Annotated in this window: 87 protein-coding genes, 1 pseudogene and 1 riboswitch (1 of these 89 running past the window's edge); of the genes and pseudogenes, 51 read left to right on the top strand and 37 right to left on the bottom strand. The window is 57.9% G+C overall.

From position 1 onward, the window contains the following. From AC13C8_RS07285 to glgC, 3 genes and pseudogenes are all read right to left on the bottom strand, one after another. Positions 1–406: pseudogene (locus AC13C8_RS07285) on the bottom strand (glycogen debranching protein GlgX); the annotation flags it as partial. Between the two features lie 6 nt (positions 407–412). Continuing rightward, positions 413–1,858 (bottom strand): glycogen synthase GlgA, encoded by a 1,446-nt coding sequence (gene glgA, locus AC13C8_RS07280; RefSeq protein WP_482846886.1) that lies wholly within the window; start codon positions 1,856–1,858, stop codon positions 413–415. Next, positions 1,855–3,114 carry a glucose-1-phosphate adenylyltransferase gene (gene glgC, locus AC13C8_RS07275; protein ID WP_482846885.1) on the bottom strand — a complete coding sequence of 420 codons (1,260 nt, stop codon included), beginning with the start codon at positions 3,112–3,114 and terminating at the stop codon, positions 1,855–1,857. The genes glgA and glgC overlap by 4 nt, the downstream gene beginning before the upstream one ends. Positions 3,115–3,377: 263 nt before the next feature. Between glgC and AC13C8_RS07270 the strand changes: the two genes are divergently transcribed. Both AC13C8_RS07270 and AC13C8_RS07265 read left to right on the top strand, forming a co-directional pair. Further along, complete coding sequence (locus AC13C8_RS07270) at positions 3,378–4,532, top strand: ROK family transcriptional regulator (protein ID WP_482846884.1); 1,155 nt, start codon at positions 3,378–3,380, stop codon at positions 4,530–4,532. 561 nt (positions 4,533–5,093) lie between these two features. Continuing rightward, positions 5,094–6,191, top strand: coding sequence for a tyrosine-type recombinase/integrase (locus tag AC13C8_RS07265; protein ID WP_482846893.1), 1,098 nt, complete (start codon positions 5,094–5,096; stop codon positions 6,189–6,191). Between the two features lie 24 nt (positions 6,192–6,215). On the opposite strand, the gene repC is transcribed toward AC13C8_RS07265, so the two are convergent. The 3 genes from repC to repA form a co-directional block, all read right to left on the bottom strand. Beyond that, a complete protein-coding gene (gene repC / locus AC13C8_RS07260) occupies positions 6,216–7,499 on the bottom strand; it encodes a plasmid replication protein RepC (protein WP_482846883.1) in 1,284 nt (427 codons plus the stop codon). Between the two features lie 164 nt (positions 7,500–7,663). After that, entirely contained in the window at positions 7,664–8,659 is a 996-nt protein-coding gene (repB, locus tag AC13C8_RS07255) for a plasmid partitioning protein RepB (protein ID WP_482846882.1), read from the bottom strand. Positions 8,660–8,732: 73 nt separating this feature from the next. Continuing rightward, positions 8,733–9,950, bottom strand: coding sequence for a plasmid partitioning protein RepA (gene repA, locus AC13C8_RS07250; protein WP_482846881.1), 1,218 nt, complete (start codon positions 9,948–9,950; stop codon positions 8,733–8,735). Between the two features lie 1,074 nt (positions 9,951–11,024). Then, positions 11,025–11,243, top strand: a riboswitch (cobalamin riboswitch). A gap of 100 nt (positions 11,244–11,343) precedes the next feature. On the opposite strand from repA, the gene AC13C8_RS07245 reads away from it, so the two are divergent. From AC13C8_RS07245 to AC13C8_RS07225, 5 genes are all read left to right on the top strand, one after another. Further along, the gene (locus AC13C8_RS07245) at positions 11,344–11,748 is read left to right on the top strand and encodes a DUF1636 family protein (RefSeq protein WP_482846880.1); all 405 of its coding nucleotides are present in this window, start codon (positions 11,344–11,346) and stop codon (positions 11,746–11,748) included. Beyond that, complete coding sequence (locus tag AC13C8_RS07240) at positions 11,745–12,527, top strand: ABC transporter ATP-binding protein (protein ID WP_091433157.1); 783 nt, start codon at positions 11,745–11,747, stop codon at positions 12,525–12,527. The genes AC13C8_RS07245 and AC13C8_RS07240 overlap by 4 nt, the downstream gene beginning before the upstream one ends. Positions 12,528–12,545: 18 nt before the next feature. Then, positions 12,546–13,487: an ABC transporter substrate-binding protein gene (locus AC13C8_RS07235; protein ID WP_482846892.1), complete on the top strand. Its 942-nt coding sequence runs from the start codon at positions 12,546–12,548 to the stop codon at positions 13,485–13,487. 1 nt (position 13,488) lies between these two features. Then, positions 13,489–14,529: a FecCD family ABC transporter permease gene (locus tag AC13C8_RS07230; RefSeq protein ID WP_482846879.1), complete on the top strand. Its 1,041-nt coding sequence runs from the start codon at positions 13,489–13,491 to the stop codon at positions 14,527–14,529. Between the two features lie 240 nt (positions 14,530–14,769). Continuing rightward, complete coding sequence (locus tag AC13C8_RS07225; RefSeq protein ID WP_482846878.1) at positions 14,770–17,178, top strand: heavy metal translocating P-type ATPase; 2,409 nt, start codon at positions 14,770–14,772, stop codon at positions 17,176–17,178. 96 nt (positions 17,179–17,274) lie between these two features. Here AC13C8_RS07225 and phnE read toward each other — a convergent pair whose 3' ends face one another. The 4 genes from phnE to AC13C8_RS07205 are packed head-to-tail and all read right to left on the bottom strand — an operon-like array spanning position 17,275 to position 21,570. Then, positions 17,275–18,033 (bottom strand): phosphonate ABC transporter, permease protein PhnE, encoded by a 759-nt coding sequence (gene phnE / locus AC13C8_RS07220; RefSeq protein ID WP_482846877.1) that lies wholly within the window; start codon positions 18,031–18,033, stop codon positions 17,275–17,277. Continuing rightward, positions 18,033–18,815 carry a phosphonate ABC transporter ATP-binding protein gene (locus AC13C8_RS07215; RefSeq protein WP_091433170.1) on the bottom strand — a complete coding sequence of 261 codons (783 nt, stop codon included), beginning with the start codon at positions 18,813–18,815 and terminating at the stop codon, positions 18,033–18,035. The genes phnE and AC13C8_RS07215 overlap by 1 nt, the downstream gene beginning before the upstream one ends. Beyond that, positions 18,815–19,690 (bottom strand): phosphate/phosphite/phosphonate ABC transporter substrate-binding protein, encoded by an 876-nt coding sequence (locus tag AC13C8_RS07210; protein ID WP_482846876.1) that lies wholly within the window; start codon positions 19,688–19,690, stop codon positions 18,815–18,817. Before AC13C8_RS07210 ends, AC13C8_RS07215 begins: the two co-directional genes overlap by 1 nt. After that, complete coding sequence (locus tag AC13C8_RS07205) at positions 19,690–21,570, bottom strand: cytochrome c peroxidase (protein ID WP_482846875.1); 1,881 nt, start codon at positions 21,568–21,570, stop codon at positions 19,690–19,692. Before AC13C8_RS07205 ends, AC13C8_RS07210 begins: the two co-directional genes overlap by 1 nt. 93 nt (positions 21,571–21,663) lie before the next feature. On the opposite strand from AC13C8_RS07205, the gene mntR reads away from it, so the two are divergent. Next, positions 21,664–22,125, top strand: a complete 462-nt coding sequence (mntR, locus tag AC13C8_RS07200) for a manganese-binding transcriptional regulator MntR (RefSeq protein ID WP_091433175.1) — start codon at positions 21,664–21,666, stop codon at positions 22,123–22,125. Between the two features lie 300 nt (positions 22,126–22,425). Here the strand turns inward: mntR and AC13C8_RS07195 are convergent, their stop codons facing one another. The 8 genes from AC13C8_RS07195 to AC13C8_RS07160 all read right to left on the bottom strand — a co-directional run bounded on the left by AC13C8_RS07195 (position 22,426) and on the right by AC13C8_RS07160 (position 27,809). Continuing rightward, entirely contained in the window at positions 22,426–23,208 is a 783-nt protein-coding gene (locus AC13C8_RS07195) for a ZIP family metal transporter (protein ID WP_482846874.1), read from the bottom strand. Positions 23,209–23,220: 12 nt separating this feature from the next. Continuing rightward, the gene (locus tag AC13C8_RS07190) at positions 23,221–23,568 is read right to left on the bottom strand and encodes a DUF411 domain-containing protein (protein WP_245744793.1); all 348 of its coding nucleotides are present in this window, start codon (positions 23,566–23,568) and stop codon (positions 23,221–23,223) included. Positions 23,569–23,680: 112 nt separating this feature from the next. After that, positions 23,681–25,054 carry a peptidoglycan DD-metalloendopeptidase family protein gene (locus tag AC13C8_RS07185; RefSeq protein ID WP_482846873.1) on the bottom strand — a complete coding sequence of 458 codons (1,374 nt, stop codon included), beginning with the start codon at positions 25,052–25,054 and terminating at the stop codon, positions 23,681–23,683. Next, the gene (locus AC13C8_RS07180) at positions 25,051–25,677 is read right to left on the bottom strand and encodes an SCO family protein (RefSeq protein WP_482846872.1); all 627 of its coding nucleotides are present in this window, start codon (positions 25,675–25,677) and stop codon (positions 25,051–25,053) included. Before AC13C8_RS07180 ends, AC13C8_RS07185 begins: the two co-directional genes overlap by 4 nt. Continuing rightward, entirely contained in the window at positions 25,677–26,132 is a 456-nt protein-coding gene (locus AC13C8_RS07175; protein ID WP_482846891.1) for a copper chaperone PCu(A)C, read from the bottom strand. The genes AC13C8_RS07180 and AC13C8_RS07175 overlap by 1 nt, the downstream gene beginning before the upstream one ends. Positions 26,133–26,161: 29 nt before the next feature. Then, positions 26,162–26,821 carry a DsbA family protein gene (locus AC13C8_RS07170; protein ID WP_482846871.1) on the bottom strand — a complete coding sequence of 220 codons (660 nt, stop codon included), beginning with the start codon at positions 26,819–26,821 and terminating at the stop codon, positions 26,162–26,164. Continuing rightward, on the bottom strand, positions 26,818–27,240 hold the full coding sequence (locus AC13C8_RS07165; protein WP_482846870.1) for a disulfide bond formation protein B: 423 nt from the start codon (positions 27,238–27,240) through the stop codon (positions 26,818–26,820). The genes AC13C8_RS07170 and AC13C8_RS07165 overlap by 4 nt, the downstream gene beginning before the upstream one ends. A 5-nt stretch (positions 27,241–27,245) precedes the next feature. Continuing rightward, positions 27,246–27,809 carry an SCO family protein gene (locus AC13C8_RS07160; RefSeq protein ID WP_482846890.1) on the bottom strand — a complete coding sequence of 188 codons (564 nt, stop codon included), beginning with the start codon at positions 27,807–27,809 and terminating at the stop codon, positions 27,246–27,248. Between the two features lie 213 nt (positions 27,810–28,022). Between AC13C8_RS07160 and AC13C8_RS07155 the strand changes: the two genes are divergently transcribed. The 4 genes from AC13C8_RS07155 (at position 28,023) to AC13C8_RS07140 (ending at position 30,893) form a co-directional block, all read left to right on the top strand. Continuing rightward, on the top strand, positions 28,023–28,451 hold the full coding sequence (locus tag AC13C8_RS07155) for a MerR family transcriptional regulator (RefSeq protein ID WP_482846869.1): 429 nt from the start codon (positions 28,023–28,025) through the stop codon (positions 28,449–28,451). A gap of 84 nt (positions 28,452–28,535) precedes the next feature. After that, positions 28,536–29,138 (top strand): cation efflux transmembrane domain-containing protein, encoded by a 603-nt coding sequence (locus tag AC13C8_RS07150; protein ID WP_091432743.1) that lies wholly within the window; start codon positions 28,536–28,538, stop codon positions 29,136–29,138. A gap of 83 nt (positions 29,139–29,221) precedes the next feature. Beyond that, positions 29,222–29,986, top strand: a complete 765-nt coding sequence (locus tag AC13C8_RS07145) for a transglutaminase-like domain-containing protein (RefSeq protein ID WP_482846868.1) — start codon at positions 29,222–29,224, stop codon at positions 29,984–29,986. Beyond that, entirely contained in the window at positions 29,976–30,893 is a 918-nt protein-coding gene (locus AC13C8_RS07140; protein ID WP_482846867.1) for a cation diffusion facilitator family transporter, read from the top strand. The genes AC13C8_RS07145 and AC13C8_RS07140 overlap by 11 nt, the downstream gene beginning before the upstream one ends. A gap of 457 nt (positions 30,894–31,350) precedes the next feature. Here the strand turns inward: AC13C8_RS07140 and lgt are convergent, their stop codons facing one another. The 6 genes from lgt to AC13C8_RS07110 form a co-directional block, all read right to left on the bottom strand. Next, the gene (gene lgt / locus AC13C8_RS07135) at positions 31,351–32,274 is read right to left on the bottom strand and encodes a prolipoprotein diacylglyceryl transferase (protein WP_482846866.1); all 924 of its coding nucleotides are present in this window, start codon (positions 32,272–32,274) and stop codon (positions 31,351–31,353) included. After that, positions 32,271–32,978 (bottom strand): TVP38/TMEM64 family protein, encoded by a 708-nt coding sequence (locus AC13C8_RS07130; protein WP_482846889.1) that lies wholly within the window; start codon positions 32,976–32,978, stop codon positions 32,271–32,273. The genes lgt and AC13C8_RS07130 overlap by 4 nt, the downstream gene beginning before the upstream one ends. 49 nt (positions 32,979–33,027) lie before the next feature. Then, positions 33,028–34,479 (bottom strand): multicopper oxidase domain-containing protein, encoded by a 1,452-nt coding sequence (locus tag AC13C8_RS07125; RefSeq protein ID WP_482846865.1) that lies wholly within the window; start codon positions 34,477–34,479, stop codon positions 33,028–33,030. Positions 34,480–34,495: 16 nt separating this feature from the next. Then, a complete protein-coding gene (locus tag AC13C8_RS07120) occupies positions 34,496–34,966 on the bottom strand; it encodes a rhodanese-like domain-containing protein (protein ID WP_091432759.1) in 471 nt (156 codons plus the stop codon). Positions 34,967–34,988: 22 nt separating this feature from the next. Beyond that, positions 34,989–35,375, bottom strand: a complete 387-nt coding sequence (locus tag AC13C8_RS07115; RefSeq protein ID WP_482846888.1) for a DUF302 domain-containing protein — start codon at positions 35,373–35,375, stop codon at positions 34,989–34,991. 102 nt (positions 35,376–35,477) lie between these two features. After that, entirely contained in the window at positions 35,478–36,194 is a 717-nt protein-coding gene (locus AC13C8_RS07110) for an EF-hand domain-containing protein (protein WP_482846864.1), read from the bottom strand. Between the two features lie 170 nt (positions 36,195–36,364). Here AC13C8_RS07110 and AC13C8_RS07105 point away from each other — a divergent pair, with 170 nt between their 5' ends. The 7 genes from AC13C8_RS07105 (at position 36,365) to ccmI (ending at position 43,079) form a co-directional block, all read left to right on the top strand. After that, entirely contained in the window at positions 36,365–37,087 is a 723-nt protein-coding gene (locus AC13C8_RS07105; protein ID WP_482846863.1) for a response regulator, read from the top strand. Beyond that, positions 37,084–38,565: an ATP-binding protein gene (locus tag AC13C8_RS07100; RefSeq protein ID WP_482846862.1), complete on the top strand. Its 1,482-nt coding sequence runs from the start codon at positions 37,084–37,086 to the stop codon at positions 38,563–38,565. Before AC13C8_RS07105 ends, AC13C8_RS07100 begins: the two co-directional genes overlap by 4 nt. A 46-nt stretch (positions 38,566–38,611) precedes the next feature. Next, complete coding sequence (locus AC13C8_RS07095; RefSeq protein WP_482846861.1) at positions 38,612–38,809, top strand: SHOCT domain-containing protein; 198 nt, start codon at positions 38,612–38,614, stop codon at positions 38,807–38,809. A gap of 72 nt (positions 38,810–38,881) precedes the next feature. Next, positions 38,882–40,882 carry a heme lyase CcmF/NrfE family subunit gene (locus tag AC13C8_RS07090; protein ID WP_091432768.1) on the top strand — a complete coding sequence of 667 codons (2,001 nt, stop codon included), beginning with the start codon at positions 38,882–38,884 and terminating at the stop codon, positions 40,880–40,882. A 3-nt stretch (positions 40,883–40,885) separates the two neighbouring features. Beyond that, positions 40,886–41,449 (top strand): DsbE family thiol:disulfide interchange protein, encoded by a 564-nt coding sequence (locus AC13C8_RS07085; protein ID WP_091432770.1) that lies wholly within the window; start codon positions 40,886–40,888, stop codon positions 41,447–41,449. Then, entirely contained in the window at positions 41,449–41,922 is a 474-nt protein-coding gene (locus AC13C8_RS07080) for a cytochrome c-type biogenesis protein (RefSeq protein WP_091432773.1), read from the top strand. Before AC13C8_RS07085 ends, AC13C8_RS07080 begins: the two co-directional genes overlap by 1 nt. Then, complete coding sequence (gene ccmI, locus AC13C8_RS07075; protein WP_482846860.1) at positions 41,919–43,079, top strand: c-type cytochrome biogenesis protein CcmI; 1,161 nt, start codon at positions 41,919–41,921, stop codon at positions 43,077–43,079. The genes AC13C8_RS07080 and ccmI overlap by 4 nt, the downstream gene beginning before the upstream one ends. A gap of 613 nt (positions 43,080–43,692) precedes the next feature. On the opposite strand, the gene AC13C8_RS07070 is transcribed toward ccmI, so the two are convergent. Both AC13C8_RS07070 and AC13C8_RS07065 read right to left on the bottom strand, forming a co-directional pair. Further along, a complete protein-coding gene (locus AC13C8_RS07070; RefSeq protein ID WP_482846859.1) occupies positions 43,693–45,714 on the bottom strand; it encodes a protein-disulfide reductase DsbD family protein in 2,022 nt (673 codons plus the stop codon). A gap of 407 nt (positions 45,715–46,121) precedes the next feature. Continuing rightward, positions 46,122–46,454: a DUF2933 domain-containing protein gene (locus AC13C8_RS07065; protein ID WP_091433192.1), complete on the bottom strand. Its 333-nt coding sequence runs from the start codon at positions 46,452–46,454 to the stop codon at positions 46,122–46,124. Positions 46,455–46,619: 165 nt separating this feature from the next. Between AC13C8_RS07065 and AC13C8_RS07060 the strand changes: the two genes are divergently transcribed. The 9 genes from AC13C8_RS07060 to AC13C8_RS07020 all read left to right on the top strand — a co-directional run bounded on the left by AC13C8_RS07060 (position 46,620) and on the right by AC13C8_RS07020 (position 53,113). Continuing rightward, on the top strand, positions 46,620–47,201 hold the full coding sequence (locus AC13C8_RS07060; RefSeq protein ID WP_482846858.1) for a L,D-transpeptidase: 582 nt from the start codon (positions 46,620–46,622) through the stop codon (positions 47,199–47,201). A gap of 32 nt (positions 47,202–47,233) precedes the next feature. Next, positions 47,234–47,692, top strand: a complete 459-nt coding sequence (locus AC13C8_RS07055) for a c-type cytochrome (protein ID WP_482846857.1) — start codon at positions 47,234–47,236, stop codon at positions 47,690–47,692. Beyond that, positions 47,692–48,045, top strand: a complete 354-nt coding sequence (locus tag AC13C8_RS07050) for a hypothetical protein (RefSeq protein WP_482846856.1) — start codon at positions 47,692–47,694, stop codon at positions 48,043–48,045. The genes AC13C8_RS07055 and AC13C8_RS07050 overlap by 1 nt, the downstream gene beginning before the upstream one ends. 39 nt (positions 48,046–48,084) lie before the next feature. Continuing rightward, on the top strand, positions 48,085–48,672 hold the full coding sequence (locus AC13C8_RS07045) for a c-type cytochrome (protein ID WP_482846855.1): 588 nt from the start codon (positions 48,085–48,087) through the stop codon (positions 48,670–48,672). A 1-nt stretch (position 48,673) separates the two neighbouring features. Further along, positions 48,674–49,573 (top strand): c-type cytochrome, encoded by a 900-nt coding sequence (locus AC13C8_RS07040; RefSeq protein ID WP_482846854.1) that lies wholly within the window; start codon positions 48,674–48,676, stop codon positions 49,571–49,573. 57 nt (positions 49,574–49,630) lie between these two features. Then, positions 49,631–51,028: a multicopper oxidase family protein gene (locus AC13C8_RS07035; RefSeq protein ID WP_482846853.1), complete on the top strand. Its 1,398-nt coding sequence runs from the start codon at positions 49,631–49,633 to the stop codon at positions 51,026–51,028. 25 nt (positions 51,029–51,053) lie between these two features. After that, the gene (locus AC13C8_RS07030) at positions 51,054–51,785 is read left to right on the top strand and encodes a DsbA family protein (RefSeq protein ID WP_091432792.1); all 732 of its coding nucleotides are present in this window, start codon (positions 51,054–51,056) and stop codon (positions 51,783–51,785) included. Positions 51,786–52,043: 258 nt separating this feature from the next. Beyond that, entirely contained in the window at positions 52,044–52,535 is a 492-nt protein-coding gene (locus AC13C8_RS07025; protein WP_482846852.1) for a c-type cytochrome, read from the top strand. 101 nt (positions 52,536–52,636) lie between these two features. Then, positions 52,637–53,113 carry a DUF411 domain-containing protein gene (locus AC13C8_RS07020; protein WP_091433194.1) on the top strand — a complete coding sequence of 159 codons (477 nt, stop codon included), beginning with the start codon at positions 52,637–52,639 and terminating at the stop codon, positions 53,111–53,113. Between the two features lie 329 nt (positions 53,114–53,442). Here the strand turns inward: AC13C8_RS07020 and AC13C8_RS07015 are convergent, their stop codons facing one another. Continuing rightward, the gene (locus AC13C8_RS07015; RefSeq protein WP_482846851.1) at positions 53,443–53,643 is read right to left on the bottom strand and encodes a heavy-metal-associated domain-containing protein; all 201 of its coding nucleotides are present in this window, start codon (positions 53,641–53,643) and stop codon (positions 53,443–53,445) included. Between the two features lie 160 nt (positions 53,644–53,803). Between AC13C8_RS07015 and AC13C8_RS07010 the strand changes: the two genes are divergently transcribed. The 4 genes from AC13C8_RS07010 (at position 53,804) to AC13C8_RS06995 (ending at position 58,539) form a co-directional block, all read left to right on the top strand. After that, positions 53,804–56,311 carry a heavy metal translocating P-type ATPase gene (locus tag AC13C8_RS07010; protein ID WP_482846850.1) on the top strand — a complete coding sequence of 836 codons (2,508 nt, stop codon included), beginning with the start codon at positions 53,804–53,806 and terminating at the stop codon, positions 56,309–56,311. A 19-nt stretch (positions 56,312–56,330) separates the two neighbouring features. Further along, entirely contained in the window at positions 56,331–56,726 is a 396-nt protein-coding gene (gene cueR / locus AC13C8_RS07005) for a Cu(I)-responsive transcriptional regulator (RefSeq protein ID WP_482846887.1), read from the top strand. 700 nt (positions 56,727–57,426) lie between these two features. Continuing rightward, the gene (locus tag AC13C8_RS07000; protein ID WP_482846849.1) at positions 57,427–57,915 is read left to right on the top strand and encodes a twin-arginine translocation pathway signal; all 489 of its coding nucleotides are present in this window, start codon (positions 57,427–57,429) and stop codon (positions 57,913–57,915) included. A gap of 18 nt (positions 57,916–57,933) precedes the next feature. Beyond that, positions 57,934–58,539, top strand: coding sequence for a ferric reductase-like transmembrane domain-containing protein (locus tag AC13C8_RS06995; RefSeq protein ID WP_482846848.1), 606 nt, complete (start codon positions 57,934–57,936; stop codon positions 58,537–58,539). Between the two features lie 21 nt (positions 58,540–58,560). On the opposite strand, the gene AC13C8_RS06990 is transcribed toward AC13C8_RS06995, so the two are convergent. Together AC13C8_RS06990 and AC13C8_RS06985 are read right to left on the bottom strand one after the other, a co-directional pair. Then, positions 58,561–59,433, bottom strand: a complete 873-nt coding sequence (locus AC13C8_RS06990) for an amidohydrolase family protein (RefSeq protein WP_482846847.1) — start codon at positions 59,431–59,433, stop codon at positions 58,561–58,563. After that, positions 59,433–60,431, bottom strand: coding sequence for an ester cyclase (locus tag AC13C8_RS06985; protein ID WP_482846846.1), 999 nt, complete (start codon positions 60,429–60,431; stop codon positions 59,433–59,435). The genes AC13C8_RS06990 and AC13C8_RS06985 overlap by 1 nt, the downstream gene beginning before the upstream one ends. A 125-nt stretch (positions 60,432–60,556) precedes the next feature. Here AC13C8_RS06985 and AC13C8_RS06980 point away from each other — a divergent pair, with 125 nt between their 5' ends. From AC13C8_RS06980 to AC13C8_RS06915, 14 genes are all read left to right on the top strand, one after another. Further along, complete coding sequence (locus tag AC13C8_RS06980; RefSeq protein WP_091432816.1) at positions 60,557–61,612, top strand: ABC transporter ATP-binding protein; 1,056 nt, start codon at positions 60,557–60,559, stop codon at positions 61,610–61,612. An 82-nt stretch (positions 61,613–61,694) separates the two neighbouring features. After that, positions 61,695–62,900, top strand: coding sequence for an ABC transporter substrate-binding protein (locus AC13C8_RS06975; protein ID WP_245744787.1), 1,206 nt, complete (start codon positions 61,695–61,697; stop codon positions 62,898–62,900). 79 nt (positions 62,901–62,979) lie between these two features. After that, on the top strand, positions 62,980–64,002 hold the full coding sequence (locus AC13C8_RS06970) for a carbohydrate ABC transporter permease (RefSeq protein ID WP_482846845.1): 1,023 nt from the start codon (positions 62,980–62,982) through the stop codon (positions 64,000–64,002). A 1-nt stretch (position 64,003) separates the two neighbouring features. After that, a complete protein-coding gene (locus AC13C8_RS06965) occupies positions 64,004–65,158 on the top strand; it encodes a carbohydrate ABC transporter permease (RefSeq protein ID WP_091432825.1) in 1,155 nt (384 codons plus the stop codon). A gap of 124 nt (positions 65,159–65,282) precedes the next feature. Continuing rightward, the gene (locus AC13C8_RS06960; RefSeq protein WP_482846844.1) at positions 65,283–65,810 is read left to right on the top strand and encodes an ester cyclase; all 528 of its coding nucleotides are present in this window, start codon (positions 65,283–65,285) and stop codon (positions 65,808–65,810) included. A 13-nt stretch (positions 65,811–65,823) separates the two neighbouring features. Next, the gene (gene hisD, locus AC13C8_RS06955) at positions 65,824–67,155 is read left to right on the top strand and encodes a histidinol dehydrogenase (RefSeq protein WP_482846843.1); all 1,332 of its coding nucleotides are present in this window, start codon (positions 65,824–65,826) and stop codon (positions 67,153–67,155) included. A gap of 64 nt (positions 67,156–67,219) precedes the next feature. Next, complete coding sequence (locus AC13C8_RS06950) at positions 67,220–68,269, top strand: ester cyclase (RefSeq protein WP_482846842.1); 1,050 nt, start codon at positions 67,220–67,222, stop codon at positions 68,267–68,269. Then, complete coding sequence (locus tag AC13C8_RS06945; RefSeq protein ID WP_482846841.1) at positions 68,269–69,036, top strand: SDR family NAD(P)-dependent oxidoreductase; 768 nt, start codon at positions 68,269–68,271, stop codon at positions 69,034–69,036. Before AC13C8_RS06950 ends, AC13C8_RS06945 begins: the two co-directional genes overlap by 1 nt. Further along, positions 69,033–70,049 carry a LacI family DNA-binding transcriptional regulator gene (locus tag AC13C8_RS06940; RefSeq protein WP_482846840.1) on the top strand — a complete coding sequence of 339 codons (1,017 nt, stop codon included), beginning with the start codon at positions 69,033–69,035 and terminating at the stop codon, positions 70,047–70,049. Before AC13C8_RS06945 ends, AC13C8_RS06940 begins: the two co-directional genes overlap by 4 nt. Next, positions 70,046–71,020: a nuclear transport factor 2 family protein gene (locus AC13C8_RS06935; RefSeq protein WP_091432842.1), complete on the top strand. Its 975-nt coding sequence runs from the start codon at positions 70,046–70,048 to the stop codon at positions 71,018–71,020. The genes AC13C8_RS06940 and AC13C8_RS06935 overlap by 4 nt, the downstream gene beginning before the upstream one ends. Positions 71,021–71,171: 151 nt before the next feature. Beyond that, complete coding sequence (locus AC13C8_RS06930; RefSeq protein ID WP_482846839.1) at positions 71,172–72,134, top strand: cupin domain-containing protein; 963 nt, start codon at positions 71,172–71,174, stop codon at positions 72,132–72,134. 20 nt (positions 72,135–72,154) lie between these two features. Continuing rightward, on the top strand, positions 72,155–73,279 hold the full coding sequence (locus tag AC13C8_RS06925) for a cobalamin-independent methionine synthase II family protein (RefSeq protein WP_482846838.1): 1,125 nt from the start codon (positions 72,155–72,157) through the stop codon (positions 73,277–73,279). Continuing rightward, positions 73,276–73,968: an alpha/beta fold hydrolase gene (locus AC13C8_RS06920; RefSeq protein ID WP_482846837.1), complete on the top strand. Its 693-nt coding sequence runs from the start codon at positions 73,276–73,278 to the stop codon at positions 73,966–73,968. The genes AC13C8_RS06925 and AC13C8_RS06920 overlap by 4 nt, the downstream gene beginning before the upstream one ends. After that, on the top strand, positions 73,969–74,664 hold the full coding sequence (locus AC13C8_RS06915) for an RraA family protein (RefSeq protein WP_091432854.1): 696 nt from the start codon (positions 73,969–73,971) through the stop codon (positions 74,662–74,664). Positions 74,665–74,712: 48 nt separating this feature from the next. Here the strand turns inward: AC13C8_RS06915 and katG are convergent, their stop codons facing one another. Then, positions 74,713–76,893, bottom strand: a complete 2,181-nt coding sequence (gene katG, locus AC13C8_RS06910) for a catalase/peroxidase HPI (protein ID WP_482846836.1) — start codon at positions 76,891–76,893, stop codon at positions 74,713–74,715. A 114-nt stretch (positions 76,894–77,007) separates the two neighbouring features. Between katG and AC13C8_RS06905 the strand changes: the two genes are divergently transcribed. Beyond that, the gene (locus AC13C8_RS06905) at positions 77,008–77,928 is read left to right on the top strand and encodes a hydrogen peroxide-inducible genes activator (protein WP_482846835.1); all 921 of its coding nucleotides are present in this window, start codon (positions 77,008–77,010) and stop codon (positions 77,926–77,928) included. On the opposite strand, the gene aroQ is transcribed toward AC13C8_RS06905, so the two are convergent. From aroQ to AC13C8_RS06885, 4 genes are all read right to left on the bottom strand, one after another. Continuing rightward, a complete protein-coding gene (gene aroQ, locus AC13C8_RS06900; RefSeq protein WP_482846834.1) occupies positions 77,929–78,372 on the bottom strand; it encodes a type II 3-dehydroquinate dehydratase in 444 nt (147 codons plus the stop codon). A gap of 208 nt (positions 78,373–78,580) precedes the next feature. Beyond that, on the bottom strand, positions 78,581–79,486 hold the full coding sequence (gene yghX, locus AC13C8_RS06895; RefSeq protein WP_091432866.1) for a YghX family hydrolase: 906 nt from the start codon (positions 79,484–79,486) through the stop codon (positions 78,581–78,583). Between the two features lie 161 nt (positions 79,487–79,647). Beyond that, positions 79,648–80,199 carry a cytochrome b gene (locus AC13C8_RS06890; protein ID WP_482846833.1) on the bottom strand — a complete coding sequence of 184 codons (552 nt, stop codon included), beginning with the start codon at positions 80,197–80,199 and terminating at the stop codon, positions 79,648–79,650. 91 nt (positions 80,200–80,290) lie between these two features. After that, positions 80,291–80,881, bottom strand: coding sequence for an EF-hand domain-containing protein (locus AC13C8_RS06885; protein WP_482846832.1), 591 nt, complete (start codon positions 80,879–80,881; stop codon positions 80,291–80,293). Positions 80,882–81,119: 238 nt separating this feature from the next. Here AC13C8_RS06885 and AC13C8_RS06880 point away from each other — a divergent pair, with 238 nt between their 5' ends. The 4 genes from AC13C8_RS06880 to xylB all read left to right on the top strand — a co-directional run bounded on the left by AC13C8_RS06880 (position 81,120) and on the right by xylB (position 85,633). Continuing rightward, positions 81,120–81,833: a response regulator gene (locus AC13C8_RS06880; protein ID WP_091433199.1), complete on the top strand. Its 714-nt coding sequence runs from the start codon at positions 81,120–81,122 to the stop codon at positions 81,831–81,833. After that, positions 81,830–83,167, top strand: coding sequence for an ATP-binding protein (locus AC13C8_RS06875; protein ID WP_482846831.1), 1,338 nt, complete (start codon positions 81,830–81,832; stop codon positions 83,165–83,167). The genes AC13C8_RS06880 and AC13C8_RS06875 overlap by 4 nt, the downstream gene beginning before the upstream one ends. 28 nt (positions 83,168–83,195) lie before the next feature. Beyond that, on the top strand, positions 83,196–84,083 hold the full coding sequence (locus AC13C8_RS06870; protein ID WP_482846830.1) for an endonuclease/exonuclease/phosphatase family protein: 888 nt from the start codon (positions 83,196–83,198) through the stop codon (positions 84,081–84,083). A 98-nt stretch (positions 84,084–84,181) separates the two neighbouring features. Next, a complete protein-coding gene (gene xylB, locus AC13C8_RS06865) occupies positions 84,182–85,633 on the top strand; it encodes a xylulokinase (RefSeq protein ID WP_482846829.1) in 1,452 nt (483 codons plus the stop codon). Position 85,634: 1 nt separating this feature from the next. Here the strand turns inward: xylB and AC13C8_RS06860 are convergent, their stop codons facing one another. The 3 genes in view from AC13C8_RS06860 to AC13C8_RS06850 are tightly spaced (at most 15 nt apart) and all read right to left on the bottom strand, a layout consistent with a single transcriptional unit that may run on beyond the window. Continuing rightward, positions 85,635–87,617 carry an oxidoreductase gene (locus tag AC13C8_RS06860; RefSeq protein ID WP_482846828.1) on the bottom strand — a complete coding sequence of 661 codons (1,983 nt, stop codon included), beginning with the start codon at positions 87,615–87,617 and terminating at the stop codon, positions 85,635–85,637. Positions 87,618–87,632: 15 nt separating this feature from the next. Beyond that, positions 87,633–88,661, bottom strand: a complete 1,029-nt coding sequence (locus tag AC13C8_RS06855; RefSeq protein WP_482846827.1) for a trans-3-hydroxy-L-proline dehydratase — start codon at positions 88,659–88,661, stop codon at positions 87,633–87,635. Next, positions 88,662–89,755: the 3' portion of an oxidoreductase gene (locus AC13C8_RS06850; RefSeq protein ID WP_091432884.1), read on the bottom strand. Its footprint extends 952 nt past the window's final position; the window shows 1,094 of its 2,046 coding nt (coding positions 953–2,046); its start codon lies off the right edge, out of view — the gene reads right to left on this strand; the stop codon is at positions 88,662–88,664.

Genomic DNA, 89,755 nt, shown 5'->3' with positions numbered 1-89,755 from the left:
CTACCTGGCTTGGCCCAGCGTCGCGTTCAGGCATCGCAATGTCATAACCCAATGTTTCCTTGGCTGCACGCCACTCACCATGAAACGCGCGGGCATAGGGATCAGCAAGCAGTTTCTTCGGATTGAAACGGTGGCCCCGATCCGGTTCATAGGGCCCGTGCGCCCGGTATCCATAAAGTGTTCCGGGTTTCAGACCCGGGACATATCCATGCCAGACGGGGCCCGTGCGGTCCGGCAATGCCACGCGCGCGGTTTCGCGCTGTCCGTCAGGGCTGAACAGGCACAGCTCGATCTTTGTTGCGTTCGCGGAAAAGACTGCGAAGTTGACGCCTTGGCCGTCAAATATTGCACCCAGACGGGTGTGATCTCCGGCGACGATGCTAAGGATAGGCGCGGCTTCATGCATCTGTTCTTAGGCTCCCGCCAAGTTGTTATATATATTCGCCATCCGCTGCGCCGAGACGTCCCAGCCCACAGGATGTTTCATCCCGTTGCGTTGGATCTTCTGCCACGCCGTCCTGTCGGCATAGATCGCCATGGCACGATCAAGTGCGGCACCCAGTTTCTCCGCCGTCGTTGGCGCGAACTGCAGACCTGTCGCACAGCCTGCGGCCAGTGCAGCCTCATTGGCGTCAATGACCGTATCGGCCAGACCACCGGTGACGGATACAATCGGCACCGTGCCATAACGCATTGCGCAAAGCTGGGTCAGGCCGCAAGGCTCGAACCGTGATGGAACCAGCGTGGCATCCGCCCCCGCCTGCATCAGATGCGCCAGATCTTCGTTGAACCCAATTTCGACACCGACATGGTCGGGATAGCGGGCGGCAAGTTCACGGAAACCCTGTTCCAGTTCTGGTGTCCCTGACCCCAGCAGCACAAACCGCGCGCCTTTCTCAAGGATCGCAGGCAACGCTTGCAGCGCAAGATCCAGCCCTTTTTGCTCTGACAAGCGGCTGATGACCGAAAAGAGCGGCGCGCTGGTGTCCGGGCCAAGACCGAAATGGTCCAGCACCGCTTGTTTGTTCACAGCCCTTTTCGCCAGCGTGCGGCTGGTGTAATTCTGCGCCAGAGCCGGGTCGGTCGCGGGGTCCCAGGCGACCATGTCGATGCCATTAAGAATGCCGGAAAGGTCCGCCTTGCGCGCCATCAAGACGCCCTCAAGCCCCATTCCGAACTCCGGCGTCATCAGTTCTCGTGCATAGGTCGGGCTGACCGTGGTGATCTGGTCTGCCTGCGTCAGACCACCTTTCAGAAAGCTGATCTGGCCGAAATACTCAAACCCGTCCTGCGTGAAGCCTTTGGGATCAAGACCCAAAGTGCCCATAGTCGTTGCCGGGAAATTGCCTTGAAAAGCGATGTTGTGAATGGTCAGGACACACGGCGGCGCAGCGCCAGCAGCTTGACGCAAATAGACCGGGGCCAACCCGGCCTGCCAGTCGTGTGCGTGGATCACATCGGGCATCCAGCCCGCGATACCGGTGCGCCCGATTTCGGCACCCAACCAGCCAAGCAAACCAAAGCGCAAATGATTGTCCGCCCAATCCACACCACTTTCATTCAGATAAATCTGACCCGGACGGTCATAGAGATGCGGCGCGTCGATCAGCAAAAGATCTATGCCGCTTTCACGTTTTTCCAATACACGCACCGGTCCGCCAAAATGCGATCCGACATTCAGGGCTTCTTTTGCCCCGCTCGCAAGATGCGCGATCTGGCGGTAAAGCGGCAGCAGGACGCGACATTCAACATCATGCGCACCCACAACGCGCCCAAGTGCGCCAACAACATCGGCCAGCCCCCCCGTCTTGACGAAAGGCGCGCATTCAGACGCAACAGAGAGTAGTTTGAGGGTCATTGCTCCAACTTGTCGATCATAGCTTGCGTAATGAGACATATCCCATTCTCGGAGCGCCGAAACCTCTCGGCGTCCTCTTTTGCGTTTTCGCCCACAACAAGCCCCGCAGGAATACGCACAGACCGGTCAATTATGACGTTCTTCAATCGGGCTTTGCGCCCGATACTGACATCCGGCAACGCAACCACACCATTGAGTTCGGAGTACGAATTTGCATGCACGCCACTGTGCAACAGGCACTGATTCAACTGCGCACCCGATATGATGCAACCACCCGCAACCATCGAAGAGACGGCCATGCCGCGCCGGTCTTCCTCGTTATGTATGAATTTTGCAGGTGGGGTCAGTTCGGAATAGGTCCAGATCGGCCAGCCATGGTCATAAAGGTCCAACTCCGGCTCGAAATCGGTCAGGTCGATACTTGCCTGCCAGTAGGCATCAATCGTTCCGACGTCTCGCCAGTATGCTTTTTGCTCAAACGAACTGGTCACGCAGGAACGGCTGAACGGATGCGCATAGGCATTGCCCGCCGCAACCAATGCGGGGATTATGTCTTTGCCGAAATCATGCTCGGACGTCTCGGACAAGGCGTCTTCACGCAGCAATTTGATCAGCAGTTCCGTCTTGAAGACATAGATGCCCATGCTGGCCAAGGATTGCGTTTCGTCACCGGGCATGGAAGGCGGATCAGCGGGTTTTTCAACGAACTCAAGAATACGGTCGCTCTCGTCGACTGCCATCACACCGAACGCGCTGGCTTCACTCCGAGGCACTTCGATGCAGCCGACGGTGACGTCCGCACCGGTCTCTACATGCTGTTTCAGCAACAGCGAATAGTCCTGTTTGTAGATGTGATCACCCGCCAGAATAAGAATGTATTTCGGGGCATACCCTTCGATGATATCGATATTCTGTGTGACGGCATCTGCCGTGCCAAGATACCAGTTACGCTCGTTCACCCGTTGTGATGCGGGCAGGATATCAAGTGACTCGTTTCGTTCTGCCCGGAAGAAGCTCCAACCGCGTTGCAGGTGGCGGATCAGGCTGTGCGCCTTGTATTGCGTTGCCACACCAATGCGCCGTATGCCAGAATTCACCGCATTTGACAGCGCAAAGTCGATGATCCGCGTCTTGCCGCCGAAGTATACCGCAGGTTTTGCCCTGACATCGGTAAGCTCCTTAAGGCGGCTACCCCGCCCTCCGGCCAATACGAATGCCATTGTCTCGCGTGCAAGTCTATGAGTTGAAACGCTCATTTCTAATCCCTCCCGTATCGGCGTCATCGCAGCGCCGAATCGTCATCCTGGCCTTACAATCATCTTAACCTCTAATGACCAGTTTGCTTGCATCGGTCAATTATTAATTCACTCTTATTTACTTATTGACTTCATCCGTCGTCTTGGTCACTTTCACAGCAAAGGCAGACAATGAAGACAGGGACACGATGGGCCAGGCTTTGACAATCAAAGGCGGAAAAACCAGCCCGGATACCCCGCGCCGGGGTTCAAACCAGAGCGGGATGCGCGCCTATAATGAACGGCTTGTTTTGTCGCTGATCCGACAAAGCGGTCCCTTGGCCAAGGCCGAAATCGCCCGCACCACTGGACTGTCAGCGCAGACCGTTTCTGTCATCATGCGTGCATTGGAAGCCGAAGGGCTGCTTGTACGCGGAGAGCCAGTGCGCGGCAAGATTGGGCAACCTTCCGTTCCCATGAGCCTTGCCAAGGATGGCGCTTTCTTTTTCGGACTGAAGGTCGGTCGTCGCAGTCTCGATCTCGTGCTCACAGATTTCCTGGGTGAGGTTCAGCACCGTGTCCGCATCAGCCACCCTTACCCGACGCCCGACAAAACAGTGAAGTTCGCAACCGACGCTGTCGGTCAAGTGCTCGATAATCTGCCCGAACAGCTCCATTCCCGCATCGCCGGACTTGGCATCGCCTTGCCCTTTCAACTTTGGGATTGGGCCGAAACGCTGGGCGTCGAAGATGCCGACATGCGTGATTGGAAAGACCGCGATATCGCCAAAGAGATTGGTGCGGTATGTGACTTCCCTGTATTTGTTTGCAACGATGCTTCTGCCGCCTGTGGGGCGGAATTGGTGTTCGGCAGTCAAAACAAACCCCAGGATTTTCTGTATGTCTTTGTCGGCTTCTTCATTGGCGGCGGCCTGGTGCTGGATGGTTCTCTCTTCACCGGGCGCACTGGCAATGCAGCCGCCTTGGGGTCGATGATGCTGTTGGCTCAAGACGGCAACCTGCGCCAGTTGGTCGATGTCGCCTCGCTGGCGGTGCTGGAAGGCGCGCTGGTCGAAAGCGGCGACGAATACTCCATGGCTTGGGACAATCCCGAAGGCTGGAACATTCCCGACGGCCCGCTCGATATCTGGTTGAACGATGCGTCATACGGTATCGCGCAAGCAGTTCTTTCCTCTGTCTGTCTGATAGATGTGGGGAACGTTCTTATTGATGGCTGGATGCCAGAGCACATGCGGGCGGAACTTGTCCGGCGTGTCCGGAAATACATCGGTAATACATCAGTCGCTGGCGTCGCAAAGCCCGATATCCTTGAAGGGTCGATCGGGTCGGATGCACGCGCCCTTGGTGCAGCCAGTCTGCCCCTTTCCGAACGCTTTTTGGTCGAGCGCGATACCTATCAGAAAGGCCACGCCAAATAGCTTCGCATGCTGCAAGGAACTGGGACCATCGGAGAGCCGGAAGACCACTGCCGTCTGCTTGCCCTGCCCTCCAACGTCCCATGTGCGCCGGGGCGTCCACCCGATATTAGATCCACGACAGAGCCATTCACAAAGCTCAGGCTCATTGAGCTACCAATCACGACGCCAGCCTTGAGTTCATCCGCTTCCTCTTTGAAGAAGTCCCTCTGAATCATCGTGTTGTTCCAAAGCGAGGAAAGCAGGCGGCCATTGGCGACAAACTTCTGGATGTCTGGCGGGGTTACTCTTGAAGAACCAAAGCATCGAACATAGCGAAGGCCGGGTTTGGCCGAAATGCAACAATCTCAAGTGTTTCTCCGTGTTCCGAGATGACCCGGAGCGATATGTTGGTTAGACTTCTCCGGTCGTTCAAGATCGTCGCGGACTGACAGGTCGTGTCACAAGATCAATCGTGCACGGCGCTTTCTGCCGCAAAGCACCACACAAACCGCCGCACCTTGTCTAATCTCATCATGTCCAATAACGTTGCTTTATCGGACGCGAGAAGATATGTTCGGCGACATGTCAGAAAACAACGAGAAATCGAGCTCGGACCCGAAAGTTGGCCCCTTACCCAACGAGGACGACGAGAGAGTCCCGCCTTCTGGTGAGGCTCTGACTCTCCCGTCGCATATGGCCGGCTCGGGAACTCTTGATCGGCTGGTCGACACGGCGCGGAACTACGCGGTGGCCTCGACGGCCGAGAACACCAACAAGGCCTACGCAGCCGACTGGAAGCACTTCGCACGGTGGTGCAGATTGAAGGGCACAGACCCGCTGCCGCCCTCACCGGAAATGATCGGCCTCTACCTTGCGGATCTGGCGTCCGGTTCAGGGTCCTCCCCTGCCTTATCGGTCAGCACCATCGAACGCCGCCTGTCCGGTCTCGCCTGGAACTACGCACAGCGCGGCGTTTCCCTCGATCGCAAGAACCGCCACATCGCCACGGTGCTCGCCGGGATCAAACGCAAGCATGCGCGCCCACCCGTTCAGAAGGAAGCGATCCTGCCGGAAGACATCCTCGCCATGGTTGGCACCCTAGGTTTCGACCTGCGCGGGCTGAGAGATCGGGCAATCTTGCTCCTGGGATATGCCGGTGGTCTCAGGCGCTCGGAAATCGTCAGCCTTGATGTCGGCAAGGATGATACTCCCGACAGTGGCGGCTGGCTCGAGATCCTCGACGACGGCGCGGTGCTGACGCTGAATGCAAAGACGGGCTGGCGCGAAGTTGAGATCGGACGGGGATCTTCGGAACAGACCTGCCCCGTGCACGCGTTAGAGCAATGGCTGCGTTTTGCAAAAATCGACTTCGGCCCAATTTTCACCCGAACCTCGCGCGATGGCAAGAAAGCCTTGGAGGCTCGGCTCAGTGACAAACACGTCGCGCGTCTGATCAAGCAGACCGTACTCATGAGCGGCATCCGCGCAGAACTGCCCGAGAAAGACCGCCTCGCCCTGTTTTCAGGCCACAGCCTGCGCGCGGGCCTCGCCAGTTCGGCCGAGGTCGATGAGCGCTACGTCCAAAAGCAGCTCGGGCACGCCTCTGCCGAGATGACCCGTCGCTACCAGCGTCGTCGGGACCGGTTCCGGGTGAACCTGACCAAGGCCGCAGGCCTGTAGCTTCGACAATCGGACAGATAGGCATCATGCTGCCTGCCCGCTCAACCGGCCATAGAAACTGCGCTCCAGATGCAGCTCCCCTGCCCGGGCTTTTTCGATCATGCCGCGCAGATACCCGCCCGGGGAAGCCACTTCGCCCGCCGCGTGCTTGTCAAACACCAGAACAAGCGCCGCTGTCGCGATTTGTGGACCGAGCCGGTCCTGTGCAAGGTTCCAGGCGTGTTCGGAAATGCCAATCATCGGCCTGAGTTGACCGGCAACCCGGTGCAGATCACCCCAATCCTTCAAGTACCCGCCCATGTTGTGCGCCCAGGACGCAAATTCAGGACAAGCCTGCATCACTGTTGGCAAATCAAGCGCTGCGCCACGCTTCTTGCGGGTTTCGGCCACCCAATCCTCCAACGCCCTATCCACTTGCTCTTCTGGTGGCGCATTTGGCACCATGCCCGCCGCGTTCTCTTTTTCTGAGGACTTACAGATTACAGGATAAAGTTGGTTTGTAATTAGTATATGCGGGTCAGAAATGACCTCCCTGGGGTTCATTTCTTGAGTCTGTTTAGTAACTTGCTCACTGGTTTCAACGGTGTTTTCCACAACCGCATCCGCCCGGACTGCCTTGAGATAAGCCGCCTCGACGCGCGCCTGAAGCTCCCTGAACCATGCCAACAGCCGTTCAAGTGTCTCAGAGCCCACATTCCGGCGTGGCAGGCGGTCCAGAAGCTCCTCGAAGAGGTTGGTAAACTGCGCCCACGGGCCTCTCAGCGCGCCGCTGACGGCCGCCTCGATCCGGGCGCGGATCATCCGGCGCGCCACCGTGACCTGGCGCTTCAGGCGCTGGCAGAGCTCACGCTCGGCCTGCAATTCGGCGTGCAGCTGCTCGAACTCCTCGACGCGGGCCGATAGCGGCGACAAATCGAAACCATAGGCCTCGACGATGCGCCCGTCTGCGTCCCTGCGTCCCCAACGCTTGCCGTTGGGGCTGTCCTTGAAGGCAACCACACCAATCTCTGCCAGGCGACGGGCATGGCGTTTGAGCGCCGACAGGGAAAAGCCCGTCTGCTCCATCAGATAGGCGTTGGACGCCCAGACGATCGGGCGCTGCCCCTCCTCCCAGTCCTGGGCCAGCGTAAAGGCTCCCAGCGTGTCGAGAAGCATCATGTCGCCGGCCTTCAGGCCGATATGAGCGCCCACGCGCTTCACAGCGACAACGGCCTGTCGCTTGGGTACACCTATCCGTTCACCGGCTTGGGCAAGCTGCTCAGCAACTCCAAGACCCGGTGTCGGCTTGCGCCAACCTGTATGTTTCATGCCTGTATTTCACCTCCGTTTTTGTGGAGGCAAAAGATCCCCGTTCGCCAAAACGACGTTCTTTCGTTGACAGTGATTCGCGGGAGCGGTATCCAGTAGGTGTCTAATCTAATCGGATAAGCTCTCGGGCCGGATCGGCTTGGGGGCTTTTCTTTTGCCTCAGGTCATGATGTCGTTGTCTCCTCGGATTGAGAGAGAAAATCCGCATAGAGTTGATCGAGGTTCTCCGAGAGAAACTCACCAAACGCAGCGGAGTCCTTGGATGTTAATGAAATGCTGTAAGCCCGCCCTGAGCGTCCGATGACGCCCTTGATCCTGCCTTCTCCGGCAGTCCAGGTCCGCCTGGCAGGCTTGGCCTTCGACGCACGGCGTTTCGGTGCCTTACCTGCCTCTGCCAATTTGCTGTGCAGTATTTCGAATTTTGCATCGCTGTTGAGTTGATCAAAGCCATCCATGGATAGGATAGTTTCAGCAACGGTGTGGTTTGATTTCACCGCCATCAACCTTTTGAAGTCTTCCCAGCGATCCCGCCCAATCTGTTTTGCAGGCCCAATTGCGTCAATGACATGCGCCGGAATCGTTCCAGCGACGGACAACATGCGCGAAAGCAGTGTGCCATCGATAGTGAGCGCCTGTTGAATCACGTCTTTGGCTTGACCCAAGTCGTGCAGATTCTTGGCAAAGAGCGCTTTTTCGATGAAAGACAGATCTGCCCGTGCTGTGTTTTCCTGCCCCTGCGCCAAAACGTGGGCGACGTCGTCCATTTCCTTAACCACGGCCCGCACCGGAAATCCAAGCACGCGCGCGACCCGCACACGACGATGTCCGAAGACCACCATATACCGGTTTGGGATTTCTGGATGGGGTCGCAGCAGGATCGGCGTGTCCTGCCCATTGGCAGAAATCGACGCCTTCAACTCCTCGAAGGCCTCATCGTCTCCGCTTAGGCGGTCATTTACAAATGAGGCATCAATGAACGCCGGATCGATCTCGACAATTGTTTCACCTTCGAGAAGACGTTTGGAGTTCTCCGCCAGACTGTCGATGGAAACCTTCATCGACTTCGACGCACCGCGCATAGCATAGCTGGAGCGCGCACCATCAATGGGTTTCTCGGTCGGTTGCCCGATCACGGATTTCAACAGATCTTTTCTGGCCATGTTGCTCTCCCTTCTGGGGTGATCACGCACCCTTCTGCACGGCTGTCAAAACTCATCTGCACGGCTGTCAAAATCATAGACTGTCGCGCCCCCAGGCCTGATGCACCAGATCAGCAATCTCGTCATTCACAGCATTGAGCGATGTGATCGCACGGTCATATGTCGAACGTACAAACTGTGACCGCTCAACCTCGTACAGCGTCTGCTTGGTGATTCCAGCATCAGAAATGGCTGTCGATTTTACCATTTGCGCTTCGAGCATCTGATTTGGAAACATTGCCTGCAAAAAGCCGACCATCTGCTTTTGCGGGCCGTCGGTCGGCTCAAAGCGCGTCACGAGGTATCGAAACCACTTCAGCCGCATTTCGGCGCCGGCTTCCCGAATGGTTCGCAAAATACCGCCAAGCATCAAAAGGAACTGGCTCATCGACATCACGTCCAGCATTTGCGGATGAACCGTAATCAAGACGGAGCTTGATGCGGTTAGGGCGGTTAGGGTCAAATAACCCAGCTGCGGCGGGCAGTCGATCACGACCACATCATAGCGATCCTCAACTTCTTCGAGGGCTTTTGAGATTCTGGTGAAGAAAGCGCGACCCTCGGACGGGTCGCGACTCGTAAGCGCGACAGGCGTATCGTATTCGTACTCCTGCAAATCCAGACTAGCGGGCACAATATCTAGATTTGGGAAATTCGTCGGCCGGATAACTGCGCTGATCGGTTGGCGCTCGTCGTCATAGCGCAGAGTCTCATACAGGGATAAAACAGAGTCTAACTCAGGCTGAATTCCATGTAACGCAGTGAGTGACGCCTGCGGATCAAGATCCACCGCCAACACACGATGACCTTTAAGCGCCAGATGTTGGGCAAGATGTGCAGCGGTTGTCGTCTTGCCGCTACCACCTTTGAAATTCACGACCGAGATCACGTGAAGTTCCTCGTTTTCTGTCCGGTGGGGCAGATACTGCCGCTTTCCGGGCCGACCATGAACGTCAAGATAGGCGCGGAGTTCCAGCATTTGCTCGGCGGAGTAGGAACGACGACCAGAAGAAGATGTCTCTGGCTCGGGCCCTTTGCCTTCAAGATGCAACTTCTTGATAGTTGATTGGGTGACACCGAGAAAATATGCAACCTCGGCCAGAGAGAATTGCCGCAACCCTTTCTGGGCGTCGGGTGGATATTGCTCCTGACGCAATATATTGAGTCTGTCAGAAATCAATTCTCCTTGTTGGAGGATGATCTCGTCGAAGGCAATCTCGCCCGTATCATTTTGGAATGGTGCTGCTTCCATTCTGTCGCCCCACTAAATATCGCTTTTATCGCGATTTCTATCCTTAAACTGTGAATACAGCGGAAGCTGGCTATCCACAACGATTATTTCTGTGGATGACCATGCACCGCTTTGCGACGCCAGAACTTGTAACGGTGTCTAAACCTTGCTGGCCAGGGGAATGTAACCGCTAAATCTGGTGTGCCGCTTCATTTTAGCACTCGCGCTAAGGCATCTATGTTGCAAGCAATGACATCTAAGTATTTGTTTCTTTATTATTTTTAGAATCTGCACGGCTGTCAAAAAAGGTTGAAGGAGCTGCTTTTAGATGAGCCCACCCGCGGCGCTGAGACGAACAACGGTTTCAAGATCAACGCGCGAATTGCCGCCGAGACAGCCGACCGGAAATTTCTGACAACAAGGTCAGGTCCGATGACCCGGAACAGGCAAGGGCGTCGAAGATGCTAAATTCAACACCCGATTCTTTTCAGTGCAAGGGTTGATCTGGCCGGGTGTCTCGACCGACCGACAACCGCGACCTCTCTTTCGAATCGCAGGAGATCGGCGTCTGTAGCGAAACATACTGGCAGTTCGCAGCCCTGTCGCGTTTCGCCATGACAGCAGTCGGGAATGAACACGATGCGTGAAGTCATTCGGGGTTTCGCAGACGGCGGCTTCGACAGTGGTATGGATGTCAAATGTCAGTGTGAAGATCGAACAAGCCCCTCGTCAATCTCGATGTAGGCGCTGTTCGAGTTAATGATGGTTGGAGTCGCGAGACCTGTCTCGAAAGGGTAGGGGGGTATTCTGGATTTCACTTTGTCGACGTGGGTTCCAAAGCCTGTCGTTCAGCGACCAAGAAAGAGGATGGGAAAATTTTACGCCAAACTGTGAACACGGAACGCCGTGGGGAAAGCGACGGTCTAAGGGCTTTTGGAGCCAACATCTGAAACATCGCGCTTGCGCAATCGCAACGCCGGATTTCCCTGCCGACTGCCGCCTGCGTTTCATCAACCACTTACATCTTCAGGCAGAACAAACAGCGGATGCTTTGTATGGGAAGAAAATTATTGTCTTGACCTATCAACGATTGTGTCGGAAATGACCTTAGATGGTTTTCGAAAGACGAATGCGCTTTCGGAATGAAAAGGGAATACGGTGAGGAATAGCCAAAAGGCGCTAAATCCGTGACTGCCCCCGCAACTGTGAGCGGCGAGCGACCCCGATGAGCACCACTGAACGCTCCGCGTTTGGGAAGGTTCGGGCAAGCGACAACCCGCAAGTCAGGAGACCTGCCATCAAGGATGCAACTTCAACCCGGGCGGGGTGTTCGGACAGGAGGCCATGATGGCTTTGCGGTGTAATCCGTGTGATATTTTACCTGTGCTTGCCCTGCGTTCTCGCGGAGGGCGATATGGGCATACCACGTCACAGAATAACCATCTGCACATCTTGCAGACATAGGGGCGCAACCTGTGGTCCGGGTTATGATCTGATCAAACGATTGCGTGCCGCCATTGACGCGGCAGGAGACACGATCAGCGAAGAATTTGAGGTCTCGGGCGTAGCCTGCATGGCGGGGTGCTCGCATCCCTGCACAATAGCTTATCACAGCACGCGCAAGGCAACCTATCTGTTCGGGGATATCGAACCAGATCAGGACATTGACGATCTTGTCGCATTTGCCCGGCAATATGCAGGTCTGGGGGATGGATGGTGTTCATCGGCCGAAAGGCCCGGTAAGCTGGGCAAACATACGCTCGCGCGAATTCCGGCAATGGTGCTTGCTGTGGAAGACAGCGAGGTGCGCCAGTCATGAACGCCGCAAGTCTTATTGCCGACAATATCAGCTGGGCACCGCACAAATCTCTTCCACGTCTCCTTCATCCCGTCAGTTTCAAGGTTGAGTCTGGGCAGGTGCTGGGGGTGGTTGGTCCGAATGGTGCTGGCAAATCCACACTGTTGCGCTTGATCTACCACTATCAACGACCGACATCCGGGCGCATCCTTGTGGATGGCAAAGATATCTGGTCTTTGCCATCTCGGGCTGCGGCTCGCAAGGTTGCCGCTGTTTTGCAAGAACAACCCGGCGCATTCGGTCTGACCGTCCGCGACATTGTCACTCTGGGGCGCACACCGCATCGTCAGGGGTTTTCGACCCCGGGTGCGCATGACGCCGAGATTGTCGATGCTGCCATAGGCCGGATGGACCTTCAGAATTTGGCATTCAGGGATGTTGGCACATTATCTGGCGGTGAACGTCAACGGGTCATGGTCGCGCGCGCGTTGGCGCAACAGCCACAGGTTCTGGTTATGGACGAACCAACCAACCACCTCGACATTCGTCATCAGCTTGAGATCCTGTCCTTGATCCGCACCCTTGGCCTTACAATTGTCGTGTCTTTGCATGACCTTAACATGGCAGCCGGAGTTTGTGATGCAGTTCTGTTGCTTGAGAACGGACATTGTAAGGGCTTCGGCCTTCCCGAAGACGTCCTGAACGAACATCTGGTGTCGCAGACATTTCGGGTCAAGGCACACCGCGAAACCCTCAGCCTCAGCCAAACCCGGCACCTGTCTTTCCAGCTTCCCGATTAAAGGAAATCCCAGATGAAAATGACGTATTCTTCGACCGTGTTCTGTGCCTTGCTGGCATTAACGTCGACAAGCGCCTTTGCGCAAGCAACCGTGCAAAGCTGCAATCGCGAGGTGACAATTGACGAACCACCCAAAGCGGCAATCTCAAACGACGTCAACCTGACCGAAATGATGCTGGTTCTGGGGCTGGCAGATCGCATGGTCGGTTATACCGGCATTTCCGGGTGGAAGACGCTGGATGCCTCCATGACAGCGGGCATAGAGGAACTTCCAGAGTTGTCCTCCAAATACCCCAGCAAAGAGGTCCTCATCGGCGCGGGGGCTGATTTCTTCTTCGCGGGCTGGAATTATGGCATGAAGGTCGGCGGCGAAGTCACGCCTGAATCGCTCGAACCGTTTGGTATCAATGTCTACGAGCTGACCGAAAGCTGCATCCATATCGGTGAAAAAGCCGCCGCCAGCATGAATGATATGTACAATGACTTATTGAACCTTGGCAAAATCTTTGACGTCGAGGAAAAAGCCGTTGATCTGGTCGAAGGCTATCGTGCCGAACTGGCGAGCTATACCGCCGGTTTGTCACTGTTGGACGAAGCGCCGCGTGTCTTCGTCTATGACAGTGGCGAAGACGCGCCCTTTACGGCGGGTCGCTATGCCATGCCAAATGCCCTGATCGAGGCAGCGGGCGGCACCAATATCATGAACGATCTCGAAAAAAGCTGGTCTACGGTGGGTTGGGAAGCTGTGGTTGAGCGCAACCCGGAAATCATCGTGATTGTAAATTACGGCGAAGTGACCGCCGAAGAGAAGCGTAACTTCATGATGTCAAACCCGGCCTTTGCCGATCTGGACGCCGTTAAAAACGACCGTTTCGTCAGTCTGGAATATGTCGAAGCCACGCCGGGGCCGCGCAATGTTCAGGCCGTGAAAAAGCTCGCCTCGGCATTCAGGGTCGAATGAAATGATCGCGAAGGCAGCCGCAATCCCTAAAACCAGTTTCCGCTTCGTAATAGGGGCTGGGCTGGTTCTGCTGCTCTTTTCGCTTTCTGTGGCCATAAGTGTAGGGGCCATATCGGTGCCCTTATCAACCGTTTGGGGTGTCTTGATCAACAAGATCGCCCCGGATACCATCGCCCAAAACTGGCCCGCCGGACACGAGGCTATCGTCTGGGACATTCGCTTTCCCCGCGCAATTCTTGCTGGTCTCGTCGGGGCAGGCCTGGCCATGGTCGGAGGCAGCCTTCAGGCTGTCACGCGCAACCCACTCGCCGATCCTCATTTGCTGGGCATATCTGCCGGCGGGGCTTTCGGGGCCATTCTGGCGCTTTTGCACACCGGCATGTTTCTGGGCACTCTGACGGTGCCTTTGTTCGCCTTTTTTGGTGCGCTTGGCGCGACACTTTTGGTTCTGACGGTGTCACAGATTGCCTCGGCCACAAGTGCCGATCGCCTGATCCTGGCTGGGGTGGCAGTGTCATTCATCGTCATGTCGCTTGCAAATGTGCTGATCTTTCTGGGGGATCCCCGTGCGACGCACACGGTTGTCTTCTGGATGCTGGGTGGCTTGGGTCTGGCCCAATGGGGACAGTTGATCTATCCGCTGGTGATCTTGGTGCTGTGCGGCTCATATCTTTGGCTGAAAGCCGGCAATCTGAACGCAATGACCATTGGCGATGAAACCGCATCGACCCTTGGCATCCCGGTGGCGCGGTTCAGGTTGATGATTTTTGCCATGGGTGCGCTGATCACGGGCGTTATGGTCGCATTCTCGGGCATCATCGGCTTTGTTGGCCTGATGGTTCCGCATATTGTTCGCCTTCTGGCCGGAGGGGATTATACCCGTGTTCTGCCAGCATCCGCATTGTTCGGTGCCATTTATCTTTTGTGGTCGGACATCATCGCCCGCACGGTATTGGCCCCGGACGACCTGCCAATTGGCATCGTTACCGGGCTGATTGGTGGCGTGTTTTTTGTTTGGCTACTCAGACGGCGTACCGGTTGACTTCTGTTCAACAGAGCGTGTCGATCCAGGAAAGCAAAATCCCGTTTGAAGTCACACCACAACTCCCTTTCCGTTCATTCATATTCACGTCGATCAGCAACAAACACGTTGCTTGTGCGATGTCGCACCTGTTCAAGTTTCTCGCCGCAAAGAAAAAGGGTCGACTGCAAACTTAGCTCTTGAACCTCAAGCCACTGTAGACCCTACATTGCTGCTGTTGATTGATTCTGGAGAGAACACATGGCGGTGAGTACCGATAACGAGCGTCGCGACATCCAACCTGAACATGAACATGATCATAAGCATGATCATTCAGGGCATAAGCACGACCATACGGCGCACAAATCGGATGGTAGCGCCTGTTGTGGCGGAGGCGCAGCGCAAGGGAATGTGATTCCGTCTGCACCTCCGCCCGATGAGGGACGGAGCTTTCAAGTCAGCGGTCTGGATTGCGTCGAAGAGGTTTCGATCCTTTCCAAAGTGGTTGGCCCAAAAGTTGGCGGTGCCGATCATCTTGCCTTCGATGTGATCAACGGACGCATGACGGTTTTGGAGAGCGCCGAGCAGATTTCCGATGGCGAAATCGTCAACCTGGTCGCCAGCACGGGAATGACTGCCCGGCCTTGGAACGCCGAAAGCGCCAGCGCCGATCAAGCGGCACATCTTGCCAAGCAGAAATTGTTCACGTCCCTGAGTGGCGGATTTTGGGCCGCAGGGTTCGTATACCATATCGTGGAAACCGGTCTGGGCGGTGCGCTTGGCTTGTTCTCGGGCCATGGCGAGTCAGCGATGCCGGTCCTTGAGGCCGCTCTCTTTGGTTTCGCAATCCTCTTCGGGGTATGGCTTGTCGCGCCAAAGGCCTGGTCGTCTGCACGCCGCCTGTCTCCCGATATGAACCTGCTGATGGTTGTGGCCGTTGCAGGTGCAATCGTACTTGGTGAATATTTTGAAGCTGCAACCGTGGCGTTTTTCTTTTCACTGTCGCTCTATCTGGAAAGTTGGAGCGTTGGACGGGCCCGAAACGCGGTCTCGGCGCTTTTGGATCTGGCGCCGCCCACGGCGCGTGTCCTGAAGGATGACGGATCAGAGGCCGATGTTCCGGCCGCAGAAGTAGCCGTGGGGGCGCGGTTTATCGTCAGAGGGGGTGATCGCATCCCGCTTGATGGTGAGGTCATTGATGGGGCAGGGGCTGTGGATCAGGCCCCGATCACTGGCGAAAGTGCGCTTGTTCCCAAGGAAGCAGGGGACGATGTTTATGCGGGCACGATCAACGGAGAGGGCACGCTTACGGTCCGCGCAACGAAAGCGGCAACCGATACGGTCTTGTCAAAAATCATCCGCATGGTTGGCGACGCGCACTCGAAACGTGCCGAGGTCGAACAATGGGTCGCGAAGTTTGCCCGGATTTACACGCCGATCGTGATGGTTCTGGCGGCAGCAATCGCCGTCTTGCCACCCCTCTTTTTTGGCGGCGCCTGGGATTATTGGTTCTACAACGCTCTGGTCCTGCTGGTGATCGCGTGCCCCTGTGCCCTCGTCATTTCGACTCCGGTATCCATTGTTGCCGCCCTTGCTGCATCCGCTCGGGCCGGCGTGCTGATCAAAGGCGGGGCCTATGTCGAGGCACCCGGTCGCACCACCGCACTTGCGATGGACAAAACCGGCACCATTACCATGGGCGAACCCGAAGTGGCCGCTGTCTATCCCTTGGGTGACGCATCTAAATCAGAGCTATTGGCCCTTGCCGGTGCCCTGGAGGCGCGGTCGTCGCATCCTCTTGCGCGCGCCATTCTTGGCAAGGCTGAAACCGACGGGATTGCAGTGCAAGCCGCCAAGGACACCCGCACCGTCCCAGGTCGTGGGTTGGTGGGGCGCATCGACGGAAGAGATGTCTGGCTTGGATCGGATCGTTTCGCAGAGGAAAAAGGCTTTGGCGAAACCATCCCGTCAGACCTTCGGAATCAGATTGAAGGGGCCGGAAGCACCTTGGTCGCGGTTGGCGACGAAGGCGGCGTAACCGGTATTCTTGAACTCCGCGACCGCATTCGCCCCAACGCCAAGGGCATTGTTGCACAGCTTCATGCGCAGGGCGTCAAGACAATCATAATGCTGACGGGCGACAACGAGCGGACAGCACGTGCCGTGGCGGCCGAGGTCGGCATCGATGAAGTCCGCGCGGAACTCTTGCCCGAAGACAAGGTGACAGCCATCGAAGAGCTGGTCGCGCAACATGACATGGTTGCGATGATTGGCGACGGGGTCAACGATGCGCCCGCTATGGCGCGCGCGCATTACGGGATTGCCATGGGGGCCGTTGGCTCTGATGCCGCCATTGAAACGGCCGATATCGCGTTGATGACAGATGATATCGGCAAGGTGCCTTGGCTGATCGGTCATTCGCGCAGAACAATGTCGATCATCCGGCAGAACATTGGCATCTCCCTGGCCACTAAGGCTTTGTTCGTCGGCTTGACCGCGTTTGGTATGGCTACGATGTGGGGCGCTATCGCAGCCGATGTGGGTGTCTCGCTGGTGGTGGTCGCCAATGCGCTGCGCCTTCTGCGGGCTCGCGAAACCCCCAACGATGACCAGGGTGGAGAAAAAATTGGCGAACAGATGGCGAAAGGCGCGCTGGCCCATGGACATTGATCAGATCGCTGCGTGTCGGCCGTCTTGCCGGAATAGATCTTCCACAAACGGGCAACCCGTTGGCTGAGACGGCCGCGCCGCAGGGCGCAGCCCTTGTCAGGAAAAACGTCGGCGCAGAACAACGTTGAAGGCTTCAATCGCCACCACCATGACAATTACCGCAACAGTGGCGCTCGCGGCTTTGTCATATTGGAAAGAGCGCACATAGGTCTGGATGTAAAAACCAATCCCCCCGGCACCGACGATGCCAAGGACCAGCGACTCGCGCAGGTTCAGCTCAAACCGAAAGATTGTGTCGCGCGCAATCACGGGTGCCATCTGTGGCCAGATCGCATACCGAAGCCGCGCGAGTGTTCCCGCGCCCGCGCTTTCCAAGGCGGCAAGGGGCGCGCGTGACACGCCGTCGATTGCCTCGGCATAGAACTTGGCCAGCATGCCCGTCGCGTGGAACGCAACCGCAATGATGCCGGGCAGGGGACCAAGCCCGACCGCCCCCACCATCAGCATCGCCACTAGTATCAGCGGAATGGCCCGGATGATCGCCAGCACCGTTCGGATCGGACGAAAAAACACCGGTGGGGCCATCGTCTCGGACGCAAGAAGCCCCAATGGGACAGACAGGAAGACAGCACCAAGCGTCCCGATAATTGCAATTCTCAGCGTCTCGGCGCTGCCCTTGATGATATCGTCCATCACCGAAGGATCGGGCGGGAACATGCGGCCCAGGAAATCGGCTATCCTTGTTCCGGCCGAGGCGAGACGTGTCATTTCGACATCGGTGGTGATCAACGACCAAAGGACTGCGCCGCCAACCAATAGTGCGGCCAAGAAGCTGCCGGACCCACGTGAACGCATCAGATCACCGCCCTGAGGCCGTTGGCCGGTATCTGCACGGCACCACGATAAAGCTCTGTCGTAGCGTCATCGGATAACTCGGTCGCGGGCACATCGAATGCGATCCCCCCATCCCGCATGCCGACGATGCGCTGTGCGAAACGCCGCGCAAGTTCGGGTTGATGCGATGAGAATAGAACGGTCGCGCCACGCGCGCGTGCTGCCTCTGTCAACAGTGTCAAAATCTCGGCAGCGCGAGTCGGGTCGAGACTGCTGACCGGTTCATCCGCCAAGATCAATTGCGGTTCTTGCGCCAGGCATCGGGCAATGGCGACGCGTTGCCTTTGGCCGCCACTCAGGCTATCGACCCTGCGCCTTGCAAGGTCCGCAATTCCGCAATCGCCAAGCGCACTCTGTGCGACCTGAAGATCGTATGATGTGGGCAATCCAAGAAAGGCTCGAAGCGGCGACATCCGTCCAAGACGACCGTTGAGCACGTTGCGCAGAACGGTGGCGCGTTCGACCAAAGCAAATTCCTGAAAAACGAAGCCGGTGGTCGGGCGATGGGCCTTCGGCGGCGGGCAATCCGGATCAAGCGGGTTGCCGAAGATCGAGACCCGGCCTTGCCAGTCCCGAAGCCTGCCATCAAGCAGCGTCAGACATGTCGTCTTGCCGGCGCCGGACGGTCCAAGAAGCGCGACGATCTCGCCTGCCGGAACCGAAAGCGACAGGTGTTCCAATGCCGGGGTGTCTGCACCGGAATGGGAGAAACTGACATCGTCGACTTGCGCGGCAACTTGCATCACAGAAGCCCGTATCGTCGCGCCATCTCCCGCACCCCATCGTAGGCACCGGGATCGGAAAGGACATAGCCGTCGGGTCCGTAGAGATAACGGAGCATTTCTCGGTTCTCGGGTTGGTTCAGCTTCATCATGGCGTCGACGAACCTTGTTTGAACACCATCGTCAAGCCCGGGACGCGCGATTACGACATGGCTCGGGATCGCTTCGCTTTCCGCAATCCAAGTCACCTCGGCCTGTTGTTCGGGCGTAAGAAGCAAATCTGCATACTGGCTCGCGCCCGCGGCATCGACCAGACCCTCTGCCATTGCTTGCATCGCTTGTTGATATCCACCGGCAAAATAGACGCGTCCAAAGAAGGTCTCTGCCTTTTCCGGACTTTCGATCAGGCCCGCATTGATGAATTCGGCGAGCGGATAAAGATAACCTGATTCCGAAATCGGGTCGGCGAAGGCAATGTAGCGACCGCGCAGATCGGCAAGCGTCTTGATACCGCTGTCGCGGCGCACGAAGATGCGGCCAGTGTAGCTTGGCGCATCGCGATAGACTTCGGACAGAAGCGGCACGGCGCCGATCTCTGCCTCTGCCAACACAAAGGGCAGCGCGCCCATGAAAGAGATGTCCGCGTCGCCGTTGCGCAACGCTTCAACTGCGGCGGCATGGTCAATAGTCACAAACCCTTCGACGGGCACTCCGATTTCACCGGTCAGCCAGCCCGTGACCGCCTCGATATCGCCGAGTAGTTTCTCTGGGTTCTCCTGCGGAATGAAGGCAAGGCGCAGGGCGCGTTCCTGCGCAACAAGCGGGTTTGTGGCAGCCAAGGCGATCGCTACGCCAGCCAGAGTCAATACGGTTCTTCGGTTCATTTGGATTGTCATCAGAACGCCCTTTGGTCAATTGCGGCGGCTTGGGTTTGAAAAGCAGTCCAACTTGCCTCGGCGGTTGCCCAGTCACCTTCGCGCACCGCAGAACCAACATCAGCAAGTATTTCCGCCAACGCATACACCTCGGGCCGGGCGGCAAGATTGGACATCGTACTGGCATCGGCAGAAAGATCTGCCGCCACGGTGTCGGTTAACAGAAGGATGTGCTCGGCATCCCGCCGGGGCAGCAGCGTGTCCAGCGTCGACGCGAAGGTCGTCAGTTCCGTGAACGCAAGGCGGAAGGCGGTGTTTTCGTCGTCAAACGCCTCGTACGGCTTGTCCGCAGAACCCACGGTTTCGATATAGGCCGTGAGGTCCGCACGCTCTGATGCGGTCAAGCCAAGAGATTTCGTATCGTCGAACCAATCCACAACTGCGGCCAAAGTGGGCAAGGATCCATCGTGGAAATACGGGGCCGTGTAAGCCGTCCCAAGCAAAGTGGGTGTGTCAAAAGCGCCTGCGCGCGCATCAACATAAGGCGCCGCAGCCGAGCCGATATCGTAGGCTTGCCGGTCGAGGAAATTTCCGTCCGGCACATGGCAACTGGCGCAGGATCGTTCGCCAAGCCCCGCGAAGGGACGGTTGAAGATCGCTTCGCCGCGCCTTGCCGCTTCGGGGGCGGCGTCGGTCAACTTGCCATCTGCGGTCAACTTGGAGTTTGGCAAGAAATCGAACTCAAGCATATAGGCGACCAACGCGTCCAACATGAACGGCGTCGGTTCATCACCGCCAAACTCGCCCACAATGACGTTGCGCGTGAACTCTCGCAAAGAAGCAAAGCGACCGTCACGACCGTAAGGCCCGGTAAAGCGCAAGCCCCGCAGGCTTGGTATGTCGATGGGATCGTCACGCCGATCGTTGAAGATCGGGTTGAAAAAGGCACCATCCACGTCGATGGCACCGGGTTGGTGACTGGCACCGGGAATGAACAGCCGCTGGTTCACGTCCGACCGGTTGTGGCATGTGGAACAGGCAATCCCAAGGTCACGCGCCGGGCTGCCGAATATCTGCGCGCTGTCAAACAGCATGTCGCCATAGGCAACGAGTGGAAGGTCTACCTCGTCGATGCCCCGTTCCTCGAAATTGAGAACGAGCCGCGGAAGCGGATCCTGATCGAATATGTCCGATCCCGGTGGCAGGCTGGGCGGCACGTCGATAGCGCGTCCGCTTATCGCGGCGATTTCTGGCAATGTGTTCAAGGTGTGGCGTGGCGCAAAGCTATCCACGAGATAGTTCCGTTCAAGATAGTCAGAAATCACCTCGCTTGCGGCGACCATGGTCGCCCGATCAGCGGATATCGCACCTGTCCCCAGTATACCGGACGACCCGGCACCACTGTTCAAGTCCAGCCATGCGAGGCCGATGTCACGCGCCGCGTCAGGATCGGCAGCAGTTACGCCATCGGCAAATGCACGATAAAGATCGCGGCCCGTCTGCACCGCTTCTCGTGCATCCGATGGGTCAGTGGCGACCAATGCCCGCCCCAGTTCTTCCTCGATCCTGAGCGCGATCAATCGCGTGGCCTCGGCGAAAAGCGCCTGTCGATCCTCTTGCTCGATGGCCTTTAGCAGCCGCGAGGTATCAACACCGCTTTTGGCTCCCAGCGATTTCAGAGCGCCGTTGGAAAATTCGGAATTGCGATGGGGTTCAGACCAAGCCGTCGCAACCTTGTCCCAAGGCAAGGGTTCCAGATTTCCCAGAAAAAGCGTCAGGCGATAGGCCGCGGCCTCTGGAATCCATGGCGCCTCTTTTGCAGGCGTGGCCGAAACCGGCCCTGAAAGAACTGCCGCACAGATAAACGCCGTGAAAAACAGCCTCTGAAAAATCAAGATCAACAAAGCCTCCGAAATTGAAAGTTAGCCATGGCTAATATATCTACCCAAAGCAAACAAGTTGTCAATCTATCCTTCTCGCTTCATTGTAGGGCTATGACAAAGCTGGAATCGAATGACCGTGAAACCGTCGAGCCCGTCGTTAGGGCACCTGAAGCACAAGCAGAGGGGTTTGCGACGGTCCGCCAGGCCCATGAATCCGAAATGGCAGAGGATTACGTGGAACTGATTGCCGAGCTCATCGAAACGCAGGGAGAAGCGCGACCGGTCGAGATCGCCGAGCGCCTTGGGGTCAAACCACCCACAGTCACCAAGAACATCTCACGGCTCAAGGCTGCGGGGTTGGTTCGCCGAGAGCCCTATCGCGCCATTTTCCTTACCGAAAACGGTCAGGCACTGGCCGAGACCTGCAAGCGGCGCCACCGGATCGTGGTGGCGTTTCTGAGGGGACTCGGGATCGACGAAGAAACAGCCGAGCGGGATGCAGAAGGCATCGAGCATCATGTCAGCGAGGCGACACTTAAGGCCTTTGAGCGCCACATTCTTCAAAACAGTTGAAACCGATGGCGACGACCGCCGGAAACACCCTCATCAGAAACTGGAACGTCGCCCCCGTCACTGTGCCCGATCACTCGTGCGTCAAGCCAAAATGCGGGTGAGGGTGGTTGAGACAAACATGCCCAGCAATCCAAACAAAATTGCACAGCGCGCCGCATATTGGGTCGTGTCGAGACGATTCCCTTGCTGTTTCCTGGCCAGGAAAGCGACCAAGATCGCTTTCGTTCCATGCTCGACCAGAATGGCCGCAACCGCCGTGAGAGGCCCAACAGCCAACAGTTTTTTGGGAACTTCTTGCGGTTATCCCAGCCAGACATCGAGAAACAACATCAGAACCAGGCCAATTGCCAGACCGAGGGTCGCTTTGTTCTGATGTCCGCTGCGATGAGTTTCTGGGATGATCTCGTGACTGATCACATAGAGCATTGCCCCGGCGGCAAAGGCCAACCCCCATGGCAAGATCGGCTCGGACAAAATAATAATACCCGCACCCAGCAAGCCGCCAACAGGCTCGACCAGACCGGTCAGGGCTGCGATGCCCCATGCGCGAAGTTTGGAATATCCTTCCCCTAACAGTGCAACTGCGACGGCAAGACCCTCTGGAGCATTCTGAAGCCCGATACCGATGGCAATAGGCAGCCCACCTTCGACACCACCAGAGCCGAATCCCACGCCGACCGCGAGACCTTCGGGGAAATTGTGGATCGTGATCGCGATGATAAACAGCCAAACCCGTCGGAGCGACGCCGCTTCAGGGCCTTCACGCCCTGTCTTGAAATGCTCATGCGGTAGCTTCTCGTTCATCAACGCCACAGCGCCCATGCCAAGCAAAATTGCGATACTAACAATCGCGGCAGGGGCCGCTCCGTTCTCGAACATCGGTTCGGCAGCATCAAGTGCTGGGATGATCAAAGAAAAGAACGACGCCGCCAACATCACACCTGCGGCAAACCCCAGCGAGAGGTCGCGTGTCGCGCGCGACGGAACACGTCCCAAGAGAATGGGAGCCGCGCCAAAGGCAGTCATCAGCCCCGCCGCGAGACTGCCAAGAAATCCTAATGCGATCGGAGAAAGGGCGTCCAAGTCGAATCCAGTCTAGTTTTCAGCGTAAAACATAGAGATTTCGGTCGACCCGTCTTGGCTGGTCAGAAACACATCGCAGGCCTCGCGATCATCTTTCGAACCCATACCCGGCGAACCACAAGCCAAGCCTGGCACAGCCAGACCGACCGTATCGGGACGTTCTTCAAGAAGCCGACGAAAGCCGGTGGCCGGGACGTGGCCTTCGATCACGTGGTCCTCAAGAAAGGCAGTATCAAAAGAAGCCATGCGCTGTGGCACCCCGCTGTCGAGCTTCAGACGAACGCGCCATCCGCCAAACATGTCATCGTTGGCCGGTGCAAACCCGTTCTCTTCCAATGCTCTATCCAGCCAAGACAGCATCCGCAACCATTGGTTTTCTTTACATCAAGCTGGGCAGGCTCGGGCAAGTGCCGTATCTGCGACAAAACCGCTAAATCCAATGGGCGAGGGCGGCGACTTAGGACTTCAATGCTCAAAGCCTTTCGTTCTCATTGTTCGCAACCAGAGTGGCGAGGTGGGTTTCGAGCCGCACACGAGCCTCTTTCAACCGGGCACCGGCCTGGGCGTCCTGTGTCTTGTCAGCCGTTGCAGCAGCAAGCCGGTCATCTGAAAGCGGGTCGGTTGGACGCCCATCGACGAGCACTTCGTAATGCAGGTTGGGTCCGGTCGCGGTGCCTGTCGCGCCAACATTACCGATAACGTCCCCTGCCATCACACGTTGCCCCTGCGCGACACCCTCGGGAACCGCGCTGAGGTGGGCATAGCGGGTTGTCGTATTCGCACCATGCGCGATCTCGACGACGCGCCCATAGCCACCGCGCCTACCGATAAAGGTGATCCGGCCAGGCGCGGTCGCATGAACCGGCTTGCCTTTCGCAGCCGCGAAATCAACGCCCGTATGCATCCTGACATTGCCGTAAACCGGGTGACGGCGCTGACCGAAAACCGAGCTGAGCCGTGCCCCGTCAACGGGTTGGGCAAAGACGCGCAACACTTCGCCATCGACGTAGATTGTTGCCCGGCCCGTTCCATCCTCTGGCCAGACCACTTCATAGAGGACACCTCCGAGGTTGAGCGCCGCGAAGGTAATCTCAGGCTCCCCAATCCGCTCGTTCCCAAGACGGGCTTCCCGCCAAAGGACCTTGAGCTTTTCGCCCCCTTTCAACTCGCGTCGAAAATCGACGGTGCCACCCAGCATCTGCGCCAGATCGACGGCGAAGCGGGCCGGAATATCCGCCTGTTCCAACGCCTCAAAAAGAGAGCTTTCAATGACGGATTCTCCTGCCAGGATCAACATGTCAGGATCGGGATTGAGCGTTCGGGTCATTGTTCTATCCCCGAAAAGCGCCTCGATGATCACGCCGTCATCAACGCCAAGCGCCACGCTGCGCAGCGCACCTTCGAGCGTCTGAACGACTGTCACCTCATGGCCCGGCCGCAAGCGCCGCAGATCGAATTCCGCACCGAGGGCAAGCGCCGCCTCTGCCCGATCCGGCCCTTCTAGACCGGCCTCCTTGAGAAGCGCATCTAGTGTCTCACCGGATGCAATTTCTCGCGACCAGGTCGTCAGCGGCGCACGCGCCGGAGCCTCTGCTTCGTTGAACGACACCGGGTTTGGGATGGGCGGAGGTGGAGCCATTGGAGTTGAATCGGGGAACGCTGCTGCCGTCGCCTGTAAACTCGTCACTGCGACCGGCGGCTCTGGCAATGTGCTAGGTGCCCATTCGCCCAAAGTCGCGAGCGGTTCTGGTACGGGGCGCTCTGCCCACTCTTTCGTCAGAGCAGCCGCAATGGCCGAAATGCCACCCATCATGGCAAATCCCATGGCCCAATACCTCACTCTCATGATGTCCTCTCCGCTCTGTCTTGTATCGCACGCCGAATTTTCGGCACCGCGAATTCTTTCGGTTCGTGATAGTCAATTGTGCTCACAAAACGCCCCCCGGCATCGAACAGGAAAACGCTCGCGGTATGGTTCATTGTGTAGTCGCCCGTATCGGTCGGCACCTTCCGGTAGCTGACCCGGAACCCCTGCGCCGCTTGGGCGATCTGGTCGGGCGTTCCCGTCCAGCCGCGAATGGCGGGGTGGAAGTATCCCACATATTCGGCCATCGCCGCTACGGTGTCGCGGTCGGGATCGATGGTTATGAAAACCACGTTCAGGCGTTTCGCATCATCGCCCAGGTCTTTCAGCCAGGTCGTGATATCTGAAAGTGTCGTCGGACATACATCCGGACAGTAAGTAAAGCCAAAGAAAATCATGGAGGGACGTCCGACAAGGGCTTCCGGGCCGACCTCGTTACCTTGGTGATCGGTTAACCGAAACTCCATCGATGAAAGGGGCAGGGGCTGCGATCCGGTCAGTCCAATGGCGCCGGGGCCGTCCACTTGCCACCAGCCGGCAAACAGTGTCACTCCAAGCACCCCCATACCCGCTGCGCCATAGCCCAGAAATTTCCGTCGCCACATCAGTTTTCCGGGCCTCGTGCAGCAATACCAAGGATTGGAACATCCACTGTCACTTCGCCGCCATCGGCAAAGACGAGCGTCAGGGAGAAAGCCTCTCCCTCCACCATGGGCCGCTGAAGTTGCATAAGCATGGCGTGTAGGCCACCGGGCTCCAGCGCGACTGTCCCGCCGGGCGCAATCTCAATCTCGCCCGCGGGTGACATCGAGCTTACACCTTGGTCATTTGTCGACGTGAGGTGTATCTCTGGCATCATGGCAAGGTCGGTACGAAGACCAGTCAGGACCACCGCGTCTTCGCCCAAGTTGCGGATCGTCATGTAAACGACGCCCGGACGACTCATCCCAACTGATGCGCGGGACCAGGCGCTCTCGACCACGACTGCCTCCGAATCCGCCAACGCGGTCGCCACAAATCCCGTGAGCATCACCAAGAGGGTGATCGCGCTTTTCATCATTGCCTTCATGGAATGCTTTCCTTTCCTGCTCAGCTCTGCGCGGCTGCTACTTCGGCTGCAACAAGTCGCCGCAGCTCTGCTTCCCCGAACGGCTCCAGAGGCTTGCCATTCACGAAGAAGGTTGGTGTCTGGCGAATGCCCACAGTCTCCACGTCCGTCCGGTCCTGGTTAAGAACTCCGATGGTTTGTGGTGCCATCATTTGGGTGCGGGCGGCTTCTTTATCAAGCCCGGCGCTTGCTGCAATTCCAAGGATCAGGTCAGACTGAATGTCACCGTGGGCCGCCCAACGTGGTTGTTCTTGCAAGATAGCTTCAAGAACTGGCTCAAAAAGGTTTTGCATGCGGGCTGCTTCCAAGACGCGGATCGCCGTTTCAGATCCTTCGCCGTGAAACGGCGTATACCGGATCACGACACGAACTGCATCCCCATGTTCTGCCATGATATCTTTCACGATCGGGTGAAAGGCGCGACAGGCCTCGCAGGCCGGGTCAAAAAACTCGACAATTGTCACCGGCGCAGTTTCAGGACCGATAATGGGGGAATAGGGTCGTACCAGCGCCGCAGCCAGCTCGGGCGTTACAGGCTCGGCGTCAGCAAGCGGCGCAGGTCGGTTTGCATACCACACCGCCCCACCAAAGCCGGTCGCGCCGAGTGCGAGAACGGATAGAATTAGGTCACGTCTTTTCATTCTTGTACCTCCGTCAGGGATAGGACCGACAACACGCCGATGAGCGTGAAAGCGACGAGCGCCATCAACGGGATCGGAATACCAAAGACCGACTGATTATCACCGGTGCAGGATGGGCCGGTTGCGGTGCAGGGCTGAATGCTCTCGGGAACCAATCCGACATATAGGCCCATGTGCCAAAGTGCGACAACCGCACCGCCAAGCGCCAAAGACACCCCATAGCGACCTGCTTGCCGATCCTGCCACCAGAGACCGAGCCCCAGAATTATTGCCAGCGGAAACATGAACGCGCGCTGGAACCAGCAAAGCACGCAAGGCGTCTGCCCCAGAACCTCGCCGATGAACAAAACCGCAAGGGATGCAACAAACGCAATGAGCCAGGCCATGCCAAGCGCCGTCTCGCCTGATAATCGGATCATCCTGTTCATATCCTCTTTTTCAGATCAGCAAGGATCTCTTCGGCGGGTGTGCCATAGGGCCAGGAATTGGCAAAGCCCGCTTCAGGATCAAACAGAAAAAGATGCGAGGTATGCGCCATTGTGTAACCGTCAGGCGCGGTGGCTTCTTCAATTCGCTCGAAAAAGATCGGGAAGGTTTTCGACGTTGCCGCGATTTGCTCGGGCGTGCCGGTCAGACCGATAATGCTCGCGTTGAACAGAGACACATAGTTGGCGAGTTCCAATGGAGTGTCTCGCTCAGGATCGACCGATATGAAGATTGGTTGCACCTTTGACGCATCGTTCCCCAACCCCTCCATCACGGTGGCCACTTCAGACAGTGTAGTGGGGCAGATGTCAGGGCAGTTCGTAAAGCCGAAGAACACCAGCATCCACCGCCCTGAAAAATCGCGTTCGGTACGGATCATGCCCTGGTGGTCGGTCAACTCGAAGATTGCTCGGAACGCCGTCTCGTCATTGCGAGATTGATCGGCACGGTAGTCCGACCAAAGCAGCAACCAAACAAAGGCCAACGTCGCAATGCCCGCCAGCGTCCATAGGACTTTCCGAAACGCTTTCAGTTTCAATGTAAACAGCCTGTCATGATTCTTTCATTACTGTGTGCATTTACATCCTCCAGCTACTAGAGGTTCAATCCCTTTAAGCCCCATGCGACGCGGAGTCACACGGTTGTGAGCAACAGACATCCCTTGAAAATTTTGCCTCAAAAACCTAAAGTTACTTTACATTCAAGGGGATCATACATGTTCACTATCGGAACGCTCGGAAAAAAGACCGGCACTAAAGTTCAAACCATTCGCTACTATGAGCAGATTGGCCTGATGCCTGAGCCCGGCCGGACCGAAGGTGGACAAAGGCGCTATCGAGAAACCGACCTCGACCGCCTGTCTTTCATCCGCCACGCCCGCCAACTAGGGTTCCCGCTGGAAGCCATTCGAGAACTCTTGGATTTGTCCGACGATCCAAACCGTCCCTGCCATGAAGCGGATGCCATCGCGCGTCGTCAGCTTAAGCAGGTCGAACAAAGGATGGCGCGTTTGGAAGCACTTCGAACGGAGCTAAAACGCATGGTGCATGAGTGCAGCGGCGGAAAGACTTCGGAATGTCTTGTCTTGGAAGTATTGAGGGACCATTCCGAGTGCCTGACCGACCACGAGGAAATTGGTGCCTAGGGTGCGAGAAGCAGGTTTCTTTGGAAATGCGGAACCAATACAGCTTTTGCAGGTTAATCATGTAACCGTCGCGAAGGGGACCACATGGCAACGCCAATGAATCGCTCTGAACATAAGATATTGTGGGTCGTCTTGGTCCTGAATGCAGCTCTCGCGATTGCATTTTTTGCGACGGGCACTTTCGGTGATTCCAACGCGCTGATCGCCAATGGGCTCGACAATCTCTCCGACAGCCTCGTCTACGCAATCAGTCTTTTTGCGTTGTCGCGCACCGGAAAATGGAAGCGGACAGCGGCGAACGTGTCAGGTGGTCTGCTTATTTTTTTCGCTCTTGGGATTCTTTATGATGCGTGGCGTCGGTATTCGGGGGGGTCCGAACCGCTCGGGTCAATCATGATTTTAATGGCGCTTATTGCCGCTTTTATCAACGCGGTCTGCGTCTGGCTGCTTGCCCAGTTGCAGGACCCGGATGTCAATATTCGTGCTGCCAATACATTCAGTTGGAACGACTTCGCAGCCAATCTTGGAATTCTCGTGGCTGGTGGTTTTGTCGCTTGGTTGGGAACAAACTGGCCAGACCTTTTGGTCGGCGCCATTGTCGCCGGCATCGCCTTTTGGGGGGGGCTGAAGATACTAAGGGACGCTCATCAAGAACACCACAAGGCCGTGCATGGCGATATCCAATAATGAAATCACATGGGGCATTCGGCACTTGAAGCTACAGTCGCTGTAGCAAATAGACCTGTTTCATCATGATTCGAGGAACAACAATGCGACAAAAAACCGATCCCCTGCATGCCGCCAGCAAATTGTTGGATTTCGATGATGATCGTATCGCCAGATTGATCGCGGATCGCGGATGGCGCGAACTGGACGAGTTTGACCGGATCGGTGCCATCTACGACTTTGTCCGAAACGAGATCGCCTTCGGCTACAATCAGGCGGATGATATACCCGCCTCACAGGTTCTTTCCGACGGCTATGGGCAGTGCAACACCAAAGGCACGCTTTTCATGGCGCTGCTGCGCGGCGTTGGCATTCGGTGTCGATTGCACGGCTTTGCGATCCATAAAGGCTTGCAGCGCGGTGTGGTCCCCGAGTTGGTATATCCCCTCACGCCGAAAGAGATCCTTCACTCGTGGGTAGAGATCGAATTTGAACATGCGTGGATCAATCTCGAAGGCTTCATCCTTGACGACGCGTTCCTCAACGTTCTTCAGGCATCTTTTCCCGGAACGAACAGTCTGTGCGGCTATGGCGTCGGCACGGATTGTCTAAGTGCTCCTCCCGTCATGTGGGAGGGGCAAGACACCTATATTCAGAGAACCGGCATCGTTCAGGATTTCGGGGTGTTTGAGACCCCGGACACCTTTTATGAGACCCACGCACAATCCTTCGGTTGGCTGCGGGGTATCCTGTATCGCCTCCTCATACGGCACTGGATGAATGCTCGCGTTCGCGCCTTTCGCAGCGGTCGCATGAAGGCCCACAACGGTGCGACACATGCACACAAGGAAGCTGCCAATGCCACATGATCACGGACATGCCCATATTGATCCGGATTCGGGGGATCGCAGGATCTCTCTTGCGATCTGGGCCAATGGCCTTCTGACCGTTGCGCAGGTCGTCGGCGGTATTTTTGCCGGCAGCTTGGCCCTGATCGCCGATGCTCTTCACAATTTCTCCGACATGGCCTCGCTCGTGATTGCCTTCGGCGCCCGCAAAATCGCGCGCCGCCCGGCCGATGAACGTATGACCTTCGGCTATGGTCGGATCGAAATCGTCGCAGCTTTGATCAACTACACCACCCTCATCCTAATCGGACTCTACCTGATCTATGAGGGTGGTATGCGCATGATCGACCCACCCGAAGTCATGGGATGGACAGTGGTCATTCTTGGAGGGATCGCGCTGGTGGTTGACACGCTGACCGCGATGTTGACCTATTCCATGCAGAAGGGGAGCGTGAACATCCGCGCGCTGTTCCTCCACAACCTGTCCGACGCGCTTGCGTCGGTGGCCGTGATCGTCGGTGGGACGCTCATCATCCTTTACGACATGCGTTGGGTTGACCCCGCCATCACCATCGGCATTGCGCTTTATATCCTGTATCTGTCCATCACCGAGATCGGAGGCCCGATCCGCACCCTCATGCTGGGAAGCCCGCCCGACATTGACGGCACCGAAGTGGTTGCGGCGATCCAGAGTGTCGACGGCGTCGCCGATGTGCATCACATCCATCTGTGGCAGATGCAAGAACACGCCGCGGCTTTGGACTGCCATATCGTTGTCGAACGCAGTCGGATGGAGGACATTGAAACCATAAAACCCGGCATCAAGGCAGTGCTCCGCGAACGCTTTTCGATCGAACATTCCACGCTGGAATTCGAGGCAAAAGACACCGCGCATCAGAACGCCCATCTGTTCGGACATGAATCATAAGCGCGGCGCAAGGCGCCTTGTTTGCCCTTGGACTAGCTGCATTGGCCCTTGCCCCGTTCGCCGAAGCGCCGTGGTTGCGCGAGCAGTATTGCGCGAAATGCGATGATGATTGTGCCGAGATGCGTAGGTTCTTGTAAGATGCTGGCTCATGGCCTGGTTATTTTGACAACCTCAAGCTCTACGCATCTCATCCGGGCAAGTCTTCATACCAGAGTTGCAGGGGACATCTGAAACAGCCTTTGTTTATGGTTTTCCTTTTTGACAATGGGCGTGCCAGCCTTCGCGCCTCTCGTGGAAGACGCCACAGATCGGATCGATCACCTTTGTTGCGCCACCCTGGGGTTCACTCGGACGTGTGAAAACGGCTGGGGCGAGGGCGGTGATCGCCATGTTTCATCTCTGACAGCGATTTATCCAATCGCTTGCGATCAGCGTCGGAAGGCCCTTGGGCGAGGGATCAAGCCGTTTTTGCTGTTGTTTCCGGGGTTTTGCCGGACCGGCCCGAATGCGCCCACCACATCAAAATAAGTCCGGCAGCGAGCATCGGCAGGGACAGGATTTGGCCCATAGTCAGCCCGCTGTTGCCAAAATGCAGGGCATGACCAATTGGGTTCGTGTCGGTTACGAATTGCAGATCAGGTTGACGCACCAGTTCGACCAGCCCTCGTGCCAAGCCATAGCCGACAAGGAACAAACCGGTCAGGGCTCCTGGTTTGCGCAGCCAGTCACGCCTCAGGGCAAGCGTCAAAAGGACGATCCCAAGCACCAGGCCTTCCAGAACGGCTTCGTAGATCTGCGATGGGTGGCGGGCACAAAGCCCGACCACTCCGGCACAGGTCTGGGCGGCCTCACCGGGAAACACGACGCCCCAAGGAAGAGTGGTCGGGCGGCCCCACAATTCCGCATTGATGAAATTTGCGCTCCGCCCAAGGAAAAGCCCTATCGGTGCCGCCAAAGCAAGCAAGTCCGCCAGACTCAGGACGGGAAGACGGTTTCGCATGGCGAAGATAAGGGCCGCGACTGAAACACCCAGGAATCCACCATGAAAGGACATACCACCTTGCCATACCTTAAGGATATCAAGGGGTTGTGACAGGTAGTATCCCGGTTGATAAAACAGGACATATCCAAGCCGTCCACCCAAAATAACCCCGACGATCACCCAAGTCAGCAGATCCTCCAGCTGCGCCGGTGAAAGCGGCGCCTCGCGCCCAGGCCAAACAGCAGTGTTTCGGACCAATCGAACACAAAGCCGCCAGCCAAGCAGCAACCCCACGATATAGGCCAGCGCATACCATCTGATTGCAATGTGAAGAGACCATAGATCGATTGAGAAAATCTCGGGAGATATCTCAGGGAAGGGGATGGCGGCGACAATCATTTCGTTTCCTTAAACTTGGGAGGGGTGTGGGGAGATCGCCGTGAGGCGGAATTGCGGGTAAGCGCGAATACGAGCATTGGGATGGCTGTCAGCAACCCAAGGCCGAGCGCCACCCAACCTGCGGGGCCGTATCGACCCGATATGGCTTCGGCACCAAAATAGGCCAATGCAAAACTGGCGGGCAGTATACCAGCCATGGTTGCAATGAGAAATCGCCACAAATGAAGGCGACTTAGACCGGCTGCGTAGCTCATGACATCGAAAGAAATAAAGGGCAGCAGGCGGCTGATAAAAACAGCAACAGTCAAAGCGTTTTGTGACCCAAGCAGGCCTGCCTCAATCCGTGCGCCCAAAAGCCGCTCGACAGTCCGCCGACCAAGAATGCGGGCGATCAGGAACGCGACGAGGGCGCCAGTTTCCGCACCGATAGCGACATAAAATGTGCCAGCAATCTGCCCAAATGCGGCGCCGGCAGCCAATGCGATAGGTGCGCTTGGAATAGGACTCGCCACGACGGCAATGGTCATAAGCGCAACAACAGCAAGAGGACCAAAAACCCCGAGACCCTCAACCCAAGACCGTATGGTATCAGGGTTCAAATCAGCCAACATAGGAGAGAACTGCCACCAAAGCGCGATGATACCCGCAGCACCAAGAAGCGCGGCGACAACGATTTTAGCTTTGATTGCGGGCCTTCCCGGCATTTTGCGCTTTCTGAATTCGGATATGGCCGTTCCCGCAAGGTGAGGCGTCTCAGCCAACGGTGAACTGACCCATCATCCCTGCATCTTCATGTTCGAGGATATGGCAATGGTACATATAGGGCGCATTGGCCGGGGCGGGTTGGTCAAATCGGATCAGCAGGTCGACCGCGCCATTGACCAAAACGGTGTCTTTCCAACCCGTATTCTGAGGTCGCGGCGCGCGACCGTTCTCAGACAAGACCTGAAACTTGGCACCATGGACATGAAACGGATGCATCATCATATCAGCGCTGACTGTCCATCGCTCGAATGCCCCTTGGGTCACACGGAAATTGATCCGGTCCATCGCGAAGGCGTCGCCATTGATCGAGAACATACTGTCAGAACGTCCAAACATCATTCCCATTCCCATGGGCATATCCAACGAAAGACGGCGCCAGTTCGCATTGGCGGCATTCCCATTTGGACGGGTGCCTCCAAGGTCGTCAGGCAGTTTCGTGATCCGAACGGGAAGGGTGGTATCAACGGTAAAGGGCAATACGGTGAAGCGCCCGCTTTGCTGGCGTTGACCCCCCATCATGCCACCCATCATCCCGATATTGGGATTGTGTTCAGAGGTCAGCGTCACGTCGCGCTCATTTGAGAAATCGACAAGGACTTCGAAACGTTCGCCGGGCGAGATGAGCAATTTCGACAATTGGATCGGCTTGTCCAGATAGCCGCTGTCGGTGGCAACAAGATGCATGGGCCGATCATCCGACAAAGCAAGCGTATAGATACGCGCATTCGACCCGTTCAACAGACGAAGACGAACCAATCCCTTGGGCACAACAGCAGAAGAGCCGACCTGGCCATTGATCAGGATGGTATCACCAAGAAATCCCATCATTCGGTCGGGCATGGAAGGGGAAAGGTCAAAGTCACCTCCTCGTGTAAACCGCCGATCCTGCAACACCAAAGTCAGGTCGTCGACACCATATTCCGACGGCAATCCACGCGCATCATCCTGACCATCGTCAATCTGAAGCACGCCTGCCAGCCCCAGTTGAACCTGCCGGGCAGTCGCCCCGTGAGCGTGGGAATGATACCAAGCGGTTGCTGCTGGCTGGGTGATCGCCAGTTCAGGCGACCAGGTTTTTCCCGGCGCGATGGGTTGATGCGGGCCACCATCGACCACCCCCGGCACAAGAAGGCCGTGCCAATGCACTGAAATCGTTTCGTCAAGTGAGTTGTAGACGTCGACCTGGGTTGAACGACCTGTTGGCATTCGCAAGGTTGGACCCAGGAAGGGTTGGTTGAATCCCCAAGTGTTGGTGCCGGACGAGCCTACAAACCCTGTTTGCCCTTTCAGCGCCTCCAACCGAACCTGCCCCGCTGACCTGGCGTCCAAAAGTGGCGGCATGGTCAGCCGTTTTACCGCCGCCTGGCCAAGGGAAAAGGACGATGTCCCCACAAGAAATGCGCTGGCAGACAGGCTGCCAAGGAAAGTCCGGCGTTTCATTCGCTTTTTCTCCGGTTCACAGCCTGAGAACAGACGGCAAGTCAGAGATTGCCTGCTGTGCGGTGACGACCGGCAGACCGGCCTTGACCCATCCCGGTCCGCTGCGTGACCCAAGCATTCCATCTGCCACATCGATAAAACTGTCATATCCAGACTTGCGAAGACTGCTCATCACACTGCCGGATCGCCCACCCGTTGCGCAAATCAGGGCAACGGGGCGGGTTTCGGCCAGATCACGTGCGGCAAACAGGCGTTCGGGAAAACGCTCATCGTGCAGGCTGACAGGCCAGGCACCCTGAGCTACGCCTGTTTGGCGCCATTCCTCCGCGGAACGAATATCAAGCATCCGTATCAGGTCCTGTTTCAAGGCTTCGAATGCCTCTGCGGAAGTCCAGATGTCACGATTCTGGGCCAGCGTCGCTGTTGCAAGTGCCTGAACGGGTAGAGATGCCAGGAAGACCAGAGTGCTTCGGCGTGAAAATTTCATCTTCTACACTCCTGAAACGACATCAAGCTGCCTCGATCACTGTGCGCAGCATGTCACGAACTTCACCGGCCACCTCATGCAGACCTCTGTTCTCGACGGCCGCCATGGATGCGACCGGGTCGATTGCACTGACTTCAGTGCCACCGTCTACCTGACGCAGGATGACGTTGCAGGGCAACATCGCGCCGATGCGCGGCTCCAACCCAATGGCCTGATGCGCCATTTCAGGGTTGCACGCGCCCAAGATACGGTAGCCGTCCATGTCGACGTCAATCTTCTTTTTCATCGTGGCCTTGACGTCGATTTCGGTCAAAACGCCAAACCCCTGTTCACTCAGAGCGTCACGCACGCGCATTTCTGCATCATCAATTGACACATCGGAAAGCAGCCGGTTGAAAGTGTATGTCATCATGTATCTCCTCTTGGAATTATTCCGACCGACATCGGGGGGAAGTCTAATGTCGGTCGGAGCACCGGGTGCATACCATTTGGATGCACCCAGTTAAACGTCTCAGTTGTTTTCAGTGCTGTTCTCGGTGCCGGTATCTTCGCTTTTTTCAGTGCCGGTATCGTCACCCATCATTCCATCGGAAGACGGACGCATATTCATACGCTTGGCAGGGGTTGTCATTTCACTTGGTGTCACCATGCCGTCCCCATCCGAATCAAGATACTGGAAACGGTCAACCATCATGGACCGGGTGATTTCACCGTGCAGAACTTCGAACTCCTCAAGTGATAGCGCACCGTCACCATTCGTGTCAGCATCCGCGTGCATTGACTGCAATTGGCCAAGTGCCTCGTCACCTGAAACAATCCCATCACCATCGACATCAAATCGGTCCATCATCGACCCGCGCATGAGAGACATCATATCTTGTCCCATCATTCCCTGCGATCTGGCCGCTCCCATGTTGCCCATGCCAGCACCCATGTTGCCCATGCCGCCGCCCATGTTGCCCATGCCGCCGCCCATCATCCCACCATGCATCTGCATCATCATTTTCATCATGCCTTGCATCATTTGACGGTGGTCGCCGTCCATCATACCACCCTGGCCCATCATACCCATGGGTCCAGAACTGTCTGCCATCGCCCCAGAGCTTGGAGGATTGGCTTTACCTGCTCCTGCTTTCCCACCATCGTGGTGTCCTGCTTCGGCAAATGCTGCTCCGGTTGTGCTGAAGACCAGCGCCAGGGCGAGTGCGGTATTGGTTGTCTTGGACATCGTATCCTCTTTTCGTGTTTTGTTGCCTCGTTTACATCGGCATAAGAAATCGAATTGGAAGGATATGCATCATTCGGAATGTAACCATCTGTCGCAACGCCCGATTCTTGATACAATCGGTGACAAAAATGGGTCTGACCGCCCCTGCGAAGATATCTTAGAAAGAGACCATGACGAACCCGCCGCATATCCTTGTTGTCGACGATCACCAGCAGATCCGTGACAGCGTGACCCGTTTTCTTGAAAAGAACGGGCTGCGCGCCACATCCGCGAAAGACGCACAGGACATGGATGCGAAACTGGCCAAAGGGCATTTCGACCTCATGGTTCTGGATGTCATGATGCCGGGTGAAAGCGGGCTTTCGGTCTGTCAACGTCTTGCGGCGGACAAAAGCCTGCCAATCATAATGTTGACAGCATTGGGCGAGGAAACCGATCGGATTGTCGGACTGGAGATCGGAGCGGACGATTATATCGCGAAGCCGTTCAACCCCCGCGAATTGTTGGCGCGGATCAAGGCAGTGCTGCGCCGCGCGCCTCCGGTCGAAACCGTGGCAGGTGACTTTGCCGGCAAGAAAGTTCGATTTGCGCATTTGACCCTTGACGTTGACCGACAGGTTCTTTTGGACAGCGGTGCCACGGAAATTGCGCTGACCAGCGCAGATTTCAAACTTCTGATGGTGCTGCTTGAACGCCCCAGGGTAATCCTTAATCGCGACCAACTTCTGGATTTGGCTGCTGGACGGGCGGCGGGTCCTCTGGACCGCACCATTGACAACCAGATCAGCAGGCTGCGTCGCAAGATCGAACCCGACATCCTGCGCCCGAAGATCATCAAGACGATTCGCAACGGCGGGTATTGTCTGAGTGTTGATGTAGAGGTCAACGGATGATCTTCGCGCCCATTCATACTCTGCGGGTTCAACTGGTTCTGTTGGTGATCGCGGCCTTGACCGTCGCGCAGGTGATCAGCCTTTGGCTGTTCGCGGATGAACGCAGTTTGGCAGTGCGTGCAGCTCTTGGTTTCGAAGCAGCCGGGCGCGCCGCCAATGTCGCGCGGTTGATCGAAGAAGCCCCTGAAGATTTGCACATGTCGATCCTGCGCGCTGCAAATTCGCCACTTGTCCGATTTGATCTGGCAAAAGAACCCATGGTTCAGCTTACTGGTCATTCGGACGGCGGTCTGGTCGAGACACGTATCCGCGCGCTTCTTGACGATGGTTACAGTCGCGACATCCGCGTCGAACTGCATGAGATTGAAGGGCGGATTCTTCCGCTTCCGCAACTTTCACAACAGATGTCCGAAATGCACGCGGCAATGATGCGCGGCGGGCTTTCGGCGGTCGAGATGAATTTGTCCATCGCGATCGCAGGCGGGCGCTGGTTGAACGTCGGAACGCGATTCGAACGACCGCCGATCCAATGGCCTGTTTATTCAATGTTGACCTTCGCATTATCGGCAGCGGTCATTCTGATCGCGATTTTTTGGTTCCTGATGACCCGTTTGACGGGTCCACTGCGACGGCTGGTTGGCGCGGCAGATCGATTGGGACGGGGCGAAGATGTGGCGGATTTGCCCATGGCCGGACCGACCGAGGTGCGTGACCTGACCTCGACCTTCAATCGGATGCAGGATCGCCTGACACGGTTTGTGGCAGACCGAACTCGACTACTTGCGGCGCTTGGGCACGACATACGCTCACCGCTCACAGCGATGCGGGTGCGGGCTGAAATGGTAGATGACGTTGAAACCCGCGATAGTCTTATCGCCTCGGTCGAGGAAATGCAGTCCATGGTCGAAGCCACTTTGACATTCGCGCGTGGGCTTGCGGATTCCGAAGAGCCCGAGACCATTGATATCGGCGAATTTCTTGATGCGCTGAAATCTGACATGGTGACGCCGTTTCACCTTGAAGACGGTCCAACGGTCAAAGCCCGGATTCGCCCTCATGCGCTGCGACGTGCCCTGCGCAACGTCATCGAAAATGCAGTTCGCTATGGTGGTGCGACGCGTGTCAGCCATCAAAGCCGCACCGAGGAATTCATCATCACCGTCGAAGATAATGGCCCCGGCATTCCCGCCCCAGAACTGGAGCGCGTCTTTGATCCCTTCTTTCGCCTTGAGCAATCACGATCGCTTGAAACAGGCGGGCATGGGTTGGGTTTATCAATCGCTCGAACGATAATTCGTGCCCATGGCGGCGATATTTCACTTTCCAATCGCGACGAAGGGGGGCTACGTGCAACCATCGCGATTCCTTTTGCGGACGACTTATCAATGAAAGGAGACCATCATGAACATGAAGCTAGGTCTAACAACTCTGGCCGCGCTGCTTATGGCGAACATCGCCTATGCGGACAGGGCAGATGATTGGGGTAGGGGGTACGGCCACATGACTGGAGGCGGAGCATATGGTATGTTTGGTGGACTCATGATGTTGGCTTTTTGGGGCGTGATCATCGTCTTGATCGTGCTGGCGGTTCGCTGGTTCTCCGGTGATCGACCCGGCGGGAACAAATCTTCGGATGCAATGAACGTCCTCAGATCCCGCTTTGCCAAAGGAGAGATCGATGAAGAAGAGTTTCTCAAGCGAAAAGCTGCACTCGAAGATTGACCTTCGCCAGACAGATCTCACCCTTTCGAGGGTGAGGGCACCACGACTGTACTTGATTGACAGGATAGCAACATGACACCCGAAATCGGCCACTTTGCCCTAGCACTCGCCTTTGCATTGGCACTCATCCAAAGCGTACTCCCCGTGATGGGGGCTAATCGCGGCAAGCTGCTCTGGATGCAGTCCGCACGTGCGACATCAATCGGGCAGTTGGTGCTTGTCGCGGTTGCATTCGCCGCCTTGATGCGAAGCTTCATCATCAGCGACTTTACCGTTGTCAACGTGGCATCGAACTCGCATTCACTCAAACCCATGCTCTACAAGATTGCCGGAACCTGGGGCAGTCACGAGGGGTCATTATTGCTCTGGGTGTTGATCCTGACCATTTTCGGCGCCGCCGTATCGGTGTTTGGCAGCAATATACCGGACTCGTTGAAGGCGCGCACGCTCGCCGTGCAGGCGTGGATCAGTTCAGGCTTCTTGTCATTCATGCTTCTGACATCGAACCCGTTTGACCGGGTGTTTCCACCCCCTGCGAACGGTAACGATCTGAACCCGCTTTTGCAGGATTTCGGCCTCGCGCTTCACCCTCCGTTCCTTTACCTCGGATATGTCGGTTTCTCGATCGTCTTTTCTTTCGCCGTGGCTGCATTGTTGGAAGGCCGGGTCGATGCCGCATGGGCCCGCTGGGTGCGTCCCTGGACGTTGGCCGCCTGGATTTTCCTGACCGCAGGCATCGTGCTTGGCTCGTGGTGGGCTTATTATGAGCTTGGCTGGGGTGGCTGGTGGTTCTGGGATCCGGTTGAGAATGTCAGCTTCATGCCTTGGCTGCTTGGCACTGCCTTGCTTCATTCCGCTATCGTTACCGAAAAACGCGATGCATTCAAAAGCTGGACAATCCTGTTGGCGATCCTGACGTTCTCGCTGTCATTGTTGGGAACGTTCGTGGTGCGGTCAGGGCTTTTGACTTCGGTCCACGCCTTTGCCGTTGACCCGGAGCGCGGGCTTTACATCCTGTTCCTGCTGGCGTTGTCGATCGGTGGCTCGCTGGCACTTTACGCATGGCGTGCGCCGATGATGGAGGCTGGTGGGGTTTTCAAACCCATCAGCCGCGAAGCTGGATTGCTGGTCAACAACCTTATCCTTGGCGCGGCAACCGGGTCGGTCCTGTTCGGGACGCTCTATCCGCTGTTTCTTGAGGCGGTCACTGGAGAAAAAATTTCAGTCGGACCCCCTTTCTTTAACTCAACCTTCATACCAATGATGCTGCCATTGGTGTTTTTCATGGGCGTCGGCCCATACCTGAGTTGGAAACGGGCTGATTTGCCCGGTGTTCTACAGCGTGTGAAATTCGTCGCACTGGCATCAATCGTCGCGACCCTAGTTCTGTGGTATCTTCAGGAAGGTGGACCATTGCTGGCGCACCTGTCGGTCCTGCTGGCCATCTGGTTGTTGCTCGCGACGTTGCGGGAATGGGCGATGCGCATTCGACTGTTTGATGTGCCCTTTCCCGATGCGCTGCGTCGTGCGCGCAATCTGCCGCGCGCATCGTATGGAATGACATTGGCCCATGCCGGTCTTGCGGTCCTTATGCTTGGCCTTATTGGCTCCAGCGCCTGGAAGGTTGAAGAGGTCGTATTTGTTTCGCCCGGGACAACCATTGAAATTGCCGGTTTCGAGGTCAGGTTCGACGGGGTCGAGCGGGTGCGTGGACCAAATTATTTCGCCGACCGCGGCACGTTGTATGTCACGAAAGGAGGGGAAGCCGTCACGACCCTGTTCCCCGAGCGGCGTTTCTACCCGATTGCCGAAAGCTCAACGACAGAAAGCGCTATTCGCTCTACCATTGTTGGTGATCTCTATACCTCGATAGCTGAACCGGCGTCTGACGACGCGGAACTAAGTGGCGCTTGGACCCTGCGCATTCTTTATGAGCCGTTCGTCAACTTCATCTGGTTGGGCGCCGTAATCATGATCACTGGAGGCGGATTGTCCTTGTCAGACCGACGGCTTCGGGTCGGCGCACCGAAACGCAAACCAGTGCTCCCTGCGATCACGAATCCGGCGGAATAGAACATGTTACGAGTACTGGCTTTCCTACCGTTCCTGATTGCGGTTGTTTTCGGGGGGTTTCTTCTCTGGGGTTTGAACCCGGATCGGAATCCGAATGAAGTCCCGACCGTGTTGATCTCGCAACCAGCACCAGAGTTTGAACTGGGGCCGGTTGCGGGTCTGGATACCCCGGGCTTGTCGCGTTCAAACTTGATTGGAACCGATTCACCAGTCGTCGTGAATGTCTTTGCGTCCTGGTGCGTGCCATGTCGCGCGGAACATGCAGTGCTGACCAGCTTGGCCGAGCGCGATGGCATCCGGCTTTTTGGCATCAACTACAAGGACGAACCCGAAGACGCGGCGCGGTGGTTGGCCGAACTCGGGAACCCATACACACGGATTGGCTCTGACCTGTCGGGGCGGGCCGGGATTGAGTGGGGCATTTCCGGAGTGCCGGAAACCTTCATTGTCGGCACCGATGGCACCGTGCTCTACCGCTATGTCGGCCCGGTCGTGGGAGAGGAAGCGGTCGGTAAATTTCGCGAGGCCCTGGTCCAAGCCGGTGCCCTGAACAGAGAGGATCTGTGATGTTGCGACTTTTTATACTTCTTCTGGCGATGGCTTTGCCGATGACGGCATTGGCTGTTGAGCCGGACGAAATGCTGGATGATCCGGTATTGGAGGCACGCGCGCGCGAAGTGTCAAAGGGGCTTCGCTGTGTCGTATGTCTGAACCAGGACATCGACAGTTCAAACGCGGGCGTCGCGCGCGATCTGCGGTTGCTGGTTCGTGAACGCATCATGGCCGGGGACACTAACGAAGAGGCCACGGCCTTTATCCAAGCTCGCTATGGTGACTATGTCCTGCTTAGACCGCCCTTGAATGCCAAAACCTACGTCTTGTGGTTTGCACCGCCAACGCTGTTGATCATCGGCGTCGGTGTTGGCTGGATGACGTTGTTGCGCAGGAGAAGGAAGCCTGTTCAAAACAAACTGAGCGAAGCCGAAGAGCAAGAAATCAAACAGTTCATAGATGACCAGAAGGCAGGAGAAAGTACATGATTTTCGTTTGGATGGGGTTGCTGACACTTATTGCAGTCGCCTTCGTTGCCTTTCCCTTGCTGAAGAAGGAGCAGGCACCAACATCTGCGCAGGATTCGACGCCAGCAGTTCTGGTGGATCAGTTGGACGAGGTGCAACGTGACCTTGATCGACGCGTGATATCGAACTCCGAAGCATCGGCTGCGCAGCAGGAGATCAAGCGGCGCATTCTGGCAGCGGCAAGACGCACGGTGTCCGGACAGACTGTCGAGAACACAAGCGGAAGGGTCGGGCTTTGGCTGGCCGTTTTATTCGTGCCGCTTCTGGCTGTCGTATACTATGCCTTCATGGGATCGCCAGAAATCTCAAGCCTGGCCTTTGCAGATCGCCAAGCCGAACGCGCCGAGCAAGAGAAAATTACCGAACTTACAGACAAGCTCTATGCCCGATTGGCGTCCGATCCGGAAGGCGGGCCGTCAGAGGGTTGGATGCTGCTAGGACAGACCTACTATCGTATGGGAGAGTATTCGCGGGCCGCGGCTGCGTTCGAGACCGTAGCGGACCGCGAAGATGCGACTTCGGCGACCTTTTCAATGCTGGCCGAAGCCCTGGTTAGTGCTGAGCAGGGTATCGTGACACCTAAAGCGGAAACCGCCATTGACAAAGCAATCGCGCTGGACCCAACCAACCCTGCGGGTGTTTTCTATAAATCAATGGCCATGGCACAGAAAGGCGAAGAGCAAGCGGCCTATGAGCTGTTGTTATCCAGTCTGGAGGCCGCCGACGGATTCGCATCCTGGATGGAAGTCTTTGTCGCACAAGCCAATCAGATCGGTGAAAAAATTGGCCAGGACCCAATTTCACTGACGGATTATGCACCGATGGCAAACGGTGGGGCAGGACCGACAGCCGAGGACATCGAGGCTGCTGGCGAAATGAGCGCCGAAGATCGTAGTGATTTTATCCGTTCAATGGTGGAGCGACTTGCCGCTCGACTTGAAGAAAACCCTGAAGATCTGGAAGGTTGGATGCGATTGGCGAACGCCTACAAGGTCCTTGGAGAAAAGCAGAATGCGATTTCGGCTTACGAACAGGCCTCAAACTTGCTTGCTGACCTCGCCGCGAATGATCCACGGCATCAAATTGTAGAGCAGGCGTTGTCTGAACTGAAAGAATAACAATGAGTTGGCAAGGGATCTTTGGGAAGGTTCTCGGTGTTCCTTCCGTTTGGGTATGTGAAAGGTCAGCCTGTTTGCACCCACCAATCCAACGCTGACACAGAAAATCCATGACGAACTATCCCAGCGGCTTTGACAAGCCGCTGGTTGATTTCATGCCAAAACCGTTTCCACAGGTGGGCAATGGCAATCAATTGAGGTCTGGGCGGATCACTTGACCTTACGCCCGTTCATATAGGGTCCGGGCTTGAGCGGATTCTACTCTCAATCACGACACCATAAACAAAACGGTCGCATCCCGGGCATCTGGCGCAGATATCTTGCCACGGCATTCAAGTGATCCAAGCCCTAAGCCAGGCCAGGCCAGGCCAGGAATATTGTGGTCGGGGCGGCATGAAAGCTCGTGTTGATATCCCCATGAAACAGGCATTACCGGGCCATAGCTCTAAGTTGCAATCCGGGGATACCCATGCGCCACCTTGACCTGTCAGAAATCAACACGCCCTGAAAGATACCGGCTGTGGCGCTAAAGCCTGCGCTGTCAGCAATTCTGCAAACACCGCTGGCCTTGCGCTTCCTGAATTCTGGGGTTTTCCGGTGTCTTTGCGCCGCGCTACTTCTCAAACTCAAGGTTGCTGGAACGGACCTCGCTGATACGAGCGGTTTCCAGAGCCATCATGACATCCTGTGACGACAGGATTTCGGACAAAATAATTCCGTTCGGTGCGCCGGGTCCATAGACAGCATTGAAGGGAATTCCATAGCGGTTGTTTGCTTCAAGGAACCGCGAGATACGTTCGTCGGGGCGCGTCCAATCGGCCTGCATTGCGGTGACACCATCACTGTTCAAGGCGGCCAAGACCGGTTCACGCTCCAAGACCAGAGCCTTGTTGGCTTTGCAAGTCAGGCACCAATCGGCAGTGACATCGACAAAAACCACTTCGCCCTGTGATACACGGCGCGCAATGCCCCCACGGTCGAAGGCGACCCAATTGATCCGCCCCCCTGGTGTTTCAGGCCCTGCCAACGCCTGACGCGCAAGAAGTTCGGCCGAAACCATGGGCAGAACGGCGAGCACGATCACGGTCAGGCCGCGCAGGGAAGGGGACCAGGGGCGCTGAATCAGAACCAGGAGCAATAGAAGTGAAAGGCCGACAACTACGATCATGGAAAGGGGGCCTGCGACGCTGGTCAAGACCCACAAGAGCCAGATTGATGTTCCGAGAAGAAGCCCCCCCAAAACCAATTTCAACCCGACCATCCACCGTCCTGGTTTGGGTAAGACCGACACCAGACCTGGCATGAGAGCTACAAGCAGATAAGGCAGTGCAAGCCCCAAACCCAGCGCTGTGAATACAATCATGATGTCAACGCCACGCCCGGCAAGCGCAAATGCTATCGCCGTGCCCAGGAACGGTGCCGAACAGGGGGTAGCCATTACCGCCCCGAAAAATCCGGTAGCGAAGTCAGCTCCATGACCCGGGGTGCCTCCCGCATTGGACAAGCGAGTCTGGAGTGCGGAAGGCAAAGCCAGCTCGAACAGGCCAAACAGATTTGCGGAAAAGATAACGAGCACAAGGACCATCAATGCCAAGAATGCCGGATTCTGGAATTGCAGTCCCCATCCGACGGACACGCCAAAAAGCTGCAAAACATAGAGGATGGCGGCCAGAGCCCACATGAAACTCATGACACCTGCGGCAGCGGCCAGAAAGCCAATACGAACAGATCGCGAGCCGCGTCCTTGCGCCTTGATCGCCGATGACAGCTTGATTGACAAAACCGGAAGGACACACGGCATCACATTCAAGATCAGACCACCCAGAAAGGCGATCATCGCAATCCAGGCCAATTTGTTCAGACCTGGCACCAGTTGTTCAAGCCTGAACGGCGGTTCCGGTGGATCCGACATCAACTGAGGCGACAGGGTCAGGGCGCGTTCAGGACCGTCTGTCACGGTCAAGACGGGATCGTCATAGGTTTCTTCGTTAACGGTAAGGATCGGGATGCGCGCCCAAAGCCTGCGACCTCCATCCCCGAGCCGGATGTCAGGTTTACCCAAAGCTGTGCCGGCCCCAAGTTCGACAAAAACATCCGGTGACACAAATGCTTTGGCGCTTAGCAACTCAAGCGTCAGGGCTGTCTGCTTTGCGTCGATTGACGCAACAGCAGCCTCAATCCCTGTGTTGTTACCTTCGCTGGGAACACGAGATAAGAAGGTGCTGATGCGCGATGCAGACGCCGTATCGATGTCCGAACCCGGCGGCAGTGACAGAGCCAGCTCAAAGGTATGAGGAACACAGACCTCGGAGCAGGTCAGCAGTTTCACGGTTCCGACCAAATCGACTGGTTCACCGGGCTGTTGAAGAGTGATCTGAAGGGGCAAAACAACGGAATCGTGATAGCCGAAGTTTTCGATACCGAATGCAGTGAACCGCTCCGGGGCTGGCCAGAGCATTTCAACATTTGCGACGTTGCTTGAGCCGCTCCAATCGACCTCGGGGGGGCTGCCAACTTCACCCGGAGAGCGCCAATAGGCTTTCCAGCCTTCGGCAAGCGTCAAGTCAAGACCCGCTGATAGCGTTTCAGTGCCGGATGGAACGCCATCCTGTGCAGAGATCAATTTTGCGGTCACAGATGTCGAGGAATATGCCTCCGACGTCGCTGCGATAGCAGGGCTGGTCGCAAGCATTCCCAAACCAAGCATAAGGAGCAACCCAATGTGGCGGGCTCCTGTCATCAGGGATGTAAACATCGTCATGTTCATTAACTCACGGTGCTATGCGTCATTCATTTGCCCCTACCGGGATTTCCGATACGTCAGCAATTGTCAAACCCTGTCGACCATCATCACAAGAAATCGTTCGAACCGGGCTGTCTGCGTCGCCGGTAAACCAGCATCCCTCTGGTGCAGACATTGTCACATTGCCATAGGCAACGGTCGTATTGTCCGGTTTCTCGCATAGCTTGGGTGTCGCGGCACAACCGCTCAGCGCCAATCCAGCCAACACAACACGCAGGGGGCCGGAACCAGGCACCGGATCAACCCTGACGCACTTGCGGAACAGCCGATGACACTTCGCGGATCACAATATCGTGTGTTTCATTATCGGCCACAGAATCATCGGCCCCAGAATCACTTTTGTGACAGCTCTTGCCCATCACCTTGTGCATCACGAAATGGACGCCGACACAAAGCAGCAAGGGTGCAAAGGTGAACAGGTTATACCCCGCCCCGCCAAACGCGCCGCCTGCCAGGACAAAGCCGACAATCGGTATAAACATGACGACACAACAGGCCAACATCGCAAGATGCATCGGCTTCGACCCCGACTGGGATTGCGCCGTAGGTTTGGTGTCGTTTTGGTCGCTCATGTGTGCCTCTTCCGGATGGGTTGGCCCCATATGCACGCCTAACCTGTAGAAAGGTCAAGGATACATTTCGATACAAAATTTGATGCTCGGAGCAGTTGATGAATGTATCGGATCAGGCGAATAAGCAGCTCAGAAAAACGTCCAACAATCGCGTGGAGACGCAACATGGCAGGCAATGGAAAACTAGACAGGCGTATGGTGATGGCCGGTGCGGCTTCTTTTTTGGCTGCACCAACCATATTACGGGCACAGGAAGTTCCAACGAATATTCAGGAACCCGCGGTGCGGCGAAACATATCTTCCTTCACCCTACATGAATGGAAAGACCATTTCGATAGTTTGGGCAAAGGCATTCTGCTGTCCGATACCGTCTCGCGTGTTCTTCAGCACTGGACAGCGGATGGGGAAATGCGGATCTATCCGACTTCAGTTCCAATGACAGAAGATTTGACCCGTCGCGGATACACCGAAGTTGTAGAAAAGCGTAAAAATCCGACATGGGCGCCGACACCATCCATGAGAAAGCGCAATCCGGAATGGCCCGCGATCATAAAGGGAGGCGACCCCGAAAATCCCCTTGGATCACGAGCGCTGTATCTGTCTTGGCAATACTACCGCATTCATGGCACTCAGGATTCGCGCAAAATCGGTCGCAATTCTTCGAATGGCTGTATAGGTCTCTACAATGAACAGATCGAAGAAGTATATGACCGTACTCCCGTTGGCACGCAGGTCAAGCTGATCTGATTACCGCAAGAACAATCCCAAAGGAAAAACGAATGAGCAATTGGGGACTTTTCGTGGGCGGTGCGCTGCTGGTTGGCGTCGCGGCGGCCGGATGGCAGGCGTTTCAGCCGGCGCCAGCACAGCAAGGCCATTCCATGGCGCCGCCTGACACAAGCAACATCGCAATGGGTGATCCGATCAAAGAGGTTCGGGTGCCCGAGGAATTGTCAGCTGAAGCAGCAATTGGAAAACGCGCATTTGATGCCAAGTGCTCAACTTGCCACGGCGCAAATGCCGCCGGTCAAAACGGAGTAGCCCCTCCGCTGGTGCATAAGATTTACGAGCCGGGGCATCATGCGGATGAAGCATTCCAAAGGGCAGCCATGGGCGGGGTTCGCGCGCATCACTGGAAATTCGGAGACATGCCTCCTGTAACTGGGGTAACACGAGGGGATGTCCAATATATTGCGCTGTATGTCCGAGAGCTTCAGCGCGAAAACGGGATCAATTGATGCTCCCAAAGACCGGTGCATTCCTGTTTCGATTGCTCTTTGTTGTTCTGATCGGCGGTTTCGTCGCTTTTGCGAGTGTTCCGGGCGTCGCCGATGGCCACGCGGGAAGCTCTGACAGTCTGTCTGAGACGCTCGTGGATGAAAGCGGCGCGGACCACCACGCCGATACCGCATCCAGTTCATCCGGGCATTGCCACCCCGGTCTTGATTGCTTCACTGCCGGAGCCTTTCTTCTGCTTCCGGCATTGTCTGCACCATTGGAGACCGGAAAATCGAAAGTCTGGTTCTCACACCTTGAAAGCGAGAGCTGGGCATCCCTTCCAGACAACCCGCCGCCGCGAAATCAATCCTGATACCAGCAAACTGAAAAAGACTGATCAAGGATTGAAACTATGAAAAAAACGACTGTTATTGCGGCAATCAGCGCAAGTTCGACGGCTTTGGCCGCTTTTGCTCATGGCGGCGCAACCGGCGTCGTGAAAGAACGGATGGACGCCATGGCTGACATGGGAAAGGCTGTGAAAGCAGTCACGCCCATGATGCGCGGCGAAATCGCCTATGACGCGGATGTTGTGCGGCAAGCTGCGGCAACGTTCTCTCGTCACGCTGGCGAGACCATGACCAACCTCTTTCCCGAAGGCACCGGTGGTGCGCCCTCAGAAGCCAAAGACTCCGTCTGGACCAAATGGGAGGAATTCTCGGAACTGGCCGAACAGCTTGGTGTTGTTTCCGAAGGGCTGGCAGGCGCTGCTGACAACGGGATGATGGCGTCAGGCGGTGGTGCCGCGTCCACAGACACAATGATGGGCGGCGGCTCCAGCATGACGGGCGGCGCATCCGGCATGATGGGCGGCGCTGACACAACGGAAAGCACCATGACCGTCGCGCAGATTGCTGAAATGCCAGTGGACAGCGCGTTCACAATGGTGACTCAGGTTTGCTCCGCCTGTCACACAAAATTCCGTGCGGAATCAAAGTAAGATGCGCGGTATCAGTAAACTAGCCTTGGGCGTGACGGCGTTCGGTGCCTTCACGACCATCGCACTCGTTGCGTGGCCGATCGGGCAGATCAAAGGGCCCATCACTCTTGAAGGAGACGCAAGCAAAGGGGCCTATCTCGCCCGTGCAAGCGGCTGCATTGCCTGCCACACGAATTTTGAGGCAGGTGGTGCTCCTTTGGCTGGCGGAGTAAAACTGGACACACCTTTCGGCACGCTGTTTTCACCCAATCTGACCACCGACCCGGAACACGGAATCGGTGACTGGACGATTGACGAATTTGCGCGTGCCGTCAGGCAAGGGATCTCGCCGGATGGAGAGCCATACTATCCAGCCTTTACCTATCCTTTCTACGCCAACTTCACCGACCAGGAGATTGCCGACCTTTGGGCTGCTTTTCAGACTGTCCCTGCAGTTGCCGAACCGTCCAAGGAACAGGAAATGCCTTTCCCTTTCAACCAGCGTTGGGGTCTGAAACTGTGGCGTGCCGCGTTTTTGACCACCCCGCGCACAGATCCGGTTGAAGGCAATGGCAACGCCTGGAACCGCGGTCGGGAGCTCGTGGAAGGGGCCACGCATTGTGCAGCCTGTCACACAGGCCGCAACATTGTAGGTGCGCGGAAAACGGACAGCCAGCACTTCAAGGGAAGTGCCGCGTTACCCGGAGGAGGCAAAGCCCCGGCCATCGATTATGAAACGCTACAAATGCGCGGATGGACCGTAGACAGTCTGGCCTATGCGTTGCGAACCGGTATCAAACCCGACGGCGACGCGTTTGGAGGGTCGATGGGAGAAGTTGTAATGTATGGAACCAGGTTTTTGACAAAAGAAGATCAAAGGGCCATGGCAACCTACCTGATGGACGATCACACCGACGGGTGACATAGCGAAACGAAACTAGGGAGGGGGCTGTAGCCCCCTTCCAAAGAAGGACACGGAATGAAACAAACCCGACGAGACGTTTTGCGCATGGGGGCGACCCTGGGACTTGGTACACTGGTGCCAGGAACAATTCGCGCGGCCGCGACCGACCCCACTTTGCTGACTGCCCGCGTTGCAGATGTCCAACTCGCGCCTGCCAACTATCCGCTGACCCAAATCTGGGGCTACGACGGGCAGATGCCGGGAACTTTGATCCGGGTGCAACAAGGCGATCGCATTGCGCGACGGTTTGTCAACGAGCTTCCACAGGCCAGTTCCGTGCACTGGCACGGTCTTCGTATCGACAACGCGATGGACGGGGTGGCTGGGCTGACCCAGGACGCAGTGCCGCCCGGCGGGACATTCGACTATGAATTCACCGCCGATGATGCCGGCACGTATTGGTATCATGCCCACAACCGCTCTATGGAACAGGTCGCCCGCGGGCTTTACGGTGCCCTGATCGTTGATGAAGCGGAAGCGGCTGACATCGACCGGGATGAAATTCTGATCCTCGATGATTGGCGCCTGGACCCGGAAACGGCGCAGTTGGACACTGATTTCGACACCCCGCACGACCGAAGCCACGCCGGGCGTCTCGGAAATTTCGTTGCCACGAACGGATCGCCGGAAACAGAGTTGCCGGTCAAGCCCAACGAACGTCTGCGGCTGCGCCTGATCAACGCGTCCAACGCAAAGATATTCCAACTGGCGCTGTCGGGGCTTGAAGGTTGGGTGATGGCTTATGACGGTATGCCGCTGGACGTGCCAGAGAAGGTTGAAGGCCCTTTCCTGTTGGCACCTGCGCAACGCATCGATCTGTTTGCCGATGTCACCGCCGCCACAGACGAAGTCGCACATTTGGTTCGCATCGACGATGAAGAAGCTGTTTCGCAAGCCGCTTTTCCAGTTGGTTCTTCCGAGAGTTCAGCCAGCAGGCGCAACACCCCAACGCCGCTGCCACCAAATCCGAACATGTCCGTTCCCGACGTGGACAAGGCACGCCGGTTCGACTTGAAGATGGAAGGTGGCGCTATGGGCGGCCTTCAAAGCGCCACGCTGGACGGCAAGACAATGAACTTTAGCGAATTGGCCGCAGTCAACCAGTTCTGGTCGTTCAACGGCATAGTCGGTATGGACGATACTCCACTTGCGCAGCTATCATCAGGGGAAACCGCACGGGTCAGCATCCAGAACGACACAGTCTTTCCACATGCCATGCACTTGCACGGTATGCATTTTCGCGAAGTCTTGAAAGATGGTAAACTTGGCCCCCTCAGGGATACGCTGTTGGTGTTCAGGGGTGAAACACGTGAGATCGCCTTTGTCGCTGGCAAACCCGGCAAGTGGCTATTCCATTGCCACATGTTGGCTCATGCAGCAGCGGGCATGGCGACCTGGATTAGCGTGACATGAACAAATTAATATATGGGAGAACAGCATGAAACTGAGAAATGGAATTCTCGCTCTGGCCATCGGTCTGGCGACGCCGTTTGGAACATGGGCGGACGAGTTAGATGAGGGCAGAATCAAGGAACTGGCCCTTGAAGCGATCCGTGAAAACCCCAGCATCATCATGGAAGCCGTCTCGATCCTGGAACAACAGAAAGCCACCGACATCGAGGCCGCCCGCGCAGATGTTCTGACCAATCAGCGCAACTTGCTGGAACTGGATCCGAATGCACCGGTGCTGGGCAATCCGGATGGGGATGTAACGGTGGTGGAGTTCTTCGACTACAACTGTCCCTATTGCCGCCGAGCGATGGACGAAGTGCAAGGACTGCTTGAGGATGATGCGGATGTGCGACTTGTTTATCGCGAGTGGCCTATTCTGGGAGAAGGATCGGTTTTTGCTGCAAAGGCTGCATTGGCAGCCCGGGAACAGGGGAAATACGAAGCATTCCATTGGGCGCTGATGGGTATGAGTGGTCGTGCAGAAGAAGCGTCTGTCATGCGCATCGCATCTGAAGTCGGACTGGATATCGACCAGCTGCGCCGGGATATGCAAGCACCTGAAATCGAAGAACATATCTCGACCTCGATGAATCTTGCGCAATCCCTGGGCTTCAATGGCACACCATCATTTGTGATCGGTGATGAACTGGTGCCGGGATTTGTAGAGAAATCCCAGTTGGTTGAAATCGTCGATGCGACGAGAAAGGCGGCAGAATGATCCCAGACTGCTGGTGGTCCAGCGATGTTTGACGACTGTTGGAACGAACACCATTTTTCAAAGGGAAAGGTTGGACGTGATCCCTGATGGTATAATGTCGCTTGCTCCGTGCGCCGTCGAACCTTTGACGGCAGATGCTGACCACTCATGGCGGATCGGGGATTTCCGAACAGTCGCTGTGCAGACATCATGGCAATCCAGGATGAGGTATCATGATGAAAAAGAGAACCTTCACCAACCACAGCACGGAGAGAAACGATGTCACGAACCAAGCTTGTGATTGCTGCGGCTGTCGCCATATTAGGTATTTTGAGCGCCGCGGCCTTCCTAGGCTCCAACGATGCAAAAGCCGGGCCACCAAAGCAACCGGCGAGTTCTGATACCGAGGCCGGTGCGAAGTTATACGCTGAAAACTGTGCTTCGTGCCACGGGGCGCAGTTGGAAGGTGAACCCGATTGGCGCAGCCCGAAAGATGACGGCACTCTACCCGCTCCCCCGCATGACCAGACCGGCCATACCTGGCATCACGGAGATGCGCTGCTGTTCAATTACACAAAGTTGGGCGGGCAGGCGGCCCTGGAGGCAAGCGGAGTCACCGATTTTGTCAGCAGTATGCCCAGTTTTGGCGACCAATTGAGTGATCAGGAAATCTGGGATATTCTGGCGTTCATCAAGTCAACCTGGCCCGACCGGATGCGCGAAACCCAGAAAGTGCGGACGGAAGGCGAACAGATGCAGGGTAGCTCGTAAGCGACACGGTTTGACCTTTGTCATGTTGTGATATCGCGCCAATGATAAAATACAATGAAATAAAATCACCAACCCACCCACCAAACATGGAAGCGAACCAAATGACCAATCTTACACTTAATCGCCGCGCAGTTCTGTGTGCTATCGGAGCCGCCGGGCTTGGACTGAGTATGCCTGCTCTGGCTGGCACAGGCCCGTTGATGCAAGTCGTCAAGGATCCGAATTGTGGATGCTGCGGCGCATGGGTCGACGTCATAAACGAAGCAGGATTTGAAACGGAGGTCAGCGAAGTCCCCTATGAAGCGCTGGTGCGTCTGAAGCAGGAAAGTGGAATCAGCGAAGAGATGGCGTCTTGCCACACGGCCCGTGTGGAAGAATATGTCATTGAAGGTCATGTGCCACCAGCCGACATCCGCCGCCTGTTGAGCGAACGACCAGACGCAATCGGCTTGTCAGTTCCGGGCATGCCGTGGGGATCACCCGGCATGGGTCCTGAAAGCGAACGCGATGCCTATGCGGTATATATAATCCGTAAAGACGGGACGACCGAAGTCTTTACCGCTTATGACGCGGCGTGATGGGTATCATCAATGCCATAAGCTGTGCGTGAGTGTGTCAGATGGGGCTTCGTTCGCCCTGATCCAGAAAATACACCCTGGTCGCCGGGGTGTCTTGGCAAGGCAAGAGTTTACCGACTCTACTTGATGCCCGAACTGTGACGTTCGAGATCGGCGGTCGAACGGCCGGGACGAGAAGTCGAGATTGGCAGGAATGAGGTTAACGGAAGTGACCTCGTTCGGCGCAACCAAGGCCATTCGCGCCCTGTTCTTCGTTGAAGTGATGGCTAACGGCCGCCAACACCAGGCACTTGGCGTTGATGTGGCAACCGGCCAGACGGCGTATTGGCTTAGACAGCCATCGTGCTGGGATAACCTTCCTTGTTCAAGATATCGGCCAGTTCGGCATCATTTAGTCTGCTGCTGATGTCGACGGTGCGTGCATCAAGATCGAAGGAAAGAACCGCATCGCCATCGACGGCGTCGATCGCTTTTTCGATGGCTGCTTTACAATGACCGCAGCTCATGTCGGGCACGTTGAATTTGCTCATTACACTCTCCGTTTCGTTGATCATCAAGCGACGTGGAGGTTCCCATGGGGTAAGGTCAAGGGTCAAAAATATATTATATTCAGTGCTTGACCTTACCCACACTGGAACCCAGATACATGCCTGATCCCCCCGAATCGCAGCCCGAATCGCAGAGAGTGTCATGACGGAAAAAAACAATGTTACTTTGTCGGTCGAAGGTATGACTTGCGCCTCGTGCGTCGGACGTGTCGAAAAGACACTGACCGCAGTTCCCGGCGTATCAACTGCCGAAGTCAATCTGGCCAACGAAACTGCCCGAGTAAGCTTCGCCGCCCCCGCCAACTTGCCTGGGTTGATGGATACTTTGAGTGAAGCAGGCTATCCGGCCTCAACGAACGAAGTGACCCTTGAAGTCGAAAATATGACCTGCGCCAGCTGCGTTGGCCGGGTTGAACGCAAACTGATGGCCAGCACCGGTGTAATCGATGCGCAGGTCAATCTGGCCACAGAAACTGCAACCGTACGCTATGCCATCGGCGCAACTACGCCGGCAGATTTGGCCCGGATTTCCACCGAACTGGGATATCCAGCGAAGGTCAAGGCGGGTGAAGATCGCGACAAACAGGACCGCAAGGCAGCAGAGATTGCCCATCTCGGTCGACTGACCCTGATCGCGGCGGTTCTGGCTCTGCCGGTTTTCCTGATCGAGATGGGCGGTCATGTGGTTCCCGCAATACATATGTGGATCGAAAACAGCTTCGGTCTGCAAAACAGCCGGATTCTACAGTTTGTTCTGACCACGGTCGTCCTGTTCGGCCCCGGTCTGCGGTTTTATACCAAGGGATTTCCGCAACTGCTGAAGGGTGCGCCTGACATGAACTCGCTTGTCGCGCTTGGCACGTCCGCGGCCTATGTGTTCTCACTGGTGTCCACTTTCACACCGGGTCTGCTGCCGCCTGGCACTGATAATGTCTACTATGAAGCGGCAGCCGTGATTGTCGTCCTGATCCTGCTTGGCCGCTTTCTGGAAGCGCGCGCCAAAGGGCGCACAGGAGATGCAATCCGCAAACTTGTCGGGCTTCAGGCGAAAGCCGCACGGGTAGAGCGCGATGGCGAGGTCGTCGAGCTTCCGATCGAAGATATTGTCGTGGGCGATCTGATCCACGTGCGTCCAGGCGAAAAAATTGCCGTGGACGGCACTGTCTCCAGCGGTCGTTCATATGTCGATGAAAGCATGATCACCGGCGAACCCGTCCCGGTCGAAAAATCCACCGGGTCTGAGATCGTGGGCGCCACGGTGAATGGAACCGGCGCGCTGACGTTCCGCGCGACCAAGGTCGGGTCCGATACGATGCTGGCACAGATCATCAAGATGGTCGAAGAAGCCCAAGGTGCCAAATTGCCTATTCAGGGTCTTGTGGACCGGATCACATCCTGGTTCGTGCCTGCTGTCATGGTCATCGCGACCCTGACGGTGCTGGCATGGCTGTTCTTTGGTCCTGACCCGGCACTGAGCTTTGCGCTGATTGCGGGCGTCGCCGTCTTGATCATTGCCTGCCCTTGCGCGATGGGGTTGGCAACTCCGACGTCGATTATGGTCGGCACGGGTCGCGCAGCCGAAATGGGCGTCCTTTTCCGAAAGGGCGATGCCCTTCAGATGTTACAAGAGACGCGGGTGGTCGCGCTGGACAAGACCGGCACCTTGACACAAGGTCGCCCGGAATTGACGGACCTTATCGTCGCTGACGGGTTTGATGGCGATGAGGTGCTGCGCCTGGTTGCCGCCATCGAAGCGCAGTCCGAACACCCGATCGCCGAAGCCATCACGCGGGCCGCAGCCCAGAAGGGATTGAAAGGAGCCGTTGTCGAGGCGTTCACCTCGATCACGGGTTACGGTGTTGAAGCGACGGTTGAGGGCCATCGAATTCTTGTCGGCGCCGACCGGTTAATGAAGCGCGAAGGGATCGACCTGCGGGCGCTTGCTCAAACCGGCGAGGCACTGGGCCGTAAGGGGCGCACGCCGCTTTATGCCGCAATTGACGGACAGATCGCGGCAACAATTGCTGTGACGGATCCAATAAAGGCGACCACCCCGGCAGCTATCGCAGCATTCCATGATCTGGGGCTGAGCGTGGCAATGATCACGGGTGACAATCAGGGAACCGCCAACGCCATTGCGGCCGAATTGGGAATTGATATTGTCGTGGCTGAAGTCCTGCCCGAGGGCAAGGTTGCCGCTCTTGAAGATCTGCGAACGCGGGGCAAGCTGGCATTCGTCGGAGACGGCATCAACGACGCGCCCGCACTGGCAACAGCGGATGTGGGCATTGCCATCGGCACCGGGACGGATGTGGCGATCGAGGCGGCAGATGTTGTGTTGATGTCTGGTGAGTTGACAGGTGTCGTCAACGCCTTTGACATTTCAACGCGCACCATGCGCAATATCCGGCAGAACCTGTTCTGGGCTTTTGCATACAACACATTGCTGATCCCTGTGGCTGCCGGCGTGCTGTATCCGGCCTTCGGGTTGCTTTTGTCGCCGGTTCTGGCGGCGGGTGCGATGGCCCTTTCCAGTGTCTTCGTGCTGACGAACGCGCTGCGCTTGCGTTGGGTCAAACCGGTTCTATTCGAAAAAGCACCGGTTCCGATGCAGGGGGATAACACTCTGAACCCGGCGCTGGCTGAGTAAGCAGGAGGACGACATGAACCTGAATATTGGCGAAGTATCCAAGCGCACCGGCCTGCGGGCGAAAACCATCCGGTATTATGAGGATATCGGGTTGGTGAAACCTTTGCGGGACAGCAACGACTATCGGGTGTTCCGCGAAACCGATCTGCACAAACTCATTTTCCTGAGTCGTGCACGTGGCTTGGGCTTCACAATCGATGATTGTCGTGCATTGCTTGCACTATACGAAGATGGCAGCCGCAGTAGTTCGGAAGTAAAAGATATCACAAACAGACACTTGGAAGAGATCGAAGCCAAGATCATTGACCTTCAGGCAATGCACGAGACATTGTCCCATCTGGCGATTGAATGCGCGGGGGATCACCGACCTGACTGCCCAATCCTAAAAGGACTGAGCGCCGAAATTGACCATTGATCTGAGACCAGTCTTTAATAAGGAACGCCTGATCGGATCTTCCGTTGCTGGCTTCGTCCCGGGCTTGGTGTGACGACTTGTTTTCCTCGCAATATTTCGATGTTCAGGACAAAAGCATGACCGCGTGGCCTGACCTTCCCCGTATACGCGATGCGCTCAGATGCGTGAGCATCTGGGCGCCATAGTATTGGCGTAGCACGTATTTGAAATGACATTGACACCACCCCGTGACCGCGCAAAGCAACATCGGCATGGCTGGTCAGACCTGCTGTAGAAGATGGCTCCGCCCCGCCCAGCCATGCTCTGCTGCCATCAGATGTGACAGTTCTACCTTGCACAACCACTGACACTTGCAACTGATTGCAACACCGACACACCAAATCCGAAGGGTCAGTGGATCTCGGGTATCAACGCCCAATTGATCAAGCTGCAACAAGCGGATGCCGTGTTGCTGAAAACCATGACTGTATATCGCTTCGGAGCGCCACGGCGGTCCTTCAGTTCTTGGACCCGTTGGTGTCAGATGACGCGAAATTATGGTGAACAGGCAAGGGGGCTTCACGATGCTGTGTGGCCGGTTTTGCCTGACGGCGGTTTGTATTATTGTTGACATCGAAAAAGTTCACCAAGGGCATATCTGGTCAACTTGACTGATCCAGAGCCATTGGTCCGGTTCATTGATCTGACAGGAGGGCCTTGGATGTCCAAAATCCTGATCAAACGCCGCACCATTATTGCCACCGGGATCGCCGCCGCTGTGACCGGGGGGGCCGGTCTTTTGGTGCCTGCGCGGGCGCAAGGCCTTGCGCCGACCCGATCGATGCGCGGCGGGTCCAACAACTATCTGCCCGGAGCGCCGATTGTGGACCGGATAGGCAATGGTGGTTTCTGGATGACCGGCACAGTTCGCCGCGCAGGCGATGGTGCCCCGCTGGCGGGTCAACGCATTCAGGTCTGGGCCCATACAACCGAAGGTCACGAACGCGACCCGCACAGTCACGGTGCCACACTGACCGATGCGACCGGCGCGTTCCGGCTTGAGATGCCGCAGATCGTGCCAGCCTTTGGGCAACCGCACGGCCATCTGGCCTATGACGACGACGCATTCGAGACGGTCTTCCTGCGGCCCGTCATGGCCAGTTCGAAAGACACCAGCCTCAGCGCGCATTTTGTCCTGCAACCGGCCTGACAAGGCGTGCTTCGGGGGATGAACGGTTTCAGGACCATCCTTTCCGTGCTGGTCGTTGCGGGCACGATTGCGACACCGTTGCTACTCGCCGCGCAAAGCCCACTGCTCGCGTGGCGCGATCCGGTCTATATCGTGGCCGGGTTCGCTGGTATCATTGCGATGGCGTTTTTGCTGATCCAGCCATTGCTGGCGGCTGGGCTGTTTCCCGGCCTGCACCTGTTTGCCGGGCGTCGCGTGCATCGCGTGACCGGTGCAGGGCTGGTGCTTGCGGTGGTGATCCATGTCGGGGGCCTTTGGATCACAAGTCCGCCCGATGTCGTTGACGCACTTCTTTTCACGTCACCCACACCGTTTTCTGCTTGGGGTGTCATCGCGATGTGGGCGATGTTCGGTGCCGCCGGTCTGGCACTGGGGCGACGACATCTGAGGCTGCGGCTCTGGCGCCTTGGGCACACGTTACTGGTCGTTGTGGTCGTGGTCGGCAGCGTCATTCATGCGATGCTGATCGAAGGTGCCATGGAAACGATCTCGAAATCCGCGTTGTGCGTGCTGGTGCTGTTGGGGACCGCGAAAGCGGTGTCGGACCTGCGAGCCTGGTCCGGTCGTGGCCCCACCGCACGCTGATCGTGCCACGCGGCGGACATTTCAGCCGTCCAGCCGATAGAACCGACGCGAGACGGTTTCAAAGACCTGTTCGTGATCCGTTTTGGGCACCAGAAGCGCATGCGCGCTGAATAGGGTTTCATAATCGGAATACAGGCTGTCGACCGGGAAGTTAGAGCCGAACATGCAGCGATCCGGGCCGAATTGGTCAAGGCAGACCTCGATTATGGGCCGGAAATCTTCGGGTCTCCAGTCATGTTTGAACATGCCGAGTCCGGACAGTTTGCAGGTGACATGGGGCAGGGCAGACAGGTGGCGCAATGCCTGCGCCCAATCGGCAAGCCCGGTCGCCGAACGATCATGCGGGCTGCCCGCGTGACACAGGGCAATCTGCGTGTCGGGAGCTTTTTCCAGCACGCGGGCGGTGTTTTCCATTAGTTCCGGGATCAGTTGCAGATCGAAGCTCAGCCCGCGCCGTCCCAATTCGCGCAGGCCGTCAGCGAACCGGGGATTGTCGAGCAGCGTGTTGGTGCCGGTCATGGCATCTTCGCCCGGCGCGCGACCGACGATCTGGCGGGCGCCGCGCAGGGTCGAGAGGGTCTGGAACCGGTCAAGCTGATGCCCAAGGTCGGGCGCGGTCAGATCGCAAAAGACGACCTGCACCATTGGCCAGTCGGGATCGGCATCTGCCACGGACTGCACCCATTGCGCCTCGGCCCAACCATCTTCGGCACCCACCTGTATGTGCACGGAGCCCGTCACGCCTTGCGCGGTGGCATCGCGGCGAAACTCCTCCAGCAGATAATTGCGCTGGATCGAGGCGGGATCGCCGAAAAAACGTGACGTTCCTTTGGCCATCAACCACGGGTAATGCACCGCAGACAGATCCCAAAGATGGTGGTGGGCATCGATCATCACAGCTCTCCGTCAGCCAGTCGTTGCAGCACGTCATCACCTTGGTCTTTCCAGAAATGCAGAAGGTCAATGAATATCCAGTTTTCGGCCAGTTTGTCGCCATCGCGACGGTAAATGTCGATCACGCGGAACGCGCCGGTTTCGCCGGTGGGGGCATGCCCCATGAACTCGCCGGTCAGACGGGCAGTGAAATTGGGCCAGCCGAAGAAGCCTCCATAGTGACCTTCAGCCAACCGGGCGATATGGGTGGTTTTTGAGCGGTCAGAGAAGGCCGCGCGGAACGGCCCTGAATGCTGCCGCGCATATCGCGGGATCGTATAGGTCGCGCCGATGCCCGTCGGTCCCCACCACAACATGTCATCGGCCCAGGTCTGGCGCAGCTCGTCTTCCAGGCTCAAACCGCTTTGCCATTGCCCCAAATCGCCGATCATGCGGTTGATCACCGCAAGCGTCGCCTCGCCCTCGTCGGCGGGCTGCGGCGCGAGAAGTAGCCCATCATGAGTTTGCGGACCCGGCTGCACCAGTTGCGCGGCGGTCTGGCCGGGGAACGGGTCAAGACCGGCTTGCACCATCAGGTGGGGCAGGTCGAAATACATTGCGGTTTCGACAATCTTACCATCCGCGACCCGGTTGAATTCGCAATAGCGCAGCATGGCGATCTTGTGGGTCGGAGGGATGTTCAGAAACGGTTCGTCAAACAGCCCCATCAGATGCCCCATCGACACCACCCATATGCCGTTGAATCCATCCATCTGATTGCGTCCGGCAAAGAAGACATCCTCGCGCCGTTGCAAGGACGTCAGGCTGCTGCGCATGGGCGCCCAGAACAGGCGGTCCACCTCTTGGATTGATCCAAGTTCGCCAAACGGATGGAACCCACGCCAGAGGTAATCGGGGGCGGTGTGTGCCGCAAGCGCGTCTAGGGCGTTGATTCCCGGCGCGATCAGGTCCGCGTGATGGCGCCGGACGATGTCCTTGGCGGTTTGAAGGTCTTGCATTTGCTTCTCTTTACAGTCAGTTGCGCCCGAAATTGCATACGTTTGCAAATATAGCTTGCCAAATTGTCGCAGCAAAGTCTAACATTATTGCATTCGTATGCAAAACCCAATGGGAGGGGGTCCGAATGGCAGAGATCGAACTGCGCAACATCAGCAAGCGTTGGGGCGCATTTGTCGGCGTCGATAATTTCGACCTGACCATCGCCGATAAGGAATTCCTGGTTTTGCTAGGGCCGTCCGGGTGCGGCAAGACCACCACGATGCGGATGATCGCCGGGCTGGAGGATGCCAGCGAAGGCGACATTATCGTTGACGGAGAGCGGGTGAATGACAAGGAACCCAAGGATCGCGACGTGGCCATGGTGTTCCAAAGCTATGCGCTTTACCCGAACATGAACGTCTATGAAAACATCCGCTTTCCGCTGAAGGTGCGCGGCAATGACCCCTCCACCCACCATGAACGCGTGATGCAGGCCGCCGAACGGGTCGAGCTTCTGGACTTTCTGGATCGAAAACCGGCCGCCCTGTCGGGCGGTCAACGGCAGCGCGTGGCGCTGGCGCGGGCCATCGTCCGCAAGCCCAAAGTGTTCTTGATGGACGAACCCCTGTCCAATCTGGATGCCAAGCTGCGGGTCTCGACCCGCGCGCAGATCAAGAACCTTAGCCACGATCTGGCGGCGACCACCATTTACGTGACCCATGACCAGATCGAGGCGATGACCTTGGCGGATCGGGTCGTCGTGATGAAAAAAGGTGTGGTGCAGCAGGTTGGCAGCCCGACCGAGATCTATGACACCCCGGCCAATACGTTTGTCGCCAGCTTTATCGGCTCACCTGCCATGAACCTGATGGATGGAGAGGTAAAGGGCGGCACGTTCCGGGCACAAAACACCGAAATCCGCGGCCTGAACGCCCCCGACGGCCCCGTCACGCTTGGCTTTCGCGCCGAAGATGCCGCCTTGGCCGAGACCGGGCAGGGGCAGATCAACGCGCCGATCTATACGCTTGAGCTGCTGGGCGACGCGACGATGATTTCCGTGCGTATCAATGGCGCGCTGGTGTCGGTGAAATCCGACAAGACCTTCCGGGCAGAGATTGGGGACATGGTCTCGATCTCGGTCCCGAATGAGATTTGCCACAGTTTCGAAGCCACCGAAGATGGCAAACGTATCGAGGGCTAGCCCTCAGACACTTGCCGCGACAGCGGCACAACCATGGTCCGCGCGTCGACGGCGGACCTGACAAAACAGGGAGACATTTCTGATGTTCAAGAAACTTGCATTGGCCGGCGTATTGTCGGTGATGGCAACCGGCGCATGGGCCGAGTGTGCCTATGAAAACACCACACCTTTGAAATCGCTGTCCGCCGGGTTCGAAGCCTGGAAGGCGGTCACGGATGCGATGGCGGAATGCGGAAATTTCCAAGCCTCGCTGGATCAGGATTTCCGCGAGAAGCAGCCCGAAGCCTTCGCGGCAAAACCTGCGCTGTATCAGATTGGCGGTGTTGCAAACTCGACCATGGTGCCGCTGTTGAATGCGGGCACAATTCGGCCGCTGGATGATCTGGTAGCAAAGTATGGCCAGCACCTGAAGCCCAACCAGCTGATCAAGGTGGACGGCAAGACCTATGCGATTGCGATGATGGTGAACCTGCAACACCTGATGTATCGCGAGGACATTCTGAATGACCTCGGCATCGCGGTGCCCACGACCTATGCCGAGATGCTGGACGCGGCCGCGAAGATCAAAGAGGCGGGCGTTGTGGAGTATCCCATCGGTGCCACCTTCAAGACCGGCTGGAACCTGGGCGAAGAATTCATCAACAACTATCTGGGTGAAGGCGGCGAATTCTTTGCCGAGGGCAACATGCCCAACATCAACAATGAAAAAGGTGTGGCCGCGCTGGAAGTGATGAAAGCGCTGACCGAGTATATGGATCCGGAATATCTGGTCTCGGATTCGACTTATGTTCAGCAGCAATTCCAACAGGGCAAGATCGCCATGGCGAACCTGTGGGCCAGCCGTGCCGCCGCGATGAATGACGAAGCCGAAAGCCAGGTCGTTGGCAAGGTCGTGATGGCCGCCGCCCCGATGGGGTCCGAGCGTCCGGCCTCGTCGCTGTGGTGGGATGGCGTCGTCTTTGCCACCAACATGACAGACGAAGAGGCCGAAGCTGCCTTTCAGGTGGCCATGGAGGGTATGGATACCGAAATGGTCAAGGCGAACAATGACGCTGCCGTCTGGCTGATCGACGGGTTTGATGCCGGGCCGCTGGCCAAAGGGGCCTATGAGACCGCGCAGAAAGGCACGGCACCCTATCCCGGATCCGGACCGATGGGCATCATGCACACGGTGCTGGGTAACGGCATTTCGGATTACCTGAATGGTGCCAAGGATGCGACCACGACGCTGGCTGACATCGAAGCGGCCTATATCACCGCCGCCAAGGAATCGGGCTTGGTGCAGTAATTCCTTCTGAACGGGGGAGGGTTTCAGCTCTCCCCCCTCTTTCCACCAGTAACTTCAGGACCATGAGAAAGGCAGAGCCATGAATTTCAAGACTTTCGCAGCCTTCGTCGGGCCATCTGTCTTTATGATGCTCCTGTTTATCGCGTTCCCGCTGGCAAGTGTGCTGAAGCAGAGCTTCTATGTCACTCAGCCGGTCTATGAAACGGTGGAGGTCGAGACATGCTCGCCGGGGTTTCCCGACCAGATTTGCGTGACCGAGCAAAAATCCGTTCCGCAACTGGATAAAGATGGCAACATCGTCGAGATCACGACCTTCGTCGGCCTGCAAAGCTATCGCAATGTGTTGGAGTTGGAGCGGGCATGGAATGCCATCAAAACTGATGAACTGATGGCCCTTCAGTCGATTGATTTCTGGAAGGCGCTGCGGTTCACCCTGACATTCACCCTGATCACCTTGCCGATTGTCGTGGCGTCCGGGCTTGGCATCGCGCTGATGATCAACAATGCCTCACTTGCCATCAAGGGGCCGGTGATCTTCATCTCGCTCTTGCCGTTCATCATCACGCCGGTCATCGGTGCGCTCAGCATCAACTGGCTGTTTCGCGGCGACGGTATTCTGACCGCCCTTATCGAATGGTATTTGCAGCGCGACGTGTCGATGTTTGCGCAGGCCTGGACCATCGAGATTCTGATCATGCTGTATCGTGTGTGGCACGTGGCCCCGTTTGCGGCGATCGTGTTCTATGCGGGGCTTCAGACGGTCAACAGTGACGCGCTGGAAAGCGCCGTGATCGACGGGGCAAGCAGATGGCAGCGAATGAAATATGTGGTGATCCCGCATCTGACCCCGCTGATCATCTTCATTTCGATGATCCACCTGATGGACGCCTATCGCGTCTTCGAAGAAATCGTCGGCTTCTCAAGCCAGGGCTATGTCATCAGCTTGCAATGGCTGACCTATGACTTCCTGGTGCCGGATCAGGCGGGCAACCGGTCGATCAGCCGTGCTTCGGCCTCGGCGATGCTGACCATGATCGGGATTGCCGTTCTTCTGGTTCCGCTTCTGCGCCGCACCTGGCAAGACCATAAAGGAGGTCACTAAGATGTCGTCTCGCGCTCTTCGTCAGCCTTTGGGGCTGAAACTCACCTCGGCGTCGTTTTTGGCGCTTTGGTGCATCGTCGCGGCCTTCCCGATCTTCTGGATCACGGTGATGAGCTTCAAATCCCCGGTCGATGCGTTTTCGTCCAACCCGCTGAACGTCATCTTTGGCCCTAACACACGAGCTGGCGGTCAGGGACTTTCCATCCTGGATATCCTGTTCGGGATCGTGGTGATCTGGGTGACGGCCCGGCTGGCCACCAAGACCCTGCCGATCATGGTCGCCGCCTATGCGCCCTCTGGCCAGAAATGGATTGGATGGCTGATCGGCGCGCTTGCCCTTGTCATCGGTTTCCTTGTCACCTTCTTCGCGATCCTGCCAGCCATCCTTGACGTGCTGAACCCATGGTTTGGCCCGCTGGGCCGGGATGTCATCGGTCTGACCACCGAGCATTACAAAACCGTTTGGATCGACCGCGGGTTTTCCAACAACTTCAAGAACTCGATGATCGTGACCACCGGCGTTGTGACCGTGTCGCTGACGGTGGGCACGCTGGCGGGCTATGGGCTTGCGCGGTCCGGGTCGGGCATTGCCTTCGCGATTCTTATCATTGCGCTGGTATTTCGGGCGTTGCCGCATTCGGTGCTGGTGGCGGGTTATCTGCCGGTGTTCATCTCGTCGTCCGAGTGGCTGGCCCCGATCCTGGGCGACAACGCCCCCACGCTTTATGGCAAACCCTTCGCGGTCATCGCGGTGCTGGTTGCCATCAATCAACCCTTCACGATCTGGATGCTGCGGTCATTCTTTCAAAGTATCCCTGCCGAGCTGGACGAGGCCGCGCGGGTCGATGGTTGCAACCACTTCCAGGCCTTCCGTCGTGTCATCATGCCGGTGATGTGGCCGGGGGTGATTACGACCGGGCTGTTTTCCTTCCTGTTGGGCTACAATGACTTCCTTGTCACCTCGCTTCTGCTGGATGCGCAGAACCAGACCATGGTGCCAGCCATCGCCGGGATGTTCAGCCGCGAAACCACCACGACGGATCAGGTTGTCGCCGTGGCTGCGGCGGTGTCGATCACCGCGCCTTTGTTCTTCCTTGTCATGGTGTTCCAACGCCAGATTGTCAGCGGTCTGACCGCAGGCGCGGTGAAAGGCTGATGAGCAGCCGGGCAAGACATAACGCGCGGTGCGGCCATCCGGCCCTGAACAGAATGCCGCGGGATTTCCTGCTGGGGCGTCCACGCCCCGCACGATCCCAACGTATTTTGACAGGAGAGACAGAATGAAAGGTTCCCGCCCCGAACAAGCGGTGCTGACCCGTGATACGGATATGTCGAAAACCGACGATACCCGCCGGGTGATCGAAGCCATGGTTGATGGCCTGAACGACCACCGCATCAACGATATTGGCGAGTTCTTTGCCGATGGATTTCGTTGGATGGGCAATCGGGGATGCGGCACGAAAAACGGGTTGAAAGAATTTCAGACCAACTGGCAGCGCCCGTTTCAAGCGGCGTTTTCGGACAAGACCTGCATCGACGAGGCGCGTCTTTATATGGGGGAATGGGCCGCGGCGTTTGGCCGACAGGAAGCCACCCATTCCGGCGAATTTCTGGGCATCGCCCCCACCGGAAAGCGGGTCGAGATCCGCTATATGGATTTCTGGAAAGTGGTCGACGGCAAGATCACCGACAACTGGGTGAATGTCGATTTCGCCCATGTGGCCGCGCAACTGGGCGTGGATCTTTTTAACGGCGAAGGCTGGGAAGCCTATGACCGGGGCGAACGTGTACCCCCCCGGCCCGAATAAGCGAGGAAAAGCAATGACGATCACACATCTGAAACGCGGCAAACCCGAGGCTGATCGTGCCGAGGATGACGCGCAGACGGCCGCTGTTGTGGCGGCGACGCTGAAGGACATCGAGACCCGTGGCGATGCGGCCGTGCGCGAGCTGGCGGTGAAGTTTGATGGCTATGACCGCGACAGCTATCGCCTGACGCAACAAGAGATTGACGCGCTGATCGCGAAGGTCAGCCCGCGCGAGCTGGCGGACATCAAGTTTGCGCAATCGCAGGTCACAAAGTTCGCCCAGGCGCAGCGCGACAGCATGCTGGACATAGAGGTCGAGACCTTGCCGGGTGTGATCCTTGGTCACAAGAACATCCCGGTGCAGTCGGTCGGCTGCTATGTGCCGGGCGGCAAGTTCCCGATGGTGGCAAGCGCGCATATGTCGGTGGCCACCGCGAAGGTTGCGGGTGTGCCGCGCATCATCGCCTGCACGCCGCCCTTCAACGGCGAACCGAACCCCGCGGTGATCGCCGCGATGCATCTGGGCGGCGCACACGAGATTTACGTGCTGGGCGGCATCCAGGCCGTGGGCGCGATGGCGCTTGGCACGGAAACCATTGCCCCCGTGCATCTGCTGGTTGGCCCCGGCAATGCCTTTGTCGCGGAGGCCAAGCGGCAGCTTTTCGGCCGCGTCGGCATCGACCTGTTCGCCGGCCCGACCGAGACCATGGTGATCGCCGACGACACCGCTGCCGACGCCGAACTGTGCGCCACCGACCTTCTGGGTCAGGCCGAGCATGGCTATAACAGCCCCTGCGTGCTGCTGACCAACTCGCGCAAGCTGGCCAAGGACACGATGGCCGAGATCGACCGCCTCCTTCAGATCCTGCCCACCGCCGGCACCGCGAAAGTGTCGTGGGACGATTATGGCGAGGTCATTGTCTGCGACACATATGAAGAAATGCTGAAGGTCGCCGATGACATCGCGTCCGAGCACGTGCAGGTGATGACCGAGCGCGACGACTGGTTTCTTGAGAACATGACCTGCTATGGCGCGCTGTTCCTGGGGCCGCGCACCAACGTGGCCAATGGCGACAAGGTGATCGGCACCAACCACACGCTGCCGACCAAGAAGGCGGGCCGCTATACCGGCGGGCTGTGGGTCGGAAAGTATCTGAAAACACACAGCTATCAGAAGGTCACAACGGACGAGGCCGCGGCGATGATCGGCGAATACGGCTCGCGCCTGTGCATGCTGGAAGGCTTCGTCGGCCACGCCGAACAATGCAACATCCGCGTGCGACGCTATGGCGGTGTGAACGTGCCTTATGGCGAAGGCGCGCCCTATCGCGACGCAGCAGAGTAGCAATAACAACAACAATGTGCGGGGATTGCAAAACGACACCCCGCCAACACATGAGACAACGAAAATGGATGTGCAAAGCAAGAACAAGGCACTGATCGCACCCGTGCGGGCGGCGATGTATGATTTTGACGCGGGCAAACTGCGCAAGGCGCTGGCAGACGCCTGTGCACCGGATGCGGTGTTTCACCTGTGTTTCCCGTTTGGCGACAGCATCGGGGCCGGCGCCTTTTGTGACACTGCCTATCGCGACCTGCTGGACGCCTGGCCGGATCTGGAGCGGCGTGATTATATCGTCATGGCCGGACCGGACGAAGACGGCGCGGAATGGGTCGGCTGTGGTGGCTATTACACCGGCACGTTCGAGGCCCCGTGGCTGGACATCCCCCCCACCGGTCATCAGGTCCATATGAGGTTTCACGAGTTCTTCCGCATCGAAGACGGCAAGATCGTCGAATTTCAGGGCCTGTGGGACATTCCCGAGGTGATGATGCAGGCCCATGCCTGGCCGCTGGCCCCGTCGCTTGGGCGCGAATGGCATGTGCCGGGTCCGGCCACCTGTGATGGTATCCTGCCCGGCCCCTATGACATGAACAAGGGCACCGCGTCCCGTCAGCATATCATCGACATGCTGGAACATATGAAGCGCCACCCCAGCCAGGGCGGCCCCGAAGTGATGGAGATGGACAGGTTCTGGCACGAGAAGATGAGCTGGTATGGCCCATCGGGCATCGGCACCGGTCGCGGTATCCGGGGGTTCCGCAACTGGCATCAAATCCCGTTTCTGTCGGGGATGCCGGATCGCGGCAAATATGTGGACCAGATCGACTATCACTTCTTTGGCGATGGCGATTATGCTGCCGTGACCGGGTGGCCTGACATGATCCAGACCGTCACCCATGGCGGCTGGCTGGGCATCGCGCCGTCGGGCAAGAAGATCACCATGCGCAGCCTTGATTTCTGGCGCATTGAAAACGGCAAGATCCGGGAAAACTGGGTGTTGGTCGACCTGCTGGATGCATATGACCAGTTGGGTGTGGACGTGTTTGCACGTCTGCGGGAGTTCAACAAGGTGCGCCATATGGGGCGCCTTAATATCCCTGATGGAATGAGCTGATGAATAAACTGCCCAAAACCCCCTCGTTTCGACTTGATGGTCGTCGCGCGCTTGTGGCCGGGGCCAGTTCCGGGATCGGCCTGGCGTGCGCCGCTGCTTTGGGCGAAGCCGGGGCCGAAGTGGTTCTGGCCGCCCGGCGCGCCGATGCGTTGAAGGCGCTGGTCGGCGAAATGACGGCTGCGGGTATGTCTGCCCGTGCGCTGCCGTTGGACGTGTCCGATATTGCGGGCACGCAGGCGGCGATTGCGGGAAACGGACCCTTTGATGTGCTCGTGAACTCCGCCGGACTGGCGCGCCACAGTCCCGCGACCGAGACCACCGAAGCGGATTTCGACGCGGTGTCCGACTTGAACATCAAGGGTGCTTATTTCCTGACCCAAGCGGTGGCGAAGGGGCTGATTGCAGCCGGAAAGCCCGGCAGCCTGATCAACATATCCTCGCAAATGGCGCATGTGGGCGGGGTGGACCGGGCGGTCTATTGCGCGACCAAACACGCGGTCGAGGGCTTCACCAAGTCGATGGCGATCGAATGGGGCAGGGCGGGCATCCGCGTCAACACGATCTGCCCGACTTTCATCCTGACAGACTTGACCCGATCCACCTTTGAGCAGCCGGACAAACGCGCCTGGATCGAAGACAAGATCAAGCTGGGTCGCGTGGGTGAGGTCGAGGATATCATGGGCGCGGTGCAATTCCTGGCCTCGGACGCGTCCAGCCTTGTCACCGGCACGGCCTTGATGATCGACGGGGGATGGACCGCAGAATGAGCAAAGTGACCTCAGCCCAAGTTGCACAGCGCGCGGGCGTCAGCCAATCTGCCGTCAGCCGGGTGTTTACCCCCGGCGCCTCCGCGTCGAAGCGCACGGTTGAGAAAGTCAGGAAAGCTGCGGATGAACTGGGCTATCGCCCCAATTCGCTGGCGCGCGCGATGGTGTCGGGCAAAAGCCGGATAATCGGCCTGGTCGTGGCCTATCTGGAAAACCACTTCTATCCCGAAGCCTTGGAAAAACTGTCCAATGCGTTGCAGGAACAGGGCTATCACATCCTGATTTTCATGGCTTCCAGCACGTCCGGTGACATCAGCGACGTGGTCGAGGAAATTCTGGATTATCAGGTGGATGGGATCATCACCGCCTCGGTCGCCATGTCGTCGGATCTGACCGACCGTTGCCGCAAGGCCGGGGTGCCCATTGTCCTGTTCAACCGGTCGCAGGACGGGCCGGACCTGTCCTCGGTCGCGTCGAACAATGTCGCGGGCGGGCGCAAGGTAGCCGAGTTCCTGATCGCGGCGGGGCACCGGAAAATCGGCTACATCGCGGGGTGGGAAGGGGCGTCGACCCAGCGTGACCGCGAGGCTGGGTTCCGGACCGGACTGGCTGCGGCCGGTGTTTCGCTTCACAGCCGCGCCGTGGGGGATTTCCGTTCTGACCGCGCTGCCGAGGCCGCACGGCAGATGTTCTCGGGCGATGATCGGCCCGACGCGGTGTTTGTCTGCAACGATCACATGGCCTTCGCGGTGATGGATGTATTGCGGTCAGATCTTGGCCTGTCGGTGCCCGGTGACGTGTCGGTCGTTGGCTACGACGATGTGCCGATTGCCGGCTGGCCCGCCTATGACCTGACCACCGTGCGCCAACCCGCCAACCGTATGGTGGCCGAAACCGTCGGCCTGCTTCTGGCGGAAATCGACGGCACCGGGAAAGGCCCGCAGAAGATTGAAATTGACGGCCCGCTAGTCGTGCGCGGCTCGGCCCGCAAACCGGAAGGATGGAGCGAATGAAGGGTTTTGACAGCAAGTTCAAGGATTTCCCCGACTATATCATCGGGATCACCAAGGAAATCTGGGAAGATCGCGGCATCGCCACGCTGCATGACTACTATGCACCCGATATCGTTGTGCGCTCGCCTGCCTCGGTCGTGGTGGGCAATCAGGATGTCATCGGCGCGACCATGGCCACGCTGGCAGAGTTTCCCGACCGCACCCTGCTGGGCGAAGATGTAATCTGGTCGGGCACCCCGGAAGAGGGGATGTTGTCCTCGCACCGGTTGTTTTCGACCGCGACGCATCTGGGCGATGGGGTTTATGGCAAGGCGACTGGGAACAAGCTGGCCTATCGCATCATCGCGGACTGCCACGCGATCAACAACCAGATCAATGATGAATGGCTGATCCGCGACCAGGGCGCGATTGTGCGCCAGATGGGGTGGGAACCGAAGGATTATGCAAGTGACCTGATCGCGCGTGAGGGCGGGCCAGAGCGTTGCGTGAAACCCTTCACCCCCGCCAATGACAAGCCCGGCCCCTATAAGGGCAACGGCAATGACAATGAATGGGGCCAGAAATACGCCGACATCCTGACGCGCATCATGAATGCCGACATGACCGCGATCGAATCCGAGTATGACCGCGCGGTGCAATCGGAATATCCGGGCGGTGCCACAGGTCACAGCTGGGGGCCGGTGGATCGGTTCTGGATGGGGCTGCGTGCATCCTTCCCGAATGCCACCTTCACCATCCACCACCAGATCGGGCGCGATGATCCGTTGATGCCGCCGCGCGCCGCGCTGCGTTGGACGTTGCACGGCAAGCATGACGGCTGGGGCGTTTTCGGCGTGCCGACCGGGGCCGAGGTCTATGTGCTGGGCGCAAGCCATGCCGAGTTCGGGCCGTGGGGTTTGCGGCGGGAATTCACTCTGTTCGATGAAACCGCGATCTGGAAACAGATCCTGTTGCAAACCGGAGAGGTGTAAGTGTCAACCGACGCTCTTCATCTGGACGCGGGTCAGGCCGCACGCAGGTTTCATAACTTCTGCGCGTCCCGGCGCGCGCGGCGGTTGAATGACCACCCGCCCGGTGTCCGGGTTTGATCCACACAAACCCAACCCGATAGGAGACAGACCAATGAGCAACATCCAAGACCGCATCGTTCGCTATGGCGAGCTGCAACCCTGCAAAACCGCCTTCATCGACGCCCACACGCCGGGCTCGGACCAGAAGGAAAACTTCACCATCATCGGCGGCGGCGTCAGTGAAAGCCCAGATCAGCACGTTCACATCACCGATCAGATCGGCTTCAACATCGGCGCGGCGGGGCAACCGCCGAAATGCCGCAACTCGCTGCATTCCCATACCACCGCCGAGGTGTTCTTTGTCCTCAAGGGACGTTGGCGGTTCTTCTGGGGCCGCTATGGCACAGCGGGCGAATTCGTGGCCGAAGAAGGCGATATTTTCAACATCCCCACCGGCATTTTTCGCGGATTTGAAAACATCGGCACCGACTATGGCATGATCATGGCTGTGTTGGGCGGCGACGACGCGGGCGGCGGCGTGACCTGGGCCCCGCAGGTGATCGAAGACGCCAAGGACCATGGGCTTGTGTTGGGCGATAACGGTGCGCTTTACGACTCCAAGAAGGGTCAAAGCCTGCCCGATGGTGTGAAACCCATGCCACTTCTGACCGAAGAAGAGCTGAAGGCCTTCCCCGAAGTGCCGGTCGAAAATGTCGTGCGCGACTATGTCGCCCGGTATTGGGACTTGATGGCGCTGGCGGGCAAGAAACCCGCGAAAGTCATCGGCGAGGATGGGCTTTTGCGCGACAAACCGGGGTTCGAGGTTGAGTTCCTGACCCGCGGCTCGATCCCCGACGAAATGCACAGCCACGACAAACCCACGGTTCTGATGCCCATGCGTGGTCATTGGAAACTGCGGTATGAGGGCGGGGAAACCGTGCTGAACCCCGGCGACACCTGTCTGATCAATCCGGGCGAGTCCCATGCGCTTGCGCCGTCCATGACAGGCGAGGCGAGCCTTTATCGTGTCCGCACGACTGATGATCCGGCGGGCCTGACCTGGTCTGGCAAATAAGAAACTGTGAGGAGCCCATTATGACACGTATCAAAACAACCCATGTGGGCTCCTTGCCGCGCAGTCAGAAGGTGGTGGATTTCATCTTCGCCCGTGAGAACGGCACCGCCTATGACCCCGACGCGTTCGATGCCTGCATGACACAGGCCGTGTCCGACACCGTGCGCAAACAGGTGGTGGCGGGGATTGACATCGTATCGGACGGTGAGACGTCGAAGATCTCTTACGCCACCTATGTCAAGGACCGCTATACCGGGTTTGACGGCGACAGCCCGCGCAATGCGCCGGCCGACCTGAAAATGTTTCCGGGCTTCCTGAAACGGCTGGCCGATGATGGCGGCACCCCACAATATGCACGCCCCATGTGCGTGGGTGAGGTGAAATCAAAAGGTCAGGGCGAGCTTGAAAAGGACATCGCGAACCTGAAAGCCGCGATGGACGAACATGGGGCAGAGCGCGGCTTCATGAACGCCGCCAGCCCCGGTGTGATCTCGCTGTTCCTTCAGAATGACTACTACACATCGCGCGAGGCTTATCTGGCCGCGCTGGCCGACGCGATGAAGGCGGAATACGAGACCATCGTGGCCTCGGGGCTGGACCTGCAACTGGATTGCCCCGACCTTGCCCTGTCGCGCCACATGCTGTTCACCGACTTGACGGATGACGAGTTCATCAAGGTCGCGAACCTGCATGTCGAGGCGTTGAACCACGCGCTGTTGGACGTCCCTGCCGACAAGGTGCGGGTGCATATCTGCTGGGGCAATTACGAGGGGCCGCATTGCTGCGACATTCCGATGGCCAAGATGTTCGACACGCTGATGGCAACGAAATCGCGCTATGTGCTGTTTGAAACCTCGAACCCGCGCCACGGGCATGAATGGACCACGTTCCGCGACCGCAATGGCGACATCCCAGATAACAAGATTCTGGTGCCCGGCGTCGTCGACACCACCACCAATTTCGTCGAGCATCCTGAACTTGTCGCGCAACGCATCCAGCGGTTCACCGACATTGTCGGCGCGGATCGGGTGATCGCGGGTTCGGACTGTGGTTTCGGCACGTTTGCGGGCTTTGGCGCTGTCGACCCTGACATCGCCTATGCCAAGCTTTCGGCCTTGGCCGAGGGGGCCGCGCTGATCAAATGACGCCCCTTGTGCTGCTTCCCGGAATGATGTGCGATGCGCGGCTGTTTGCGCCGCAATTCGCCGCTTTTTCGGGTCAGCGGATGGTGGTTAGCGCCCCCATCACCGAACATGACCGCGTTGAACGACTGGCCGAGGCTGTGCTGTCGGATGCCCCGCCGCGCTTTGCCCTGGCCGGTCTGTCCATGGGCGGCATCGTCGCGATGGAAGTATTGCGCCAGGCCCGCGATCGGGTCGAGCGGATCGCCCTTCTGGACACCAACCCGTTGGCTGAAACCGATGCCGTCAAAGCCCGTCGTTTTCCGCAAATGCAAAAGGTGCGCGAGGGCCAACTGGCGCATGTCATGCGTGACGAGATGAAGCCAAATTACCTGAGCGACGGCCCGCGCCGGCAGGAAATCCTCGATCTGTGCATGGAGATGGCGCTGGACCTTGGTCCGCATGTGTTTTTGACACAGTCGCGGGCTTTGATGGGCCGGCCCGATCAGGCTGAAACCTTGCGGGCGACGCAGCTTCCGGCGCTGGTCCTGTGCGGGCGGGATGACACTTTATGTCCTGCGGCGCGGCACGAATTGATGGCGGGCCTGATCCCTGATGCTCACCTTGAAATCATCGACGGCGCGGGGCATCTGCCGACGCTGGAGCAACCCGAAAAAACCAACGCGGCGCTGGCGCGCTGGCTGGAGGACTGAATGGACAACACTCTTTTGACCATGCTGCAACGGGTCGATACACCCACCGTTTGCAACGCCATCGAGGTGGCGCAGGGCAAACGTGGCTTTGACGCGTTTACCCGTGGCACGATGCTGGCCTCGCACCCTGATGCCCCGGCCATTGTGGGCTATGCCCGCACCGCTCGGATCGCCGCCGTCGCGCCGCCGACCGAGGCGCCCGAAGTCATCAAGGCACGGCGCATGGACTATTACCGCCATATGTCACAAGGTTCGCGCCCCGCGCTGGCGGTGATTGAAGACGTGGATTTCCCCCGGTGCATCGGCGCCTATTGGGGCGAGATCAACACGACGGTGCATAAGGGTTTCGGCCTGTCCGGTGCGCTGACCAACGGGGTTATGCGTGACCTTGGCGATCTGCCCGACGGGTTTCCGGTGATTGCAGGCTCCATCGGTCCCAGCCATGGGTTCGTCCATGTAAAGGATATTGCGCAACCGGTGACGGTCTTCGGGTTGACCATCGCGGATGGCGATCTGGTCCATGCCGACCGCCACGGTGCGCTCGTCATTCCGCCCGACGTATTGCCTGATTTGGAAGCCGCAATCCGGCGCCTGTTGGACACCGAGAAACTTGTGCTGGACCCAGCACGTCAGGAAGGGTTCGACTTTGACGCCTTCGAAGCCGCGTGGTCAGCCTTTGAGGCGGCGCGGACATAGTGAAAGCGCAAGGGCCGGGCGAAGTTTGATCCGCCCGGCCCCTGTTTCTTACGCCAGAAGATCGAAGCGGTCGGCGTTCATCACCTTGGTCCAGGCGGCCACGAAGTCGCGCACGAATTTCGCTTCATTGTCATCCTGAGCATAGACTTCTGCATAGGCGCGCAGGATCGAGTTTGATCCGAACACAAGATCAGCGCGGGTTGCGGTGTATTTCACCGCGCCTGTCTGGCGGTCCTGCAACTCGTAAGTGCCATCTTCGCTGGCGGGAACCCATTTGTAGCTCATATCGGTCAGCACCTGGAAGAAGTCGGTGGTCAGCTGGCCTTCCCGCTGGCTGAAGACCCCGTGTTTCGAGCCGCCATAGTTGACGCCCAGCACACGAAGCCCACCGACAAGCGCGGTCATTTCAGGCCCGGTCAGGCCCAGAAGCTGCGCCCGGTCGAGCAACAGCTCTTCCGCGTGGACGGGCAGGTCGTCGCGTTTCCAGTTGCGGAAGCCATCCGCGACGGGTTCAAGCACCGAGAAGCTATCAGCATCTGTTTGCGCGTCCGTGGCGTCACCACGACCGGGGGTGAAGGGCACAGAAACGTCCGACCCGGCGGCCTTGATCGCCTGTTCGACCCCGACATTGCCGGCCAGAACGATCACGTCGGCGATGGACGCGCCGGTCTCGGCAGCGATGGGTTCAAGGATGCCCAGCACCTTGGCCAGCCGTTTCGGTTCGTTGCCCGGCCAGTCTTTCTGCGGAGCAAGCCGGATGCGGGCACCATTGGCCCCGCCGCGCATATCCGAGCCGCGATAGGTGCGGGCGCTGTCCCATGCGGTGGCAATCATCTCGGCCATGCTCAGGCCGCTTTTGGCGATCTTTGCCTTCACCGCGTCAACATCGTAATCGGTCGACCCAGCGGGCACCGGATCTTGCCAGATCAAATCGCCTTCGGGGACGAAGGGACCGATATAGTTGGCCTTCGGTCCCATGTCCCGGTGGGTCAGCTTGAACCATGCCTTGGCAAAGGTTTCGGCCAGATATGCCGGGTCTTTGTGGAACCGTTCGCAAATTTCGCGATAGATCGGGTCGACCTTCATCGCCATATCCGCGTCGGTCATGATCGGGTTGTGCTTGATCGAAGGATCCGTTGCGTCCGGCACCTTGTGCTCTTCTGCGATGTTGATCGGTTCCCACTGATTGGCACCTGCGCGGGATTTCTTGACCTCCCATTCATAGCCGAACAAGAGGTCAAGATAGCCATTGTCCCACTTGGTCGGGTTGGTGGTCCAAGCTCCTTCCAGCCCCGATGTATGCGCTGTGTTGGCGTTGCCGTCGAAGCCGGGATCAGCCCAACCAAAACCGCCGGCCTCAAGATCGCAGCCCGCAGGGGCGGGTCCGACTTGATCTGCGGCCAGACCACCATGCGCTTTCCCAACCGTGTGTCCGCCCACTGTCAGGGCGGCGGTTTCTTCGTCGTTCATCGCCATGCGTGCGAATGTCATGCGCACGAATTTACCCGTCTTTGCGGGATCGGGCACGCCGTTCACACCTTCGGGGTTCACATAGATCAGGCCCATATGCGACGCCGCAAGCGGATCATAGAGCGAGTCTGCATCATCCAGATCGGTGATCCGTTCGTCCGTGGGGGCCAGCATTTCGCTGTCTTCACCCCAGTTGATGTCCAGCTCGGGCGCCCAGATGTCTTCACGCCCAAAGGCGAAGCCATAGACTTTCAGACCCATATTGGAATAGGCCACCGTCCCGGCCAGCACCAGAAGGTCGGCCCAGGACAGCGCGTTGCCGTATTTCTTTTTCACCGGCCAAAGGATGCGCCGCGCCTTATCAAGGCTGGCGTTGTCGGGCCAAGAGTTCAGCGGTTCAAACCGCAGGTTGCCGGTGCCCGCACCGCCGCGCCCATCGCCCAGACGATACGATCCGGCGACATGCCATGACAGTCGGATGAACAACCCGCCATAATGCCCCCAGTCGGCGGGCCACCAGCTTTGGCTGTCGGTCAGCAGTTTGTCGACGTCGTCCCAGACGCCTTGAAAATCCAGAGCCTTAACAGCTTCGCGGTGGTTGTAGTCGGGATCCATGGGATTTGATCGCGCATCGTGCTGATGCAGGATGCTTATGTTCAGCGTTTTGGGCCACCATTTTGCCGGGTGGTTGTCCATTCCGGTGTTGCCGCCATGCATGACCGGGCAACCGCCGCCCTTCATCACGTTGTCTCCGTCCATAATCTACTCCCTATCGGATGATTGCTACGGCGATTCCGTAGCTTAGAATGAGTCTAACGCGACTGAATTATAAATCCCAATTGATTATTCTTACAGAAGCGATAACCTTTGGTTATGATCGGTCTGACCCTGAAGCATCTTCGATATTTCGATGCCCTCGCGCGCCATGCCCATTTTGGCCGTGCTGCGGATGCCTGTGGGATCTCGCAGCCCGCGCTATCGGTGCAGATCAAGGAATTGGAGGCGATGCTTGGTTCGCCGCTGGTCGAACGCGGATCGCGGAACATCCGTTTGACCAGCCTTGGCACAGCGTTTTTGGATCGGGCGCGCAAGATACTGGTGCAGGTGGGCGAGCTGGACGATCTTGCGCGGTCGGCCATGGGGCCGCTTGCGGGGCAGTTGCGGCTTGGGATCATTCCGACGGTCGCGCCTTATCTTTTGCCACAGGTGATGGCTGCGTTGTCGACCCAATTGCCCACGCTGGAGCTTTACCCGCGCGAGTCCGTTACCAGGTCACTGATCGCTGATCTGCTTGACTCGCGGCTTGATGCGGCCATTGTCGCCCTTCCGATTTCCGAGCCCGCGTTGCAGGAATTTGCGCTGTTCAAGGAAGATTTCGTGCTGGTGCGTCCGGTTAGCGAGGCGGATAAACCCGTGCCCAGCCCGGAAAAGCTTCAGGACATGCGATTGCTGCTGTTGGAGGAGGGGCATTGCTTCCGCGATCAGGCGCTGAGCTTCTGCGAGGTTTCAACCACCAAACCACGCTATTTGATGGAGGGCAGTTCGCTGTCAACGCTGGTGCAGATGGTCGGGGCGGGGATGGGCGTGACGCTGATCCCCGAAATGGCGTTGCCACTGGAAACGCGGCAGGCGCAGGTTTCCATCGCCCGATTCACGCCACCCAGCCCCGCGCGCAGCATCGGCATGGTGTGGCGCAAGACCAATCCGTTGGCTGAAAAACTGATGGAGGTCGGGGCGATTGTCCGGCAGGTGGGGGACACACAGCGCAGGTGCGCCGATGCGGCCCCGGCCTAGTTACTTGCCGCCCAGAAGATGGGCCATATGCTGCATGGCAAGGGCATATCCGTGCGTGCCGAACCCGGCCATAACCGCATCGGCGCGAAGGCTGACGAAGGATTTGTGCCGGAAGGGCTCGCGTTTGTGGACCTGACTGACATGAACCTCGATCACCGGGCCATCAAAGGCGTTCAGCGCGTCCAGCACTGCGATGGAATAATGCGTGAGCGCACCGGGGTTGATGATGATCCCGGCGGCGTCTTCCCGCGCCTCGTGAATCCAATCGACAATCTGACCTTCGTGGTTGGATTGCAGCATCTTTTGCGACAGACCGGCAGATGCCGCGACCGTCTGACATTGCGCTTCGATATCGGCCAGAGTCTCGTGCCCATAGAGGTCAGGTTGCCGATTGCCCAACAGGTTCAGGTTCGGGCCGTTGAGGATATAGATCAGTTTGCTCATCAGGCGGCTCTTTCGTCTTGGCGTTGGGCGGTTTCTGCCGCCTCCTCGCGTTTGCCGGGTTTTCATGTTCTGGCATTAAAGCCGAACTTAGACAAGCAAGCCAAAGAGATAACGGACCGCTGTGGGATTGGTGCCAGTGTGGGCCAACAGAAAAGCCCCGGTCGCGGATGGGCCGGGGCTTTGTCTTATTTGATGACCGGTGCACCGTCTAGCTGGCGGTCAGATGGGTGTCGAAGAAGGCCAGTGTCCGCTCCCACGCCAGAGTTGCCGCATCTTCGTCATAGCGCGGGGTGGTGTCGTTGTGGAAGCCGTGGTTGACGCCCGGATAGAAGTGGACGGTATAGCCCTTTCCGTTTTCATCCAGCGCCGCCTTATAAGCGTCCCAGCCCGCGTTGATCCGTTCATCCAGTTCCGCATAGTGGATCAGCAGCGGGGCCTGGATCTGCGGCACGTCTTCGGCGGCGGGTTGCCGGCCATAGAACGGCACCGACGCGGCAAGATCGGGATAGGCCACTGCCAGCGCGTTGCTGACGCCGCCGCCATAGCAGAAGCCGACACATCCGACGCGACCCGTGCTGCCCTGATGGTCGCGAAGGTATTCGAAGGCGGCAAAGAAATCTTCCATCAGTTTTGCGCCATCAAGCTGTCGCTGCATCTCGCGGCCTTCGTCGTCCGTGCCGGGATAGCCGCCAAGTGGCGTTAGCCCATCCGGCCCAAGCGCGAGATATCCGGCCTTGGCTGTGCGGCGCACCACATCTTCGATATAGGGGTTGAGACCTCGGTTCTCGTGCACGACCAGAACAGCGGGCAGAGGGCCTTCGGCACCCGCTGGGCGGGCCATAAGACCGCGGATCATGCCGTGACCTTCGGGGCTTTCATATTCGATGACCTCGGTTTCAATATCCGGGTCGTCCGGCGCGACCTGTTGGGCCAAAGCATAATTCGGCTGAAGCTGTTCAAAGATCATCGCGCCTGTAACACCGGCGGCAGCATAGCGGCCCGCCTTGGCAATAAATTCGCGTTTGCTGAGTTTGCCGTGCACGTATCCATCGAAGACTTCCAGAATGCGCGGATCGAAATCAGACGCACGCTTGCGTTGAGGTTGGTCTGTCATTTTTTCTCCTCTGTTGCTTGAATATGGTTGGTTGCATGATCCGGGAGTAGCCAAGATCGCCACCTCGCGGTGTCGCCTTTACCAAGTTTAGCACACGCGTCATGATTCTCTTACGGCGCGTGCGGTTGGAATGAATGCAACTTCCACACAAATTACCGGTCCTAACCGGCTGTCATGCGACGCAGGGTGGTGTCTCGATCAATGAAATGATGCTTCAACGCGCCAAAGATATGCAGCGCCAACATAAGCAGGATCACCGGGGGTGCGGTTTCGTGGACTGCCTTGGCGACGGTGTCCAGCCATTCGATCTTGCCCAGAGACGGCAACAGGGTCAGCCCCCAGATGGACAAATCGCGCCCGCCTGCGATGGACATGAGGATGCCCGAGATGGGCATCGCAAGGATCGCCGTCAGCAGTCCAACATGCACCACTTTCGCGGTTCTGTCTTGCCAGGCTGGCATCTGTTCGACTGGTTTTGGGAACCCGTTCGCCACCCGCCAGCCAACACGCCACAGGCCATAGATCAGAACACTGACGCCAAAAGCTTTATGCCATTGCATATATGGGCTGACCGCCTCGCGCGGCAGCTCGCTGTTTTCGATGAAGATGCCAAGGCCCAATGCGCCCAGAAAGATTGCTGCGGTGATCCAGTGGTTGATCTTCGACACCGATCCGAAATGGGTGGGACCGTCGGTTATTGGTGATGTTTTCACGGGGTGGGGTTGTTGATGTCCGTGCATGTTCGATGCTCCATAACTGTATCGGGCGGCCCAGTCAGCCCGCCCGCTGTTTATGCGCAGTCGATCAGCGGCGACCTGCCTTGTCGGTCAGGGTCAGTGCACCGTCATTGTCGCGATCCATACGGTTCACGACATCTCCGAAGCGAGCGTCGGCTTCTTCAGGGCTGATCACGCCATCGCCATCCGCGTCGAGATCCTGGAACATATCGACCATGCGCGAGCGGGTGAATTCGCGGTAGAGCGTATCGAATTCTTCGATCGACAGGGCACCGTCACCCGAAACATCGGCCTCGGTCACTTTCGCGGCGCGAAAAGCGTTGACCTCTTCCTGCGTGACCGAACCGTTTCCGTCGGCGTCTATCTGGGCGAACAGGCCGCGAAACATTTCGCCGCCACCTCTCATGCCATCACCGCCACGCATCCCGTGGCCACCACGCTTTTCATGACGACCCATGCGGTCGCCCTTGCCACTGTCGCGGCCTGCTTTGCCGTCACGATAATCGGCGCGTTGCATTGGTTTCTGGGATTGCATCTGGACCTGTGCTTGATCGTCCGGGGTCAGCGGCGGCAGGTTTTGGGCAGTCGCGATCATCACCCCGGATCCGATCAGGCCAAGCGTCAGAAATCCGATGGGAAGAATTTTGGTCGTTTTCATTGTGTGATCCTTTTCGATCCTGAGATATTGAGGACGCATGTCGCGTCCGGTGATCTCGATATGGACCTGATGACGCGAAAAGGTTTGTCAGGGCGAACCCGATTTTGTCGCCAGTTGTCGCGGCCCAGGGGTTTGACACATTTTGCGACAAATCAGGGCCTGTTGGGTGGGTGCGTATACTAGGCATGCACCCCCAATGCAGCTACGACTGTCTTATAACACGCGAAAGGAGAAGCCGTTGGACGCGTCTGAGCCGAAAATTTTAATCGTTGATGATGCGCGCGACATTCGCGAGCCGCTGGGTCAGTACCTGCACAAGCAAGGGTTTCGTACAGAACTGGCTGCAAATGCCGGTGAAGCGCGCCGGATCATCGAGGAAGCGAACCTGGCGCTGATTGTTCTGGACGTGATGATGCCGGGCGAAGACGGGCTGAGCCTGTGCCGCTGGCTTGTTGGGCGCGGTGGTCCGCCTGTGATCCTGTTGACGGCGATGGCGGATGAGACTGACAGGATCGTGGGTCTTGAACTGGGAGCCGATGACTACGTCGTCAAACCATTCAACCCGCGCGAGTTGCTTGCGCGTATCCGGGCCGTCTTGCGACGCGCGCCGCCGCCCGAGCCGAAGGTGCCGACGGGACGGGCACGGATTGCAGGTTGGACCCATGACCCGACCACCCATCGGCTGGTTCACCAAGACGGGCGCGATATCGAGCTGACAACAGGCGAAAGCCGTCTTCTGGCGGTACTGGCAGACCATCCCAACACGGTGCTCAACCGTGATCGACTGTTGGATCTGACGGTTGGGCGGGATGCCAAGGCCTATGACCGTGCCATAGATAACACGGTCAGTCGTTTGCGCCGCAAGATCGAGGAAGACCCGAAAGTGCCGAAGCTGATCGTCACGGAATGGGGCGGCGGATACCGTCTGGCCGCCGACGTCGAAGCAGAATGAACGCCTTGCGTCGATTTTTACCCGATGGGGTCGCGGGCCGGTTTGCCCTGCTGCTGACCGTGGCGCTTGTGGTCGCCAACTTGATCGCGCTGGCGCTGCTGTCGATCGAGAGGGGTCGCCTGGATCGGGCCGCGTTGATCGAGCGGGAGGCAGAGCGCATCGTGTCGCTTGTTCCGGCCATCGAGGCAGCCGAGCCTGGTTCGCGCCATGCCATCGCACGCGACGCGTCCACCCGGTTTTCGCGCGTTTCGGTCGACCCTGAACCGGTGGTAACAGAGGTTCCGACCGCACCACGATCAACGGCTTTGACCAAGGACCTGACGGATGCGCTGGACGGACGACGCGTTCAAGCCGCGATCTTGGTGCGCCCGGATCGCGATGGCGGTCATCGCAGCGAAAGCATTGCCGTTTCGATCCTGTTGGCATCGCCCGATGGCGGGACAACGCAATGGTTAAACGTGCGGTCACGGGGGGAACGCCCCCGTCCGCCGGGGCTGGATGAAGAGGTCTTCTTTATCGTTCTGGGTCTGTCGCTTGTCGCGGTATTGGGGGTGTCGCTGCTGTTTCTGCGCCGCCTGACGCGACCGCTTCGTGAACTGGCAACGGCGGCGCGGGCCGCGGGCAATGGCGACCGGTCCGCTCATGTGGCCGAGGAAGGGCCGCGCGAAATGCGCGAGGCTGCCGCTGCGTTTAACGACATGCAATCCCGCATCGCCCGGTTCGATGCTGAACGGATGCGGACCTTGGCCGCGGTGGGTCATGATCTGCGCACCCCGATCACCAGTCTGAGGATTCGGGCCGAGCTTCTGGATGATCCAGACGGCGCAGCGATGATCCGAACGCTGGATGAAATGACGGTAATGGCGAACGGGCTGGTATCTTATGCCCAGGGCGCGAGAGAGGCTGAGTCAGCCGAGCAGGTTCAACTGCGCGATCTGTTGGCACGTCTGTGTGACGAGCAGGGCGCGATCCTTGCCCCCGGTGACGCCGTTACGATCACCGCGCGCCCGGTTGCGCTTGCGCGTGCGTTCAGAAACCTGATCGACAACGCCACCCGCTATGGCGGTGCCGCCCGCCTGTCACTGCACGTCCGGCGGCACCGGGCAGTGATCACCATCGACGATGACGGGCCGGGTATCCCTGTCGCTGACCGTGAATCCATGTTTGAACCCTTTGTCCGCGGCGAGTTGAGCCGCAATCTTGAAACGGGCGGCGCGGGACTGGGGCTGTCGATTGCACGCGGCATTATCGCAGCCCATGGCGGAGAGATTGCTTTGACCAACCGGGACGAAGGCGGCTTGCGCGTATCGATTGATCTGCCGGTTGTGATCTGAGATGAGAAAATCCCTGATAATCGTTTCGGTGTTGATACTGGTCCTGGTCGCGACCGTGGGTGCCCAATATCTTTGGCAATCACGCGGGCCGGGGCTGGTCTCGCCGTCAGCGAATGCACTGCGCGTTGCCACGTGGAACGTCCATTACATCATGGCGCGGCGTGACGACGGGCGGTGGGGTCTGGAACGATGGCATCAGCGCAAAGCGCCGCTTGCCGCTACTTTCGCAGCCCTTGAGGCAGACATCGTCGCATTTCAGGAGATGGAGACGTTCGAGGGCAGCGATGACGATACCGTCAATCTGGCGCGGTCGTGGCTGTTGGATACAAACCCGGACTACAGTGCGGCGGCAGTCGGTGATTGGAGGGTCTTTCCCTCAACGCAACCGATCTTCTATCGCACCGAACGGTTCGATTTGTTGGAGCAAGGGTGGTTCTTTCTGTCTGAAACGCCCGATGTCATCTATTCCCGCACCTTTGACGGGTCTTACCCCGCATTCGTATCCTGGGCTGTGTTCCGGGACCGACAAAACGATGCGGAATTTCGCGTGGTGAATGTGCATCTGGATTATTCCAGTGGTGAAAACCGCACAAGATCCGTTGCTCTGATGACCGATCGAATGGCGCCGTGGATCGCTGGAAACGAGGCGGTGATTCTTGCGGGCGATCTGAATGCACTTGCCGGGTCATCGTTGCATGACAAGCTTGAACAGGCTGGTTTGACCTTTGTGCCGGTGAAGGGGGCAACTTATCATCTGGATCGGGGTCTGAACTTATTTGGGGCGATAGATCATATTGCCCATACTGAAAAGCTTCAGCCGATTGGCGAAGCCATGGTGGTCCGAGAACGGCTCGACCCGGTCTGGCCGTCGGACCATTATCCTGTCGTCGTGGATTATCGCGGGTCCGGCAGTTAAGCAGACATTCGCGCTATTTGTCTTGCGAGCCGCCTCGTGCCGAGGCACGTTTCAGCGGGGCATGAAGGGTATTCGGGGTATGGCGGAAAGGACATTCGATGACATTTCTGGGGATTGATCTTGGCACCTCTGGCCTGCGTGCTTTGTTGGTCGATGCAGAGGGCACGCCGCTTGGCGCGGTCGAGCGGAGCTATGCCGCGACACATCCCCATCCCGGTTGGTCCGAACAGGACCCCGCCCAGTGGATCGCAGCATTTGACAGTGCGATGGACGAATTGCGGGCGACGTTCCCCGGGTTTGCCGATCTGCGCGGGATCGGGGTTGCCGGGCATATGCATGGCGCCACGCTGCTTGATGCGGCGGGCAAGGTTTTGCGCCCCTGTATTCTGTGGAATGACACGCGATCTGCGGCTGAGGCGGCGGTGCTGGATGCAATGCCGGATGTTCGGGCACGATCCGGCAACATCGTATTCCCCGGCTTCACGGCACCCAAGCTGGAATGGGTGCGCCGCCATGAACCCGAGATTTTTGCACAGACTGCCAAGGTTCTGCTGCCCGCGGCCTATCTGAACTACTATCTGACCGGTGAATATGTGGCGGACATGTCGGACAGTGCTGGCACGTCGTGGCTGGATGTTGGCAAGCGTCAGTGGTCCGAGCGGTTGCTTGAGGCCAGCCACATGCGGCCGGATCAGATGCCCCGGTTGGTCGAAGGGTCAGAAGTGGCGGGAGGGATGCGCCAAAAGCTGGCCAGGAAATGGGGGTTGAGCGGTTCTGTGACCGTGGCGGGCGGGGCAGGGGACAATGCCGCCGCTGCCTGTGGCATCGGCGCGTTGAATGAAGGGCAGGGGTTTGTCTCGCTGGGCACGTCCGGGGTGCTTCTGGCTGCGCGCGATGGATACGCACCTGCGCCAGAGACCGCCGTGCACACGTTTTGTCATGCGGTGCCGGGGCGGTGGTTTCAGATGGGCGTCATGTTGTCGGCGACCGACAGTCTGAACTGGCTGGCGCGGATTACTGGCGAAAAACCGGCGAAGCTGACCGCGCTTCTTGGCAATGTGTTGCACCCACCCGGTGCGGTTCGGTTCCTGCCCTATCTGTCCGGTGAACGGACACCTCACAATGACGCTGAAATTCGCGGCGGGTTTACAGGCTTGTCCGCAGGAACCACGCGGCAGGACATGACCCGCGCTGTGCTTGAAGGCGTGGCGTTCGGGTTGCGCGACAGTTTCGACGCGCTGACCGGCACTGATGCCAAGCTGGACAAGATCATCGCCATCGGTGGCGGAACCGCGTCGCGATACTGGGTGAACCTGTTGGCAACCGTGCTGGGTGTGCCGGTTCAACTGCCCGCATCAGGCGAGTTCGGCGCTGCGCTGGGAGCGGCACGACTGGGCCGGATCGCAGCCACCGGTGTCGCGCCGGAAAGCGTCATCACGCCGCCAGAGATACAAGTCGAAATCCTGCCGGATACCGAGAAGATGGAGGCGTTCGCCGCGGCCCATCAGGCTTTCCGCAGGGCTTATCCGGCGCTGAAATCCATTCAGTAAATCAAATCGCGCGGCCAGCCTGTCGCCCCTCGTATATCGCCAAGGCCGCATTGCGGGGCGCATTGGCGTCGCCGATGGTGTGGGTGAGAATGCCCATCACGTCTAACGCCGTGCGAAGGCTGGTGTCGGCGATGTTTGTCGTGGCCAGTACCAGCGTGTCGGCCGCGAGAGGTTCGGTTTGACCCGTCAACAGGGATTGCACGATCGCGCCGTTGGCGGTCCATTCGCTGATTGCGGCATCGGTCACGAAGCGCACGCCCAACTGGGCCAGCGTCCGCCGGAGCGGCCAGTCGGTGGCCGAGCGTTCCAGTTCCTTGCCGATCATCGCGGCGGGGGTGACAATCGTCACCTCATGGCCGTCCTCGGCCAGCCGCCAAGCTGTGCCACAGCCGCGCCAATTGCCGCCTTCGTCCAGCACAACGACACGCGGGCCCGGCCGCACCGTTTGCATCATCACATCCTCGACCGAGCAGACATTGCCCTTTTCCAGACCCGGAAGGCCGGTCAGATGCGGCAGCGCCTTTTGGAAGCCCGTTTCGGCGGGCAGTGATCCGGTCGCCAGCACCACTTTGTCAGCGCCCAATGCTGTTATGTCGCCTTCATCCATGCAAGTGTTGAAACGCAGATCGACACCAAGCTGGGTCAGTTGCCGTTCATACCAGTCGATCAACTCGCTGATCTGGCCCCGGCGCGGCTGCAATCCGGCCAAGCGGAATTGCCCGCCCAACCTTGGCCCGGCTTCGGCCAGCGCGACGCGATGCCCGCGTTCTGCGGCCACGCGGGCGGCCTCAAGCCCGGCGGGGCCACCGCCGACAACAAGAACGGATTTTGAATTGGGTGCCGGATCAAACCTGTCTCCGCCCCACAGATATTCATGCCCGGCAGAGGGGTTGATCAGGCACGAAATGTAATAGTCACGGCTGCGCCGCCCCCAACATTGCTGGTTACAGGAGATGCAGCCGCGAATGTCATCCGCCCGTCCCCTCCTGGCCTTGTTGACCAGATGCGGATCGGCAATCTGGCCGCGCACGATGGACACCAGATCGGCCTCGCCTGCGCCCAGAACGGTGTTTGCGTTTTGCGGTGTTCGGATGTGACTTTCGGCGGTGACGAGAGCATTCTTCACCACGCCCTTTAACATAGCCGCCAGATCGACCCCCAGCTTTTCGCCGTAAAGAAAGGTCGGCATCAGCTTGTAGAAATCGAAATAGCCGCCCGTGCCGCAGGTGACGTAATCCATCAACCCCTCGGCATCGTGCAGAGCGACAATCCGGGCGGTGTCTTCCTTGGTCAGAGCGGCTTCGACATCCGGTTCGTCATTGACGGCCAAACCGATGACGAAGTCATTGCCACAGGCGTCACGAATGCGGCGCAGCACCTCGCGCGAGGCGCGCGTGCGATTTTCAAGACTGCCGCCCCAACTATCGCTGCGCTGATTGGAAAATGGCGTCCAGAACTGATCCAGAAGACCGTGATAGGCGGCCCAGACCTCGACCCCGTCGAACCCGGCTTTCTGGCAGCGGATGGCGGCCTGGACAAACCCTTCGATTGTGTCCTCAATCTCGGTCTCGGTCATTTCGTGACTGCCGTCGCTGTCGTGATAACTGGGGCCGCCCGACGGCGACCAGTGGGCGTGCCAGGAATTGTCGCCATCACCATGTGCGCCAACATGGTAAAGCTGCTGGATCATCACGGTGCCGTGGGCCTGGCACGCTTCGGTGATGCGCCGGAAATGCGGTATGACCGTGTCCGAGCCAGGCCGGAAATTGCCACGGGTGAGGACGGCGGCGGGATGCACTGGCATCGGTTCAACCACGATCATCGCCGCACCGCCCATGGCGCGTTCAACATAATAGGCCAGATGCTGTTCGCCGGGCAGACCATCCTGCGCCATGTTCGTGGTATGCGCGCCAAACACCAGCCGGTTTTTCAAGGTCTTGTGCCGCAATTGCACCGGCTGAAAGATATGGGGGAACTCGGCCATTTCTTCATGCACCGTTCAGCCCGCACCCCACGTGTCCGAGATCCGATAGCCCTCGGGCCATGGGTCGGAGGGATCAAGCATGTGTTGGTGAATGCCGGTGATCCAGCCCCGGCCAGAAATTTCAGGAATAATGGCCGGGCAATCACCAATTGTGGTTTCGCCAAGAATGGTGCCTGAGAAGGTCGAGCCGATGATGGATTGGACCGTCAGCCGGTCGCCCACATTCATCAGGCCGCGGGCGCGCAGAACCGCCATTCGCGCCGAAAGGGCTGTGCCGGTGGGGGAGCGGTCGACCTTGCCAGGCCGGATCGCGACGGCCGCCTTGGTGTTCAATCCCTCAGCGTCCTTGACCAATGGCCCGGCAAACAGACAGAACGAGAAATGCCGCCAGTCAGGATTGTCCGGGTGCGAAAACGTCAATTGCTGATTGGCGGCATTGGTGATGCGGACGCCAAGTTTTGCGATGTCACGCGCCTCGTCTTCGGTCAGCGAAAAACCGAGCGCTGCGGCATCCACGATAACGAAACTGTCACCGCCATAGGCGGTATCGACGGTCAGTGTGCCAAGGCCATCGACCGCAAGCGTCTGGTCGAGTTCGGCAGCGAAGGATGGGACGTTCTGCACATGAATGCGCTCGGCCTTGCCGTTTTTGCAGTCTGCCCTGACGCGGACCAGCCCGCCGGGTGACTCCAGCACCATATGTGTTTCTGGTTCCTGCATTGGGACCAAACCCGCGTCCAGCAGCACGGTTGCGACACAGATTGAATTCGAACCGGACATCGGCGGGGTGTCCTCGGGTTCCATGATAATCCACGCGGCCTGTGCGTCGGGGTGTCTGGGAGGCACCAGCAGGTTCACATGCCGAAAGACCCCGCCGCGCGGTTCGTTCAGGACGAAATTGCGCAGGGTCTGGTCGCGGGCGATCCAGCGGCTCTGTTCCCAGATTGTTTCGCCGGGCGGAGGCAGAACGCCGCCCACGATCACGTCACCCACTTCGCCTTCGGCATGGGCCGAGATGACGTGAATGGTTTTCGAAGACCGCATTCAGATGTCCTTTACCAACCGAAGCGCGTCATAGATCGCCGCATGGGTGTTGCGGGCCGAGACGGCATCGCCAATGCGAAACAGTTGGAAGGTGCCATCCGGGTTGCGATCCATGGTTTGTGGCTGACCGTCGATCAGGGCCTCGTAATCCACCGCCCCGCCGTTTGACGACATCGGCTTCAAATCGAAATAGAGATCGTCCAGCGGCAGGGTGCCATAGTTCACCACGACCTGATCATACTGCGCGTCATGGGTGTGGTCGCTGTAATCTGTGCCAATGACCGCGGTCAGCTTGTTGCCATCGCGTTTCACATCCAAAAGCCGCCGGGTCACGGTGAAGGTCACATCCTTATCCTGCAACGCGCGCATATAGGGCACAAGGTTCATCGCCATGATGTCGGGGGCAAACACGCGGTCGGGGGTCATCACCTCGACCTTCGATCCGGCCAGCGCCGCGATTTCAGCAGCCTGAAGCCCCGGATGATCGCCGCTTTCGTCATAGATCAGGATATTGTCGGCAGGCTTCACGTCGCCCGAGATGATGTCCCACGAGGTAACGACATTCGCTTGCTCGGTCCCGGTTTCAAAAAGTTCCGTGTTAGGCAGGCCGCCGGTTGCCACGATCACCACATCGGGGATCAGGGCGGTGATGTCGTCAGCCTCGGCCCATGTGTTGAACCGAAACTCCACGTCGCGCGCGGCACATTGCGCCATGCGCCAGTCGATGATCGAGATCATTTCGCGCCTGCGCGGGCTTTGTGCGGTCAGGCGCACCTGCCCACCGGGATCGGCGGCGGCTTCGAACACGATGACCTCGTGGCCGCGTTCGGCAGCGACGCGGGCGGCTTCCAACCCACCGGGGCCAGCGCCCACGACCACCACTTTCTTGCGGGTCTTGGCGGGCGGAATGTCATGCGGCATGGTCAATTCGCGCCCGGTGGCAGCGTTGTGCATGCACAGCGCGTCGCCCGCCTGATAGATACGATCAAGGCAATATGTCGCACCGACACAGGGGCGGATGTCATCCTCGCGCCCTTCGATGATCTTGCGCACGATATGCGGATCAGCCATATGCGCCCGAGTCATGCCGACCA

The organism is Aliiroseovarius sp. B-4 (genome assembly GCF_056857795.1).
The sequence above is the reverse complement of the archived record's forward strand: the minus strand, read 5'-3'. Positions and strand labels throughout refer to the sequence as shown.

Bases quoted from the DNA above. Each gene is read 5' to 3' on its own strand.
- AC13C8_RS07050 (WP_482846856.1), top strand. From the start codon at position 47,692: ATGCTCCCAAAGACCGGTGCATTCCTGTTTCGATTGCTCTTTGTTGTT.
- AC13C8_RS06985 (WP_482846846.1), bottom strand. From the start codon at position 60,431: ATGCAAGACCTTCAAACCGCCAAGGACATCGTCCGGCGCCATCACGCG.
- AC13C8_RS07150 (WP_091432743.1), top strand. From the start codon at position 28,536: ATGGCAACGCCAATGAATCGCTCTGAACATAAGATATTGTGGGTCGTC.
- AC13C8_RS06970 (WP_482846845.1), top strand. From the start codon at position 62,980: ATGAATTTCAAGACTTTCGCAGCCTTCGTCGGGCCATCTGTCTTTATG.
- AC13C8_RS06935 (WP_091432842.1), top strand. From the start codon at position 70,046: ATGAAGGGTTTTGACAGCAAGTTCAAGGATTTCCCCGACTATATCATC.
- AC13C8_RS06945 (WP_482846841.1), top strand. From the start codon at position 68,269: ATGAATAAACTGCCCAAAACCCCCTCGTTTCGACTTGATGGTCGTCGC.
- AC13C8_RS06920 (WP_482846837.1), top strand. From the start codon at position 73,276: ATGACGCCCCTTGTGCTGCTTCCCGGAATGATGTGCGATGCGCGGCTG.
- AC13C8_RS07245 (WP_482846880.1), top strand. From the start codon at position 11,344: ATGGGCATACCACGTCACAGAATAACCATCTGCACATCTTGCAGACAT.
- AC13C8_RS07230 (WP_482846879.1), top strand. From the start codon at position 13,489: ATGATCGCGAAGGCAGCCGCAATCCCTAAAACCAGTTTCCGCTTCGTA.
- xylB (WP_482846829.1), top strand. From the start codon at position 84,182: ATGACATTTCTGGGGATTGATCTTGGCACCTCTGGCCTGCGTGCTTTG.
- AC13C8_RS07100 (WP_482846862.1), top strand. From the start codon at position 37,084: ATGATCTTCGCGCCCATTCATACTCTGCGGGTTCAACTGGTTCTGTTG.
- hisD (WP_482846843.1), top strand. From the start codon at position 65,824: ATGACGATCACACATCTGAAACGCGGCAAACCCGAGGCTGATCGTGCC.
- AC13C8_RS06980 (WP_091432816.1), top strand. From the start codon at position 60,557: ATGGCAGAGATCGAACTGCGCAACATCAGCAAGCGTTGGGGCGCATTT.
- AC13C8_RS07270 (WP_482846884.1), top strand. From the start codon at position 3,378: ATGCGCGCCTATAATGAACGGCTTGTTTTGTCGCTGATCCGACAAAGC.
- AC13C8_RS06855 (WP_482846827.1), bottom strand. From the start codon at position 88,661: ATGCGGTCTTCGAAAACCATTCACGTCATCTCGGCCCATGCCGAAGGC.
- AC13C8_RS07235 (WP_482846892.1), top strand. From the start codon at position 12,546: ATGACGTATTCTTCGACCGTGTTCTGTGCCTTGCTGGCATTAACGTCG.
- AC13C8_RS07145 (WP_482846868.1), top strand. From the start codon at position 29,222: ATGCGACAAAAAACCGATCCCCTGCATGCCGCCAGCAAATTGTTGGAT.
- AC13C8_RS07040 (WP_482846854.1), top strand. From the start codon at position 48,674: ATGCGCGGTATCAGTAAACTAGCCTTGGGCGTGACGGCGTTCGGTGCC.
- AC13C8_RS07215 (WP_091433170.1), bottom strand. From the start codon at position 18,815: ATGCAAGTTGCCGCGCAAGTCGACGATGTCAGTTTCTCCCATTCCGGT.
- phnE (WP_482846877.1), bottom strand. From the start codon at position 18,033: ATGCGTTCACGTGGGTCCGGCAGCTTCTTGGCCGCACTATTGGTTGGC.
- aroQ (WP_482846834.1), bottom strand. From the start codon at position 78,372: ATGAGCAAACTGATCTATATCCTCAACGGCCCGAACCTGAACCTGTTG.
- AC13C8_RS06915 (WP_091432854.1), top strand. From the start codon at position 73,969: ATGGACAACACTCTTTTGACCATGCTGCAACGGGTCGATACACCCACC.
- AC13C8_RS07055 (WP_482846857.1), top strand. From the start codon at position 47,234: ATGAGCAATTGGGGACTTTTCGTGGGCGGTGCGCTGCTGGTTGGCGTC.
- AC13C8_RS07180 (WP_482846872.1), bottom strand. From the start codon at position 25,677: ATGTGGCGACGGAAATTTCTGGGCTATGGCGCAGCGGGTATGGGGGTG.
- AC13C8_RS07185 (WP_482846873.1), bottom strand. From the start codon at position 25,054: ATGAGAGTGAGGTATTGGGCCATGGGATTTGCCATGATGGGTGGCATT.
- AC13C8_RS07225 (WP_482846878.1), top strand. From the start codon at position 14,770: ATGGCGGTGAGTACCGATAACGAGCGTCGCGACATCCAACCTGAACAT.
- AC13C8_RS07020 (WP_091433194.1), top strand. From the start codon at position 52,637: ATGACCAATCTTACACTTAATCGCCGCGCAGTTCTGTGTGCTATCGGA.
- AC13C8_RS06990 (WP_482846847.1), bottom strand. From the start codon at position 59,433: ATGATCGATGCCCACCACCATCTTTGGGATCTGTCTGCGGTGCATTAC.
- repB (WP_482846882.1), bottom strand. From the start codon at position 8,659: ATGGCCAGAAAAGATCTGTTGAAATCCGTGATCGGGCAACCGACCGAG.
- AC13C8_RS07115 (WP_482846888.1), bottom strand. From the start codon at position 35,375: ATGACATACACTTTCAACCGGCTGCTTTCCGATGTGTCAATTGATGAT.
- AC13C8_RS06885 (WP_482846832.1), bottom strand. From the start codon at position 80,881: ATGAAAACGACCAAAATTCTTCCCATCGGATTTCTGACGCTTGGCCTG.
- AC13C8_RS07010 (WP_482846850.1), top strand. From the start codon at position 53,804: ATGACGGAAAAAAACAATGTTACTTTGTCGGTCGAAGGTATGACTTGC.
- AC13C8_RS06995 (WP_482846848.1), top strand. From the start codon at position 57,934: ATGAACGGTTTCAGGACCATCCTTTCCGTGCTGGTCGTTGCGGGCACG.
- AC13C8_RS07080 (WP_091432773.1), top strand. From the start codon at position 41,449: ATGTTGCGACTTTTTATACTTCTTCTGGCGATGGCTTTGCCGATGACG.
- yghX (WP_091432866.1), bottom strand. From the start codon at position 79,486: ATGACAGACCAACCTCAACGCAAGCGTGCGTCTGATTTCGATCCGCGC.
- repC (WP_482846883.1), bottom strand. From the start codon at position 7,499: ATGAAACATACAGGTTGGCGCAAGCCGACACCGGGTCTTGGAGTTGCT.
- AC13C8_RS06860 (WP_482846828.1), bottom strand. From the start codon at position 87,617: ATGGCCGAGTTCCCCCATATCTTTCAGCCGGTGCAATTGCGGCACAAG.
- AC13C8_RS07140 (WP_482846867.1), top strand. From the start codon at position 29,976: ATGCCACATGATCACGGACATGCCCATATTGATCCGGATTCGGGGGAT.
- repA (WP_482846881.1), bottom strand. From the start codon at position 9,950: ATGGAAGCAGCACCATTCCAAAATGATACGGGCGAGATTGCCTTCGAC.
- AC13C8_RS07030 (WP_091432792.1), top strand. From the start codon at position 51,054: ATGAAACTGAGAAATGGAATTCTCGCTCTGGCCATCGGTCTGGCGACG.
- AC13C8_RS07110 (WP_482846864.1), bottom strand. From the start codon at position 36,194: ATGTCCAAGACAACCAATACCGCACTCGCCCTGGCGCTGGTCTTCAGC.
- AC13C8_RS07130 (WP_482846889.1), bottom strand. From the start codon at position 32,978: ATGCCGGGAAGGCCCGCAATCAAAGCTAAAATCGTTGTCGCCGCGCTT.
- ccmI (WP_482846860.1), top strand. From the start codon at position 41,919: ATGATTTTCGTTTGGATGGGGTTGCTGACACTTATTGCAGTCGCCTTC.
- glgC (WP_482846885.1), bottom strand. From the start codon at position 3,114: ATGAGCGTTTCAACTCATAGACTTGCACGCGAGACAATGGCATTCGTA.
- AC13C8_RS07210 (WP_482846876.1), bottom strand. From the start codon at position 19,690: ATGACAATCCAAATGAACCGAAGAACCGTATTGACTCTGGCTGGCGTA.
- AC13C8_RS07095 (WP_482846861.1), top strand. From the start codon at position 38,612: ATGTTTGGTGGACTCATGATGTTGGCTTTTTGGGGCGTGATCATCGTC.
- AC13C8_RS07060 (WP_482846858.1), top strand. From the start codon at position 46,620: ATGGCAGGCAATGGAAAACTAGACAGGCGTATGGTGATGGCCGGTGCG.
- AC13C8_RS06975 (WP_245744787.1), top strand. From the start codon at position 61,695: ATGTTCAAGAAACTTGCATTGGCCGGCGTATTGTCGGTGATGGCAACC.
- AC13C8_RS07035 (WP_482846853.1), top strand. From the start codon at position 49,631: ATGAAACAAACCCGACGAGACGTTTTGCGCATGGGGGCGACCCTGGGA.
- AC13C8_RS06905 (WP_482846835.1), top strand. From the start codon at position 77,008: ATGATCGGTCTGACCCTGAAGCATCTTCGATATTTCGATGCCCTCGCG.
- AC13C8_RS07240 (WP_091433157.1), top strand. From the start codon at position 11,745: ATGAACGCCGCAAGTCTTATTGCCGACAATATCAGCTGGGCACCGCAC.
- AC13C8_RS07025 (WP_482846852.1), top strand. From the start codon at position 52,044: ATGTCACGAACCAAGCTTGTGATTGCTGCGGCTGTCGCCATATTAGGT.
- katG (WP_482846836.1), bottom strand. From the start codon at position 76,893: ATGGACGGAGACAACGTGATGAAGGGCGGCGGTTGCCCGGTCATGCAT.
- AC13C8_RS07170 (WP_482846871.1), bottom strand. From the start codon at position 26,821: ATGAAAAGACGTGACCTAATTCTATCCGTTCTCGCACTCGGCGCGACC.
- AC13C8_RS07000 (WP_482846849.1), top strand. From the start codon at position 57,427: ATGTCCAAAATCCTGATCAAACGCCGCACCATTATTGCCACCGGGATC.
- AC13C8_RS06960 (WP_482846844.1), top strand. From the start codon at position 65,283: ATGAAAGGTTCCCGCCCCGAACAAGCGGTGCTGACCCGTGATACGGAT.
- AC13C8_RS06925 (WP_482846838.1), top strand. From the start codon at position 72,155: ATGACACGTATCAAAACAACCCATGTGGGCTCCTTGCCGCGCAGTCAG.
- AC13C8_RS06965 (WP_091432825.1), top strand. From the start codon at position 64,004: ATGTCGTCTCGCGCTCTTCGTCAGCCTTTGGGGCTGAAACTCACCTCG.
- AC13C8_RS07120 (WP_091432759.1), bottom strand. From the start codon at position 34,966: ATGAAATTTTCACGCCGAAGCACTCTGGTCTTCCTGGCATCTCTACCC.
- AC13C8_RS06950 (WP_482846842.1), top strand. From the start codon at position 67,220: ATGGATGTGCAAAGCAAGAACAAGGCACTGATCGCACCCGTGCGGGCG.
- AC13C8_RS06930 (WP_482846839.1), top strand. From the start codon at position 71,172: ATGAGCAACATCCAAGACCGCATCGTTCGCTATGGCGAGCTGCAACCC.
- AC13C8_RS07175 (WP_482846891.1), bottom strand. From the start codon at position 26,132: ATGATGAAAAGCGCGATCACCCTCTTGGTGATGCTCACGGGATTTGTG.
- AC13C8_RS07045 (WP_482846855.1), top strand. From the start codon at position 48,085: ATGAAAAAAACGACTGTTATTGCGGCAATCAGCGCAAGTTCGACGGCT.
- AC13C8_RS07090 (WP_091432768.1), top strand. From the start codon at position 38,882: ATGACACCCGAAATCGGCCACTTTGCCCTAGCACTCGCCTTTGCATTG.
- lgt (WP_482846866.1), bottom strand. From the start codon at position 32,274: ATGATTGTCGCCGCCATCCCCTTCCCTGAGATATCTCCCGAGATTTTC.
- AC13C8_RS07155 (WP_482846869.1), top strand. From the start codon at position 28,023: ATGTTCACTATCGGAACGCTCGGAAAAAAGACCGGCACTAAAGTTCAA.
- AC13C8_RS06940 (WP_482846840.1), top strand. From the start codon at position 69,033: ATGAGCAAAGTGACCTCAGCCCAAGTTGCACAGCGCGCGGGCGTCAGC.
- AC13C8_RS07015 (WP_482846851.1), bottom strand. From the start codon at position 53,643: ATGAGCAAATTCAACGTGCCCGACATGAGCTGCGGTCATTGTAAAGCA.
- mntR (WP_091433175.1), top strand. From the start codon at position 21,664: ATGACAAAGCTGGAATCGAATGACCGTGAAACCGTCGAGCCCGTCGTT.
- AC13C8_RS07065 (WP_091433192.1), bottom strand. From the start codon at position 46,454: ATGAGCGACCAAAACGACACCAAACCTACGGCGCAATCCCAGTCGGGG.
- AC13C8_RS07125 (WP_482846865.1), bottom strand. From the start codon at position 34,479: ATGAAACGCCGGACTTTCCTTGGCAGCCTGTCTGCCAGCGCATTTCTT.
- AC13C8_RS06875 (WP_482846831.1), top strand. From the start codon at position 81,830: ATGAACGCCTTGCGTCGATTTTTACCCGATGGGGTCGCGGGCCGGTTT.
- AC13C8_RS07085 (WP_091432770.1), top strand. From the start codon at position 40,886: ATGTTACGAGTACTGGCTTTCCTACCGTTCCTGATTGCGGTTGTTTTC.
- glgA (WP_482846886.1), bottom strand. From the start codon at position 1,858: ATGACCCTCAAACTACTCTCTGTTGCGTCTGAATGCGCGCCTTTCGTC.
- AC13C8_RS07265 (WP_482846893.1), top strand. From the start codon at position 5,094: ATGTCAGAAAACAACGAGAAATCGAGCTCGGACCCGAAAGTTGGCCCC.
- AC13C8_RS07105 (WP_482846863.1), top strand. From the start codon at position 36,365: ATGACGAACCCGCCGCATATCCTTGTTGTCGACGATCACCAGCAGATC.
- AC13C8_RS07165 (WP_482846870.1), bottom strand. From the start codon at position 27,240: ATGATCCGATTATCAGGCGAGACGGCGCTTGGCATGGCCTGGCTCATT.
- AC13C8_RS07190 (WP_245744793.1), bottom strand. From the start codon at position 23,568: ATGCTGTCTTGGCTGGATAGAGCATTGGAAGAGAACGGGTTTGCACCG.